This window comes from Polaromonas sp. P1_F9 (genome assembly GCF_056405615.1).
The window spans coordinates 570868-683046 of record NZ_JBFUBT010000001.1; the positions used below are offsets into that span (position 1 = coordinate 570868).

At 61.7% G+C, this 112179-nt stretch carries 111 protein-coding genes and 1 tRNA gene (2 of these 112 cut by a window edge); 61 read left to right on the forward strand and 51 right to left on the reverse strand.

Annotated elements, in window-relative coordinates:
- From AC1DYR_RS02610 to tolA, 15 genes are all read left to right on the forward strand, one after another.
- Positions 1-927: the 3' portion of a PilW family protein gene (locus tag AC1DYR_RS02610; RefSeq protein ID WP_477703701.1), read on the forward strand. The gene continues 72 nt to the left of window position 1, outside the view; only the last 927 of its 999 coding nucleotides appear in the window; its start codon lies beyond the left edge, outside the window; its stop codon occupies positions 925-927.
- Between the two features lie 5 nt (positions 928-932).
- On the forward strand, positions 933-1553 hold the full coding sequence (locus AC1DYR_RS02615) for a pilus assembly PilX family protein (RefSeq protein ID WP_477703702.1): 621 nt from the start codon (positions 933-935) through the stop codon (positions 1551-1553).
- A 47-nt stretch (positions 1554-1600) separates the two neighbouring features.
- Positions 1601-5998: a pilus assembly protein gene (locus AC1DYR_RS02620; RefSeq protein WP_477703703.1), complete on the forward strand. Its 4398-nt coding sequence runs from the start codon at positions 1601-1603 to the stop codon at positions 5996-5998.
- Positions 5995-6507 carry a type IV pilin protein gene (locus AC1DYR_RS02625; protein WP_477703704.1) on the forward strand — a complete coding sequence of 171 codons (513 nt, stop codon included), beginning with the start codon at positions 5995-5997 and terminating at the stop codon, positions 6505-6507. Before AC1DYR_RS02620 ends, AC1DYR_RS02625 begins: the two co-directional genes overlap by 4 nt.
- Positions 6504-7088, forward strand: a complete 585-nt coding sequence (locus tag AC1DYR_RS02630; RefSeq protein ID WP_477703705.1) for a GspH/FimT family pseudopilin — start codon at positions 6504-6506, stop codon at positions 7086-7088. The genes AC1DYR_RS02625 and AC1DYR_RS02630 overlap by 4 nt, the downstream gene beginning before the upstream one ends.
- A 7-nt stretch (positions 7089-7095) precedes the next feature.
- The gene (gene ribD / locus AC1DYR_RS02635) at positions 7096-8202 is read left to right on the forward strand and encodes a bifunctional diaminohydroxyphosphoribosylaminopyrimidine deaminase/5-amino-6-(5-phosphoribosylamino)uracil reductase RibD (protein ID WP_477703706.1); all 1107 of its coding nucleotides are present in this window, start codon (positions 7096-7098) and stop codon (positions 8200-8202) included.
- Between the two features lie 240 nt (positions 8203-8442).
- Positions 8443-9102 carry a riboflavin synthase gene (locus AC1DYR_RS02640; protein ID WP_477685319.1) on the forward strand — a complete coding sequence of 220 codons (660 nt, stop codon included), beginning with the start codon at positions 8443-8445 and terminating at the stop codon, positions 9100-9102.
- Positions 9103-9105: 3 nt separating this feature from the next.
- Complete coding sequence (gene ribBA, locus AC1DYR_RS02645; protein WP_477703707.1) at positions 9106-10212, forward strand: bifunctional 3,4-dihydroxy-2-butanone-4-phosphate synthase/GTP cyclohydrolase II; 1107 nt, start codon at positions 9106-9108, stop codon at positions 10210-10212.
- Between the two features lie 38 nt (positions 10213-10250).
- Positions 10251-10715 (forward strand): 6,7-dimethyl-8-ribityllumazine synthase, encoded by a 465-nt coding sequence (gene ribH / locus AC1DYR_RS02650; protein ID WP_477703708.1) that lies wholly within the window; start codon positions 10251-10253, stop codon positions 10713-10715.
- A 38-nt stretch (positions 10716-10753) separates the two neighbouring features.
- A complete protein-coding gene (gene nusB / locus AC1DYR_RS02655; protein WP_348045906.1) occupies positions 10754-11269 on the forward strand; it encodes a transcription antitermination factor NusB in 516 nt (171 codons plus the stop codon).
- A 25-nt stretch (positions 11270-11294) separates the two neighbouring features.
- A complete protein-coding gene (locus AC1DYR_RS02660; protein WP_477703709.1) occupies positions 11295-12491 on the forward strand; it encodes a pyridoxal phosphate-dependent aminotransferase in 1197 nt (398 codons plus the stop codon).
- A complete protein-coding gene (locus AC1DYR_RS02665; protein WP_477703710.1) occupies positions 12488-13015 on the forward strand; it encodes a YbgC/FadM family acyl-CoA thioesterase in 528 nt (175 codons plus the stop codon). The genes AC1DYR_RS02660 and AC1DYR_RS02665 overlap by 4 nt, the downstream gene beginning before the upstream one ends.
- 13 nt (positions 13016-13028) lie before the next feature.
- Positions 13029-13721, forward strand: a complete 693-nt coding sequence (gene tolQ / locus AC1DYR_RS02670) for a protein TolQ (RefSeq protein ID WP_457280238.1) — start codon at positions 13029-13031, stop codon at positions 13719-13721.
- A gap of 17 nt (positions 13722-13738) precedes the next feature.
- Positions 13739-14179, forward strand: coding sequence for a biopolymer transporter ExbD (locus AC1DYR_RS02675; RefSeq protein WP_457280237.1), 441 nt, complete (start codon positions 13739-13741; stop codon positions 14177-14179).
- A gap of 14 nt (positions 14180-14193) precedes the next feature.
- On the forward strand, positions 14194-15072 hold the full coding sequence (gene tolA / locus AC1DYR_RS02680; RefSeq protein WP_477703711.1) for a cell envelope integrity protein TolA: 879 nt from the start codon (positions 14194-14196) through the stop codon (positions 15070-15072).
- Between the two features lie 69 nt (positions 15073-15141).
- Here the strand turns inward: tolA and dnaE are convergent, their stop codons facing one another.
- Entirely contained in the window at positions 15142-18624 is a 3483-nt protein-coding gene (gene dnaE / locus AC1DYR_RS02685) for a DNA polymerase III subunit alpha (RefSeq protein WP_477703712.1), read from the reverse strand.
- A gap of 86 nt (positions 18625-18710) precedes the next feature.
- Here dnaE and AC1DYR_RS02690 point away from each other — a divergent pair, with 86 nt between their 5' ends.
- Together AC1DYR_RS02690 and egtB are read left to right on the forward strand one after the other, a co-directional pair.
- Entirely contained in the window at positions 18711-19517 is an 807-nt protein-coding gene (locus AC1DYR_RS02690; RefSeq protein WP_477703713.1) for a sulfurtransferase, read from the forward strand.
- 120 nt (positions 19518-19637) lie between these two features.
- Complete coding sequence (gene egtB / locus AC1DYR_RS02695) at positions 19638-20981, forward strand: ergothioneine biosynthesis protein EgtB (protein ID WP_477703714.1); 1344 nt, start codon at positions 19638-19640, stop codon at positions 20979-20981.
- Positions 20982-20995: 14 nt separating this feature from the next.
- Here the strand turns inward: egtB and AC1DYR_RS02700 are convergent, their stop codons facing one another.
- From AC1DYR_RS02700 to AC1DYR_RS02725, 6 genes are all read right to left on the reverse strand, one after another.
- Positions 20996-21691 carry a DUF599 domain-containing protein gene (locus AC1DYR_RS02700; RefSeq protein ID WP_477703715.1) on the reverse strand — a complete coding sequence of 232 codons (696 nt, stop codon included), beginning with the start codon at positions 21689-21691 and terminating at the stop codon, positions 20996-20998.
- 48 nt (positions 21692-21739) lie between these two features.
- The gene (locus AC1DYR_RS02705) at positions 21740-22624 is read right to left on the reverse strand and encodes a pirin family protein (protein WP_477703716.1); all 885 of its coding nucleotides are present in this window, start codon (positions 22622-22624) and stop codon (positions 21740-21742) included.
- Complete coding sequence (locus AC1DYR_RS02710; RefSeq protein WP_477703717.1) at positions 22621-23028, reverse strand: OsmC family protein; 408 nt, start codon at positions 23026-23028, stop codon at positions 22621-22623. Before AC1DYR_RS02710 ends, AC1DYR_RS02705 begins: the two co-directional genes overlap by 4 nt.
- Before the next feature lie 40 nt (positions 23029-23068).
- A complete protein-coding gene (locus AC1DYR_RS02715) occupies positions 23069-23623 on the reverse strand; it encodes a flavodoxin family protein (protein ID WP_477703718.1) in 555 nt (184 codons plus the stop codon).
- A 96-nt stretch (positions 23624-23719) separates the two neighbouring features.
- Positions 23720-24115, reverse strand: a complete 396-nt coding sequence (locus AC1DYR_RS02720; RefSeq protein ID WP_477703719.1) for a DoxX family protein — start codon at positions 24113-24115, stop codon at positions 23720-23722.
- Positions 24116-24242: 127 nt separating this feature from the next.
- Entirely contained in the window at positions 24243-24944 is a 702-nt protein-coding gene (locus tag AC1DYR_RS02725) for a pirin family protein (RefSeq protein ID WP_477703720.1), read from the reverse strand.
- Positions 24945-25068: 124 nt separating this feature from the next.
- Here AC1DYR_RS02725 and AC1DYR_RS02730 point away from each other — a divergent pair, with 124 nt between their 5' ends.
- The 5 genes from AC1DYR_RS02730 (at position 25069) to AC1DYR_RS02750 (ending at position 29922) form a co-directional block, all read left to right on the forward strand.
- Complete coding sequence (locus AC1DYR_RS02730; RefSeq protein WP_477703721.1) at positions 25069-26016, forward strand: LysR family transcriptional regulator; 948 nt, start codon at positions 25069-25071, stop codon at positions 26014-26016.
- A 179-nt stretch (positions 26017-26195) separates the two neighbouring features.
- Entirely contained in the window at positions 26196-27269 is a 1074-nt protein-coding gene (locus AC1DYR_RS02735) for an NAD(P)/FAD-dependent oxidoreductase (protein WP_477703722.1), read from the forward strand.
- On the forward strand, positions 27266-28246 hold the full coding sequence (gene gluQRS / locus AC1DYR_RS02740) for a tRNA glutamyl-Q(34) synthetase GluQRS (protein ID WP_477704122.1): 981 nt from the start codon (positions 27266-27268) through the stop codon (positions 28244-28246). The genes AC1DYR_RS02735 and gluQRS overlap by 4 nt, the downstream gene beginning before the upstream one ends.
- A gap of 17 nt (positions 28247-28263) precedes the next feature.
- The gene (trmB, locus tag AC1DYR_RS02745; RefSeq protein ID WP_477704123.1) at positions 28264-28983 is read left to right on the forward strand and encodes a tRNA (guanosine(46)-N7)-methyltransferase TrmB; all 720 of its coding nucleotides are present in this window, start codon (positions 28264-28266) and stop codon (positions 28981-28983) included.
- Between the two features lie 51 nt (positions 28984-29034).
- A complete protein-coding gene (locus AC1DYR_RS02750; protein ID WP_477703723.1) occupies positions 29035-29922 on the forward strand; it encodes an RluA family pseudouridine synthase in 888 nt (295 codons plus the stop codon).
- Positions 29923-29982: 60 nt separating this feature from the next.
- Here AC1DYR_RS02750 and AC1DYR_RS02755 read toward each other — a convergent pair whose 3' ends face one another.
- From AC1DYR_RS02755 to AC1DYR_RS02765, 3 genes are all read right to left on the reverse strand, one after another.
- Complete coding sequence (locus AC1DYR_RS02755; RefSeq protein WP_477703724.1) at positions 29983-30561, reverse strand: class I SAM-dependent methyltransferase; 579 nt, start codon at positions 30559-30561, stop codon at positions 29983-29985.
- A gap of 122 nt (positions 30562-30683) precedes the next feature.
- Positions 30684-31397: a hypothetical protein gene (locus AC1DYR_RS02760; RefSeq protein ID WP_477703725.1), complete on the reverse strand. Its 714-nt coding sequence runs from the start codon at positions 31395-31397 to the stop codon at positions 30684-30686.
- A 118-nt stretch (positions 31398-31515) separates the two neighbouring features.
- Complete coding sequence (locus AC1DYR_RS02765) at positions 31516-31707, reverse strand: hypothetical protein (protein ID WP_477703726.1); 192 nt, start codon at positions 31705-31707, stop codon at positions 31516-31518.
- A gap of 359 nt (positions 31708-32066) precedes the next feature.
- Here AC1DYR_RS02765 and AC1DYR_RS02770 point away from each other — a divergent pair, with 359 nt between their 5' ends.
- On the forward strand, positions 32067-32255 hold the full coding sequence (locus AC1DYR_RS02770) for a hypothetical protein (protein WP_477703727.1): 189 nt from the start codon (positions 32067-32069) through the stop codon (positions 32253-32255).
- Between the two features lie 75 nt (positions 32256-32330).
- Here the strand turns inward: AC1DYR_RS02770 and AC1DYR_RS02775 are convergent, their stop codons facing one another.
- The 5 genes from AC1DYR_RS02775 to AC1DYR_RS02795 form a co-directional block, all read right to left on the reverse strand.
- Positions 32331-32708: a hypothetical protein gene (locus tag AC1DYR_RS02775; protein WP_477703728.1), complete on the reverse strand. Its 378-nt coding sequence runs from the start codon at positions 32706-32708 to the stop codon at positions 32331-32333.
- A 155-nt stretch (positions 32709-32863) separates the two neighbouring features.
- Complete coding sequence (locus AC1DYR_RS02780) at positions 32864-33187, reverse strand: hypothetical protein (protein WP_477703729.1); 324 nt, start codon at positions 33185-33187, stop codon at positions 32864-32866.
- A gap of 91 nt (positions 33188-33278) precedes the next feature.
- The gene (locus tag AC1DYR_RS02785; protein WP_477703730.1) at positions 33279-33743 is read right to left on the reverse strand and encodes a hypothetical protein; all 465 of its coding nucleotides are present in this window, start codon (positions 33741-33743) and stop codon (positions 33279-33281) included.
- 324 nt (positions 33744-34067) lie between these two features.
- Entirely contained in the window at positions 34068-35189 is a 1122-nt protein-coding gene (locus AC1DYR_RS02790) for a transglutaminase-like domain-containing protein (protein WP_477703731.1), read from the reverse strand.
- A gap of 122 nt (positions 35190-35311) precedes the next feature.
- Complete coding sequence (locus AC1DYR_RS02795) at positions 35312-35857, reverse strand: TlpA disulfide reductase family protein (RefSeq protein ID WP_477703732.1); 546 nt, start codon at positions 35855-35857, stop codon at positions 35312-35314.
- Between the two features lie 146 nt (positions 35858-36003).
- Between AC1DYR_RS02795 and AC1DYR_RS02800 the strand changes: the two genes are divergently transcribed.
- Positions 36004-36510, forward strand: coding sequence for an N-acetyltransferase family protein (locus tag AC1DYR_RS02800; protein ID WP_477703733.1), 507 nt, complete (start codon positions 36004-36006; stop codon positions 36508-36510).
- Positions 36511-36754: 244 nt separating this feature from the next.
- A complete protein-coding gene (gene egtD / locus AC1DYR_RS02805; RefSeq protein WP_477703734.1) occupies positions 36755-37783 on the forward strand; it encodes an L-histidine N(alpha)-methyltransferase in 1029 nt (342 codons plus the stop codon).
- A 102-nt stretch (positions 37784-37885) separates the two neighbouring features.
- Here the strand turns inward: egtD and alaS are convergent, their stop codons facing one another.
- Complete coding sequence (gene alaS / locus AC1DYR_RS02810; RefSeq protein ID WP_477703735.1) at positions 37886-40546, reverse strand: alanine--tRNA ligase; 2661 nt, start codon at positions 40544-40546, stop codon at positions 37886-37888.
- A gap of 92 nt (positions 40547-40638) precedes the next feature.
- Positions 40639-42054, reverse strand: a complete 1416-nt coding sequence (locus tag AC1DYR_RS02815; RefSeq protein ID WP_477703736.1) for an aminotransferase-like domain-containing protein — start codon at positions 42052-42054, stop codon at positions 40639-40641.
- A 180-nt stretch (positions 42055-42234) separates the two neighbouring features.
- On the opposite strand from AC1DYR_RS02815, the gene gabT reads away from it, so the two are divergent.
- The 11 genes from gabT to AC1DYR_RS02870 all read left to right on the forward strand — a co-directional run bounded on the left by gabT (position 42235) and on the right by AC1DYR_RS02870 (position 54687).
- On the forward strand, positions 42235-43527 hold the full coding sequence (gabT, locus tag AC1DYR_RS02820; protein WP_477703737.1) for a 4-aminobutyrate--2-oxoglutarate transaminase: 1293 nt from the start codon (positions 42235-42237) through the stop codon (positions 43525-43527).
- Positions 43528-43553: 26 nt separating this feature from the next.
- Positions 43554-44639 (forward strand): ABC transporter ATP-binding protein, encoded by a 1086-nt coding sequence (locus tag AC1DYR_RS02825; protein ID WP_477703738.1) that lies wholly within the window; start codon positions 43554-43556, stop codon positions 44637-44639.
- A 67-nt stretch (positions 44640-44706) separates the two neighbouring features.
- Positions 44707-45735, forward strand: coding sequence for an ABC transporter substrate-binding protein (locus tag AC1DYR_RS02830; protein WP_477673368.1), 1029 nt, complete (start codon positions 44707-44709; stop codon positions 45733-45735).
- A gap of 20 nt (positions 45736-45755) precedes the next feature.
- A complete protein-coding gene (locus AC1DYR_RS02835) occupies positions 45756-47009 on the forward strand; it encodes an ABC transporter permease (protein ID WP_477703739.1) in 1254 nt (417 codons plus the stop codon).
- A 34-nt stretch (positions 47010-47043) separates the two neighbouring features.
- The gene (locus AC1DYR_RS02840; RefSeq protein WP_477699892.1) at positions 47044-47868 is read left to right on the forward strand and encodes an ABC transporter permease; all 825 of its coding nucleotides are present in this window, start codon (positions 47044-47046) and stop codon (positions 47866-47868) included.
- A gap of 172 nt (positions 47869-48040) precedes the next feature.
- Positions 48041-49519, forward strand: coding sequence for an NAD-dependent succinate-semialdehyde dehydrogenase (locus AC1DYR_RS02845; RefSeq protein ID WP_477703740.1), 1479 nt, complete (start codon positions 48041-48043; stop codon positions 49517-49519).
- Between the two features lie 37 nt (positions 49520-49556).
- Complete coding sequence (locus AC1DYR_RS02850) at positions 49557-50228, forward strand: response regulator (RefSeq protein WP_477703741.1); 672 nt, start codon at positions 49557-49559, stop codon at positions 50226-50228.
- A gap of 155 nt (positions 50229-50383) precedes the next feature.
- Positions 50384-51880, forward strand: a complete 1497-nt coding sequence (locus tag AC1DYR_RS02855; protein ID WP_477703742.1) for a sensor histidine kinase — start codon at positions 50384-50386, stop codon at positions 51878-51880.
- Between the two features lie 265 nt (positions 51881-52145).
- A complete protein-coding gene (locus tag AC1DYR_RS02860) occupies positions 52146-52568 on the forward strand; it encodes a tripartite tricarboxylate transporter TctB family protein (protein WP_477704124.1) in 423 nt (140 codons plus the stop codon).
- Entirely contained in the window at positions 52568-54115 is a 1548-nt protein-coding gene (locus AC1DYR_RS02865; protein ID WP_477703743.1) for a tripartite tricarboxylate transporter permease, read from the forward strand. Before AC1DYR_RS02860 ends, AC1DYR_RS02865 begins: the two co-directional genes overlap by 1 nt.
- Before the next feature lie 140 nt (positions 54116-54255).
- On the forward strand, positions 54256-54687 hold the full coding sequence (locus AC1DYR_RS02870) for a DsrE family protein (protein WP_477703744.1): 432 nt from the start codon (positions 54256-54258) through the stop codon (positions 54685-54687).
- Between the two features lie 26 nt (positions 54688-54713).
- On the opposite strand, the gene AC1DYR_RS02875 is transcribed toward AC1DYR_RS02870, so the two are convergent.
- From AC1DYR_RS02875 to AC1DYR_RS02885, 3 genes are read right to left on the reverse strand one after another with little or no spacing between them, the layout of a single operon-like run.
- Positions 54714-55370, reverse strand: coding sequence for an ABC transporter permease subunit (locus tag AC1DYR_RS02875; RefSeq protein ID WP_477703745.1), 657 nt, complete (start codon positions 55368-55370; stop codon positions 54714-54716).
- The gene (locus AC1DYR_RS02880; protein WP_477703746.1) at positions 55363-57036 is read right to left on the reverse strand and encodes a transporter substrate-binding domain-containing protein; all 1674 of its coding nucleotides are present in this window, start codon (positions 57034-57036) and stop codon (positions 55363-55365) included. The genes AC1DYR_RS02875 and AC1DYR_RS02880 overlap by 8 nt, the downstream gene beginning before the upstream one ends.
- Positions 57036-57716, reverse strand: a complete 681-nt coding sequence (locus AC1DYR_RS02885) for a methyltransferase (RefSeq protein WP_477703747.1) — start codon at positions 57714-57716, stop codon at positions 57036-57038. The genes AC1DYR_RS02880 and AC1DYR_RS02885 overlap by 1 nt, the downstream gene beginning before the upstream one ends.
- A 190-nt stretch (positions 57717-57906) precedes the next feature.
- On the opposite strand from AC1DYR_RS02885, the gene AC1DYR_RS02890 reads away from it, so the two are divergent.
- Positions 57907-59394: a CYTH and CHAD domain-containing protein gene (locus tag AC1DYR_RS02890; protein WP_477703748.1), complete on the forward strand. Its 1488-nt coding sequence runs from the start codon at positions 57907-57909 to the stop codon at positions 59392-59394.
- Between the two features lie 85 nt (positions 59395-59479).
- Positions 59480-59553, forward strand: a tRNA-Gly gene (locus tag AC1DYR_RS02895).
- A gap of 35 nt (positions 59554-59588) precedes the next feature.
- Here the strand turns inward: AC1DYR_RS02895 and AC1DYR_RS02900 are convergent.
- Genes AC1DYR_RS02900 through AC1DYR_RS02935 form a run of 8 tightly spaced genes read right to left on the reverse strand, consistent with a single transcriptional unit; the run spans position 59589 to position 66679 of the window.
- On the reverse strand, positions 59589-60026 hold the full coding sequence (locus AC1DYR_RS02900; protein ID WP_477703749.1) for a nuclear transport factor 2 family protein: 438 nt from the start codon (positions 60024-60026) through the stop codon (positions 59589-59591).
- A gap of 6 nt (positions 60027-60032) precedes the next feature.
- Entirely contained in the window at positions 60033-60824 is a 792-nt protein-coding gene (locus AC1DYR_RS02905) for an SDR family NAD(P)-dependent oxidoreductase (protein ID WP_477703750.1), read from the reverse strand.
- Positions 60825-60830: 6 nt separating this feature from the next.
- Positions 60831-61379, reverse strand: coding sequence for a DUF3833 domain-containing protein (locus AC1DYR_RS02910; RefSeq protein WP_477703751.1), 549 nt, complete (start codon positions 61377-61379; stop codon positions 60831-60833).
- Positions 61376-62689: an MFS transporter gene (locus tag AC1DYR_RS02915; RefSeq protein ID WP_477703752.1), complete on the reverse strand. Its 1314-nt coding sequence runs from the start codon at positions 62687-62689 to the stop codon at positions 61376-61378. Before AC1DYR_RS02915 ends, AC1DYR_RS02910 begins: the two co-directional genes overlap by 4 nt.
- Positions 62686-63213 carry a chalcone isomerase family protein gene (locus AC1DYR_RS02920; RefSeq protein ID WP_477703753.1) on the reverse strand — a complete coding sequence of 176 codons (528 nt, stop codon included), beginning with the start codon at positions 63211-63213 and terminating at the stop codon, positions 62686-62688. The genes AC1DYR_RS02915 and AC1DYR_RS02920 overlap by 4 nt, the downstream gene beginning before the upstream one ends.
- Before the next feature lie 50 nt (positions 63214-63263).
- The gene (locus tag AC1DYR_RS02925; protein WP_477703754.1) at positions 63264-64541 is read right to left on the reverse strand and encodes a class I SAM-dependent methyltransferase; all 1278 of its coding nucleotides are present in this window, start codon (positions 64539-64541) and stop codon (positions 63264-63266) included.
- A gap of 42 nt (positions 64542-64583) precedes the next feature.
- Positions 64584-65384 (reverse strand): DUF1365 domain-containing protein, encoded by an 801-nt coding sequence (locus AC1DYR_RS02930; protein ID WP_477703755.1) that lies wholly within the window; start codon positions 65382-65384, stop codon positions 64584-64586.
- Entirely contained in the window at positions 65381-66679 is a 1299-nt protein-coding gene (locus AC1DYR_RS02935) for an NAD(P)/FAD-dependent oxidoreductase (protein ID WP_477704125.1), read from the reverse strand. The genes AC1DYR_RS02930 and AC1DYR_RS02935 overlap by 4 nt, the downstream gene beginning before the upstream one ends.
- Before the next feature lie 124 nt (positions 66680-66803).
- Here AC1DYR_RS02935 and AC1DYR_RS02940 point away from each other — a divergent pair, with 124 nt between their 5' ends.
- Positions 66804-67421: a TetR/AcrR family transcriptional regulator gene (locus AC1DYR_RS02940; protein ID WP_477703756.1), complete on the forward strand. Its 618-nt coding sequence runs from the start codon at positions 66804-66806 to the stop codon at positions 67419-67421.
- A gap of 170 nt (positions 67422-67591) precedes the next feature.
- Here AC1DYR_RS02940 and AC1DYR_RS02945 read toward each other — a convergent pair whose 3' ends face one another.
- The 4 genes from AC1DYR_RS02945 to AC1DYR_RS02960 form a co-directional block, all read right to left on the reverse strand.
- Entirely contained in the window at positions 67592-68557 is a 966-nt protein-coding gene (locus AC1DYR_RS02945; RefSeq protein ID WP_477703757.1) for an EamA family transporter, read from the reverse strand.
- A 75-nt stretch (positions 68558-68632) separates the two neighbouring features.
- Positions 68633-69625: a substrate-binding domain-containing protein gene (locus tag AC1DYR_RS02950; RefSeq protein ID WP_477703758.1), complete on the reverse strand. Its 993-nt coding sequence runs from the start codon at positions 69623-69625 to the stop codon at positions 68633-68635.
- A gap of 153 nt (positions 69626-69778) precedes the next feature.
- Positions 69779-70768 (reverse strand): Bug family tripartite tricarboxylate transporter substrate binding protein, encoded by a 990-nt coding sequence (locus tag AC1DYR_RS02955; protein WP_477703759.1) that lies wholly within the window; start codon positions 70766-70768, stop codon positions 69779-69781.
- 65 nt (positions 70769-70833) lie between these two features.
- Positions 70834-72141, reverse strand: a complete 1308-nt coding sequence (locus AC1DYR_RS02960; protein WP_477703760.1) for a Rieske 2Fe-2S domain-containing protein — start codon at positions 72139-72141, stop codon at positions 70834-70836.
- A gap of 145 nt (positions 72142-72286) precedes the next feature.
- On the opposite strand from AC1DYR_RS02960, the gene AC1DYR_RS02965 reads away from it, so the two are divergent.
- The 5 genes from AC1DYR_RS02965 (at position 72287) to AC1DYR_RS02985 (ending at position 76259) form a co-directional block, all read left to right on the forward strand.
- The gene (locus AC1DYR_RS02965) at positions 72287-73282 is read left to right on the forward strand and encodes a PDR/VanB family oxidoreductase (RefSeq protein WP_477703761.1); all 996 of its coding nucleotides are present in this window, start codon (positions 72287-72289) and stop codon (positions 73280-73282) included.
- The gene (locus AC1DYR_RS02970) at positions 73279-74478 is read left to right on the forward strand and encodes a Gfo/Idh/MocA family protein (RefSeq protein WP_477703762.1); all 1200 of its coding nucleotides are present in this window, start codon (positions 73279-73281) and stop codon (positions 74476-74478) included. Before AC1DYR_RS02965 ends, AC1DYR_RS02970 begins: the two co-directional genes overlap by 4 nt.
- Positions 74475-75056 (forward strand): MarR family winged helix-turn-helix transcriptional regulator, encoded by a 582-nt coding sequence (locus AC1DYR_RS02975; RefSeq protein ID WP_477703763.1) that lies wholly within the window; start codon positions 74475-74477, stop codon positions 75054-75056. The genes AC1DYR_RS02970 and AC1DYR_RS02975 overlap by 4 nt, the downstream gene beginning before the upstream one ends.
- Before the next feature lie 66 nt (positions 75057-75122).
- Positions 75123-75278: a hypothetical protein gene (locus tag AC1DYR_RS02980; RefSeq protein WP_477646178.1), complete on the forward strand. Its 156-nt coding sequence runs from the start codon at positions 75123-75125 to the stop codon at positions 75276-75278.
- A 102-nt stretch (positions 75279-75380) separates the two neighbouring features.
- Positions 75381-76259 carry a DMT family transporter gene (locus tag AC1DYR_RS02985; protein WP_477703764.1) on the forward strand — a complete coding sequence of 293 codons (879 nt, stop codon included), beginning with the start codon at positions 75381-75383 and terminating at the stop codon, positions 76257-76259.
- A gap of 42 nt (positions 76260-76301) precedes the next feature.
- Here the strand turns inward: AC1DYR_RS02985 and AC1DYR_RS02990 are convergent, their stop codons facing one another.
- Positions 76302-76937: a 3-oxoacid CoA-transferase subunit B gene (locus tag AC1DYR_RS02990; RefSeq protein WP_477703765.1), complete on the reverse strand. Its 636-nt coding sequence runs from the start codon at positions 76935-76937 to the stop codon at positions 76302-76304.
- Between the two features lies 1 nt (position 76938).
- Positions 76939-77646 (reverse strand): CoA transferase subunit A, encoded by a 708-nt coding sequence (locus tag AC1DYR_RS02995; protein ID WP_457280178.1) that lies wholly within the window; start codon positions 77644-77646, stop codon positions 76939-76941.
- Between the two features lie 97 nt (positions 77647-77743).
- Between AC1DYR_RS02995 and AC1DYR_RS03000 the strand changes: the two genes are divergently transcribed.
- On the forward strand, positions 77744-78301 hold the full coding sequence (locus AC1DYR_RS03000; RefSeq protein WP_457280177.1) for a helix-turn-helix transcriptional regulator: 558 nt from the start codon (positions 77744-77746) through the stop codon (positions 78299-78301).
- An 83-nt stretch (positions 78302-78384) separates the two neighbouring features.
- Here AC1DYR_RS03000 and AC1DYR_RS03005 read toward each other — a convergent pair whose 3' ends face one another.
- The gene (locus AC1DYR_RS03005; RefSeq protein WP_477703766.1) at positions 78385-79857 is read right to left on the reverse strand and encodes a protein kinase domain-containing protein; all 1473 of its coding nucleotides are present in this window, start codon (positions 79855-79857) and stop codon (positions 78385-78387) included.
- Positions 79854-80606, reverse strand: a complete 753-nt coding sequence (locus tag AC1DYR_RS03010) for a metallophosphoesterase family protein (protein ID WP_477703767.1) — start codon at positions 80604-80606, stop codon at positions 79854-79856. Before AC1DYR_RS03010 ends, AC1DYR_RS03005 begins: the two co-directional genes overlap by 4 nt.
- A gap of 260 nt (positions 80607-80866) precedes the next feature.
- On the opposite strand from AC1DYR_RS03010, the gene AC1DYR_RS03015 reads away from it, so the two are divergent.
- Positions 80867-81352, forward strand: coding sequence for a GNAT family N-acetyltransferase (locus AC1DYR_RS03015; protein WP_477703768.1), 486 nt, complete (start codon positions 80867-80869; stop codon positions 81350-81352).
- 8 nt (positions 81353-81360) lie between these two features.
- Here AC1DYR_RS03015 and AC1DYR_RS03020 read toward each other — a convergent pair whose 3' ends face one another.
- The 4 genes from AC1DYR_RS03020 to katG all read right to left on the reverse strand — a co-directional run bounded on the left by AC1DYR_RS03020 (position 81361) and on the right by katG (position 85234).
- On the reverse strand, positions 81361-81717 hold the full coding sequence (locus AC1DYR_RS03020; protein ID WP_477703769.1) for an HPF/RaiA family ribosome-associated protein: 357 nt from the start codon (positions 81715-81717) through the stop codon (positions 81361-81363).
- 318 nt (positions 81718-82035) lie between these two features.
- Positions 82036-82536 (reverse strand): N-acetyltransferase family protein, encoded by a 501-nt coding sequence (locus tag AC1DYR_RS03025; RefSeq protein ID WP_477703770.1) that lies wholly within the window; start codon positions 82534-82536, stop codon positions 82036-82038.
- Positions 82533-82919, reverse strand: coding sequence for a carboxymuconolactone decarboxylase family protein (locus AC1DYR_RS03030; protein ID WP_477703771.1), 387 nt, complete (start codon positions 82917-82919; stop codon positions 82533-82535). Before AC1DYR_RS03030 ends, AC1DYR_RS03025 begins: the two co-directional genes overlap by 4 nt.
- 104 nt (positions 82920-83023) lie before the next feature.
- Positions 83024-85234 carry a catalase/peroxidase HPI gene (gene katG, locus AC1DYR_RS03035; protein WP_477703772.1) on the reverse strand — a complete coding sequence of 737 codons (2211 nt, stop codon included), beginning with the start codon at positions 85232-85234 and terminating at the stop codon, positions 83024-83026.
- Positions 85235-85548: 314 nt separating this feature from the next.
- On the opposite strand from katG, the gene AC1DYR_RS03040 reads away from it, so the two are divergent.
- The gene (locus AC1DYR_RS03040; protein WP_477703773.1) at positions 85549-86172 is read left to right on the forward strand and encodes a peroxidase-related enzyme; all 624 of its coding nucleotides are present in this window, start codon (positions 85549-85551) and stop codon (positions 86170-86172) included.
- 82 nt (positions 86173-86254) lie between these two features.
- Positions 86255-87154: a metal-dependent hydrolase gene (locus AC1DYR_RS03045; protein ID WP_477703774.1), complete on the forward strand. Its 900-nt coding sequence runs from the start codon at positions 86255-86257 to the stop codon at positions 87152-87154.
- Positions 87155-87259: 105 nt separating this feature from the next.
- Here the strand turns inward: AC1DYR_RS03045 and AC1DYR_RS03050 are convergent, their stop codons facing one another.
- From AC1DYR_RS03050 to AC1DYR_RS03065, 4 genes are read right to left on the reverse strand one after another with little or no spacing between them, the layout of a single operon-like run.
- Positions 87260-87682: an acyl-CoA thioesterase gene (locus AC1DYR_RS03050; protein WP_477703775.1), complete on the reverse strand. Its 423-nt coding sequence runs from the start codon at positions 87680-87682 to the stop codon at positions 87260-87262.
- Positions 87683-87696: 14 nt separating this feature from the next.
- Complete coding sequence (locus AC1DYR_RS03055) at positions 87697-88599, reverse strand: DMT family transporter (protein WP_477703776.1); 903 nt, start codon at positions 88597-88599, stop codon at positions 87697-87699.
- 3 nt (positions 88600-88602) lie between these two features.
- Positions 88603-89253 carry a LysE family translocator gene (locus AC1DYR_RS03060; protein WP_477703777.1) on the reverse strand — a complete coding sequence of 217 codons (651 nt, stop codon included), beginning with the start codon at positions 89251-89253 and terminating at the stop codon, positions 88603-88605.
- Between the two features lie 16 nt (positions 89254-89269).
- Positions 89270-90052 (reverse strand): SDR family oxidoreductase, encoded by a 783-nt coding sequence (locus tag AC1DYR_RS03065; protein WP_477703778.1) that lies wholly within the window; start codon positions 90050-90052, stop codon positions 89270-89272.
- A gap of 125 nt (positions 90053-90177) precedes the next feature.
- On the opposite strand from AC1DYR_RS03065, the gene AC1DYR_RS03070 reads away from it, so the two are divergent.
- From AC1DYR_RS03070 to AC1DYR_RS03125, 12 genes are all read left to right on the forward strand, one after another.
- A complete protein-coding gene (locus AC1DYR_RS03070; protein ID WP_477703779.1) occupies positions 90178-91863 on the forward strand; it encodes an electron transfer flavoprotein-ubiquinone oxidoreductase in 1686 nt (561 codons plus the stop codon).
- 445 nt (positions 91864-92308) lie between these two features.
- Positions 92309-93448 (forward strand): UDP-glucose 4-epimerase GalE, encoded by a 1140-nt coding sequence (gene galE / locus AC1DYR_RS03075; RefSeq protein WP_477703780.1) that lies wholly within the window; start codon positions 92309-92311, stop codon positions 93446-93448.
- Positions 93449-93715: 267 nt separating this feature from the next.
- Positions 93716-93925, forward strand: a complete 210-nt coding sequence (locus tag AC1DYR_RS03080; RefSeq protein WP_477703781.1) for a hypothetical protein — start codon at positions 93716-93718, stop codon at positions 93923-93925.
- Between the two features lie 2 nt (positions 93926-93927).
- The gene (locus tag AC1DYR_RS03085) at positions 93928-95451 is read left to right on the forward strand and encodes a lipopolysaccharide biosynthesis protein (RefSeq protein WP_477703782.1); all 1524 of its coding nucleotides are present in this window, start codon (positions 93928-93930) and stop codon (positions 95449-95451) included.
- 126 nt (positions 95452-95577) lie between these two features.
- Positions 95578-96945: an O-antigen ligase family protein gene (locus AC1DYR_RS03090; protein ID WP_477703783.1), complete on the forward strand. Its 1368-nt coding sequence runs from the start codon at positions 95578-95580 to the stop codon at positions 96943-96945.
- Complete coding sequence (locus AC1DYR_RS03095; RefSeq protein WP_477703784.1) at positions 96942-97910, forward strand: glycosyltransferase family 2 protein; 969 nt, start codon at positions 96942-96944, stop codon at positions 97908-97910. The genes AC1DYR_RS03090 and AC1DYR_RS03095 overlap by 4 nt, the downstream gene beginning before the upstream one ends.
- Before the next feature lie 4 nt (positions 97911-97914).
- Entirely contained in the window at positions 97915-98994 is a 1080-nt protein-coding gene (locus tag AC1DYR_RS03100; protein WP_477703785.1) for a glycosyltransferase family 2 protein, read from the forward strand.
- On the forward strand, positions 98991-100094 hold the full coding sequence (locus AC1DYR_RS03105; protein ID WP_477703786.1) for an acyltransferase family protein: 1104 nt from the start codon (positions 98991-98993) through the stop codon (positions 100092-100094). The genes AC1DYR_RS03100 and AC1DYR_RS03105 overlap by 4 nt, the downstream gene beginning before the upstream one ends.
- 2 nt (positions 100095-100096) lie before the next feature.
- Complete coding sequence (locus AC1DYR_RS03110) at positions 100097-101272, forward strand: glycosyltransferase family 4 protein (protein ID WP_477703787.1); 1176 nt, start codon at positions 100097-100099, stop codon at positions 101270-101272.
- A gap of 2 nt (positions 101273-101274) precedes the next feature.
- Complete coding sequence (locus AC1DYR_RS03115) at positions 101275-102960, forward strand: FAD-dependent oxidoreductase (RefSeq protein ID WP_477703788.1); 1686 nt, start codon at positions 101275-101277, stop codon at positions 102958-102960.
- Positions 102957-103985 carry an NAD-dependent epimerase/dehydratase family protein gene (locus AC1DYR_RS03120; RefSeq protein ID WP_477703789.1) on the forward strand — a complete coding sequence of 343 codons (1029 nt, stop codon included), beginning with the start codon at positions 102957-102959 and terminating at the stop codon, positions 103983-103985. Before AC1DYR_RS03115 ends, AC1DYR_RS03120 begins: the two co-directional genes overlap by 4 nt.
- Entirely contained in the window at positions 103973-104653 is a 681-nt protein-coding gene (locus tag AC1DYR_RS03125; protein WP_477703790.1) for a serine O-acetyltransferase, read from the forward strand. The genes AC1DYR_RS03120 and AC1DYR_RS03125 overlap by 13 nt, the downstream gene beginning before the upstream one ends.
- On the opposite strand, the gene AC1DYR_RS03130 is transcribed toward AC1DYR_RS03125, so the two are convergent.
- On the reverse strand, positions 104612-105379 hold the full coding sequence (locus AC1DYR_RS03130) for a WecB/TagA/CpsF family glycosyltransferase (protein WP_477703791.1): 768 nt from the start codon (positions 105377-105379) through the stop codon (positions 104612-104614). The two genes, AC1DYR_RS03125 and AC1DYR_RS03130, sit on opposite strands and share 42 nt — an antisense overlap.
- Before the next feature lie 41 nt (positions 105380-105420).
- Here AC1DYR_RS03130 and AC1DYR_RS03135 point away from each other — a divergent pair, with 41 nt between their 5' ends.
- Positions 105421-105825, forward strand: a complete 405-nt coding sequence (locus AC1DYR_RS03135; RefSeq protein WP_477703792.1) for a VanZ family protein — start codon at positions 105421-105423, stop codon at positions 105823-105825.
- Here the strand turns inward: AC1DYR_RS03135 and epsG are convergent.
- From epsG to epsA, 6 genes are all read right to left on the reverse strand, one after another.
- Positions 105812-106711 (reverse strand): chain length determinant protein tyrosine kinase EpsG, encoded by a 900-nt coding sequence (epsG, locus tag AC1DYR_RS03140; RefSeq protein ID WP_477646209.1) that lies wholly within the window; start codon positions 106709-106711, stop codon positions 105812-105814. The two genes, AC1DYR_RS03135 and epsG, sit on opposite strands and share 14 nt — an antisense overlap.
- Positions 106708-108105: a chain length determinant protein EpsF gene (epsF, locus tag AC1DYR_RS03145; protein WP_477667871.1), complete on the reverse strand. Its 1398-nt coding sequence runs from the start codon at positions 108103-108105 to the stop codon at positions 106708-106710. Before epsF ends, epsG begins: the two co-directional genes overlap by 4 nt.
- A gap of 3 nt (positions 108106-108108) precedes the next feature.
- Positions 108109-109002 carry a polysaccharide export protein EpsE gene (gene epsE / locus AC1DYR_RS03150; RefSeq protein ID WP_477703793.1) on the reverse strand — a complete coding sequence of 298 codons (894 nt, stop codon included), beginning with the start codon at positions 109000-109002 and terminating at the stop codon, positions 108109-108111.
- Positions 109003-109099: 97 nt separating this feature from the next.
- Positions 109100-110299, reverse strand: a complete 1200-nt coding sequence (epsL, locus tag AC1DYR_RS03155) for an XrtB/PEP-CTERM-associated polysaccharide biosynthesis outer membrane protein EpsL (protein ID WP_477703794.1) — start codon at positions 110297-110299, stop codon at positions 109100-109102.
- A gap of 25 nt (positions 110300-110324) precedes the next feature.
- Positions 110325-111752 carry an undecaprenyl-phosphate glucose phosphotransferase gene (locus AC1DYR_RS03160; protein WP_477703795.1) on the reverse strand — a complete coding sequence of 476 codons (1428 nt, stop codon included), beginning with the start codon at positions 111750-111752 and terminating at the stop codon, positions 110325-110327.
- A protein-coding gene (epsA, locus tag AC1DYR_RS03165; protein WP_477703796.1) for an XrtB/PEP-CTERM-associated transcriptional regulator EpsA crosses the window boundary here: on the reverse strand, positions 111745-112179 show its 3' portion. The gene runs 354 nt beyond the window's last position; the window shows 435 of its 789 coding nt (coding positions 355-789); the start codon falls outside the window, past its right edge; its stop codon occupies positions 111745-111747. Before epsA ends, AC1DYR_RS03160 begins: the two co-directional genes overlap by 8 nt.

A 112179-nucleotide genomic window follows, 5' to 3' on the forward strand; every position in this document is an offset into this window, starting at 1 on the left:
CTCATCGAACTGCTGGTAGCGCTGGCTATCAGCAGTATTGTCGCGATTGCGGCAGTGTCGGCACTGATCGTTAGCCGCCAGGGGTTCAGCACAGTGGACGCGGCCTCTCAATTAAGAGACAGCGGCCGTTTTGCAAGCGATCTTATTCAGAGACTGATTGTTCAATCAGGCTATCAGGATGCCAAGATTCTCACGAATCCCAGCACGACACATCCCGCCAATATTGGCGGGTTTAACAATTCGACCTCAAGCGCCACAGACCCCCTTAATACGGCAACAGCCAGATCAGCTGGAACGACGGGTTATGGAAGTGATGTGTTGATCCTTCGCTACCAGGCGGCAGAAACCTTTCCCGGTTCGGGCGTGGCCGACAGCACGATGATTGATTGCGCTGGCAACCCCTCCACCACGGTTCCAGCAGACGAGACCGACCGCGTTATGAGTGTTTTCCATGTGGGTATCGATAGTCAGGGCGAGCCGTCCCTGATGTGCACCACCGGGAACCCGACCACTGGCACATTCACAGTTCAACCTGTTATTCGCGGGGTGGAAAACTTCCAGGTTCTTTACGGCGTCGACGGCGTCGTCCCCAACACAGCACCCACGGGGACCCCTGATGCGGTCGCAGACCGCTTTCTTCGCGCTGACCAAATGCCCGTAGCAGGCGATGCTACAGCTACAGAAAACAATTGGCGCCGTGTGCGCAGCATCCGCATCGGAATGGTGATTCGCGGCCCGGTGGGTTCTTCCCAGGAAAAAATTTCCCGCACCTTTTACCCGCTGGGCCAGGCTGCCGCATCTGCCACTGGCACGGCAGGATCGGCACTGTCATCAAGCAATGATCCAGGAACGGTCTTTGCCTCCCCCGTTGACAGCCGGATGCGCCAAACGCTGACTTTTACCGTGCACCTGCGTAACGCGCAATGAATACCATGAACAAAGAAACTTTGCCTTTGGCCCGGCAGGCCGCCAAGAACCAGAACGGCGTGTCGCTCATCATCGTGATGATCATCCTGGTCATTGTGTCCATGCTGGGCATCGCAGGGATCCAGATTTCCACGATGGCTGAACGCGGCGCCCGCAATGACCGCGATATGCAAATCGCCTGGCAATCAGCCGAAGCAGCGCTCATGGATGCGGAATTCGATATGTTCGGCCCCGGCGCTTCGACCCGCAGAGCCACCTTCACGGCGAGCAATATGAGCGATTTTTTACCCAGTTGCGGCACAAGCGGTTCAAGTATTGGACTGTGCACGTTGGTCACCACCGGAAAGCCTGCGTGGTTGACCGTAGATTTCACGGCCACAGGCGCCGGCGCCCGCACTGCGGCATACGGAACCTATACCGGCCGCACATTTGCTGCGGGCAGTCTCGGGGTCCAGCCCGCAAAGGTGCCCCGCTACATCATCGAACCCATTCTTGACCATAACGCCGGGGGAGATTCCCGAAGCCAGTCGTCCAGCACCCCGGCATATGTCTACCGTGTCACTTCCATGGGATTCGGCCCCCGTGACGACATACAGGCTGTGGTGCAAATGCTCTACAGAAATTAACAGGTTTGGCAGCCCCATCGGTCTTATACAAACAATCAGGTACTTATATGCTGTTCAAGAACAAATTGACGACCATGGTGAGAAAACACTGGCTTTCCGCCGCCATACTTTGTGGCGCCGCTTCAGTGGCACTGGTCGTGGTAGGGCAAAGCAGTCCCCCAAGCATTCCCGCAATCGCCTTGTCTTCAGAACCGTTGTTTGCTGCTGCGGGTGGTGACAAACCAGTCATGGCTCTGGCGCTGTCGGTGGAGTACCCGACTGTCGGCGCCCAGTACCTTCCTGCTTCGGGCTCTACAGACGCCACGTACTCCAATCTCAACGAATATCTGGGGTATTACGACGCAGAAAGCTGCTACGCCTACAACAATGCCCCCTCCGAAACCCCCGCTTCAGGATTCAGCGCATCGGACTACAAACGTTTTGACCGCACAGGCGCGGCTGGAACGGGCGCAAGCCGCCGCATGTGCAACGACGCCTTCAGCGGCAACTTCCTGAACTGGGCATCAAACTCCGCCATCGACATGCTGCGCCTTGCACTGTCGGGGGGTGACCGCTACATCGATACCGCAAGCCTCACCATATTGCAAAGGGCTGTAATTCCTAACGGCGACCCGGTATGCATGTGGAACAGCAACAATTTCCCGGCCAAGCAGTTGCAAAGAAATGGCGGTGGAGCCGGGTTGTATTGGGGTGCAGTGCCCACCGCCATGATCACCCAGGCCGGCGGGGCCGACATCTGGGTTGCCAATACCCTGAACCGCATGTATTTCGGAACCAGCAAGACGGGCAACTGCACAACCACCGGCGCCTATGTAATAGGATCGCCTCCCATGCCTGCGCCCACTCCTGCTGTGGGACCAATTTCGGCTTTTAGCGGGTCTCTGCCCTCAGGGACTACCTCGTGCGCCACCCAGAACGCTAACTGTGCCTTCACCGGCGTTCAGGAGGTTTGGTACGGGCGAAGCACTACCTGGAGAGTGGGTCCTGCGTCTGAGGGTCTCACCTGCTCAAACGCCGTTCTCGGGAATCCGGGCATATCAAGTCCGACCTGCCGTATTCGGGCCTACACCGGATCGTGGACTCCTCCGGCCACCCCAGTCCCAGCCGGCACCCTCAATACTGACGGCTACTTTTTTGCGCGGGTGCAGGTGTGCAACGCCACGTCGGGAACACTGCAGGACGTGCGGGACTACGGCTTGTGCAAGCAGTACCCCGCCGGCAACTTCAAGCCAGAGGGCAGCATCCAGAAGTACAGCGATCAATTACGGCTGGCAGCTTTCGGCTACCTGATGGACCAGACCCAAAGTTCAAGCGGCGGACGTTATGGCGGCGTACTGCGGGCACCGATGAAATTTGTCGGGGCAAAGACATTCAACGAAACGGGAGTCGACAACACCCCCGGCGGCGGCAACCCCGCAGCAGAATGGAGTGCCACCAACGGCGTGTTCGCAGCCAATCCTGACGGCGACACCACGCAAACCCCCCCCATCAGCGGCGTCATCAACTACCTGAACAAATTCGGCCGCACCGGTCCAACTCCGGGCCGCTACAAAATTTATGATGCTGTCGGTGAAATGTATGGGGAATCGCTGCGTTACCTGCAAGGGCTTGGGCCCACACCAGCAGCGATTAGCAGCCTGACAGCGTCCATGTATGACGGCTATCCGGTTTACACAACCTGGACAGACCCCTATGGCGGCTCACGCACCAACACTGGGGATTATTCGTGCCTGAAAAGCAATATTGTGGCGATCGGTGACGTGAACACCCACGACGGCAATACCCTCCTGACACGGTCAACCAACCCGGCCAACAATATCCAGGATTTCAGCTACTGGAAAGGCATCGTCAACAGCTTCGAGTCGAATGCCAGCACGTCTTATGTTGATGGGCAGGGTGCCTCGCGAACAACAGGGAATCCAAACACGGCAAACACCCTGTCACAAACCGTATCCAGCGGCTCGCAGGTGCTGACAGGCCAGGCTTACTGGGCCCATACCCATGACATTCGGGGAACTGGCTGGACGGGCAGCCCGACGCTGCAAAGGCCCGGCCTGAGGACCAAGTCTTTTTTCTTTGATGTCAATGAGGGTGGTTCGTCAAACAGCACCGCCTACAGACGCAACCAGAACCAGTTTTTCACCGCGGCGAAATACGGGGGCTTTGAGTCGGACGCAGCCAATGTCGGAAACAAACCCTACAACACCTACGGCAACCCGTTCAAGAAACAGGATGGGACCAACGACAACAATGTCTGGCAGGACTCTGCGAATCCCGGCGAAGCCAGCACTTATTATTTGCAGAGTAGCGCACGCGGGGTGCTGAACGCTTTTGACAGCATCTTTGGCCGGGCCTCCACTTCAGCGCGCAGCATTGCCGGCAGCGCCATCGCAAGCAAGACTTTAACCCCGGGTGGGACCCTGACTTATCAGGCAGCATTCGACACCTCGGACTGGACTGGCGACGTACTGGCGTTTCCGATCAGCGCAACAGGCACGGCCATTACATTGGGAACTGTTCCTACATGGACTGCCGCAACGCGCCTTGGCGCGCTGGCTACCCCAGCCACCACCCGAAACATCGTGATCGGCAAGAGCGGTGCAACCGCAAGCCCTACCGCCTATGCTTTCACCTGGGCTGCTATCGACTCGACAATACAAACCCAGCTGAACAAGTTAACGCCAGCCTCCACCGCAGACGGTTTGGGACAGGATCGCCTCAATTACCTGCGCGGCGACCGGTCAAGGGAAGCAAGCCCTTTCCGCACCCGTACCAAACTGTTGGGTGATATCGTGAATTCAGGCGTGGTTTACTCCGGAGCGCCCCAGGCCTTTCTGGGTGCAGATACAACCTTTACCGGGTTTGCAAGCACCAACGCCAGCCGCACGCCGGCGATTTTTGTCGGCGCGAATGACGGCATGCTGCATGCATTCAACGCGACAACGGGGGACGAGCTTTTCGGTTATATCCCGAGCTGGATGGGCCCCAAGCTGGCCGCACTGACCGCTCCAACGTATGTCGGTAATCACCAGGCCTATGTGGATGCTTCGCCCGTAGTGGCCGAGGCACAGGTGGGAAGTGCGGGTACCAGCGCCGACTGGAAAACCGTACTGGTCTCCGGTACCGGGGCCGGCGGGTCTGGCGTGTTTGCGCTGGATGTTACCGCCCCAAGCGCCTTCTCTGCATCAAACGTCATGTGGGAATTCACCCGCGCTGACGATGCCGACATGGGCTATGTGGTGGGCAGGCCGCAAATTGTCAAACTGCGGACCAGCGCCCCAGGTGCTACTACACCGACTTACCGCTGGTTCGCTGTTGTGGCGAGCGGGGTGAACAACTATGTTCCGGACAGCGCGGGCCTTTATAGCACCACGGGCAAGCCCGCACTCTTCTTGCTGGCCCTGGACAAGGCAGCCGGGGCGGCCTGGAGCGCCACAGCTACAACCCCCAACTACTACAAGATCAGCTTGCCTATCGACTCAACCCTGAGCGCCACCAACGCGACCGGTCTGCTTAATTTCAAAGCAAGCTTGGGTTTTGCCGGTGAAGTCGATCAGATCTATATGGGTGATCTCCATGGCAAGCTCTGGAGATTGAACTTTGCCTTGCACGGTGCTGCCGAATGGACCATGGACAAGCTGTCCGCCTATAACAAGGGTACTGTAGCCTTGCCCATTCCTTACCCCTTGTACATTGCGGCAACCACCGCGGGCGCTGTTCAGCCGATTTCAATGTCACCGCTTTTGGCCGCTGGCCCGGTAGTGGGAGGCACCAAAACCACCGTCATCGGCTTCGGAACCGGCAAGTACCTTGAGACATCCGACAAGACGTCGACAGTACAAAATTCGTTCTATGCCGTATACGACAACGGCTCCACGGCGGCTGACAACAGTCCTGCCAGCGCCAGTGTGATCACAGGCAGAGGCCGCCTGCAAGCCGGTACAGTGAATACGACCGCACGTACAATTACGCTTTCAACGTTCCGTTGGGGCCGGGCTACAAGCAATGCCGATACCACACAACGTTCAGGTTGGTACTTCGATCTCCCGGTCTTGGGCGAGCGAATGGTCAATAACGGTGCCATAAACGGGGACTCATTCCTTATGTCGAGTCTGATTCCTGCCTCGTCAGGTGCCGCCGGCTCATGCGCTGCGGCAGGGGGAAGCGGTAATCTGTATGACCTGAATATCGACGGTGAAGGAGGGACGTACACACAATCAACGGTGGGCCTGCTTGGTGAGCCATTGCTCGCAACGCTCCCCGCGACGACTTACACGGTCAGTGACAGCACAGGGCGGAGAAAGAAAACCGTCGTTACCGGAATGATTCCACAAGGTCAATATGGAGCAGGGACCCCTCCCCCCCCGAGCAGTTTCACAGTCGATGCCGGACGTCTGAGCTGGCGGCAGATCAACAATTACCAGGACCTGAAGAACGCACCATGAAAAAACAACATACGCAAGGTTTCACGCTCATCGAATTGTTGATCGTGGTGGCTGTGGTCGGCATTCTGGCGGCGGTTGCTTACCCGTCCTACACAGACTCGGTGCTGAAGGGCAAAAGGGCCCAGGCGCGCACCGCGCTGGCAGAGCTGATGCAGCAGCAGGAACGCTACATGACCCAGCGAAACTGTTACGCGGGATTCACGACCGATACCAGTTTCACGGCGACTGCAACGGCACCCTCCCCCTCTACCGCCTGCGGTGGCGTCACGGCAACGTCCGTGCCCTTCAAGACATTTTCTGGCGACAACCCTTCGAGTGCAGCGTACAAGCTTGAGGCCGACACCTGCCCCTCTGGTGCCGGTACGCTCTCCATCGCAGAATGTGTTCGCGTGGTGGCTACGCCTGTGAAAGCTGATCCAGAGGTCGGCTCCCTGCGAATGATGAGTACCGGCACCAAGGATTGCACGGGTACGGCCGCCAGTACCAAACCCGCCCTCTGCTGGCCATGAAAACGAGAAACCACTCCAGTCGGGGTTTCACCATCATCGAGTTGATGGTCACCATGACTCTTGCGTCGGTGCTGCTCGTTGTGGCCATACCAAGCCTGACCACATACCGCCGTAATGCCGACCTGACCTCGGCGACGAACACCTTGTTATCCGCAATCAATGCGGCAAGGAGCGAAGCCATGAAGCGCGGAATGAACGCCATGGTAGTGCCAACCAACAATGGCACGAGCTGGAATGATGGTTGGGTTGTCTTCGTAGACACAGACAGATCTCAAACCTATACTGCAAGCGCGGATACGACCGTCCTTAACCAGGCCGCCCTGCCCGGATTTATCAATGTTGTTGGAAATGGAAGTGCTGCAGCAGCGGCGCCATATCTGCTGTTTGACGCATCCGGGTACTCGAAATTGAAAAGCGGCGGCTTTGGCGCACTGACCCTCACCATAACCCGTACCGACGTTGCTACGGGTTCGCAAAGTGAGGAGACCCGCCGGATCATCGTCGCCGCGACAGGGAGAACACGTAGCTGCAAGCCCTCCAGTGCCACGGATTCGTCCTGTTCCGCCAGTTCGACGGAATAGATCGGGGATGATCAGTATCGGCGAGGCCATCCGGTCCGCTACCTCTTTGGCAGAGCAAGCGCTTTGCCTTTCTTTTCCCAATCCCCGAGTCGGCTGCGTCCTTGTCAACGCTAATGGCGAAGCTATAGGCCAGGGCCATACCCAGCAGGCAGGCGGCCCCCACGCCGAAGTCATGGCCCTGCGCGATGCAGCGAACAACGGCCGCTCGGTCAAAGGCGCTACCGCCTATGTCACCCTTGAGCCCTGCTCCCATCACGGGCGGACAGGCCCTTGCTGCGACGCCCTGATTGCCGCGGGCATCAAAAAGGTGGTTGCCTCGATAGCGGACCCGAATCCGCTGGTGGCCGGCCAGGGATTTGAGCGCCTGCGGGCCGCCGGCGTTGAGGTGGAGGTCGGGCCGGGCGCCGGGGAGTCCAGGGAACTGAATATCGGCTTTTTCAGCCGGATGGTCCGCAAAATCCCCTGGGTTCGCCTGAAGGTTGCAGCCTCGCTGGACGGCACCACGGCGCTGGCCAATGGACAGAGCCAGTGGATCACCTCGCCCGAAGCGCGGACCGATGGCCATGCGTGGCGGGCCCGTGCCTCCGCCGTGCTGACGGGCATCGGGACCCTGCTGGAGGACGACCCACAGCTGGACGTCCGTCTGGTGGAAACGCCGGTGCAACCTTGCCGCGTAATTGTCGACAGCCTGCTGCAAACGCCGCCTGGCGCGAAAATATTCCAGTCGGGCGGCCCGGTATGGATTTACACCGCCACCCGGAGCTCGCCACAAGAAGCCGCGCTGGTCGCCAAGGGTGCGACGGTCACCTGCCTGCCCGACGCCCGTGGGAAAGTCGATCTGGCGGCCATGATGAAAGACCTGGCGCAGCGCGAGATCAACGAACTGCACGTCGAAGCCGGCAGCAAACTCAACGCATCGCTGATCCGCAGCGGGCTGGTGGATGAATTCCTGGTTTACCTGGCGCCCAAGCTGCTTGGGCCGGGCCAGGGCATGGCTGCCCTGGAACCCTTGCAAACACTCGCCAACGGGCTCGAGCTGCAGTTCCTGTCTACCGACAGGGTCGGGCCTGACCTGCGCATCGTCGCCCGCCTGGCGGGCCGGGAAGCTTTCTAGCGCAATGGCGGACATCGGTCTGCCTGCGAACGCTCGCAAAACGCCCCATATCTGCTATGAAAATAATAGCTACTCGTGCATGCCACCATTGGGCTACAACCATTTTCTCTTAAATAAAGACGTCTGAACCGGCCCGTGCGCGCCTGCGCAAGCCTTGTGAATCACGGCTGAACACCCTCTTTTCCAGGCCTTTGGCGCCGTCCGCGCCGCCACCCCCGGAATCCCTGCGAAAATGGCACCATGTTTACCGGAATCATTACCGGCTTGGGGCGCATCGTCGCCATCCAAAGCCTGGGCAGCTCTTCAGACCACGGCAAGCGCCTCACCATAGAGGCGCCTGCGGGTTACCTTGATGACGTGGGCCTGGGCGACAGCATCGCGCTCAACGGCGCCTGCATGACGGCCACGACGCTGGACCTTCCCCTCAATCGCTTCACCATCGACATTTCCGCCGAATCCCTGGCCAAAACCACCGGCCTGGCGGAAACCGGCCCCATCAACCTCGAAAAAGCCCTTCGTGCGCATGACCGCCTCGGCGGCCACATCGTTTCAGGCCATGTTGACGGCATCGGCAGCGTGACGCATTTCGCCCAGGTGGGCGAAAGCTGGGAGCTGCGCATTCGCGCCCCGCGCGAGCTCGGCAAGTACCTGGCTTACAAGGGCTCCATCACCGTCAACGGTGTGAGCCTCACCGTCAACCGGGTCACCGACCTGGCCGATGCAACGGGTGGTGCGGGCGGCACGGAAATCAGCATCAACCTCATTCCCCACACCGTGCAGAACACCGCGCTGGGCCGGTTGGCAGCAGGCTCCGACGTCAACCTCGAGATCGACCTGATCGCGCGCTACGTCGAGCGCATGCTGGGCGACACCCATAACAACATCCCAAAAAAGCCCTGAACCATGACAACTGCCATCTCCCCCGTTGAAGACATCGTTGCCGACATGCGCGCCGGCCGCATGGTCATCCTGATCGACGAAGAAGACCGCGAAAACGAAGGCGACCTGGTGCTGGCGGCAGACCACGTTACCGCAGAAGCCATCAACTTCATGGCGCGCTTCGGCCGAGGCCTGATCTGCCTGACCCTGACCCGTGAACGCTGCGAGCTGCTGCAACTGCCGCCCATGGCCACACGTAACGGCACCAAGCATTCCACCGCCTTCACCGTGTCGATTGAGGCAGCAGAAGGCGTGACCACCGGTATTTCAGCCGCTGACCGCGCTCGCACCGTGCAGGCCGCCGTGGCCAAGGACGCCAGGGTCACCGACCTGGTCCAGCCCGGCCACATCTTTCCGCTGCAGGCTGTCGATGGCGGTGTGCTGATGCGCGCCGGCCACACCGAAGCCGGATGCGACCTGGCCGGCATGGCCGGCTGCTCACCGGCCGCTGTCATTTGCGAGATCATGAAAGACGACGGCACCATGGCCCGGCTTCCTGATCTGCTGCTGTTTGCGGCGGAGCACGGCCTGAAAATCGGCACCATCGCCGACCTGATCGAACACCGCAGCCGCAACGATTCGCTGGTGGAAAAAATCGGCAGCCGCACACTGCAGACTGCCTTTGGCGAATTCACCGCCCATGCCTTCCGGGACAAACCCAGCCAAAGCCTGCACCTGGCCCTGGTCAAGGGTGCGTGGTCTACCGACGATGTCGTGTCCGCGCGTGTGCATGAGCCTCTGTCGGTACTGGACGTTCTTGAAACAGGCCGCTCCATGCATTCATGGAGTCTCGACCAGAGTCTCAAACACATCGCAGAACAAGGCAGGGGCGTTGCCGTGCTGCTCAATTGCGGCGAAAGCGCCGCGCAATTGCTGGCCCAGTTTGAAGGCACCGCGCGCGCCAGCCAGGCACCTGAGCGCGGCCGCATGGACTTGCGCACCTATGGTGTGGGTGCGCAGATTTTGCGTGAATGCGGCGTGCACCGGATGAACCTCATGGGCAACCCGCGCCGCATGCCGAGCATGACGGGTTATGGCCTCGAAATAGTCGGCTACACCACCAAAGACTAGCCACTTCATTAAACAAAAATCAATCAAAGGGATACACCGTGTTTGGAGCAGAAAAAGGTTCAGGCGACAAGCTTGACGGCAGAAAACTTTCCATCGGCATCGTGCAGGCGCGCTTCAATGAAAGCATTACCAATGCGCTCGCAGAAGCCTGCAAGCACGAGCTGGCCTCCCTGGGTGTGCAAGAGGACAACATCAAACACGTCAAGGTGCCCGGCGCACTGGAAGTGCCCGTTGCATTGCAGGCCCTGGCCGAAAGCGACAAATACGACGCGTTGATTGCCCTCGGCTGCATCATTCGCGGTGAGACCTACCATTTCGAACTGGTGGCCAATGAAAGCGGCGCGGCGGTTACGCGCCTGGCGCTTGACTACCAGCTGCCCATTGCCAATGCCATACTCACGACGGAAAACGTCGCACAGGCTGAAGCCCGGCAGGTCGACAAAGGGCGCGAAGCCGCCCGCGTTGCCGTCGAAATGGCGAACCTGATCAATGAAATTGCCTGAGCGCCTGCTCCTGCATCCCTTAACCTGACTGGCACTTCATGGCAGACCCCATTACCAAACCCAAACGCCCGCCCCAAACCCGCACCGGCCTGACCGACACCGGCGTCAAAAAGGCGGCGGACAAATCCGCACGCACGCGCGCTCGCGAGTTCGCACTGCAAGCGCTCTACCAGCACCTGGTAGGCCGAAACGAAGCGGATTCGATCGACGCGTTTACCCGCGACCTCGTGGGTTTTCACAAAGCCGACTCCGCCCACTACGATGCACTTTTGCACGGCTGCATCGAAGGTGCAGCGACGCTCGATGCGGGCATCACGCCCCTGCTGGACCGGCCCATGGCCGAAATATCCCCGGTGGAGCATGCCGTGCTGTGGATAGGCGCCTATGAGTTCACCCACTGCCTCGATGTGCCCTGGCGTGTCGTGATCAACGAGTGCATCGAACTTGCCAAAGCCTTCGGCGGCACCGACGGCCACAAGTACGTCAACGGGGTCCTGAACAAAATGGCGCCCTCGCTGCGCGCCGCTGAAGTCGCTGCCGACAAATCCCGATAGGGGCTCGCCCCGTGAAAGGCCAGCCTTGAAAATCGCCCAGCGGGCTCAGCGGATTGAGCCCTTCTATGTCATGGAGGTTGCCAAAGCGGCCTCTGCGCTGGCGCAGGAATTTGCGCACAGCGCATCGCCCATGATCTTCCTGAACATCGGCGAACCCGACTTCACGGCGCCGCCCCTGGTGCAGCAAGCCGCCGCCCGCGCCATCGAACACGGCACCACGCAGTACACCCAGGCTACCGGCTTGCCGGCACTGCGTGAACGCATCAGCGGCTGGTATGCCTCCCGCTTCGGCGCGCAGGTGGCACCCAGCCGCATCATCATCACCGCGGGGGCATCCGCTGCCTTGCAACTGGCCTGCCTGGCCCTGATTGAGGCGGGGGACGAAATCCTGATGCCCGACCCCAGCTACCCCTGCAACCGGCATTTCGTCAGCGCGGCAGAAGGCAATGCGGTGCTGGTCCCGACCACTGCCGAAGAACGCTTTCAGCTGACCCGCGAAAAGGTGGAAGCAGCATGGAACCCCAAAACACGCGGCGTGCTGCTGGCTTCCCCGTCCAACCCCACAGGCACCTCGATTGCACCGGAAGAGCTGCAGCGCATTCACGAGTTTGTACACAGCCGCGGCGGCATCACGCTGATCGACGAGATCTACCTGGGCCTGAGCTACGAAGAACACTTCGGCCATTCGGCGCTGGCCATGCCCGGCGAACTGGGCCAAAGCGTGATCAGCATCAACAGCTTCAGCAAATACTTCAACATGACCGGCTGGCGCCTGGGCTGGCTGGTGGTGCCCGAAGCGCTGGCGCCGGTGATCGAGCGCATCGCGCAAAACCTCTTTATCTGCGCCAGCACGGTCGCCCAGCATGCCGCCCTGGCCTGCTTCGAGCCTGAGAGCCTGCAAGAGTACGAACGCCGCCGTGCCGAATTCAAGGCGCGCCGCGACTACTTCATTCCCGAGCTCAACCGCCTGGGGCTCACGGTTCCGGTGATGCCGGACGGCGCGTTTTACGCCTACGCCGATTGCACTGCCGCGGCCGCCCGGCTGGGCGTGAGCGGCAGCTGGGATTTCGCCTTTGAGCTCATGAAGCGCGCCCATTTGGCCGTCACGCCAGGCCGGGATTTCGGGCATGCAGCGCCTGAACAGTTCGTGCGGTTTTCCACAGCCAATTCCATGGGCCAATTGAAGGAAGCGGTGGCCCGGCTCAAGGCGGTGCTGGCATGACCCCGGCCGCGCGCGTTTTCAGTTGGCCCGTGCGGGTTTATTGGGAAGACACCGACGCCGGCGGCATTGTTTTTTACGCAAACTACTTGAAATTTTTTGAACGTTCGCGCACTGAATGGCTCAGATCATTGGGCGTTGAACAACAGTGTCTGAGGGAAAGTACCGGTGGCATATTTGTGGTGGCTGAAACCACCATCCGCTACCATCACCCTGCCCGCCTGGATGATGAACTCATTGTTACGGCAAGCCTGATTGAAGCAGGCCGCGCGTCCATGATAATCAAGCAGCAGGCGCTATTAAAAACAGAGCAAGTTGACCTTCCAGGAAAAAGCCTGAGCGACAAGCAATTTTCCGACGGGCCGCCCCTAGGAAAATTAGCCCCCTCGGGGGGCAGCGCAGTACGCGAAGCGACAAGCGTGGGGGCACTACTCTGCGAAGGCACGATACGGATTGGCTGGGTCGACGCCGCCAGCCTGCAGCCCCGGCGGATTCCTGCTGCCATTCTTGACAGCCTAAAAACTTGAGCAAAGCTTCAACATGAATCAAGACCTCTCCATCGTCAGCCTCATCCTCAATGCCAGCTGGGTCGTTCAGGCCGTGGTGGCGCTGCTGGTGGGCGTGTCCATTGCCAGCTGGGCCGCCATCTTCAGGAAAATCATTGCGCTCAAAAAAGTGCAGAAGCTCAATGATGAATTCGACCGCGAATTCTGGTCGGGAACAAGCCTCAACGACCTCTTTGCCGGCGCTGCGCAAAACGCCAAACACTCCGGCCCCATGGAGCGGATTTTTGCCAGCGGCATGCGTGAATACCAGAAACTGCGCGAGCGCCGCATCACCGACGCCGGCACCCTGCTGGACGGTGCACGCCGCGCCATGCGCGCAAGCTACCAGCGTGAGGTGGACGCGATCGAAGCCAATCTCTCCTTCCTTGCCACTGTGGGTTCCGTCTCGCCTTACGTCGGCCTCTTCGGTACGGTCTGGGGCATCATGCATGCCTTCACCGGCCTGGCGGCCCTGGAACAGGTCACGCTGGCCACGGTGGCGCCCGGCATTGCCGAGGCGCTGGTAGCCACCGCCATCGGCCTGTTCGCCGCCATTCCGGCCGTGGTGGCCTACAACCGCTTCTCGCACGACATTGACCGTGTGGCCAACCGCCTCGAAACCTTCATCGAAGAGTTTTCCAACATCCTGCAGCGCAACCTCGGCGCCCAATCTCCTTCGGGACACTAGAGCTGTAAGGGACCGCCATGCCAGCAGTCAATTCCCGCCGCGGCCGCAACCGCCGCACCATCAGTGAAATCAACATGGTGCCGTTCATCGACGTCATGCTGGTGCTGCTCATCATCTTCATGGTGACGGCGCCGCTCATCACGCCCAGCATGATCGCGCTGCCCAAGGTTGGCAAGGCGCCCAGCCAGCCGCAGAACCCGGTGCAGATACTGATCAGCAAGGATGAAACCGTGCAAATCAAGATCAAGACCGACAGCGTGCCCAGCAACGTGCGCAACGTCGCAGGCGACATCGCACGGCTGGAGCCGGCCGTGAAAGCCGCCGGCGCCGAAGCGGTTCCCGTGGTCATCAGCGCCGACAAATCGATCAAGTACGAAACCGTGGTCCAGGTCATGGACAACCTGCAAAAAGCCGGCGTGTCGCGCGTGGGCCTTTCGGTGCAAACCGGCAACAAGTAGCCACCCGCAACCACATGCCCAGCGCCGCAGACCGCCTCGAATTCGGACCGCCCCGCGACAGCGGGTCGCTGCGCGCATTCGGGCTGGCCCTGCTTGCCCACATCCTGCTGATGGCCGCGCTGACCTGGGGCATCAACTGGAAGCATAGCGACAAGGCGGTGTCGTTTGATGCCGAAATCTGGTCCAGCGTGCCGCAGGCGGCAGCGCCCAGGCTGGTGGAAGCTCCCACCCWGCCGCCGCCCCCACCCGCGCCCCCAACACCGGAAGTGAAGACGCCACCACCTGCGCCCAATGTCGACATCGCGCTGGAGCAAGAGAAAAAGCGCAAGCTGTTGCAGCAGCAAAAAGAGGCCGAGAACCAGAAGCAGGAAAAGCTCAAGGCCGAGCAACTCGCGAAAAAAGAAAAAGAACTGAAGGCCAAAGAGGAGCAGGCCAAACGCAAGGCCGCCGAAGACGCCAAAAAGGCCGAAGCGAAGAAGCAGGACGCGAAAGACGACGAGAAGCAAAAACTGGCTGACGCTGCAGCGAAAAAGCTGCGCGACGAAAACATGAAACGGATGATGGGCCAGGCCGGTGCCACCGGTGGTGCCGAGGCCAAAGGCACGGCGCAAAAAGCCGGTGGGCCCTCAGCGAGTTATGGCGGCAAGGTCAGGGCCAAGGTTGTGCCTAACATTGTGTTTACCGAAGACATTGCGGGCAACCCGACCGCCGAAGTAGAAGTGCGCACCACGCTGGACGGCACCGTCATCAGCCAGCGCCTGGTCAAATCCAGCGGCAACAAGGCCTGGGACGACGCGGTGATCAAGGCCATCATCCGCACGGGCACCATGCCGCGCGACGTGGATGGACGTGTCCCGACGCCCATGATTCTGGAATTCAGGCCCAAGGACTAAGTCCTGCGCGACATTTGCTATCAATTCAATAGCTGCTTGCGCAAATTCCTATTGGCCTAGAGGCCTGTTTCACTCATAAACAATCTGCACCAGCCCCTTGTCGGCCTGCGCCATCCAGCTGGCCAGCGCGGCATCGGTCGGGAAGAATTTGGCCGCCTCACCCAGATGAAGCTCCGCGGCCACGCCGCCCGCCTCCCCTTGGCGCCTGAGGCTCAATCGCACCGGCAAGCCGCGGCTGAGCTCTCCCTGGTCTGACATCTCGCGGCGCGGCGGGAAGTCCCTGACCAGCCGGGAGATATCCGGCGCCGTGCCGTTGACCGCAACGCGCAGGTACTTGCCGAATTTGCAGCGGGCAGTTTCCAGGTCCCAGACCTGCGTGACCTTGAAGCGGCGGCCGAAGCGCTCCGACGCGCCCTGCAGCGTGCCCTGCACGATGACCAGTTCGTCGTCCTTGAGCAGGTTACGGTTGGCGTTGAAGGTCGTTTCGTCCACCGAGGCTTCGAGCACGTCCGTCTTGTCGTCGAGCTTGAAAATGATCAGCTTGCCGCGGTTGCCGTTGATAACGCGCAGGTCACTCAGAATGGCAGCCAGAAGCTGAGGTTCGCGCGAATCGATCAGGTCCTCGATCTTGCGCTTGGCAAACTGCCGCACTTCGGTTTCGACCTCGTCAAACAGGTGCCCTGAGAGGTAAAAGCCGATCGCCGTTTTTTCCAGTACCAGCCGCGCCTTCACACCGAAAGGCATGGCCTCGACCAGCGCCGGCTCCTGGGTGCTGGCCGCGTGCGAGTCGGACATGTCGAACAGCCCGCCCTGATTGGCATTGGCTTCGGTCGCGGCGGCGAATTCAAAAGCGCGGTCCACCGACGCCAGCAGCGACGCGCGGTTGAGTTGCAGGTTGTCGAAGGCACCGCCCTTGATGAGGGCTTCCACCGTGCGCTTGTTGAGCCGGCTGCGGTCCACGCGCACGCAAAAGTCATAAAGCGAGGTAAAGGGGCCGCCTTCCTTGCGCGCCGCCACGATGGCGGCAATCGCCTGCTGGCCCGTGCCCTTGACGGCGCCCAGGCCGTAGCGCACGGAAGTGGCACTGATCGGCTCGAAGCGGTAGTCGCCGCGGTTGATGTCGGGCGATTCGAACTGGATGCCCATCTTCTGCGCGTCACCGAACAGGATCTTGAGCTTGTCGGTGTCGTCCATTTCCACCGTCATGTTGGCGGCGAAGAATTCGGCGGTGTAGTGCACCTTCAGCCAGGCTGTGTGATAGGCCAGCAGTGCATAAGCGGCGGAGTGCGACTTGTTGAAGCCGTAGCCCGCGAATTTCTCCATCAGGTCGAAAACCTCGTCGGCTTTCTCCTCGCTGAGGCCGCCCTCACCCGCACCCTTGCGGAAGATCTCGCGCTGGGCGTCCATCTCTTCTTTTTTCTTCTTGCCCATGGCGCGGCGCAGCAAGTCGGCGCCGCCCAGCGAATAGCCGCCCAGGATCTGCGCGGTCTGCATCACCTGCTCCTGGTAGACCATGATGCCGTAGGTCTCTTCGAGGATGGCCTTGACGCGCGGGTCCGGGTATTCGGGCACTTCCTTGCCCTGCTTGCGCGCGATGTAGGTCGGGATCAGCTCCATCGGCCCCGGCCGGTAGAGCGCGTTCATCGCAATCAGGTCTTCGAGGCGGTCCGGCTTGGCGTCTTTCAGCATGCGCTGCATGCCGATACTTTCAAACTGGAACACGGCTTCGGTCTGCCCCCTGCCGAACAGCTCGTAGACCTTTCGGTCGTTGAGCGGCAGGTCTTCAAACTTGAAGTCTTTTTGCGCCGGGTGGCGCGCGATGATGAACTCCCGGGCGATTTCCAGGATGGTCAGCGTGGCCAGTCCCAAAAAGTCGAACTTGACCAGGCCGATCGCTTCCACGTCGTCCTTGTCGAACTGGCTCACGGCGGAATCGCTGCCAGGCTGGGCATAGAGCGGGCAAAAATCGGTCAACTTGCTCGGAGCGATCAGCACGCCACCGGCATGCATGCCGACGTTGCGGGTCAGGCCCTCGAGCTTTTGCGCGAGCGCCAGCAGGGTTTGCACGTCCTCTTCCTTGCGCTCGCGCTCGGCCAGGATGGGCTCCTGCTCCTTGGCTTGTTCAATCGTGATGTGCTGGCCCGGCTTGTTCGGAATCAGCTTGGAAATGCCGTCGCAAAAGCCATACGGGAAGTCGAGCACGCGGCCCACGTCGCGGATGGCGGCGCGCGCGGCCATGGTGCCGAAGGTCACGATCTGGCTCACGGCTTCCTTGCCGTATTTGTCTTTCACGTAGTCAATCACGCGGTCGCGGTTGCTCTGGCAAAAGTCGATGTCGAAGTCGGGCATGGAAACCCGTTCCGGATTCAGGAAGCGCTCGAACAGCAGGTTGTACTGCAGCGGGTCCAGGTCGGTGATCTTGAGCGAATACGCCACCAGCGAACCGGCGCCGGAGCCCCGGCCTGGGCCCACCGGGCAGCCGTTGTTCTTGGCCCAGTTGATGAAGTCACCCACGATCAGGAAGTAGCCGGGAAAACCCATCTTGAGGATGGTGTTGATCTCGAACTCCAGGCGCTTCACATACTCGGGCCGCTTCTGGTCGCGCACGGCCACGTCGCGGTACAGGTGCGCCAGGCGCTCTTCCAGCCCTTCAAACGACGCGTGGCGGAAGTATTCGTTGATCGGCATGCGCACGCCATTGACTTCCGGCGTCGGGTAGTCGGGCAGCATGGGTTTTCCCAGCTCCAGCGTGAGGTTGCAGCGCCGGGCGATTTCCACGGTGTTGGCCAGCGCAGTGGGCACATCGGCAAAAAGCGCCGCCATCTGCGCGGCCGACTTGAAGTACTGTTCCCGCGTGAACTTGCGCACGCGGCGCGTATTACCCAGTATTTCGCCTTCCGAAATACACACACGGGCCTCATGTGCCTCGTAATCGTCGTAAGTCAGAAACTGCACCGGATGGGTGGCCACCACCGGCAGCTTGAGCCGCGCGGCCAGCTGGACGGCGGCCGCCACATGGCGTTCGTCATCGGGACGCTGGGCGCGTTGCAGTTCGAGGTAAAAACGGTGCGGGAAGAGGCCCGCAAAGTACAGCGCACATTCCACGGCGCGTGCGCTGTCGCCCTGCAGCAGCGCCTGGCCCACGGCCCCGCCCTGCGCGCCCGACAGTGCAATCAGGCCTTCATTGAGTTCCTGCAGCCATTCGAGCTTGACCACGGCTTGGTCACGCACCACGTTTTTAGTCCAGGCCCGCGTGAGGATCTCGGACAGGTTCAGGTAACCCTGACGGTTTTGCACCAGCAGCAGCAGGCGCGCGGCCGGCGCCCCGGCGTCCTTGCCCGGCACCTGCACCCACACATCGGCCCCAATGAGGGGTTTGACGCCTGCGCCCCGGGTTTCCTTGTAAAACTTGACCGTCCCGAACAGATTGCTGAGGTCTGTGATGGCCAGGGCCGGCTGGTGGTCGGCAGCCGCAGCGGCCACAACTTCATCGATGCGGTTGGTGCCGTCGACGACTGAAAATTCGGTGTGAAGGCGCAAATGAACAAACATAAAGGTCATTTTAGGGCCGAGGCTGTCCGCTGAGGCGCCGTGACGCAGTGCAAGGCCCTGCATGCTTGCCTACAATCGACCGGATCATGCAAATCCTGAACATTGCGGCCTATAAATTCGTCAGGCTGGCGCTGCCCGCGATGCTGCAGGGCAGCATCGAACAGGCGCTCCAGCAACGCGCGATCAAAGGCACCGTATTGCTGGCAGAAGAGGGAATCAACCTCTTCCTGGCGGGCCCCGCGGCAGATATTCATGATTTTTTGGCATGGCTGAAACAGGATGCCCGCTTCAGCGACCTGCAAGCCAAGGAAAGCTGGTCAAGTGCCCAGCCGTTTCGCAAGCTGCTGGTCAAGGTCAAGCCGGAAATCATCCGCATGAACCACCCCGCCATCCAGCCAGCCGCCGGGCGCGCGCCGGCCGTGGATGCCGCCACGCTCAAACGCTGGCTTGACGCGGGCTGCGACGACACGGGCCGCCCGGTGGTGACGCTGGACACCCGCAATGACTTTGAGGCCGATGTCGGCACCTTCAAAAACGCCATCGACTGGCGCATCAGCAAGTTCACCGAGTTTCCGCAAGCCCTGCTGGCACACCGGCAAGAACTCGCGGGCAAGACCGTCGTGAGCTTTTGCACCGGCGGCATCCGCTGCGAAAAAGCAGCCATCTTCATGCGCGAAGCCGGGGTGGAAAACGTCTGGCAGCTCGATGGCGGCATCCTCAAGTATTTTGAGGAAAGCGGACGCGCGCATTTTGACGGTGAATGTTTTGTGTTTGACGAGCGGCGCGCGCTGGACCCTGAGCTGAAACCCCAGGTCAATCCGGTGGCCAAACCCCTTTCAAGGCCCGCACCTCTGGCCGTCCCCACAGCATTCGGGGCCTTGTCTGACAGCTGAAGGCCGGGTGCCGTGCGAAGCTTTTAAGCCGCTCATCGCTATCACACCGAACTTCACCGTTTCCCTTTTGTGCAGGTCATGGGTCAGCCCCCTGTCGCGCCCATCCATACGGTAGCCATCATGCCTACAGAACCATCACTCTCCCGCTCCCACGCCCTCCAGACGCGGCAGTCTCCGCTGGCCGTGCGGTTTATGGCCATCAGGGCGCAAACCGAAGCCCTGATCAAACCCCTGAGCCCCGAAGACTGCCAGCTCCAGTCCATGCCGGACGCCAGCCCTGCCAAATGGCATCTGGCTCACCTGACCTGGTTCTTCGAGACTTTCATCCTCGAGCGGTTTGAATCCGGCTTCAAGCCGTTTGATCCAGGCTTCAGGGTGCTGTTCAACAGCTACTACAACGGCGTAGGCGACAAGTACCCGCGGCCCAAACGCGGACTGATCAGCCGCCCCTCTCTCGACGAAGTGCTGGCCTACCGTGCACAGGTCGACCAGCGCATGCTGGAAGTGATCGCACAGGTGGAAGCCGGCACCGACGCCGTGCAGCAAAAAGAGCTGGTCAGCCTGGTCACGCTTGGCCTGCACCATGAGCAACAGCATCAGGAACTGCTGCTGACGGACATCAAGCATGCACTGTCTTTCAATCCGGCACGTCCCGCCTATGCCAGCCGCTGGCCGCTGGCGGGCATACACCCACAGCCGGTGAACTGGGTGCACCACGACGCAGGTCTGGTGGAACACGGCTTTGATGCGGGACGCGACGGTGAATTTGCCTTCGACAACGAAACGCCCCGCCACAAGGTGTATGTGGCGGCCTTCGAACTGGCCAGCCGGCCCGCCACCAACGGCGAATTCATGGCCTTCATCGCCGACAGGGGCTATCAGCGCCCGGAGTTGTGGCTTTCCATGGGCTGGGATTGGGTGACTGAGAACGGCGTCAGCCTGCCCTTTTACTGGCAGGGCAGCGATGGGAATTACCAGCACTTCACGCTGCAAGGGCTGATTGATGTAGACCCGAACACGCCGGCCTGCCACCTCAGCTACTTTGAAGCCGATGCCTTTGCGCGCTGGGCCGGTGCACGCCTGCCGACAGAGTTTGAATGGGAGCTGGCAGCGCGCAGCGTGGCAGCCAGCCCCATGCCGCAAGGCAACTTTGTGGAAAAGACGGCATACCACCCCCTGCCGCAGCAGGAGGAAAGCCACGGCCTGCCGGCCCAGATGTACGGCGACGTCTGGGAATGGACACAGTCGAACTACAACCCCTACCCCGGCTACAGGCCCTGGGAAGGCCTGGTGGGCGAGTACAACGGCAAGTTCATGTGCAACCAGTTTGTGCTGCGCGGCGGCTCGTGTGCCACGCCGCAAAGCCACATACGCGCCAGCTACCGCAACTTTTTCCCGCCCGATGCCCGCTGGCAGTTCAGCGGCCTGCGCCTGGCGCGTGACCTGCCCGATGGCCGGCCCTGAGAAGCACTGTCAGGCTATTCGCGCAACACGTCCAGCACGTCCGAGTTGAACTCGCGGTTGTACAAAATCAGCACCACCACGGCAGTGGCCAGCGCAAACGCAAAGGTGGAAAAAAACCAGGCCATGATGGCAAAGCTGAAGTAGTAGCCACGCAGGCCGTCGTTGAAGGTTTCAGCAGCAAGGGCCACCATGCGACTGGCGCGTGTGGCAAAGACTTCGCGGTCAAATTTACCGACCTCAAACTCCTGCGGTGAAGGCATGGAGCCAATCAGCAAGGCGACAAAGGTGTACTGGCGCATCGACCAGCTGAAACGGAAAAAGGCGTAGACAAAGACACCCACCATCATCAGCACCTTGAGGTCGAAAATCAGTACCGAGGTGCGCACGGCAAACGGGATTTCGCGCACCAGCTCGGCCGCCTTGTCGGTGGTGCCCAGCAGCGCGAACAACCCGCCGATGATGATGATGGTGGTGGACGAAAAGAACGCCGGCGTGCTGGAGAGGTTCTGCGTGATGATGCCGTCGATCACACGCGGGTCGCGTGACGTGGCCTGCATCAGCCAGTGGTGCCGGTAACGGTTGGTGGTGCGCAGCAGCGAAGACCGTTTTACACCATAGTGCCGGGCAAACCAGGCATAGCCCATCCAGCCGCCAAAGAACCAGGCAATGGCCATCCAGTCGGACCAGGGAAGCAGGCTGAAAATTTGCATCGCGTGATCTTAAATGCTGCGCTTTCTCTCGAGACCTTTTGCCGAATCTCAGTTCGCAGTGAACTTCCGCTCGGGCAACGGGATGAATTCGGTTTCCCCGGGCACCTGCCCCATGGCCTGGGCGGCCCAGTCCTCACCGGCCTGCACGATGCGCTCCTTGCGGCTGGAAACAAAGTTCCACCACATGAAGCGGTGCGCATCCAGTGCGTCGCCACCGATCACCACCAGGCGCGTCGGGGTGTTTGCAGTGAGCTGCACCGCAGCGCCGGGCAAGAGGGTCGCGAGGGTGTGCATTGCCAGCGGCTCGCCGTCCAGCAGCAAGTCGCCATCCACCGCATACAGCGCCATCTGCGCTGCCAGCGGCGGCAACGTGAAAGGCGTGCCTGCCGCCAGCGCCACATCCAGGTAAAGGGTTTTGGAGAAAGTCTTGACGGGCGAGACTTTTCCAAATGCCTCACCGACCAGGACGCGCACCACCGCGCCGTCCACGGATACCTCTGGGATGCTATCCGCAGGCGTGTGTGAAAAGCCGGGCGCTGTTTCTTCAAACTCTGCTGGCAAGGCAGCCCACAGCTGCAGGCCATGGTTCACATATGAGGTGTCACGCAGGTCGTCGGGCGCGCGCTCCGAGTGCACAATGCCCCGCCCTGCCGTCATCCAGTTGATGGCACCGGGTTCTATGCGCTGGGCAGAGCCGATGCTGTCGCGGTGCATCATGGCGCCTTCGAACAGATAGGTCACGGTGGCCAGGCCGATATGCGGATGCGGCCGCACGTCATGGTTGGTACCGGATTGTTCGGTCACCGGGCCGAAGTGGTCAAAGAAAATGAAAGGGCCGACAGACTGCTGCTGCGCAGAAGGCAGCAGGCGGCGCACCATGAATCCGCCGCCCAGGTCCTTGTGATGCCCGGCCAGTTTCAGTGCAGCGCTCATGTCAGCCGTTCCACGTCCGTCGTGATTTCCGTCGTCACGGTGCTCATGAGCTTGTGCACCGGGCATTTCTGGGCAACGGTGTGCAATTCCTGCAGTTGGGCGTCCGTCAAGGCACCCCTGATCTGGAGCTTGGTCGCAAGTTTGTAGACGCCCGCGCGCTCCTGGGAGTCGTCCCGCTCAACCTGCGTTTTTATCTCGTCGACGGGGATGCCCTTCTTGCGGGCGTACCACATCACCGTCACGGCCTTGCACGCGCCCAGCGCCGCGTCATACAGGTCATGGGGTGAGGGGCCGGCATCGTCACCGCCTTCTGCCAGCGTAGCGTCGGTAATCAGCTCGTGGCTGCGGATCTGCAGATGCTGGGCCAGCTCCGCCGGAGGGTTGCGCCTGAGTTCAACGGTCATGACAATTCCTGTAAAAAGAAAGCTGGTTTAGACAGCCGATTTAGGGAGCGAATCTCGCGGCGATACCGGCCACGCGCTGCCCGAAGTTGCGGGCGTTGTCCAGGTCGCCCGCGTTCATTTCGCCGGCACCTGCATCCGATGGCGATTGTGCGACAGCGCCGCTGTAAGACCCGAGGTAGTTGGCGTCGCTGCGCACCGCCGCCTTGCTGTTGCTGGGCAACACGCCCTGGCTGACCCAGATGCCGCCATGCTGCATGGCCAAAGTAAAGAGGTAATTCAGCGTCGACATCTTGTCACCGCCCATGGCTGCGCTGTTGGTGAAGCCGGCAAACAGCTTGTCCTTCCAGGCCTGGGTGTACCAGGGTTTGGACGAAGCATCGGCAAACTTCTTGAACTGCCAGCTGACGCTGCCCATGTAGGTGGGTGATCCCATGATGATGGCTGTGGCGGCATCAAGGGTTTCCCAGCCGCCTTCGGGCAGGTTGCCCTCGGCATCAATAGCCACCAGTTCAGCGCCCGCGCCCTCGGCGACTGATTGCGCCATGCGTTGGGTATGGCCGTAGCCGGAGTGGTAAATCACGACAACTTTGGACATTCGGTATCTTTCGCGGCAGAGGGTTGAAATCTAAAGCAGGCAAACAAAAAGGCTGCAGCAGGGCTTCATGCCCAAAGCTGCAGCCCTGTTGATGGATCAGCCCTTGGTCTTGCCGTCTACGCTCCAGGCGCCGCCACCGAAAGCCGCGACGGTGAACAGGCCGCCGACGATGGCCATGTTCTTGAAGAACATCATTTGTTGCGTGGGGTCGGTCCAGAACGCGTGAAAGATGCAGGTGATGACGACCGTGAAGACGCCAATGGCCAGCGCCGCCCAGCGCGTCTGGAAGCCCACGGCCAAAAGGACGCCCAGGCCGAGCTCTACCACGATGGCAATGGCGGCTGCGACTTCAGGCAGCGGCACGCCCTTGGACGAGATGTAGCCAACCGTGCCTGCAAAGCCGGCAATCTTGGAAAAACCGGCAGGTACAAACAACAGGGCCAGCAGCAGGCGGCCGATCAGGGACAGAGGGTTTTGCAGGGAATTGAGCATGATGAGTCCTTATAAATAAAAGTAAACGGGGAAATGATGGAGGAAAAAAACACTCTGGGCAAGCACCATGCGACTGTACGCAGTCGGCACCTGACCTGGGTGATGGGTTACAGCATGTGACCGGTCGTTACGGTGCCAGGTCAAACACCAGCACCTCGGCGTCCTCGCCGTGGCCCAGTTGCAGTGTGCCTTCTGCCTGCAGCGCAGCAGCGTCGCCGGCCTTCAGCACCTGGCCGTTGACTTCAAGCTGTCCGCGAATCAGGAACACATAGGTTTTTCGCTTTGCGTCGAGTGCCAGCGTGGCGGTTTCCGCGCCGTTGAAGAGGCCTGCATAGAGCCTGGCATCGGCATGGATCAGCACCGAGCCCTGGCTGCCGTCGGGCGAAGCCACCAGCCGCAACGTGCCGCGCTTTTCAGCATCGGCAAATGTTTTTTGCTCGTAGCTGGGCGGAATGCCGGTCACATTGGGCTCGATCCAGATCTGCAGGAAATGCGTGGTCTGGCCGTCTGCGTGGTTGAACTCGCTGTGCTGTACACCAGTGCCCGCGCTCATGCGCTGCACATCACCGGGCGGAATGCCCTTGATGTTGCCGATGCTGTCCTTGTGCGCCAGCTCACCGCTCAGCACATAGCTGATGATTTCCATGTCCTTGTGGCCATGGGTGCCGAAGCCGCGGCCGGCGGCAATGCGGTCTTCGTTGATGACGCGCAGGTTGCCAAAACCCATGTGGGCCGGGTCGTAATAGCCGGCGAACGAAAAGGAATGAAAAGATTTGAGCCAGCCGTGGTCGGCGTAACCGCGTTCGCCGGATGTTCTTAAAGTCATCATGAGGTGCTCCTTTCAAGGTGCGTTGAACTGCGTTGCAATGACTCCAATGTAGGCGCGGGCACCCCGCTTTTCATTGCTGCATTTTGATGGCATCATTCAAATTATTTGAATGATATTTCCCTCAATGAGCAATAACCGGATTCGCGACGCCCTGACCCCGGAGAGCCTCAGCCTGATTGGCGCCGTGCACCGGGCCGGCAGCATGGCGGCTGCGGCACGCGAGCTGGGCCTGGTTCCCAGCGCCCTTACCTACCGCATCCGCCAGGTGGAAGACGCCCTCGACGTACTGCTGTTTGACCGGTCATCACGCCAGGCCAAACTGACCGAGGCCGGCAAGGAACTGCTGCGTGAAGGCAACCGCCTGCTGGCCGAACTCGACGCCGTAGCCAACCGCGTCAAACGCGTCGCCACCGGCTGGGAGCCCCAACTCACGCTGGCTGTGGACAGCGTGATCTCGCGCACCACCGTGATGGAGCTGTGCGAGGCTTTTTTTGCCCTGAACCCGCCCACACGCCTGCGGATTCGCGAAGAAGCGTTGTCGGGCACGCTGGAAGCGCTTACCTCGGGCCAGGCAGACCTGGCCATCGGGGTGGCCATGGAACCGTCCGTCAACACGTCGGTGCAACACAAGACACTGGGCAGCATTCATTTCATCTACGCAGTGGCGCCGCACCATCCGCTGGCAAAAGCTGCTGAACCGATAACGGATGCGATGTTGATGCCCCACCGGGCCGTGGCCGTGGCGGATTCCGTGCAGCGTGGCCGCGGCATCACCGTGGGCCTGCTCGGCGGTCAGGATATTTTTACGGTGCCCGGCATGCAGGAAAAATTACAGGCCCAGCTGCGGGGCCTGGGTGGCGGATTCTTGCCTGAATACCTTGCACGCCCCCATGTCGCCACCGGCAGGCTGGTCGAGAAAAAAATGCAGCGTTCCCCACGCCTGGTACCCATGAGTTACGCATGGTTGCGCTCCGTTGATGGGCATGGCGGGCGCGCGCTGCAGTGGTGGCTCAAGCGGCTGGAGAATCCCGCCACGCGAAAAGCCCTGCTGGAGCGTGATCAGTCTGCATGAAAACCCGTAGTGGCACGCAATAAATGCGCATGCGCCGCGGCTGCGTGTAGAGTGTGCTTGAAACAGGTTCTTGAAGTTTTCGTTTATGGTTGAGATGTGATGACATACGCCGGGACGTCGCAAATCGCTTGAACGATCCGTAGCACGCCCATTCGTCAAACCGCACAAAGTACAAAGACATGACAAAAAAATCCATCCGCTCCCCTGAATCCGCGGCTCCGCGCCGCATTGCCGTCATAGGCGCGGGCATTGCAGGCATTGCCTGCGCCCGCACCCTGGTGCAGGCGGGCCACCGCGTCACGGTGTTTGAAAAAAGCCGTAGCGCTGGCGGCCGGATGGCCACACGCGAAAGCGAATTCGGCGGTTTTGACCACGGCACGCAATATTTCACCGTGCGGGATGCGCGTTTTGAGAAGGCCCTGGCCACCGCCACAGGGCTGGTCCGGCCCTGGAGCGCCAACACCGTGCGCATCCTCGACGAACTCGGCCGTGTCGTGGCCTCGGCGCTGCCGCCCAAGGAAGCCCACTGGGTCGCCTCACCCGGCATGAACGCACTGGTGCGGCTGTGGGCCCAGCCCCTCGATGCTGCCGGCCAGCTCGCGCTGGAAACCGAAGTCATGCGGATCGAACCCGACAAGCTGCACGCCAGCCAGTGGCAATTGCAAACCGAAGGACCCGGCGCAGACAGCCGCGTCCATTCGGGCTTTGACACCGTCATTCTGGCGGTGCCGTCTTCGCAGGCGCAGGCCCTGTTGCTCAGCTCGCAACAGGCAAAGCCCCTGGTGGCTGAGTTGTCAGAGGTCAGCGTTGCCCCCTGCTGGACGCTGATGCTGGCTTTTCCGCAGGCGATGCAGCCCACCATGGCGCATCTGGGCCCCCACTGGAATGCAGCGCGCAGCACGCACCACCGCATTGCATGGCTGGCGCGGGAATCGTCCAAGCCCGGACGCAGCCCGATCGAACGCTGGACCGTGCAGGCTAGCCCGGAATGGTCGGAACGCCACCTGGAAGACGATGCCGAGCGCGTCAAGGCCAAGCTGCTGAAGGCTTTCACTGAAGTCACCGGCATCCGCGCCCAGCCGCCGCATGCGGCCGTGCACCGCTGGCGCTATGCCCAGACGCAGCAGCCGCTGGGCAAAACACACGCCTGGGACGCCAAATCGCGCATTGGCGCCTGCGGCGACTGGTGCCTGGGCCACCGCGTCGAAGACGGCTTTGTCTCGGGCCTTGAAATGGCCCTGTCCGTGATCTGAACACGGCCTACCGGGGCCGGTTTGCCCCCTCTCCCACAGGCCCGTTGCACGCGGGCTCGCTGGTAGCGGCCTTGGCCAGCTGGCTGGATGCCCGGGCGCACCAGGGCCACTGGCTGGTACGCATCGAAGATGTCGATACCCCGCGCTGCGTGCCTGGCGCAGACCGCGTCATTCTTGAACAGCTCGCCTGTTGCGGCCTGGTGCCCGATGAAGCGCCGGTTTACCAGTCACAACGCGGCGCCCTGTACCAGAACGCCCTGGATTCACTGGTCACCCGGGGACTGGCCTACCCCTGCGCCTGCACACGGCAAGACATTGCGCGGGCGCTGGCCGCGTCCGGGCAGCCACGCGAACGCCATGGCGAACTGGTGTACCCCGGCACCTGCCGCAACGGGCTGCACGGCCGTGCTGCGCGTGCATGGCGGTTTTTGACCCCAAATTATGTACAAAATAGTGCTCTAGCCCAATCAGAACATGCGCGAGCGGCTATCAATTTAATAGCAGCCGATACCACGCCAGCGGCTCCCGCACAAGCCGAAGTCCGATGGGACGACCGCCGCCTGGGCACGCAGATGCAAAACGTCAGCCGCGAGGTCGGCGACTTTGTCCTGAAACGGGCGGACGGCCTCTGGGCCTACCAGCTCGCCGTGGTGGTGGACGATGCAGCCCAGGGCATCACCGACATCGTGCGCGGTGAGGACCTTGCCGACAATACCGCGCGGCAAATCCTGCTGCAGCGCGCGCTCGGCTTGCCGCTGCCGCGCTATTTGCACACGCCGCTGGTGCTGGGCGCCAACGGCGAGAAGCTGTCCAAACAGAACAGTGCCCAGCCGCTGGACACCTCCCAACCGCTGGCGCTGTTGGCCCAGGCGGGCCAAACGCTGGGGCTGGAAGTAGAGCGTATAGCCAACGCAGAGACACCCGCCGCCTGGCTTCAGCAGGCCATACCGCTCTGGGCGACTAAAATTACCGGGTGATTGAAACCCTTCCCCCTGTGCCGCCTGCCGTATCCGAAGGCGCGCCCGCCGAAACCCACCCGCCCCACAACATCCGCAGCTTTGTGCGCCGCACCGGCCGCACCACGGCCGGCCAAGCCAAGGCCTTTGCCGACGTGGGCCCGAAGTTTTTGCTGCCGTATGCCGATGCGCCGCTGGATTTTGAAAAAACCTTTGGGCGCAGCGCCCCCACCATCCTCGAAATAGGATTCGGCATGGGCGAGGCCACGGCGCATATTGCCGCGCTGATGCCCGAAAAGAACTTCATTTGCTGCGAAGTGCACACGCCCGGCGTAGGCGCCCTGCTCAAGCGCATTGACGAACAGAAGCTGTCCAACATCCGCATCCTGCAGCACGATGCCGTCGAGGTGATTGACGACATGCTCCCCCGCGCCAGCCTTGATGGCGCGCACATCTTTTTCCCCGACCCCTGGCACAAGAAAAAACACAACAAGCGCCGGCTGATCCAGCCACCGCTGATCACCAAGCTGGCCGCCCGCCTCAAGCCCGGCGGCTACCTGCACTGCGCCACCGACTGGCAGCCTTATGCCGAGCAGATCCTTGAAGTACTGAGCGCCGAGCCACTACTCAAAAACACTGCAGACAGCAGCGCCGGCGGCTATGCGCCCAAGCCAGCCTACCGCCCGCTGACCAAATTTGAAAACCGCGGCATCAAGCTGGGGCACGGCGTGTGGGACGTCGTGTTTGTGCGTGCCTGATCTTGCGGTTGTGCGGGTGTGAGCAAAACACCCAAACTAGGACTGCACGGCATGCCCACGCGGGCTGGCATCAGCCCCAGCTGCGTCGGCCTTCCGGCCGGCAGCTGGCCCAGCATCACTGACTTTCTGGTGGAACGCTTCCCGGCGATATCGCGCGAAGTATGGCTGCAACGCATGCAAGACGGACTGGTGGTCGATGAATTTGGCGAAGCCGTCACCGCCGAACGCCCCTACCGCGGCCACATGCGCGTGTACTACTACCGCGCACTGGACGAAGAACCCCGCATTCCGTTTGAAGAGACCGTGCTGTTCCAGGACGAACACCTTGTCGTGGCCGACAAGCCGCATTTTTTGCCAGTCACACCTTCGGGCCACTACCTGCAGGAGACGCTGCTGGTACGCCTGAAAAACCGGCTCGGCATCGACGGCCTGGTGCCCATCCACCGCATTGACCGCGAAACCGCGGGCCTCGTGCTGTTCTCAATCAACCCGGCCGAGCGCGATGCCTACCAGTCACTGTTTCGCCGGCATGAGGTCACCAAGCACTACGAAGCCGTGGCCCCATGGCGTAGCGACATCAGCTTTCCCCTCACGCGCAAAAGCCGCATCATCGAAGACGAGCCATTTTTTCGGCAGCGTGAAATAGAGGGCCAGCCCAACAGCGAAACGCTGATCGATGTGCTCGATGTGAAGGGTGACAAAGCACTGTATGCACTCAGCCCCGTGACAGGCAAGAAGCACCAGCTGCGCGTGCACATGAACGCGCTAGGCCTGCCGCTGCTCAATGACCGCATGTACCCGCCGGTGGAAGTGACGCCCGACGACGATTACCTTTACCCGCTGCAGCTGCTGGCCAAATCCATTGCCTTCATGGACCCGGTAACGGGCGAGCAACGACGCTTTGAAAGCCGGCTGGCGCTGCGGGACCTGCGGCCTTGATCAGGCCTTGGGATATGTCGCCCCTGGCGCCAGGCTGAAGGCGGTCTGCTGGAGGATGGGTCAGGCGCCGCGTCGGACCACGACCTCCCACAATGCTTTCTCGCGAACATACTTGTTGGTCGTCTGGTGCTCCCTGGACAAGACCTGCCATCCGGTTGCGAACAGTTCGTCGACGCCCCGCTCATCAAAGAACCTCTTGGCCTGGCCGTCAACAAGGTAGTAGTTTGGCTCAATGGCAGGGTACCCGGCGGCTCCAAAGTTCTTGTCCTCAACCGAGTTCAGTCGGCACAAGAGCAGCCCACCCGGCGTGAGCGTCTGCCTGATCCGGCTCACAAGTTCCAGGGTTTCTTGCCATGGAAAGTAGTGCAGGGTGAGGCTTGCCACAACGGCACCCGCTTCGCCGGGGCGGAGGGGAAACGGATCCCTGATGTCCTGGCATGAGATGCGTGCCTGAGGTGCCCGGAGCCTCGCAGCGGCGACAGAAGTGGCGGAAAGATCGAAGGCGAGAACGGAAAGGCCGGCACCAACCAAGGTGGAGGTGTCTGCGCCTGTCCCACAGCCGATCTCAAACACCGGCAGTGAGCCAACGGACTCCTGGAGCATCGGAAGCCATCGGCCAAGCCACGGGTCGTGAAGCATGTGTTCCTTGATTCCTAACGTTTGAGGTGAACGGTTAACGCAGGCAGTCCGCTGGAATGATGGGGTAGGTTTTTCATGGCGTGCGAAAAGCGCAATTGACTTACATCCACCGGTCGTGCCGCCTAATGCGCCTTTTTTATTTGCTGAGCAGCGAGTTGCGCCGTCCTCTTGATTCCATCTCGATACGCCTCAATCAGCTCTGTCGCTCTATTGAGGGCATCCTCGAACGATGCGAACGTGTAATTCGCGTTGGCGGTGATCTCGTCATCCGAATTCTTATTGGCGTCTGCGCCATAACTGATGGATTGCGAATAGATCGAATTCTCTGTCTTTATGTCTACGAGTTCAAACGAGACATTCAGTCTGGGGGCGAACGTCGTCTTTAGTCGACTGGAATAAAGTCCCATATTCGATATGGTCACTGTCAGTATGCTGTCCGCAGTGACTACGCTATTTTTGTAGTCAATCGACGTTGGGTCGTCCTTTTCATACTTGATTCCATCTCCCGGTATGGCGCTTTGGTTGGCCTCCCTCAAAGCACTCAAGGTGGCAGATGCAAGTTCCTCTTGTACGTTGAAGGCCTGCTTTTCCAGCGTCGCCTTAAGTTCGTTGATTCGATTCTTTTCAACCCCCTTCTTCACGAAGAAGGCCGGGCCGGGAAAGATGATATCCAGGCCGTTTGGCGCATTTTCAATTGAAAACTTCTCTACCGGCTGAACGGAGGCTACGGCGATAACTTTTTCACCGGGAGTCAAACTCGTCTCAGCTGCACATAGTTGCAATGGAAGAATCGAGATAAAGAATAGCGCGATAGTTGTTCGAGTCAAGTGGATCATGTCGTGGGCAGAGCGTTTAAAAATTTAATGAAGCCTGACATTGGAGTTGGCCGGCACGCAGTGGCAATGCGCCGCGACGTTTTCCGTATCGAGCGACCCGTTAGACCGTGGAACCTTGCTAAGGACGTCGCCGGACAAAGAGCCTCCATGCGGTGTATCCGGCGAGTAGCAAGCAAGTGGCGAACATTGCGACAAAGCCATAACCCGACACGATGCCCGGCGCCAGCCACTCGACCAAGCCCACGAGGGCAAGAAACCATACAAGCCCCATCGCGAAGAGCGCGCCAATGAAATGAATGGCTTTGGACATGGGCAGCTGTTCTTACGCGACCTGACGTTTGGCATGAGCCGCAGTCACAAGCGGACCAAGCCCGCTTGTGACTGCGCATTCGACGGTAGGGTCAGGCGTCATTTCTGGCGGCCAACTCGCTCGACTCTTCCTGGCGTCGTGGCAAGAAACTGATACGACGACTTCCGAAAAGGCGGCATGTTCTCCGTAGCCACAACCGTGAGAACGACACCCTTGCCCGGCTTCGGCTGGAGCGTTACGTCGAGCAAGGTGGTTCCTTCCGCTACGGGTAACAAGGGCGTTGCGGTGGAAACAACCTCAAAGTTCCCTCCGCGCGAGGACGGCGCTGCGACCCATTCAACTCGAAGCCTTGACCAAACATGTTCCCATCCCTCCTGAACAACCACGGCACGGTATGTCCCTTCACGCGATCCGTTCTTCCAGTACCCAGCCGTTTGGACCTGGACGACTTCGGGCGGCAAAGCGCCTTCGGGTGCGGCGTGCGTTGCAACGGCGGCAAGGGCTATTCCAACGAGAAGGAGTGCAGTGCGTGGGTTCATGACGCCTAACGTCGACGTTGTACGGCGGCCAGCATACGCCGCGCAACGGCATTTTGCTGCTGCATTTCCGTGACAAACAACCTGTTAAAACTCGTCGCGCCTGACACTGCGAGACTCTTTTCTTGGATCATGCTCTGTGACCCGCCCATACGCTTTGGCGGAATACATACGACCATTGTCATCGACGATCTCAACGACACAACCGAAAGGTTGCCCTCTTCCAAAGATCATATGCCGCTTCAAGTCGTCTTCCGATACCGAAAAGTCAATATGAACCCTCGCCGCAACAGCCCATGACGGCGACAGTTGTTGCGTTGCCAATTGCTTGCCCAATTGCTTTCTGTATCGATCTGCTACGAGTCCAATTGTATTTTCGGGGAGAGGTTGATCGCTTGCCGCCAGCAATTCAATTAGGAGCTCCGTCGCACCTGAGACATTTGCGTACCTAAGGAGCTTTCCCATGGCCCAATAGCCATCAGCATCGTTATTTCTGCTTGCAAAAGATGTCGCGAGACCACACGCAACTCCCTTCAGAGATCTTCGCCGCACCATTGTCTTTGTAGAGTTTGAACGTTTGAATTCAGCGGCCGCCAAAGGCGGCCCGCTGGAATGATGGGTTAAACCGCACGCTTGAAAGCAAGCATAGCAACTGCTGCCACTAGAGACAGCTTTGAAAGCAACGGGAGGTATACCGAAAGAACGTGACCCAAAGGAGCTTCGTCATATTCGACGAAGACCATTGCGCGCCAGATTTCTGCAGGACGGCCAACGCCGACCGGCAAAAAGAATAAGTTCCAGAGCAAACCGCTGAGGCCAGCTATAGCGAAGCAAGCACCAGCAAGCCATGAGTGACGAAGCCATACAAACACGGCTAGAGCAAGCCATAAAAGCGGCAAGCCCCAGAGCGATAGCTTCGTGAGTTGATGTGCGATGGAGTCCATGAGGTCTAACGTCGAAGCTGCCCGGCACGCAGCATGCGCCGCGAAGCGGCATTCTGCAGCTGCGTGTCCGTGCCGAGCGAAATGTTAAGTCTCATATACCCCGCGCCTCAAATTCGTCAACCAAGGCGTACCACTTCTCGAGCTCTTCCCTTCGCTGCGCATTTCCTTCCAAGACATCCACTTGGTGACGCGCCAAGTAGAACTCATTTTCCCCTCGTATCCGTCCGCGCGCCTTGATTTTCTCCAGCCGCGCTTCCTCCTTAGCAGAGAATTCAGGGTAATGGATAGCGATCGCACGGTCGAGCGCCTTTGCAGCATGCGCCCGCATCGCAGGTGGTAACGATTTCAACAGCATGGGTGTCTCTCGCAAGCCCTGTTCCATGCCTGTTGCAAGCGCGGACCTCGGGTGTTCCCCGGTAGGCTCAGCGTAAATCGGTCGAGCTTTTTTCCAGCTCTCGCATAGCTGCAAGGTACGCTCATCTTCTACGGTCGCGAGTTCGCTGTGCAGATCGTCATAGAGTGCGACCAACTTCGAGAGCTTGTCAGTGCGTGCCATATATGAGACTTAACGTAATGTATGCCGCAAAACCTGCGATATAACCTGGCGCTTGCAATCTAATCTGGACATCTAAAACCCCTGTAAGCCGCTTGCATGCTGGGTTTCAAGCCCACACACAGTAAATTTATACAGTTATAAAAATTCCGTGAAACCCCGCAAATTTTCCGTCCAGTTTCACCCAGCTTTTTGCGTTAAGCAAGTTGACGACATGATCCAAACGATGAAAGCGCTCTGAGCAAGCCGTCCTTAAAACCGCCGGCTCCGCAGTCCCATTGTTTCCTGCATCATCAGCCTTTTTTAGGCCGCACGCCGCAGGGACACTTAAGCCCTGACCTCTTTTGCAGTGATTTGATACTTGAAATCATCCGGTGCGTAGGAGTCAAAACGGCCAGCCGCGTTTTCAGCCACGGGGTACATGAAGAAGCCGAGCTTCTCGCCGCTGGCCTTGGGCAGCGCAACGTCGTGCGCGGTGTTGTAGGCCATCCAGTTGCCTTCCCAGCCGCCAAACAGCGCCTTGTTCACGGGCGCCACCACCGGGTTGGCGGTGGTCTTGATCCACTCGGCCGTTTCCAGGCGCATGACCTTGGCCACGTCGGCCGGATCCATCGCCACCCAGCCGTAGCCCTTGAGGTAAACCTCGGAGCGGCAATGTTGCGCGCCCTTCAGGCTGGCGGGGTTGCCCGAGAGTTCCTTGTAGCCGAAGGCCGAAGGCACCAGGCGAATGCCGTACACGTCACGTGCCGGCAGGCCCACGGAGCGGCACAGGCCCACAAACAGCGCATTCAGGTCAGCGCACTTGCCACCCAGGTTGCCGGTTTCCAGCATGGTCTTGATGTCGCCTTCGCCGCAGCCGCGCACCTTGGGTTCGCGGTAGGTGTTGGCCACAATCCAGTCGTAGAGTTTTTGCGCCTTTTCCACATCCGTCTTGGCACCCTGAGTGGCGGCCACTGCTGTCTTGCGCACAATGCCGTCGGTCGGGATGAGGACTGTGGGACGCGTGAAGTAACGCAGCGTGTCGGCGCTTCCGGCTGGGGCGGTTTTCTGTGACCAGTCCATCGCACGGCCTTGTGTCTGCACGCGGCTGGTCAGCTCCACGTAGGGCTTTGTTTCAGTGGCCGCAAACTCCACATAAAGCATCTTCGCGCCGTCCTGGCCGTCCTGCATGAGCTTGGCGGTGCCGTTGCTGGAGAAACCATTTTCCAGCGAGTGCTGGTAGTCGCTGTTGACCGAGGGAATCGGCAGCCACACCTTGGTCACGCCTTGCGGTTTGAGGATGTCAACGCGCGTGGTCACATCAAAGGTGCGCCAGGCGCCGCTTTGGGGTGCGAAATTGCTGCGGCTGGGCGCGGCGGCGGGTGTCTGGGCAAAGTTGATGGTGGGCAATGCAGCGGCTACGGCAGCTGCCGCGGTATTTTTCAGAAAGGCTCGGCGTACGGTGGTCATCAAAAAGATCTCCGGGTGGGGTGAGGGCGACGTGCACCGCGGCAGGTAAAGATGCTGCAGGATGTCTGGGCCGCAATTATCGCCTCTGCCTTGCCCCGCCCCCCCCGCCACTGGCAGCCACCTCAAGGTTTGAGTAGCCCGGCAATCAACTTTTCGGCGGCGGGGCTGGTCCAGTCGACCTCGCCTGTCACGCGCTGGCGCGGCCAGCCGCTGCGGTCAATCATCAAGGTTGTCGGGAAAACCTTCACGCCCCAGCCCCGGGCGACTTTGCCATCCAGGTCCAGCAGCACCGGCAGCGTCACGCCGGTGGTTTTGGCGAACTGCAGCGCACGCGCTGCCGGCTCCTTGAAGTTGATGGCCAGCACCAACAGTTTGTCGTCGCCGTAGAGGTCGGCAATCTGCTGCAGCGTCGGCATTTCAGCGCGGCAGGGTTCGCACCAGCTGGCCCAGAAATTCAGCAGCACGGCACGGCCGCGCAAATCGGCCGGGCGCCAGGTCTTGCCGGTGGTGTCCACCAGCGAGAACGCTGCCAATGGGCCCGCCCAGGGAGCCAACTCGTAGGCCGGGCCGGTCAGCCCCTGCGACATTGCGGGAAGCGCGGCGACACCTGAGCCGGCGGCGATTGTCTGCTGCAGGAAATGGCGGCGGGAAATAAACGGGGTCGGCATGGGCCCAGGTGTTGGTACGCAGGTTGAGGGTAAATGGGGCGGACGACTTCTATCGCTGCAAGAACAGGCACTGCCTGCATTTTAGGGACCGTATAGCATCCGCTGCATGCGCCAGCCGGCGCCTTCACACAAATCACAGGAACTTCATGAACATCCATATCCGGAATGCGCAAGCCGGCGACGCCGCAGCGATTCACGCCTTCATCGTGGAACTGGCCATCTATGAAAAAGCAGAGCACGAGGTCATCGCGAGCGTCGCAGACATCGAGCGCAGCCTGTTTGAGGCCGGGACGCCTGCGCGGGCCATCATCTGCGAGATAGACGGCCAGCCCGTGGGCTTTGCGGTGTATTTCCTCAGCTACTCCACCTGGCTGGGCCGCAAAGGCATGTACCTGGAGGATTTGTACGTATCGCCCCAACACCGCGGCAGTGGGGCCGGCAAGCGGCTGTTGCGCCACCTGGCCCGGCTGGCTTTTGACAGCGGCTGCGGGCGGCTCGAATGGAGCGTGCTGGACTGGAACGAGCCGGCCATCCAGTTTTACCAGTCGCTGGGTGCCAGGCCGCAAGCTGAATGGGTGCGCTACCGCATGGCCGGTGACACCCTGCAGCACTTCGCACAGGGGAACACAGGCCAGGTTCGGTCAACGCCCTGAGGCGCTCGCGCAATACCGGGGCGGACCCGGCTTTTTGTAAGAAATGGCAGCATTCCGCGACCAAGTGACACAGGAAGTACAGATGGCGGTGAAACCGCGCTCAGCCCAGCGCGCGGTCCAAAAAGAACCCTATATAGGACAGCATTTGGCCGGCACCGCTTGCGCCCAAAGCGGTTCAGTCCTACAAAGGCGTTTCGCTATCTGCTTTTAAATCTGTCGATATCACTTAACTGGCTGACCCAACGTGAACCTGCCCCTCAAATTTCCCGGCCTGGCTGAGGCCCTGCCAACGGCATCGCCGCAATTCATCAACCTCTACAACGAGTCGCAATCGGGCCAGACCCAAAATGTGGCGCAGGAGCTGGAAGAGGGTTTGCTTGAGCCCACGGCCACCATCAGCCCCAAATTCTTTTACAACGAGCTGGGCTCGAAACTTTTCGAGGCGATTACGGGCCTGGACGAGTACTACCCAACCCGCACCGAGGCCGCCATATTTGCAGCGTCCTACCCGCAAATCGCCGCCACGCTGAGCGCGAACGGCATCCACAACGCCTGCCTGATCGACCTGGGCGCCGGCAATTGCGCCAAGGCCGCCGCGCTCATTCCGCATCTTCAGCCGCGGCAATATGTGCCGGTCGACATCTCGGTGGAGTTTTTGAGGGATGCTGCCGCGCAGGTGCAAAACAGCTTCCCCGCACTCGACATCGTCGGCCTGGGCATGGATTTTTCGTCCGGCCTGGTGTTGCCGCGCGAAGTGCAAAGCCAGGAACGGGTGTTTTTCTACCCCGGCTCCAGCTTGGGCAATTTTCATCCGGCGCAGGCCCTGCAGTTTTTACAGCACATCGCCGATCCGGCACAAGGCAAGGCGCACGGCCTGCTGCTGGGCATTGACCTGGTGAAGGACACTGCACGGCTGGAGGCGGCTTACGACGATGCGCTGGGCGTGACGGCCGCTTTCAACAAAAACCTGCTGCTCAACGTCAACGAGCTCCTGCGGGCGGATTTTGATGTTCGCCAGTGGCGCCACGTGGCGCTCTTCAATACCGCGGAGTCGCGCATCGAAATGCACCTGGAAGCCTTGTCGGACCTTACGGTGCGCTGGCCCGGGCATGCGCGGCGCTTTGGCGCCGGCGAACGCATCCACACCGAATGCTCTTACAAGTACACCGTGGAAAGCATGACGGCGCTGCTGCGGCAAGCCGGATTCGGGCAGGTTCGCTACTGGACCGACCCGCAAAGCTGGTTTGCGGTGTTCTGGGCCGCCGTGGAGTGAGAAAAGAATGGAAAAAGGCCAATTTCTGAACGAAATTGGCCTCCAGCCCTTTATTACCTTGCGCGAGCAGCTATCAAATTAATAGCGCTTTGACGGCCTGCCTCAGGCGCGCTCGGTCACCCAGGCCTGCACAGACTTCAGCGCATCACCGAGCTTGGACGCATCGGTGCCGCCGGCCATGGCCATGTCGGCCTTGCCTCCGCCCTTGCCGCCCACCTGCTGGGCCACAAAATTCACCAGTTCACCGGCCTTGACCTTGCCAACGCTGTCGGCGGTCACGCCCGCGGCGATCTGCACCTTGTCGCCGTCGACGGCGGCCAGCACGATGACGGCGGTCTTGAGTTTGTCTTTCAGCTTGTCCATGGTGTCGCGCAGCGTCTTGGCGTCGGCGCCTTCGAGCTTCGCGGCCAGCACCTTGAGGCCCTTGACGTCAACAGCCTGCGTGACCAGCTCGTCGCCTTGTGAAGAAGCCAGTTTGCCCTTCAGCGCGGCGATTTCTTTCTCCAGCGATTTGACCTGGTCCAGCACCTGGCTGATGCGGCCTTGCAGTTCGGAAGGGCTGGCCTTGAGCGAGCCTGCCGCTGCTTCCACCGTGGACTCGAGCGACTGCAAGTAGGCCAGCGCGTTTTCGCCGGTCACGGCTTCCACGCGCCGCACACCCGCGGCCACACCGCTCTCGGCCACGATCTTGAAGAGGCCGATATCACCGGTGCGTTTGACGTGAACGCCACCGCAGAGCTCCTTGCTGGAGCCGATCGTCAGCACGCGCACGGTCTCGCCGTACTTTTCGCCGAAGAGCATCATCGCGCCGGACTTCTGCGCATCTTCCATGGCCATCACGCTGGCATCGGTTGCCACATTGGACAAAATTTCGGCATTGACGCGCGCCTCGATCTCGCGGATCTGCGCGTCGGTGACGGGCGCATTGTGCGCAAAGTCAAAGCGCGTGCGCTCGGCATTCACCAGGCTGCCCTTTTGCTGCACGTGGTCGCCCAGCACTTCACGCAAGGCCTTGTGCATGAGGTGGGTGGCGCTGTGGTTGCGCACGGTGGCGGCGCGCAACGCGGTGTTGACCTGCGCGGTCACGGTGTCGCCGACTTTCAGCGTGCCCTCTTCCTGAGTGCCGTGGTGGCCGAACACATCAGCCTTGATCTTGAGCGTGTCGTCCACCGTGAAGGTGGAGCCGGCGGCCGTGAGCCGGCCCTGGTCACCGACCTGGCCGCCGCTTTCGGCATAAAAAGGCGTGGTGCTCAGCACCACCACGCCGCTCTGGCCTGCATTGAGTGCCTGCACGGCCACACCGTCGGCATACAGCGCGACGACTTTGGCGGGCTCTTCGAGCAACTCGTAGCCGGTAAAGGCGTGGCCTTCGCCGTTGTATTCCAGCGCACGGTCCATCTTGAACTTGCCGGCGGCGCGTGCCTGGTTCTTCTGCTTGTCCATCGCAGCCTTGAAGCCGGCTTCATCCACCTCGACGCCGCGCTCGCGGCACACGTCGGCCGACAAGTCCAACGGGAAGCCGTAGGTGTCGTGCAGCTTGAAGGCGACGTCGCCCGGCAGCACCTTGGCACCACCGGCCAGCGCGGTGTCCAGAATGGTCATGCCGATTTCCAGCGTTTCGAAGAAGCGCTCTTCTTCGGCTTTCAGCACGGACGTGATGCGGGCTTCGTCGGCCTTGAGCTTGGGATAGGCATCGCCCATGAGACGAGCCAGGTCGACCACCAGCTTGTGGAAGAACGGCGTCTTCTTGCCCAGCTTGTAGCCATGGCGGATCGCGCGGCGGATGATGCGGCGCTGCACATAGCCCCGGCCTTCGTTGGACGGGTTGACGCCGTCGCTCACGAGGAAGGCAGTGGCGCGGATGTGGTCGGCAATGACGAACAGGCTCTTGTTGCCCAGGTCTTTTTCGCCGGTCTCGCGTGATGCCGCCTTGATCAGCTCGGCAAAGATGTCGATTTCGTAGTTGCTGTGCACGTGCTGCAGGATGGCGGCCAGGCGCTCCAGGCCCATGCCGGTATCCACGCAGGGCGCCGGCAGTTTGGTGACGCTGCCGTCGGCGGCCATGTCGAACTGCATGAACACGTTGTTCCAGATCTCGATGAAGCGGTCGCCGTCTTCATCGGGGCTGCCGGGCGGGCCGCCGGGGATGTGGTCGCCGTGGTCGTAAAAGATCTCGGAGCACGGACCGCAGGGGCCGGTGTCGGCCATCATCCAGAAATTGTCGGACTTGTAGCGCCCGCCCTTGTTGTCGCCGATGCGAATGACGCGCTCGGGCGGCAGGCCAATCTCCTTGGTCCAGATGTCATAGGCCTCGTCATCTTCTTCGTACACCGTGGCCAGCAGGCGCTCTGGCGGCAGCTTGTAGACCTCGGTCAGCAGTTCCCAGGCCCATTTGAGCGATTCGCGCTTGAAGTAGTCACCGAAGCTCCAGTTGCCCAGCATTTCAAAGAAGGTGTGGTGGCGCGCGGTGTAGCCCACGTTCTCCAGGTCGTTGTGCTTGCCGCCGGCGCGCAGGCAGGCCTGTACCGACGCTGCGCGCACGTAAGGGCGCTTGTCAGTGCCCAAAAACACATCCTTGAACTGCACCATGCCCGAGTTGGTGAACATCAGCGTAGGGTCGTTACCCGGCACCAGCGAGCTGGACGGCACCACGGTGTGGCCCTTGGACGCAAAGAAATCAAGAAATGTCTTGCGAATGTCCGAGACGGTGAATACGGGCGTTGAAGCTGACGTGGAGGCTGTCGTGGAGGTGGGATGGCTCATGGTCTGCAATAGTGGTTTTGGCAAGGCGGCGCCCTCGGGCTCACCCGCTTTGGCTAAGCCTTTGATTATAGGTTTGAGGGGGATGCCCCCGCTTATAGGGCAGCTTGCCGGCCCAGATCAATGCGGTGTGACAAAAAGCGCCATATGCGCTCATCGTCGCTGAAAGCCACGTTAAAGCGGAGCCAACCCGTCGGATGGGGCTCCAGCAGAAACAATTGTCCCGGGCCGAGCATGATGCCCTCGGGCGTAGCCTCTTTGGACAGGACGGCCCCATCGGGAAGGTCCGGGTGCCGGGCCCACAGGTACATGCCGGCCCCTGGCTCATGGAAAAGCTCAAACCCCAGGCCGGTCAGGTTCTTTTCGGTCTTGCGATGCGCCACAGCCAGCTTCTCGCGAAGCGACTTGAGGTGCTTGCGCCAGCGGCCGTCGGTGACCACCCCGAAAGTCAGCCGTTCGGCGATATCGGACGAGGTGAGGCCCGAAATCATCTTGAGCTGGGCCAGGTCCTCGATCAGGTCGCCTCGCGCCAGCAGGTAGCCCACGCGCAGATTAGGGGAAATTGTTTTGGAATAGCTGCCGATGTAGACCACGCGCTGCAGCTGGTCCAGGCTTGCCAGCGTGGACCGCGAGACCGGGTCCATGTCGGCGTAAATATCGTTTTCTACCAGCGTGAAGTTGTGCGTCTCGGCCAGTTGCAGCAAGCGGTGCAGATGGGCCGCGGACGCAATCGAGCAGGTCGGGCTTTGCAAACGGGGTTGGGTGAAGAAGGCCTTGGGCTTGTGCTCGGCCAGCAGCGCCTCCAGCGCAGCCAGGTCGTAACCCGTGGGGGTACGCGGCACCCCTACAAGGTTGGCGCCCAGAAAACGCAGCATGAACATGAGGTTGGGATAACCGGGGCTGTCGACCAGCACGGTGTCTCCCGGTTTGACCAGTTGCCGGGCCACCAGATCCAGCGCCTGGCTGGAGCCTTGCGTCAGCAGCACCTGGTCCACCTCGACCGATATCTGGTTTTCAGCGAGCGCCTCCGCAATGACCATGCGCAGGGCCATATGCCCATAAGGCAGGCCGTAACCTTCCAGGGAGGAGCCATCTGCCGAGAGGTGCCGCATGCTGCGGCGAAGCGCGTCGCCGAACAGGAAATCGTGCGGCAGCCAGCCACAACCGGGTTTCATCGGCAGGTTGCGGTTTTCAAAAATCTGCTTGAGGTACCAGCGGGCGTCAAATTTCGGCTGCGGGGGCTGCGCGTACGGCACACCCGATGCACCATCATCGCCCCTGCGCTTGACGAAAAACCCGGCATTGGCCCGGGAAACGAGCCAACCCTGGGCCACAAGGCGGTCGTAAGCCTCTACCACAGTGAAAACACTGACGCCATGCATGGCGGCAAAAGCGCGAATGGAGGGCAGCTTGACGCCCGCTTTCAGCGCTTGCCCGGCAATCATGCCCCGCAGGCCGTCGACGATCTGGCTCACCAGGGGGGTCTGCAGTTCCGGGCGAAGTGTGAGCATCAAAAAACCAAAAAGGGCAGATTGTGCATCGCAATGCCCATGCACCGGGTTGGGGAATCCATGTACAGGATTCTAGACCCGCACAGTGTGTTGAAAACAGCGCGGCGGTGTACATGGACGGCCCTTGCCCCGGCTTCTAAAGTCCATCCATCTCTTTTCCCCAACCAGAAATCCTTCACCATGCAGCCAAACCAGACTTCCAGCAACGCCGCCCTGATGGCGCGCCGCCAAGCCGCCGTGACGCGCGGCGTAGGCCAGGCCCACGAGATTTTTGTCAGCCGGGCCAAAAACGCCGAACTGTGGGACGTTGAAGGCCGCCGCTACATCGACTTCGCCGGCGGCATCGCCGTCCTCAACACCGGCCACCTGCATAGCGAAGTCATTGCCGCCGTCAAGGCCCAGCTCGACCTCTACACGCACACCTGCTTTCAGGTCGTCGCTTATGAGCCCTACGTTGAACTGGCCGAGAAGCTCAATGCCCTGGCACCCGGAAATTTCGCCAAAAAGACCCTGCTGCTGACCACAGGCGCCGAAGCGGTCGAGAACGCAGTCAAGGTGGCGCGGTCCTACACCAAGCGCCCCGGCATCATTGCCTTTACCGGCGGCTACCACGGCCGGACCAACATGACACTGGGCATGACCGGCAAGGTAGCGCCCTACAAGCTGGGGTTCGGCCCCTTTCCCGGCGAAGTGTTCCATGCCGAATACCCCAATGCGCTGCACGGCGTGAGCATCGACCAGGCGCTGCACTCGGTTGAACAGATCCTCAAAAACGATGTGGAACCCGAGCGCGTGGCGGCGTTCATCATTGAGCCGGTGCAAGGTGAAGGAGGCTTCTACATCGCTCCGCCGGAGTTCATCAGCCGCCTGAAGGCGCTTGCCGACCGGCACGGCATCCTGCTCATCGCCGACGAAGTCCAGACCGGTGCCGGCCGCACAGGCACCTGGTATGCCAGCGAACAGTGGCCCGTGGCGCCCGACCTGATTGCCATCGCCAAGTCCATGGCGGGTGGCTTTCCCATATCAGGCCTGGTCGGCCGCGCCGAGGTCATGGATGCACCCGGCCCCGGGGGCCTGGGCGGCACCTACGCAGGCAGCCCCATTGGGTGCGCGGCAGCGCTGGCTGTGCTCAAGGCCTTTGAGAAAGAAAAACTCCTGGAACGCAGCAAGACGCTGGGCGCCCATCTGGTCAAAGGCCTGCACGCGATTGCAAAAAAACAAACCTCTATCGGCGACGTGCGAGGCCTGGGTGCCATGGTGGCCATAGAGCTTTTTGAAAACGGGGACCCAGCCCGCCCCGATGCGGCGCTGACCAAACGCGTGGTGGCCGAAGCCGCCCGGCGTGGATTGATATTGCTCTCATGCGGCACCTACGGTAACGTGATCAGGATTCTCGTTCCCCTCACGGCCGCAGACGCCCTGCTGGACGAAGGCCTGCAAATCCTGGCCGACAGCCTCGCCGCATCGCGCTGATCTCCGTGGACAGCTCAGGAAAAACGATGACTGATAACGATGTCCTTGTGCGCTTTTCTGGCGTGCAGAAAACCTATGACGGCGAGCAGCTGGTCGTGCAGCAACTCGACCTCGACATTCATCGCGGGGAATTCCTGAGCCTGCTGGGGCCGTCCGGCTCGGGGAAGACCACCACGCTGATGATGCTGGCCGGCTTTGAATCGCCGACCGCCGGAGAAATTTTCCTCAACGGCTCGCAGATCACCGGCACACCGCCGCACAAACGCAACTTCGGCATGGTGTTCCAGAACTATGCGCTGTTTCCGCATCTCACGGTGGGCCAAAACGTGGCCTATCCGCTCACGGTGCGCAAGGTGTCCAAGAGCGACCAGGCCAGCCGCGTACAGCGTGCGCTCGACATGGTTCGCCTGTCGGGCATGTCGGACCGCCTGCCCGGGCAGCTGTCGGGTGGCCAGCAGCAGCGCGTTGCCCTGGCGCGGGCGCTGGTGTTCGAGCCCCAGCTGGTGCTGATGGATGAACCTCTGGGCGCGCTCGACAAGCAGCTGCGTGAGCACATGCAGATCGAGTTGAAGGAGCTACACAAGCAGCTGGGCGTCACGTTTGTCTATGTCACGCATGACCAGGGGGAAGCCTTGACGATGAGCGACCGGGTGGCGGTCTTCAACGATGGTGCGATCCAGCAGCTGGCGCCGGTAGAGGCGTTGTATGAAACGCCCTCCAACCGTTTTGTCGCCGGTTTCGTCGGAGACAGCACGGTACTCAAGGGCAAGGGAAATGCCACAGGCATCGAATTGCCGGATGGCCGCGTTCTGGGCGGCACCAACGTGAATCGGGCGGCTGCTGGCGCGCAGGTCGAAGCCTATATCCGGCCGGAGCGCATTGTGTTGCATCGTCAGGTGCCGGCATCACCTGCCGGCGTGCTACCGGCCCGCGTGGCCCGCATCATCTATTTCGGCGACCACCTGCGGCTGCTGTGCGACATCGGCGCCGGCCAGCCGGAAGCGACGGTCAAGCTGCCGCTCACCCTGTTGAACGGCCAGCCGCCGCCGCAACCGGGCGAAGCGGTGCATCTCGAATTTCCGCCCGCATTTACGCGGATTTATGCGGTGTAGCCGCTTTCTCTTTTCACCATTTTCAACGTTCCCTTCCGCCTTTATCAACCACCGAGGAAATAGCACCATGAAGAAAAACATCATCGCCCTTGCCATGGCTTCGTGCCTGGCCGTACCCGCGTTCGCACAGCAGCAGATCACCGTCGTGAACTTCGGCGGCGCCAATGCCAATGCGCAGAAAAAAGCCTACTACGAGCCCTTCGAAAAAGCAGGTACCAAGGTCGTTGCCGTGGAATACAACGGCGAGCAGGCCAAGATCAAAGCCATGGTCGAGACGAAAAAAGTTACCTGGGATGTGGTCGAGGTCGAAGCACCCGATGTGCAGCGCGGTTGCGATGAAGGATTGTTTGAAAAAATCGACTTCAGCAAGATCGGCCCCAAAGCAGACTTCCTGCCGGCGGCCGTGAAGGAATGCGGTGTGGGCGTTTTTGTGTGGTCCACCGTGATGGCCTGGAACGCTGACAAGGTCAAAACCGCCCCCACGAGCTGGGCCGATTTCTGGGACGTCAAGAAGATCCCCGGCAAGCGCGGCATGCGCAAGGGAGCCCGCTACAACCTGGAATTTGCACTGCTGGCTGACGGCGTCAAACCCGCCGACGTCTACAAAGTCCTGGCCACCAAGGACGGAGCCGACCGCGCATTTCGCAAGCTGACAGAGCTCAAGCCCAGCATCCAGTGGTGGGAAGCCGGCGCCCAGCCCGCCCAGTTCCTCGTGGCCGGTGACGTCGCCCTCAGCACCGTCTACAACGGCCGCATCGACGCCGCCAACCGCGAAGGCCGCAACCTGAAGATCTACTGGCCCGGCGGCATCTACGACCTGGACTACTGGGTCATTCCCAAAGGCGCGCCCAACAAGGACGCATCGATGAAATTCATCGCCTTTGCCAGCCAGCCTGCCACCCAGGCCGTCTATGCGCAGAACATTGCCTACGGCCCCGTCAACAACCAGGCTTTGGCCAAGCTCGACAAGAAGGTGCTGGACGATCTGCCAACGTCGCCGGCCAATGCCAAAGAGGCCATCCAGATGAATGTCGGCTTCTGGGCCGACCAGGGCGAGGCGCTTGAAAAACGCTTTGCTGCCTGGGCGACGCAATAAGCCGGCGGAGCAAGCACCCCATGAGCAGCATCACCAGCCAGGGCGCCCTTCAGGGCAATGACGCCGTCACATTGCGTCAGGCGCTGTCGCGCGCAGACGCTCGTCGAAAATGGCGCGCCTTTGCACTCACAGTGCCCTTGCTGGTGTTTTTGCTGCTGACCTTGCTGGTGCCGATTGCGGCCCTGTTGCAACGCGCCGTTGAAAATCCGGAGGTGGCGCGGGCGCTGCCCCGGACGGCGCAAAGCCTCAAGGACTGGAACGCCCAGACGCCCCCCGGCCCTGCAAGTTATGCAGCACTGGTAGAAGACCTGGGCCATCTTTCTGACAGTTCAGATGCCGGTGCACTGGCACGTCGCCTCAACTCCGAAGTGCCGGGTGCGCGCTCCCTTGTCATGGGGACCTATCGTGCGCTGCCTGTCACGGGCTCGCCTGAAGAAATGCAGGCCAGGCTGCTCCAGCTCGACCCACGCTGGGCGGAACCCCTCTTCTGGCAAGCGATTGCCAAAAACAGTTCCCGCTGGACGCCCGACTATCTGCTGGCGTCGGTAGACCTGCGACGCGACAGCAAGGGCGAGGTGGAACGCATGCCGCCGGACCAGCGCGCTTTCGGCGCCATTTTGCTGCGCACCTTTCAGATCAGTTTTCTGGTCACGGTTTTTTGCCTGGCGCTGGGCTACCCCCTGGCCTGGTGGCTGGCCTCGTTGCCGGCACGCAAGGCCAACCTGCTGATGATCCTGGTGCTGGTGCCTTTCTGGACATCGATTCTGGTGCGCGTGGCGGCCTGGATTGTGCTGCTGCAATCCGAAGGCCTGGTCAACCGGGGGCTGATGGGTATCGGCCTCATAGACAGCCCCCTGGCGTTGCTGTTCAACCGCGCAGGCGTGGTGATTGCCATGGTGCACATCCTGCTGCCCTTCATGATCCTGCCGCTTTACAGCGTGATGAAGAACGTACCCGCAACGTATGTGCGGGCCGCCGTGTCGCTGGGCAGCGCACCCCTTTCTGCCTTCTTTCGGGTGTATGTGCCGCAGACCTATCCCGGCATCAGCGCAGGCGCGCTGCTGGTGTTCATCCTGTCGATCGGCTATTACGTCACCCCTGCCCTGCTCGGTGGTGCGGATGACCAGATGCTGAGCTATTACATCGCCCGCTACACCAACGTCGAAGTCAATTGGGGCATGGCCTGCGCGCTGGGTGCCGTGCTGCTGACGGCCACGATGCTTCTTTACAGCGTTTACCGGCGCATCGGCAAGGCCGAACTCAGCATTGGTTGACATCCCTCTTTTCAGACCCAGACCCCAATTCACCATGTTCAAAATCAAAGGGCCCGCCTTTCCCCGCTATGCCACACTGGCAGACAAGGCCGGCTGGTGGCTGGTGCGCGCCGCCTGCGTCGCCATTCTGGTTTTTCTGCTGGCGCCCATCCTGGTCATGGTGCCGCTGTCTTTCTCCGACAGCTCTTTTCTGAGCTATCCCATTCCGGGCTGGTCACTGAAGTGGTATCGCAACCTGCTGGATTCGCCTGAATGGGCCAGGGCTGCCAAAAACAGTTTCATCGTGGCCCCCGCCGCAACACTGATCGCCACCGCGCTGGGTACCTTGGCGGCTGTCGGCTTGTCCCGAACGAACTTCCGGTTCAAGAGCCTTCTCATGGGCATCCTCATCGCGCCCATGGTGGTGCCCATCGTTGTCGTCGGCGTGGCCACCTACCTGTATTTCGCCCCGCTGGGCCTCGCCGACAGCTACTTCGGGCTGATCGTGGTGCATGCCGCACTGGGTGCGCCTTTTGTGCTGACCACCGTACTCGCAACGCTTGCGGGCTTTAACCACAACCTGGTGCGCGCCTCGCTCAGCCTTGGCGAGACCCCGTTGCGAACGTTTTTCAGGATCACCCTGCCCGTTATCGCTCCGGGTGTCATCTCGGGCGCGCTGTTTGCATTTGCCACCTCGTTTGACGAAGTAGTGGTCACGCTGTTCCTGGCAGGCGCGGACCAGGCCACGCTGCCGAGGCAGATGTTCACCGGCATCCGGGAAAACATTTCACCGACGATCGCGGCCGTCGCCACATTGTTGATCCTGTTCACCACGGCGCTTTTGCTGTTCCTCGAGTGGTTACGCGGGCGCCGGGGCTGACAGGCATTTGTGATGCCATGCCCTTGCAGGATCGCCAACAGCGGGTGACGGCGTCGCCCCTCATTGGCACCGGGGGAACGAGCGGCCCCAAAGCACCCCGATCCGAAAGCAGTCAAAATCAACCCCATTACCCAGATACCCGCAAACACGCCCACCTTTTCAGGACATCTTCATGGACATGAAAACCTCCCCCATCTCCCTTCTCAAAGACCTCAGCATTTTCAAGACCGACGCCCTGATCAATGGCCAGTGGGTCGCCGGTTCATCCCGCTTTGATGTCAATGACCCGGCCACCGGCCTGAAGCTGGCCGATGTGGCCAACCTGGGCGCCCAGGATGCCGAAGCCGCCATTGCCGCGGCCAACGCGGCCTGGCCCGCATGGCGCAGCAAGACCGGCAAGGAGCGCCACGCCATCCTGCTCAAGTGGTACCAGCTGCTGATGGCCAACCAGGAAGACCTGGGCCGCATCATGACCGCCGAGCAGGGCAAGCCCTTTGCCGAGGCCAAAGGCGAAATCGCCTACGGTGCGAGTTTTGTCGAGTGGTTTGCCGAGGAAGCCAAGCGCGTCAACGGTGAGACCCTGCCCCAGTTCGACAACAACCGCCGCCTGATGGTCATCAAGCAGCCGATCGGCGTGTGCGCGGCCATCACGCCCTGGAACTTCCCGCTCGCCATGATCACCCGCAAAGTCGCCCCGGCTCTCGCCGCCGGCTGCCCCGTGGTCATCAAGCCGGCCGAGCTCACACCGCTGACGGCCCTGGCCGCCGCCGAACTGGCCATTCGTGCCGGCATTCCGGCCGGCGTGCTCAACGTGCTGACAGCCGACAGCGCCAACAGCATTGCCGTGGGCAAGGTGTTCTGCGCGAGTGACGTGGTGCGCCACATCAGCTTCACCGGCTCCACCGAAGTTGGCCGCATCCTGATGGCGCAAAGCGCGCCCTCCATCAAGAAACTGGCGCTGGAACTGGGCGGCAATGCCCCCTTCATCGTGTTCGACGACGCCGACGTGGATTCGGCCGTGGAAGGCGCCATGGCCAGTAAATACCGCAACGCAGGCCAGACATGCGTCTGCGCCAACCGCATTTATGTGCAGGATGGCGTGTACGACCAGTTCGTCGAGAAATTCGCAGCCAAGGTCAAACAGCTGAAAGTCGGCAACGGCTTTGAGGACGGCGTGGTGCAGGGCCCGCTGATCGAGGACGCCGCTGTCGACAAGGTGCAGCGCCATGTGGATGACGCGATGGCCAAAGGCGGAAAACTGCTTGCGGGTGGTCACAAGATCAAGGGCCAGTTCTTTGAGCCGACCGTGATCTCCGAAGCCACCGCCGACATGCTCTGCGCCCGCGAAGAAACCTTCGGCCCTTTCGCTCCGGTGTTCCGCTTCCAGAAAGAGCAGGAGGCAATTGACGCCGCCAACAACACCGAGTTCGGCCTGGCCAGCTATTTCTACAGCCGCGACATCGGCCGCATCTACCGCGTGGCCGAGGCGCTGGAATACGGCATGGTCGGCATCAATGCCGGCGTGATCGCCACTGAACATGTGCCTTTTGGCGGCGTGAAGCAGTCGGGCCTGGGCCGCGAGGGCTCCCGCCATGGCATGGAGGAATACCTGGAGATGAAGTACCTGTGCCTTGGGGACATTCAGCGCTGAACCGATTCACTCACAGCAAACAGCGAATCGAACCAACATGCGCCTGCTGCTTGTGGAAGACGAAGCCGAGATGGCCTCGTGGCTGGTGCGCGCATTCAAGCAAAGCGGCTTTGTGCCCGACCATGCGCCGGACGCCGGCACCGCCGAGTCACTGCTGGCTGGCAATGACTACGACGCAATCGTGCTCGACCTGCGGCTGCCCGACAAACATGGGCTGAACCTGCTGGCCGACATTCGCAAGGCAGGCAACCGCACGCCCGTACTGGTGCTGACCGCGCAGGGCTCGCTTCAAGACCGGGTCAAAGGCCTGAACGTCGGAGCCGACGACTTCCTGACCAAACCCTTTGCGATTGAAGAGCTCGAGGCCCGCATCGCCGCGCTGGTTCGGCGCAGCCGGGGGCGCTCGCACGCGCCGCTGCAGTGCGGTTCGCTCTCATGCGCCCACGACAGCCGCGCCTTCACATTGGCCGGCACGCTGCTGCAGCTCACGCCGCGCGAGGGCGCCGCGTTGTCGGTGCTGCTGGCGCGCAGCGGCTCGCCGGTAGAAAAGTCGCAACTCTCAGCCAAGGTTTTTCCGGCCGACAGCAATGCCGGCCCTGACGCCATTGAGCTGGTGCTGCACCGGCTGCGCCGCAAGCTCGACGGCGGCGACGTGCGCATCGTCACCGTGCGCGGCCTGGGCTACATGCTGGAGGCGCATCAAGCATGATCTGTCGTTTTGCACTCGTCCTCGCCGCACATCGCCGCGTTGCAGTCCTTACCCATGCTTCAGCATGGGCGACGGCGACCTGCGCCTTGCGCTGCGCACCGATGACTTTGCGCAAATCCGGCAGCTCAAGCTTGACGCGCCTCTAAGCCTCACACATGCAGATACTGCGGACTGACCCGGACCGCTTCGGCATACGCGCACGCCTGTTGACGCTGCTGCTCCCGGCCATCCTGGGCTTGCTGGCCCTGGACAGCTGGAACGACTACCGCGCACTACGCGGCCAGGTGCAGGACGCCTACGACCAGGCCATGCTCGAATCCGTCCATGTGCTGCGCGGCAGCCTGTCGGTGGGTCCGGACGGCTTGCTGCACCTGAACGCGCCACTTGCGGTACAGGCGGTGGTCGATGCCGCCGGCCCGCTGCAAAAGTACCTGCATATCGGATTGACGCCGCAAGGGGCGGGTTCTGCAAGTGAGGTGACCTTGCTAGGCGCAACCGACCTGCCTGCACCGCCGCAGCAGGCCCCCTCGCCCTCTTCTATCGCCTCCCCCGTGGTCTGGTACGACAGCGACTACCGGGACCATGCAGTGCGTGTGGTGGCCCTTCAAAGCAAAGTGCTTGACGAGCGTGGCCAGGCCTTTGACCTGCTGATCCAGGTGGCCGAAAGCACCGAACCACGCGACCGGGCGCAGGCGGCCACGCTGCGGCAGGAGTTGATACGCGACACCCGCATGGTGCTGGTGATGATCCTGCTGGTCTGGCTGGGTGTGACCTGGTCCCTGCGGCCGCTGGAGCGCCTGCGCAAAACCGTGTTGGAAAACAAAGGCCGCGACCTCAAGCCGCTGGACACCACCAACGTGCCGCATGAAGTGGCACCGCTGGTCGACGCCGTCAACCAGCACCTGGCCAGCTACCGCGATTTGCTTGAGCAACAATCGCAATTCCTGGCCGACGCATCGCACCAGCTGCGCACACCGCTGGCCATCATGCTGACGCAGGCCGGCGTCGCGCTGCGCGAAAAAGACCCTGAGCAGCTTCACACGACCTTGCGCGCCATGGTCGTGCAGATCTCGCGCAGCCGGCGTCTGTGCGAGCAACTGCTGTCGCTGGCCCATGCGAGCGACGGTGCGCCATCCGAAGACGCGCCTGCCGTCGTGGACCTCAACAGCATCGCGCGGGACGTGGTGCTGCAGCACCTGGCGCTGGCCCATGAGAAAAACCAGGACCTGGGCCTGGACGCGGCTGAAGATGCACCCGTGCCCGACGCGCTGCACAAAAACCCTGCAGTCCCGGTACTGGCTCGCGGCGCCGAACTGCACGAGGCGCTGTCCAACCTGGTGCACAACGCCATTGTCTACACCCCGCCGGGTGGGCACATCACCGTGAAGGTGAGCGCCGGCGATGGCGCGGCGCTTGCCGAGGTGCGCGACGACGGCCCGGGCATAGCCAAAGCGCGGCACGCAGAAGTGTTTGAACGCTTTCACTCGGCCGGCCCAACGGTAAAAGGCGCGCGCGGCGCCGGGCTCGGTATGGCCATCGCACGCGCCTATGCCAGGCGCAACGGTGGCGACATCGAGCTGGCCGATGCTGGCTCCGGCTCCGGCTTGCGCGCCATCCTGCGGCTGCCGCTGGCGTCCGATCCCCAGGGCTGAACGCACACGGTTGAGCCGTGGCCGGCGGTGCCGCAGGCGCCACCGGCCCTGTTAGTGATAACACGTATTTTGAGTTCGGCTGCGTAAAACGAAAGCCGATTGGAAGCCTCGCTTCCTAACATCCGCTCCATCCCAAACGCCCCCAGCCGGTTGCAGCTTGTGCACCAGCCAAAGGCAGGGCCACCACCAAGGAGACACGGATGACTCACCCCCCGTTTGTGACAACGCCCGCAGCGGCGCAGCCATGGAGCAAACCCCTATGAACATGAAGAACCGTAACTTCGTGCGGGGTCTCTGCCTCATGGCGATCGCCCTGCTCTTTGGCGGGGTGTCGCTGAATTACACAGTAGGCGAATTAAGCCGGTCCGGACCCGGCATGTTTCCCCTGATCGTGAGCTCCCTGCTGTTTGTGATTGGCGTTCTCACGGTGGTGCGCTCGCACTTCTATGACCCCGTCCCCCTGGACTACGGCGTCAAAAATATCTCCATCATTCTGCTGAGCCTCGTCGGGTTTGCAGTGATCTCCCACTACATCAACATGATTCTGGCCATCATATTTCTGGTGTTTTGTTCCACGCTTGCGGGTACGTCGTATTCCGTGGTGCGCAACATCAAGATCTCGGTGGGTCTGATCCTGGTTGCCTTTGCCTTCAAAAACTTTCTCGGCCTTAGCCTGCCCCTCTACTGATGGACATCCTGCATAACCTCTCGCTGGGTTTCGAGCATGCGCTGACCTGGCAAAACCTTCTTTATTGCGCCCTTGGCTGCACGGTGGGCACACTCATCGGACTGCTGCCGGGACTGGGTCCTTTGTCGACCATCAGCCTGTTGCTGCCCCTGACTTATTCCATTCCCACCGGCGGCGCACTCATCATGCTGGCCGGTATTTACTACGGGGCCCAATATGGCGACAGCGTGAGCGCCATCACCATGAAGATCCCGCATGCCAGCAGCATCGTCGCCTGTATAGACGGCTACCAGATGACGCTCAAGGGAAAGACCGGCCTGGCCCTGTTCACCGCGGGCATTTCCAGCTTCATTGGCGGCACCGTGGCCATTGTGGTGCTTTCGACCCTGGCTCAACCACTGGGTGAAGTGGGCTTCCTGTTTGGGCCGGCTGACTACTGCGCCCTCATGCTGCTGGGGTTTTTCTGTGTGAGCTTTGTCAGCAGCGGCAGCCTGCTCAACGGCCTGGCCATGGCCATGGTCGGCGTCCTGCTCGGCATGGTGGGTACCGATGTGAACAGCGGCACTGCGCGCTACACCATGGACCTGCCCTTCCTGATGGACGGGATTGGCCTGATCAGCATCGCCCTGGGCTGCTTCGGCATTGCCGAGGTGGTGAAAAATCTCGACAACAAAAACGTCCTCACCCCGTTCAACGGCGAGATCAAGCTCATGCCGACCTGGCCCGAGTTCAAGCGCATCATCCCCAGCGCCCTGCGCGGCAGCATCATCGGCTCGGTCCTGGGCATACTGCCCGGCGGCGGCCCCACGATTGCCCAGTTCGCCGCCTATGCCGCCGACAAGAAGTTCAGCAAATACAAGCACGAGATCGGCACCGGATGCATCGAAGGCGTGGCCGGGCAGGCCGCCGCCGACGAGGCCGCCGCACGCACCAGCTTTATCCCGCTCATGGCCATCGGCATTCCCGAAAATGCCGTCATGGCCCTGATGATGGCCGCCTTCGTCATCAAGGGGATCCAGCCCGGCCCCAACATGATCGCCAGCCACCCCGATTTGTTCTGGGGTCTGGTGGCCAGTATGTGGGTGGGCAACTGCTTTCTTGTCATCCTCAACGTGCCCCTGGTGCGCTACTGGCTGTCGGTCTTCAAGATTCCCTACACCGTGCTGTTTCCGGCCATCCTGTTTTTCTGCTGCATCGGCACCTTCAGCATCAACAACAGCCTGGACGACATCTACATCACAGCCGTGTTCGGCCTGGTGGGCTATTTGTTTTTGCGCCTGGAGATGGAGGCCGCGCCACTCCTGCTGGGTTTCATTCTGGGCCCCATGCTGGAGGAAAATTTCCGCCGCGCCATGCTTCTCAGCCGGGGCAGCTTCAGCGTGTTCGTCAACCGCCCCATCAGCGGAACCCTGCTGGCCGTCATTGGCACCCTTGTTGTGTGGCAGGTAGTGGTGTTTGCCCGCAAGCTGATCAAGGCGCCCGACCATCACATCCACTCGGACGGCAATGCGCCCGCCGCGCCGCTACCCGCAACCGGTGGGAAATGAGGTCGACGTGAGACAAAAGCGGTAAGGCCCGCCGGTTCTCCCCGACCCTGAAAGCCCCCCAAGCCTCTCACGAGCTTGGGGGCTTGTTTCATACGGCCGTTGTGTTGAAATGAGCCTTCCCCCTCAGGAGACCTTTCACCATGAACCGCAGACTCTTACTCCAGGCCGGCGCCACGGCGGCCTTCGCCATTTTGCTGCCCGGCGCCTACGCCCAATCCACAGGCGCCAAACGCCAGGGCATCGTGATCCAGGTCAGCGACAACGACCCAGCCAAGTGGAACCTGGCACTCAACAACGCCAGAAACCTGCAGGACGACGTGGGCGCCGCCAACGTCGACATTGAAATCGTCGCCTACGGCCCCGGCATCGGCATGCTCAAGCTGGAGTCGCCCAGCGGCGCGCGCGTCGGCGACGCCGCCAAAGCCGGCATCAAGGTCACCGCCTGCGAAAACACCATGCGCGGCCAGAAGTTGACGAAAGACGACATGCTCGCCGGCATCAGCTATGTGCCCGCCGGCGTAACCGAAATCATGAGGAAGCAGCATGAAGGATGGGCTTACCTGCGGCCTTGAGTTGAGGCCTTTGCGGGAACAAGCCCTCAGGGCTGCTCGGCCCCTTCCAGCCGCGCCGCCTGCACGGACCGGTGAAAGCGCTGGTTCAGCCTGCCGCGCCAATAGTTGATGAGGTGGTAGATCAGCTGGAAACAGACCGTGAAGATCACGATCACCAGCACGATCAGCAGCAGCCTGTCGCCGACCTTGGGCAGGGTTTCCATGGTGCGCAGCGTGACGGTGGTGGCCTCGACCACGCCCACCGCGGCGCCGAAGCCTGAGGACAGCACCATCACAAAAAACGCGCGCACCAGGCCCATCACAAACAGCATGGCCGCCACGGGCGAGCCGCTCCTTAACTGGCGCATGGCCTCGACCGCGTGGTCGGACACATAGGCCGCGGCATACAGCGTGAGCGACAGCACCACGGCCAGCCAGGGCGTCATCGCGAACTGCCGGTGGCCCAGGGCGCCCAGGGCCGGCACGACGTTGACCAGGAAAAACATCACCACAAAGGTCGGCACGGTGCGCATCAGCGCGACCAGCCAGGCGGCCGGCGCGGCGGCCAGGCCGTTGCGAAAGCGGGCAAGGGCCAGCGGCGCGCCCAGCAGCATGCCGCCCAGCAGCGCGCAGACGGCGATCTGGAAATTGACGACCAGGGCGGCCAGGAATTCCGGGATAAAGCGCGGCAGCAGCTCAAGCATAGGAAGCCCTGCTCAAGGCCAGCCGCGACTGCCACACGTCGGCCAGCTTGTGCACCACCGCCACCAGCAGCATGTAGAAGATCAGCAGGAAGGTGTAGGTGGTGATGCGTTCGCTGGAAAACGACGCCACGTCGGTCAGCGCGGCCAGCAGCTCGGGCACGCCCATCACCGACGCGGCCGGGCTGCCCCGGGTGGCGTTCACCATGAAAGCCACCATTTGCGCGCGGGCCCGGTAGACCGCCGCGCTCAGGCCGGGCCGGGCCGGTGCGCGCTCCTCGCGCAGCGTGAGCATGGCCTCCGCGACGGCCTGCCCGGCGTTGCTGCCGTTGAACAGGCCCAGCACCAGCACCGCGGCGGCCAGCGCGACCAGCGGCGAGGTGGCGCCCATGGCACCGACCACCACGCCGGCCAGGATCATCAGCAAAATCAGCGGCGTCGATTGCATGGGCCACAGCACGCAGCGCATGGACCAGCGCAGCCAGCGCATGCGGGACGTGAGGCCCGCGCCAAAGGCCAGCGCGAAAGCCCAGGTCGCCAGCACGGCGCCCACCACCAGCAGCACGGAGAACCAGACCCCTTCCAGCAGAAGGTCCAGCGCCACCCAGGTCTTGAACATGGCCAGCGTGACCCGCGTGCCGGTGGTGTGGTAGATGAAGTTCTCAAGCCGGTCGACCAGGGGCGCGAAGGAGGTGGGCTGCAGCTGGTTGTCCAGCGGCGCCATCACGCAGGCCGGATCGTTCAGGGCGCTGATCTGCGCGCAGTTGCTGCCGGACCAGAGCCGGCGCTGCTGCGCCAGAAAGGGCGAGTCCACCCCGTGCTTTTTGGCCAGCGCCTGCAGGGCGCCCGAGATGTGCAGCTGCTGAATCGACAGCGCCAGCGCGTCCGCCAGGCGCGCGCCGCCGTTGCGTGACACGGCCGCGCCCCAGGGCAGCGGGGCGAAGCCGAACTTGGTGTCGTAGGTCGCGGCAAACGCGGGCTGCTGCAGGTAAGACGCAAAAAAGCTGTCGTCCTGCGCGACCAGCGAGCAGCCACCCAGGCGAAGCTCGTCGACCAGGCTGGCGGCCTTGTCAAAAAGCTTGAGGCGCGCGCCATTGACCGACAGCTCGGCATTGGTGCTGTTGCCCACCGTCACGCAGACGGTGTGGCCGCGCAGTTTGACCAGGCCGCCGATCTTGAGCTCCTTGCGCCCCAGCACGATGGTCTGCGACTGGTAGTAGTGCGGCCTCACGAACAGGGCTTCACGGTCCCGCTGCAAGGTGTGGCCCATGGTGGCGATGACCATATCGACCCGCCCTTCGCCGAGCAGCGCCAGGCGATTGGCGGGCGTGACCACCACAAACGCCGGCTCAACGCCGAGCGAGCCCGCCAGCTGGTGCGCCAGGTCGATTTCAAAGCCCTGCAGCGCGCCCGCCGCGTCCCCGAAGGCAAACGGCGGATAGCCGGTGCGCACACCCACCCTCAGGGTCTTGGTGCACAGCACGCGCGACAACACATCCACCGCCTGGTCGCAATTCCGGCCTTTCGGCGCGCCGGCCTGGGCCGCGGGCGGCGGCTGTTGCGGCGGCCGGCTGTCCTGGGCGGCCGCGCTGAAACACAGCAGTGCCAGGCCGAGGGCCAGCACGCGGCGCATGGCAAAGCAGCTTTCAACCACGCTGCGGATTCGCATCAAGCTTCCTCGTGCTTCCAGCTGATTTCAATCAGGTCAAAGTCGACAAACCAGTAGGAGCCCATCCTGTGGATGCCCTCCCCCAAGAAACGCGACAGCACCTGCGGGCTCAGGCTGGCCTGCTTGTGCGCGGGCAAAGGCGCCGAAGCGCAGTAGGCGATGCGCGCCTGCAGGCCCAGGGCCTCGGCCATCGCCTGTGTCTTGCTGAAATCGAGGAACACGTTGTGGGTCATGACGGCCAGGCCGCCGGGCGCCAGGTGGCGGGCCAGGCCCTGCAGGAAGGGGTCGACACTGCGGCGGCCGTCGATACCGCCGGCGCTCCAACTCGGCAGCCGTCCATCGCCCTCGATATGCTCGGCCGCGAACTGCGGCAGGTTGGTCACCACCAGGTCAAAGCGCGCATCCCCGCAGGCCGCCCACATGTCGCCCTGCACCAGGCTGGCCTTGCCTTGCAGGCCTTCCCGGTCCAGCAGTTCCCGCGTCGCCTGGACGCCGAGGGTTTCGAGTTCAATGCCCAGCGCGCTGTGCGCGCCCAGCGCCAGCAGCGTCGCCATCACCACGCCGCTGCCCGGTCCCATCTCCAGCGCCCGGGCCGCATGCACACACCCCGGGTGCTTGCGCAGGTAAAGCAGCAAAGCGGCGGTGTATTCGCTCGGACTGAATAAAGTGGTTTCGTTCAAAACAAGCTTCTTGTATCCCAGGACCGCGGCTCACACGTGGTGGCGACCGGCCTGAAGCACGGTCGAGCGATAGTAACCTATGGATACACCTTTGTGACTACTCCAGAGGGCCGGCGGCCGCCTCGCCAGAGGGTCGGCCGCGCAGTACCATGAGCTGCTCCGCCACGTACCAGCCGCCGCACAAACTGCCATGGAAATCGAACTCAAGCTGAGGCTGCCCCCCGACGCACTGGCCGCGCTGCGCGCGGACCCGCTGTGGGCCCATACCCGCGCCACGCGCAAGCAGCTGGACAACATCTACTTTGATACGCCGCTGCGCGCGCTCGCCCAGGCCGGCATAGGCCTGCGCCTGCGCAGCGACGGCAAGCACTGGCTGCAAACCGCCAAGGGCGGCGGCAGCAGCCGCGCGGGCTTGCACCAACGCGAGGAAATCGAGTTCGCCGTCGCCGGCCCGGCCCTTGAATGGGGGCCGCTGGCCGGCACGGCTTTTGAGTCGGTTCTGGCGCCCCTCAAAGACAAATTACAGCCCCAATTCCGCACCCGCTTTGAGCGCGAGATCCGCCAGGTCACAGCCGCCGCGGGCGGCATCATCGAAGTCGCCATCGACCACGGCGAAATCCTGGCCGGGGACCACAGCGAAGCACTGTGCGAAGTGGAACTGGAACTCAAGGGCGGGCCGGTGGACGTTGTGTTCGCGCTCGCCCTGCTGCTGGTCGAACGCCATCCGCTGGTGCTGGACAACCACAGCAAGGCTGAACGCGGCGGCAGGCTGGCCCAGGGCACGGTCCTGGCGCCGCCCGCCAAGGCCGCCACGCCGGACACGCCCCAGGGTGACGACGCACGCGCCGCGGCGCGAACGGCGATCGAGGCCGCCCTGGCCCACTGGCAGGCCAATGAAGCCGGCTTCCTGGCCCAGCCGCAAGACGGCCGCTACGACAGCGAATACCTGCACCAGCTGCGCGTGGCGGTGCGAAGGCTGCGCGTGGCCTGCGGCCCGCTGGCGCGCGCGGCCCAATGGCAACAGCAAGCGCTGGCGCCCGTGCAGGACAGCCTGCGCGCGCTGGGCCAGCGCCTGGGCGCCGCGCGCGACTGGGACGTCTTCATCGAAGAGACCTGGCCGCCGCTGGCCGAAGGCCTGCACGATGCGGCCCTGCGGCAAAAGCTGCAGGAGGCCGCCGGCCTGCAACAGGCCACCGCCCGCCTGCAGGCCCAGGCCGCCCTTGAGGAGCGCGACACCCAGCGCCTGCTGCTGCAACTGGGCCGCTGCCTCGCGCAGGCGGACAGCGACGAAACGCCCGTGCCCTATGACGCGCTCACGGACCAGTTGCACAAACTGGAACACCCGCTGCGGCAAGCGCTGCCCAGGCTGGAACACCTGAGCCCCACACGCCTGCACCGCCTGCGCATCAAAGCCAAAAAGCTGCGCTACCTCACGGAATTCATCGCCGGCCGTTACGACGCCAAAGCCGTTGAAGACTGGCTGGACTGGCTCAAAAAAGCGCAAACCGTCTTCGGCGTGCACAATGACCGCGTGACGGCTAGGGCCCACATCGAAACCCTGTGCGCCGGCATGGACCAGCCCGGCAAACTGCAGCACAGCCTGCAGGCGGCGCTGCGAGAGCAGGACCAGCCCGAGCTTTCGCTGCCGCACTTGCCTGAGCCTTACTGGCGCACTTGAAAGCGGAAACCGGGGTGTAAAATCGCCGCGAGCCCGCTCACGGCGCGGCTTCAGCAACAAGTGGCTCGTCAGCAGCCACCCAGATGCGGGTGTAGTTCAATGGTAGAACGGCAGCTTCCCAAGCTTCATACGAGGGTTCGATTCCCTTCACCCGCTCCAGCTTTCACATCACATGACTTGCCGCGCCCGCCCGCTCACGAATTGCCGCGCCGCTTCAACCATCTCATCAAGCCGCCGACCACAGGCAGCTTTTCATACAGCTCTTCAGCCGCGTCCCAGTAGTCGCGGTGCTGCGTGATGCGGCCTTCGCCGTCCAGCACCAGGTGCGAGCCGCCCAGGATGCACTGCGCCCTTCCCCGCTGAAAACGTTTGAAGGCAAAGTGGAATTCCCAGGTCAGGAAGCATTGCGTGTCTTGCACGATGCGCCCGGTGATGACGAAGTGCGGGTTGTCCAGGCTCACGTACATGTGGCGAAAAATGCGCTGGATTTCGGCCAGGCCTTGCACGTCGTTGAACGGGTCCTTGAAGCGCGCCTCGGGGGCGTAGATGGCGCCCAGCGTTTCCACGCCCGCGGGGGTGAGGGTCTGGAAGGTGTCTGCAATGCGGTCGACAGCGTAGTTGGCGAAGTTCATGGATTTCTAGGCCTGCCTGAGGCGGCGGGTCGCCGCGAAAAATAGGAAATAGGGCAAAAGCCGCAGGGCTTTCATCCAGAGGGTGAAACGTTTGGGGAAGTGGATTTCAAATTCTCCGCGTGCCCAGCCCTTGAGTATTTCGCGCGCTGCCTGTTCGGGGCTGATCAAGGCGGGCATTTTGAACTGGTTCTGTTGCGTGAGCGGCGTGTTGACAAAGCCGGGATTGATCAGCGACACGCCGACACCCTGGGTGTGCAGGTCCAGGTACAGGGTCTCGGTGAGGTTGATGAGCGCGGCTTTGGTGGGGCCGTAGGCCAGGCTGTTGGGCAGGCCCCGGTAGCCGGCCACGCTGCCCATCAGGCTGATGTGGCCGCGCTGGCCGGTTCGCGTGTGGGGCGACCGCGCCAGCAGCTGCGGCACCACGGCGTCCAACATGTAGAGCGCGCCGAGGTAATTGACTTCGTTGTGGCGTAGCAGGTCGCCCAGGTCCATGTGGGCGGCGTCCATGGCGTGGTAGTGGCCCGCGCAGTACACGACGCAATCCAGCGCATCCTGCGCGGCCAGCGTTGAGGCCGCGGCCTTCACTGCGCTCGCGTCGGTGACGTCCAGCGGCAGGGCCAGGGCGCCGGGGTGGGCGTCGACGAAGGTGTTAAGCGCATCCACGCCGCGGGCCGAAACCACCACCTTCGCGCCCCGGGCGTGCAGCGCCGATGCGGTGGCCCGGCCTATACCGGTAGAGGCGCCCACCAGCCAGACCGTGCGGCCGCGCCAGTCCGCGATGCGAGAGTTCAGTGCCATGGCTGTCTATCGCTTGGTGAAGGACAGCGTCACTTCGCCCAGGCCCACACCCCACTTGCGCATGGCGGCCTTGTTGAGCATGACCTTGTCGTTCATGAGGTACATCCAGTCGTCAAACTGCACGTTGATGACCCGGCCGTCCACCGGCAAGGCCAGGGTGTAGGCCCAGTTGAAGGCGTTGCCGCTTTGCCGGCCCTCGGCGGTGCCCACCACGTCGTCGGCCTGGCCGGTGTAGCGGCCGTCGGCGTGGCGCGTGAGGCGCCAGATGCGCCGCTGGGTCGTGCCGTCGGAATAGCTGAAGGCTTCGTCGAGCACGCCGGCGTCGCCCTTCCAGGTGCAGGTCATCACCACGCTAAAGCGCTTGACCACCTTGCCCGAGCGGTCGGTGAAGATGCCGTAGGCGTCGAGCGTGCCGTTGAAGTAGTCGCGCAGTTCCAGCACCGGGGTTTCCCTGGCGTAGTCCTGCACTTGCGGCGTGCTGCATGCGCCCAGCAAGGCGGCGCACACGACTACGGCGAGAAGGCGTGAGCGGTGGAAAAAAGTGCGTTGTGTCATGGGGTGTGCGGCGGGGCCGTGGTTGGGAGGATGAAAAAATGGAGCGCGCCGGCCGCCAGGGCTTTGAGCGCGCAGGGCAGGAGGCAGTAGGCGGCGGTGAGCAGGGCTGACGCGTTGGCATCCCGCACGCCGGGCACATAACCGAGCCAGCCCAACAAAGGCAGGGCCAGGCCGGCGGCCAGCGCCAGGTTCAGCTTGGTGGCGAAGTTCCACCAGCCGAAGTAAGCCCCTTCGGCGCGACCGCGGTCACCGGCCCTGGCGATGACGCCGGCCAGCAACGCGCCGGGAAGGACCAGGTCGCTGCCCAAAGCCGCGCCCGACAAGGCGCACACCAGCAAAAACCAGGATGCGTCGCCCGCGCCCAGCCGGCTCGCGCCCAGAAAAACGGCAATGGACAGCAGCATGCCAAAGCGCCAGCTGTGCACCAGCCCCCAGCGCTTGACCCCGCGCAGCCACAGCGGCATGGACAGTGCGCCGCACACAAAGTACACCGCCAGCGCGGCGGACTGCATGGCCTCGCTGGCCAACAAACGGTCTTGCAGGAAAAACAGCACCAGCGTCGCCGGGATGGCGCTGGCGATGCCGTTGAGCAGGTAGACGCCCAGGAGGCGGCGAAAGTCCGGGTTGCGCCACGGATGCCGGAGCGCGCCGGCGGTGCTGTCCGCGGCGCTTGCCGCCGCATGGCGGCGCTCGGGCCGGGGCGCCGCGTGCCAGGCCCACCAGCCCCCTGCCAGACCAGCGACCAGCAACGCCAGCATGGCGGGCACGCCCAGCAGCGCGGGCGTGACCGACGCGAGCAGCACGCCCACCAGGCCCAGCCCTTCGCGCCAGGCCACGACGCGGCTGCGATACAGCGCGTCGCCGCCCAGCATGGCGCCCCAGGACTGGTGCGCAATAGACAAAGCGCTGTAGGCCGCGTAGGTCACGACCAGCCAGAACCCTGCCCACCAGAGCAGTGCGGTGGAATCACTCACCAACGGCACAAACAAAAAAGAAAATCCCACTGCCAGTACGGCCGCGGCCACCGCGCCCATGGCCAGCACGGCGTGCAATGAGGTGGCATACAGGCGATCGCACAGACGGCCCAACAGCGGGTCTATGACCGCATCGAGCAGACGTGCACCCAGGAGCACGGCGCCCAAAGCCGCGAGCGACACACCCCAATGGCGCGCATACAGATTGGGCATCAAGACATAAAGCGGCAGGGCGCAAAACGCCAGGGGCAACCCCAGCAGGCCGTAGCGCGCCCCGCCGCTCAGACCCAGAACCCGGGGCCCCGCTTCGATGCGCGCGGCCATAGAGGGATTCATGGTGCGGCACCCACCGGAGCCGGGGATTTCTCCTGCGCCAGCAGCGCGCGGCGCATTTGCGGCTCGGAGGTTTGCGGTGACAGCCAGATGCCGAAGAAGAATTTGGCAAACAGCGGGTCGCGCACTTCACCGAGCAGGCGGCCGTTGCTCCAGAACACCGCGCCCGTGGCGGGCTGGTGCACCCCGGTGATGCGATCGCCGGCGCCGACATCCGGGAACAGCGCACGCATCTGGTTTTCCCAGGCGGCTTCCTGCGCCGGGGTCATGGGGGTGATGGGCGCCTGGCGGCGCATCTCCGCAATGGATCGCCGGGCAATGTCGGCCCCTTTGAAGTCACGCAGGTAAGCCAGCTCCAGCGCAAACGGGCTTTTTTCATAGGCTGGCCCGTCGAATCCTGGTGCGACCCAGAGGGTCGCCCGGTAAACTTCAAGGCCCCAGAATTTCAAACCAGCCTGACCCGACAGGCTGGCCGCAGGCAAGGCGGAGCGCAGCTCTTGCGGCAGGGGCTGAGCCTGAACTTGCAAGCAAGACAAGCACCCAATGACCGCCAATATCGCGCAAGCAGATGCGTTTTTCATATCGAAAGCGCTTCAGGTTTGCGCAAGGTGTACTGCATCAGGTTGATATCACCCGTGTCAAAGGCAGCCTCGCAGTAGCCCAGGTAAAACTCCCAGATGCGCATAAACCGTTCGTCAAAGCCGAGCGCCGCCACCTCGGCCTTGCGGGCGATGAAGGCGTCGCGCCAGCGGCGCAGCGTCTCGGCGTAGTCCGCGCCGAATGCGAATTCGTCCACCACCTCCAGCCCCGCGGCCTGGGCCTGGCGGCGGAACTCCCGCGGGCACGGCAGGCAACCGCCGGGAAAGATGTACTGCTGGATGAAGTCGGTCGACCCGACATAGCGGTCGAACAGCGTGTCGTTGATGACGATGCTTTGCACGCAGGCGCGCGCGCCGGGTTTGAGCAGGCGGCTCACGGCGGCAAAGTACGTGGGCCAATAGGCCTGGCCCACGGCCTCCACCATCTCGATGGAGCAGATCGCGTCAAAGGGCGCGTCCGGGATGTCGCGGTAGTCCTGCAGGCGCAGGTCGGCCCGCCCGCCCGCGCCGGTGCCGACGCCCAGGCGCCGCATGCGCGCCTCGGCATAGGCCAGCTGCTCGGTGCTCAGCGTCACGCCCACCACGGCCGCGCCGCGGTGGGCGGCGGCCTGCTCGGCCAGCGCGCCCCAGCCGCAGCCGATTTCCAGCACGCGGTCGCCGGGCTTCACGCCGGCCATGTCCAGCGCGCGGCGCACCTTGGCGTTCTGCGCCTCGGGCAAGGGGCGCGACAGGTCGCCGTCAAACCAGGCGCCGGAGTAGTTCATGGTCTCATCCAGCCACAGGCGGTAAAACGGGTTGCCCAGATCGTAGTGGGCATGGATGTTCTTGCGGCTGTTGGCGCGGCTGTTGTGGTGCAGCAGGTGCTTGACGCGGTACAGCAGCCGCCCGAACCATGTGCCGAAGATCATGGCATCGACCTCCCGGCGGTTGGCGGAGAACAGCTTGAGCAGCTGGGTCAGGTCGGGCGTACTCCAGTCCCCGGCGATGTAGCTCTCGGCAAAGCCGATGTCGCCGGACTTGAGCGCGGCGCCGAACACCTTCCAGTTGTGCAACGTGATGCTGGCGCTGGGGTGTCCGGGCATATGCATGTCGTGCTGCTGTGGGTGCTCGCCAAAGCGGCGCTGCGAGCCGTCGGGCAGGTGCAGGGTCAGCGCGCCGTGGCGCAGGTTTTGCAGCAGGCGCAGCGCGCTTCGGGCGGCAGCCGGTGCATCATTTGGAAACGCAAGACCTTGGACGGTGCGGGTAACGGCGTTCATGTCGGACTCCTGGAATGGGGCTTATGCATTGCGCGTGCGCCTCTAACGCGAGACAAAGCTTTGCGGCGGCGCGGGTTTGCGAAAGAAAGGCACTTTTTTCAGCCACAGGCGCAGCGCCTGGACGTGGATGTGCAGCACCACGCCCAGCGTCATCGCGGGATAGCGCCACACGGCGCTGCGCAGGACGGCGGGCGTGATGGGTTGCAGCCTGCCGCTCACGCTCGTCTGCAGCACGGCGGCGTCGGCAACGACTTCGTCGTAGAAATCCACGCGGGCCACCGTACGCGCCTGTTCGCCTTGTTCGCTGCGCATAAAGCGAAAGCGGTAGTGGCCCTGCACCGGGTTGAAGGGGGAGACGTGAAACACCTTGTCCGCGCGCTGCTCCACGCCATAGCGCGGGGCATCCAGCACATAACAGTGCCGCTCGCCGAACGTATTGTTGACTTCCACCACGATGGCGCGCAGGCCGCCCTCCTGGTCGCCTGCCGCGCGGTGGCAATACCAGAAGCTCACTGGCTTGAAGGTGTAGCCCAGCACACGCGGATAGGTGTGCAGCCAGGCCTCGCCGGTCGCGTCATGAATGCCTTCGCGCCGCAGCACTTCGTCCAGCCAGGCGATGGCGCCGCCCTGCTCCAGGCCGCGTCCGTCGCCATGGTCGGTCTCGAAAAAGCTGAGCGGACCGCCGCGGTTGATGTCCCACTGCCCGGGCTGGGGTGCCTGCCTGTGCAGGCTGCGCAGCGGCAGCATCAGGAAATAGGTGGGGTAGGCAAACGCGTGGCGCCGCGGGCGCAGGCGGGTGTGGCGCACCTGGCCGAAACCGATGAGCGGCACGGGCTGGCTCATGCGTCCGCCAGCAGCTGCGCGGCGGCAGCCAGCCCGGCCTTGAGGCCGTCTTCATGAAAGCCGTAGCCCATCCACGCGCCCGCAAAGTAGCGATGGTTTTTGCCCTGCAGCGCCGGCATGCGGGTTTGCGCCGCCACGGCGGCCAGATCGAAAACCGGGTGGGCATAGTCGTACTCGCCGATGATTTTTTCCTGTGCGATGGGGCGTACCGGGTTCAGGGATACGACCACCGGCTGCTCCCAGGGCAGGGGCTGCAGGCGGTTGATCAGGTAGTGCAGGCACACCCGCGCGCCCTCCTGCCCGGCTGCCGCCGCGCGCTCATAGTTCCAGGCCGCCCATGCCGCCCTGCGCGTCGGCAGAACCGAGGCATCCGTGTGCAGCACGGCCTTGTTGGACTGGTAGTGAATGGCTCCCAGGGTTTCCCGCTCCTGCGCCGTTGGCGCGGCCAGCATGCGCAGGGCCTGGTCGGAGTGGGTGGCGATGATGACCCTGTCAAACAGCTCGGCGCCCGCGTCGGTGTGAATGCGCACGCTGGCTTTACCGTCCGGCGTGTTGCCCGTGTGTTCGATGCGGCGCACCGGGGAGTTCAGCCGCTTGTCCGCAATGCCCGCGGTGATTTTTTCGACATAGTGCCTGGCACCGCCCTGCACGGTCCACCACTGGGGGCGGTTGGTGATTTGCAGCAAGCCGTGGTTGTGGCAAAAGCGCACCATGGTCGAGACCGGAAACTGCAGCATCTGCGCGGTGGGGCAGCTCCAGATGCAGGCCATCATGGGCAGGAAGTACCAGTCGCGAAACGCGGCGCCGAAGCCGTGCTCGTCCAGGAACTTTCCGAGGGGTTGGCCCAGTTGCGCATCGGTTCCGCTTTGGGCCATGCGACTGGTCAGGGCGTTAAAGCGCAGCAAATCACGCAGCATGCCCCAAAAGCGCGGGTTGGCCAGATTGCCGCGCTGCGCAAACACGGTGTTCAGGCTGGAGCCGCTCCATTCCATGGCGCGGCCGTTGCCGAAATCGTCAGTCTGCACCGAAAACGACATCTCTGACTTGACGCTTGCCACGTCCAGCTCCGCCAGGAGCTTGATCAGTTGCGGGTAAGTGCGCTCGTTAAGGACAAGAAACCCCGTGTCCACCCCGTGGGTGACCTCACCGCCCGGCGTGGGAAGCGTCACATCCACGGTGTGGGTATGCCCGCCAAACCAGGCGCCCGCCTCCAGCAGCGTGATGTTCGCCTTGCCCCTGAGGGCGTGGGCGGCCGCCAAGCCTGAAATACCCGAACCCACGATGGCCACTTTGATCGACACACGCACTCCTTGAATTGCTTGGGTCAATTCTATACCAATCAGTATTTATTAAAACCATTTAGTATTAATATTTCCTTGGAATTCTTTTTTCAAACTAAATTGGCTAAAATCAGGCCTTATGACGCTCAGTACCCTCCCCAAGCCCTCTTTCAAGGCACAAATGCTGCTGGCGCGTGAAGACGCCATCATCCAGTCGGTGAACCGTCTGCTGGCGGAAAAAGGCTTTGAAGCCATGACAGTGGACGAGGTGGCTGCCGCGGTGGGTATTGCCAAAGCCAGCCTGTACAAGCACTTCCCGAGCAAGGAAGACCTGGCAGCGGCGGCCATGGTCTCGGTCATGCGCCGGGCCCAGGCTTTTTTGGACACATTGCCCTCAGAGTTGTCCGCCGTGGACAAGCTGCGTAAAGTGGTGGCGTGGACCATGGGCCTGAAGCTGGCGGGTGAAATGCCCTCGCTGCCCAGCCAGAACTCCAGCCTGCGCACCGCGTTGATGGCCAACAAGGACTACATGGATGGGCTCATGGACGTGAGCGACCGCCTGGGCGCCTGGATCGAGACGGCGCAGGCACAAGGCGCGCTCAACCCCAAGCTCCCGCCCATTGCGGTGCTGTATACCCTGTACGCCCGCGCCTGCGATCCTGTGCTGGAGTTTCTGAAAATGGGGGAGCTGTACACCGACGATGAAATCGTCGCCCTGGTGCTGAGCACCTGCTTTGAAGGCCTTGAAGCCCGCTGATCGCCGGCGCACAGGGGGCCTGCCTCAGGGACCGGCATACTGCTTCGGAGCCTTCCAGGATATCTGTGCCTTGAGTTCCTTCGTAACCGCGTACCCCAATCATCGGGGCTGTGCCGGCTGGGTGCCTTTTTGGCACTGCGGTATTGAGTTTCCGGGTCAGGGTCGGTGCGTCAACGCATCACAATGATGAAGATACCCAGCAAAGTCAAGCCACTGCCCGCCAGCGTGGTGGCCTTGATGGCGTCCTGGTCTTTGAACAGCAGATGGCTCAGCGGAAAAACCAGGACCGGCGTACACAACGTGACCAGTGTGGCAACGGACAGCGGTATGTAGCGCATGGCGCCGATCACGCACATCTGGGCTGAAATGGTGGTCACACCGATCAACGCATACAGCGCCATGCCGCTGCGGCTGGCCGAGCGCAAACGGGCGGCCATCGCGCGCTTGCCAGCGCTGAAAACCAGGAGCAGGGCCAGGCCGCTGGCGGCGCCTATCAGCGCGCCTACGACGGGTTCATTCCAGCTGCGCACCGCAGATCCCCTGAGGACGTTTCCGATCGCATACGCCAGCGAGCTGCCCATACCCAGCAAAAGGGCGGATTGCAACGCCCGCTGAAGCGCGGTGGATCGCACAGGCGCAGGTGCGGGGCCTCCGTCGGGCGCCAGCGCTGCCGTGGAACCGCGGCGCGAAAAAAAGCCGGGCTTGTAGCTGACCAGCATCAGCCCGCCTATCGTCATGACTATGCCCAGCGCTACCAGCAAACTCAGACGCTCTCCCAGCAGCAGCCAGGCCATCAGTGCGGTGAACAGCGGGCTGCTGATCTGGAAAACACTGGCCTTGGCCGGTCCGAAACGCACCACGGACTCGTAAAAAAACCAGCGCCCCAGGTAAGTGGCAAACGCACCGGCGGCGGCAAAAAGCCAGAACGCCTGCGCGTTCCACTGCAAGCCATCCGTGCGCAGCCCCATCTGCACCAGCGTGGCCAACGCAGAAAACACCACGTTCGAGGAAGCCGCGATGAGAAAACCCAGGCCAAGCTCCAGGCGGCTGGACGCCACCTTGGTCACCAGAATGGAGACCGTGAAAAGCAACAGCGCAGCGCCGGCCAGCAAGTAACCGAGGAAGGAATCAGTCATCCGTATTCATCATCTTATTGACCGTTGGCGCTTGTTGGACGTGCGCCACCAGCTATAAAATTCATAGCAACTTATTCATATCTTGAACGCCTCGAGTGACTCGGGCGCAAACAATTCGGCAGGCTTGAGCAACCGCTTTGAAAGGCCCTGCTCTAACGAGTACCGCAAGAAGGTCTGCAGCGTGGCTTCGTTCTTCTCGAATCCGTAAGGCCAGAAGTCTTCGCCCATCTCGCGCTTGACCTGCTCGACGTGCGAAGTCAACCAGGGCAGCATGACTTTGAGTGCCGCTGTTTCGTACAGGTCTTCGTAAGTGCGCCGCTGCGACTCCTCCAACGCTTTCATCAGTGCGCGAGCCACCCAGCGGTTGGCTTCATACACGTCACGGCGAATTGCCACCGTGTGCATGATGGGGAAAATTTTCGTTTCCTGGAAGTAGTTGCGCTCGACCTGTTCGTAGTCTTCAAAGAGGCGTTTGACTTTGCCTCCACCTTTCAAAAAGCTCGAAGGCATGCGCGCGGTGTAAAGCGCGTCGATCTCGCCGTCGAGCAGCATCTGCGCCAATGTCTGCCCGGGCCCAATGCGCTCGACCTTGATGTTGGGCGGCAAATCCAGTTTGATCTTTTCAGAGCGGCCGGGTTCCTCCTCGCCGCCGGTGAAGTAGGTCACGCTGTCAACAGGCACGCCGTAATGGTCGGACAGGATGCCGCGTATCCACACCGGCGCCGTCATCTGGTATTCGGGGTTGCCCACGCGCTTGCCTATCAGGTCTTTAGCCTCGCGAATGCCTGAGTTGGCATTCACATAGATGCAGGAGTGCCGGAAAAAGCGCGAGGGGAACACCGGGATCGCCACAAACGGCCGCGACTCGTTAAACAGAGACACGGTGTACGACGAAAGTGACATTTCCGCGGCATCAAACTCCTTGTGCCGCAGCATGCGAAAGAAAGTTTCTTCCACCGGCATGTTGAGGTAGTTCAGGTCGATGCCATCGGGCTGCACGCTCCCGTCCATCAGGGCGCGGGTGCGGTCATAGTTCCAGCAGCCGAAAGTCAGTTTCAGTTTTGACATGTCGCGTTGTGTTCCTTGAGAGATTGGGATGACAGATTTCAGAGCCGTTCACAAAACCCAGCGAAGCGGTCCTGGCTAGGCGCGTCGCCGCGGACAGTGCTACAGCACGGCAAGGCGACGCAACAACGCCAGGAGGGTTTTGTGGGCGGCTCCTTATTCCGGCTTGATGCCGGAGGCCACAATGGCCTTGGCCAGGCGTTCGTTTTCGCCGAGGATGGCCTTGTTGTAGTCGGCGGGGCTGCTGCCGATGGGCTCGATGCCTGCGTTATTGAGCGTGGTAATAACTTCCGGCATCCTGGCGATCTGCGCCATCTCGGCGCTGATGCGCTCTATCGCGCTCGCCGGCGTGCCCGTAGCGGCCAGTACGCCCACTATGGGCGCGAAGTCAAAGCCCGGGATGGTTTCAGCAATCGCCGGCACATTGGGCTCCTGGCTGGAGCGCTGGGCGGCATTGTTGGCCAGCAGCTTGACCTGCCCGCCTTTCACAAAACCGGACAGTGACGGCAGTGCGGAGAACAGCACGTCGACCTGTCCACCGATCAGCGCCGGAACCGACTGGCCCGTGCCCTTGAACGGCACATGCGTGATTTGCAGGCCGAGCGATGCCTTCAGCGCCTCCATGGTCAGGTGGTGTGTGCTGCCGATACCTGAAGAGCCGTAGTTCAAGGTTCCCGGTTTGGCCTTGGCGAGCGCGATGAACTCCTGAAATGTATTGACCTGTACTTTGGGGTGAACCGCCAGGTACAGCGGCGCGCGAGCCGCGAGCGACACGGGCATGAAATCGCGTTTGAAGTCGTAACCCAGGCTTTTGTAGATTGCTGGGTTGATGGAGAACATCGAGCCGTCCGTCACCAGGAAGGTGTAGCCGTCTTTCGGGGCGGTGGCCAGCGCCTGCGCGGCCACCACCCCGTTGGCGCCTGGCCGGTTGTCGACCACCACCGACTGGCCGAGCTTGTCGCCCAGCCGCTGCGCAAAAATGCGGGCCACGGTGTCGGGCAGGCCGCCGGCCGCGTAGGGCACCACAAACTTGATCGGCCGGTTCGGGTAGGCGCCCTGCGCGGCTGCGGACATCGGCAGCAAGGTGCCGGCTGCCAGCACGGTACCGGCCCATAGACAGTGGAGAAGATGGCGGCGCTGTTTCATGGATGTCTCCTGATAATTTTTGAAGTCTGGTCGCAAAAAAGAAAAAGCAGAGACAGGAAATTGCCTCAGGTGGAATAGGACGGCTCCAGCGCTGGCTGCCGGGAATCCCACACATAGGACGCCTGGTAGGCACGCCAGTCCGTCGTTTTCGGAACAATAGCCTGAAAAGCGACCACGCTGGGCGGAATACGGAGCTCGCCTGTCCCGATGGCGGCTTCCCCCGCCTGGAACGCGCTCACCGCCTCCAGCATCTGCTTGCGGAACTCCACCACCGCCATGTCGCTGGCGCCCAGGCGTTCATGCGTTCTGTCGGCAATCGGGCCCATGGTCACCCACATGGCGATGTCCTGGTTGGGGAAACCGGTAATGCCGGTGAAGTTGCCGGCCTTCATGGCTTCGCGGTCCTGCCAGAAGTGGTTGGCACGGTTGCGCAGCGGCTGGTATTTTTCGTCCAGGTCGGGGCCCAGCTGCTGGCCAAGGAATTTGCGCCAGGCGCCGGTGTCAGGCGTCTGCGACGAATGGCCCCAGGCGATGAAATAGAACGCGGTGTTGGTATCGTCCATCGGCACGTTGATGTTGGCGACGTTGTAGAGGTTGTTGGGCGGGATCAGCGCTGTGGCGGGCGCCACAAACACGGTCGAGCGAATGTAGTCATTGACCGCCGCGTTCTTGATGGGTCGGCGTATGGCCGCATAACGAAAACCGTAGCCGCCGCGCTCCACCTGCATGCGCGGCGCCTTGTCGGTTGAGGGCCGCAGCCAGTTGGTATCCGTGGCCTCGGCGCCTTCCACGCGCGCCGGCACCATGTCTGAAGAATGCAGGCTGGAGCTATGGGCCGAGTCGATCGCGCCTTCCAGGATTTGCGCCCAGTTGCAGGGAATCAGTGCCTTGGCAATCGTCACCCTCGTGTCGGCGGTGGGTGCCCAGGCCGGTGGCTCGAACTCGGGTTGGGTTTCTTTCGGCCCCATGTAAGCCCAGACAAAACCGCCCCACTCCTTCACCGGATAAGCCAGGTGCTTGACCTTTTGCGCCATGCCGCTGGCGGCGGGTTCTGAAACCATCTCCAGCACATTACCCTCCACGTCCATCTTCCAGCCGTGATAGAGGCAGCGCAGGCCGCAGTCTTCATTCCGGCCAAACACCAGCGACACGCGCCGGTGCGGACAGTATTCGTCCATCACGCCAACCCGGCCTTTGGTGTCGCGAAACACCACCAGGTCCTCCCCAAACACCCGTGCCTTGACAGGCGTGCCGTCAAGCTCACTGACCTCTTCGATCAGGCATACCGGCGTCCAGTGGCGGCGCATCAACTGGCCCATGGGGGCCAGGCCCTCCACACGGCACAACAGGTCATTTTCTTCGGCGGTCAACATCGCAAATATCCTTCACATCGGTTGCAAATTCATGGGCTCGGCATGAAATCAAAAGCAGCTTGCAAATCCGGGGCAAGCAGATTATTCTTAGCACACTAAGAATATCGGGCTTTTGACATTTGTCAATCACCATACGGAGACAACGATGAGCGTTAACCCTAGCGTCGCAGCAGGCAGCCCTGCCGCGGCCGCCATTGAGCCGGATTTTTTTAAACTGCGGGTGCTCAGGAAGGAAGCGGTTGCACAAGGCATTTACCTGTTCGAGTTGCGTCACCCGGACGGCGCGCCCCTGCCCGCCTTCACGCCCGGCTCGCACCTGACGGTTGAAGTGCCGAGCGGCGTGCGGCGCAACTATTCCCTGTGCAGCGACCCGGCCGACAACGGCGCCTGGCAGATCGCTGTCAAGCGTGATGAGCGCGGCCGTGGCGGCTCCGTCAGCATGGCGGATGACGTGCAAGCGGGTCAGTTGCTGTCGGTCAGCGCGCCGCGCAACAACTTCGAATTGGCAAGCCACGCCGCCGAGTCGATCTTCGTGGCGGGCGGTATCGGCATCACGCCGGTCCTGTCGATGATGCGCCACCTCAAGCGCACGAACACCAGCTTCAAGCTCTACTACTGCACGCGCGATGCGGGCAGCACGGCGTTCATCCACGAGCTGCAATCCGAGTTTGCGGGCCAGGTGCAGATTCACCACGACAACGGCGACATCGACCAGGCGCTGGACCTGTGGCCGGTATTTGAAAAACCCACCGCCGCGCACATTTACTGCTGCGGCCCCAAAGGCCTGATGGACAGCGTGGCCGACATGTCGGGCCACTGGCCTTCGGGTTCCGTGCATTTTGAAAGCTTCGGCGTCGACGCCACGGTGTATGCCGATAACACGCCATTTACCGTGCGGCTTCAAAAGAGCGGGAAGAGCGTCGAGGTTAGTGCAGAACAAACCATTCTGGAGGCCTTGCGCGCCACGGGCCTGCGCGTGGCCAGCTCTTGCGAGAGCGGCACCTGCGGCACCTGCAAGACCCGCCTGCTGGCAGGCGACGCCGAGCACCGCGACATGGTGCTGACCGACGAGGAAAAGGCTGACCACATCATGGTCTGCGTCTCGCGGGCAAAATCGCCTGAACTGGTACTGGACTTATGACAAACCGCACACTGAAGATGGGCGTGGTGGGCCTGGGGCGCGCCTTCACGCTGATGCTGCCCACCTTTGTGCATGACGGCCGCGTCACGCTGGTGGGCGCGAGCGACCCGATTGCCCAGGCCCGCGCGCAGTTTGAAAAAAACTTTGCCGCGCCCAGCTACGCATCCATTGAAGCGCTGTGCGCCAATCCGGCCGTGGAAGTGCTTTACATCGCATCGCCCCACCAGTTCCATGCGGAGCACGTGCGCCTGGCCGCCTCTTTCGGCAAACATGTGCTGGTGGAAAAACCGATGGCCCTGACGGTGGACGAATGCACCAGCATGATTGAAGCGGCCCGCAGCGCAGGCGTTCACCTGATCGTGGGCCACAGCCACAGCTTCAACATGCCGATACGGCGCACGCGCGAACTCGTCGACAGCGGCCGGTATGGTGCGGTGAAGATGATTCACACCATGAACTACACCGACTTTCTCTACCGGCCGCGCAGGCCGGAGGAACTCGACACGGCAGCCGGTGGCGGCGTGATCCACAGCCAGGCCACGCACCAGATGGACATCGTCCGGTTGCTGGGCGGCGGGCTGGTGCGCAACGTGCGCGCCCACACCGGTGCCTGGGATGCAGCCCGCCCCACTGAAGGCGCCTACAGCGCATTGATCGAATTTGAAGGCGGTGCGTTCGCCTCTGCCACCTACAGTGGCTATGGTCACTATGACTCGGATGAGCTGCTGGGCAACATCGGCGAAATGGGCCAGGCCAAAAACCCGAATGACTATGGCGCCGCCCGCAAACGGCTGCAGGTTGCGTCCACCCCGGCTGAAGAAGCCGCGCTGAAAGCGGCGCGCAACTATGGCGGCAGCCTGTACATGGCCGGTACCGCCCTGCAGCAAGGCCTGCAGCACCAGCACTTCGGCCAGTTCATCGTGAGTTGCGAAAAAGCTGATCTTCGCCCCGGCCCGACAGGCATCGCCATCTACGCTGACGGCGAAAAAACCTTCGAACCCCTTCCTGCCCCGCCGGTTCCGCGCCAGGAGGTGATCGACGAGCTCTTTGCCGCAGTGGTGAACGGCCACTCACCGGTTCACAGCGGCGAGTGGGCCCGGGCCACCACGGCGGTGTGCCTGGCGCTGCTGGAATCCGCTCGCACCGGGCGGGATTGCCGGCCGGGGCACCAAGTGCGTCACAATGCCGGTTCATGACCAACGATACGCAAAACATCATCCGTCACTGGCGTGAAGCCGTCCCCAATGACCGCCTCGCACACCTGATCCGCGATGCCTCACGCGCCTTTCACCGCGCGCTGCAGGTGCGTCTGGCAGAGCATGGCGTTCCCTTTGGCCACTGGACCTTCCTGCGCATTCTCTGGGAGTCAGACGGGCTGACGCAAAAAGAGCTCAGCGAACGCGCCGGCGTGATGGAGCCCACCACGTTCATTGCGATGAAGGCCATGGAGTCGCTGGGCTACATCGTGCGCAAGCAACTGCCCACCAACAAGAAAAACATGTACGTGCACCTGAGCGACAAGGGCCGGGCGCTCAAGAAGCTGCTGGTGCCTTTGGCCGAAGAAACCAACAACGTCAGCATTGAAGGCATTGCCCCCGAAGACATCAAAACCACGCGCGCGGTGCTGCTGGCCATGATTGAAAACCTCGCAAAAGACGAGCTGCTGCCAACACCGCCTGCAACGAAACGCAAGGCTGCCGCCAAACCGGCCGCCCAGGCCACCCAGTCACCCTCGGCCACGCGCAGCAAGCGTGGTAAAAAAACCGCGTCCTGAACCCCGCGCGGCGTCTCTTCATGAACCCATCGCTCCCGCACCCGTTTCGCCGGGTATAGTCTGCTCATGTACACGCCTTTTTCAAGCCATGCGACTGCGCCAGCCCTGCTGGCCGATGACATGCGCCTGACAGGCGGCTTCACTGCTCCCCCACCTGCCGCACCTCCGCGCAACGTGGTCGCTTCCGGCGCTTACCCGCCGGCCGCGCACGTTCCCGGCTGAGTCCCAGCCGGTCCAGCTCTCCAGCCTCGTTTGATTCAGCCACTGGCGCAGCCGCGCCACGTGCGCTCGCTGGAGCTTGTCCTTCTTTCGGCAGGTAATTTCATGATTTCAAAAAACACGGCCTGGGCCACCTTCGGCCCGACTTCCCTTTTCGTCCTGATCTGGAGCAGCGGCGCGCTTTTCTCCAAACTCGGGCTGCAGCACGCCAGCCCTTTCGCCTTTCTGGGTTTACGGTTTGCCCTTGCGCTCAGCATTCTGCTGGCGCTCGGGTTGGCCAGACGGCGTTGGCTGCCAGCGCCCGGCACGCGCCTGCGCGTCGCGCTGACGGGCCTTCTGATGATCGGCAGCTATTCCATCTGCCATTTGCTGGCGCTGGACCACGGCCTCACTCCCGGCGTGCTGGCCACCGTGCTGGGTGTGCAGCCCATCCTGACACTGGCACTGACGGAACGCCAGGCCTTCTCGCGGCGACGCCTGGCAGGCCTCGGCCTGGCCCTGGGCGGACTGGTGCTGGTGGTGTATGAAAGCATTGCGCGTGCGCACTTCACCGCCACCGGAATGCTGTTTGCTTTCGGCGCATTGACTTGCATGACGCTGGGCGCCATTTTGCAGAAGTCAGTCAGGCAGGCGCCGCGTGAAGTGCTGCCGCTGCAGCTGGCCTGCAGCCTGTTGCTGTGCCTGCTCTTCGCGCCGTTTCAGCCGATGTCTGTTGACCTGGGCACCGGCTTCTGGGTGGCGCTGGTGTGGATGGGGGTTGTCATGTCTGTGGTGGCCACGCTGCTGCTGTACCGCCTGATTCATGCAGGCAACCTGGTCAACGTCACCAGCCTGTTCTACCTGGTGCCTGCAGGCACGGCTGCCCTCGACTACCTGGTACTGGGCAACCGCCTGGCGCCCTGGAGCCTGGCGGGCATGCTGGCGATCCTGCTGGGCCTGGTGCAGGTGTTCCGCAACCCTGTGCAGCCGTTAGCCGCACGCTGAAAGTTGCCGGGCGGTAGTGCAAAACTACCGCCCGGCTACAGATCAAATGAGCTGGACACCCGTCTTGGCCTGCAAGACCTCGCGGGTTACGCCGGGCGCAAGTTCCACGACTTTGAGGCCTTCGGGCACCACGTCCATCACGGCCAGGTCGGTGATGATGCGGTCCACCACGCCCACGCCCGTCAGCGGCAGGGTGCATTTCGGCAGAATCTTCATGTCTTCGGTGCCGTCTTTCTTTTTGGCAACGTGCTCCATCAGCACAATCACGCGCTTGACGCCGGCGACCAGGTCCATGGCACCACCCATGCCCTTGACCATCTTGCCCGGGATCATCCAGTTGGCGAGGTCTCCTTTTTCGCTGACCTGCATGGCGCCCAGGATGGACAAATTGATCTTGCCGCCGCGGATCATTGCGAAGCTTTCATGGCTGCCAAAGATGGATGAGCCCTTGATCGTCGTCACGGTCTGTTTGCCGGCGTTGATCAGGTCGGCGTCCACCTGGTCTTCGTTCGGAAACGGGCCAATGCCCAGCATGCCGTTTTCCGACTGCAGCCACACTTCCTTGTCACCCGTGAAGTTGGCCACCAGCGTCGGGATGCCGATGCCGAGGTTCACATAGAAACCGTCTTCGAGTTCCTGGGCGGCGCGTGCCGCCATTTGGTCTTGGGTCCAGGGCATATCAAACTCCCGCTTTCTCGGTGATGGTTCGCTTTTCGATGCGCTTTTCGGGGTTCGCATTGAGCACAATGCGATGCACATAAATACCGGGCAGATGGATGTCGTCCGGCGCCAGCTCGCCGACCTCAACGATCTTCTCCACCTCGACAATGCAAATCTTTCCGGCCATTGCGGCGGCCGGGTTGAAATTGCGGGCCGTGAGGTTAAAGCGCAGGTTGCCGGACTTGTCGGCCGTGTGCGCCTTGACCAGCGACACATCAGGCACCAGTGAACGTTCCATCACATAGGTCTCGCCGTCAAACTCGCGCAGCTCCTTGCCGTCTGCCACTTGCGTGCCCACGCCGGTCTTGGTGAAGAAGGCCGGAATGCCGGCACCGCCTGCGCGCAGCTTTTCGGCCAGCGTGCCCTGGGGCGTGAAGTCCAGTTCCAGTTCGCCCGCCAGGTACTGGCGCTCAAACTCCTTGTTCTCGCCGACGTAGCTCGAAATCATTTTTTTGATCTGCCGCGTTTCCAGCAGCTTGCCCAGGCCGAAGCCGTCAACACCGGCGTTGTTGGAAATTACGGTGAGGTTCTTCACCTGGCTGTCGCGCAAGGCTTCGATCAGCGCCTCGGGAATGCCGCACAGGCCGAAACCGCCAACGGCCATCAGCTGGCCGTCCTTGACGACGCCCTTGAGGGCTTCTGCGGCGGAAGGGAAAAGTTTTTTCACAAATAGTCTCCTTGTGTCGTGACGCTGGCAGGTGCCATCAGCAATCCATTACGATACTACTTATCAAGTTAGGTAGTTTTCCGTAAAGGTAAGTACTGTGGAAGTCGATTACCAGCTCGCATTCGATCTGGCACCGGTGGGACTGGTGCTGTCCCGCAACCGCTCCATTGTGGACTGCAACCAGCATTTGTGCGAGATGTTCGGCGCCACGCGCGAACAGCTCGCCGGCCAGTCATTCATGATTCTTTATCCCAGCGCGGACGAGTACGAGCGCATAGGCGCACGCATGATTCCCATCCTGAACGCCAAGGGCCTGTATTCCGACGACCGCATCATGAAGCGCGTGGACGGCCGCAACAAGGGTGAAACCTTCTGGTGCCATGTCACGGGGCGGGCGCTCAACCGAAGCGCACCGCACGAAGCCGGCATCTGGACTTTCGAGGACCTGAGCTCGCGCCGCCCCGTCACGGCCGAGCTCACCGCACGTGAACGTGAAGTGGCCGCGCACCTGATGGACGGCATGACCTCCAAGGAAATCGGCCGCGCGCTGGTGATCAGCCACCGCACCGTCGAAATTTACCGCGCCCGCCTGATGCGCAAATACAAGGCGTCCACCACGGCCGACCTGGTACACCGGCTCATGGCCGGGTCGTGAACATGCAATCTGCCGCGTTTTAATTTGCTACGTTTTATATAGCGCCTTGCGCTTATCCATAAAGGGATGGGAGCTCTTTTCGCTTAAACCATCGCCGCGTTGATGCTGGCGAGCGTCGGTGGTGCCGCCTCATTCCCCAGCCGGTCAAACGGCAATGCCTGCTTCACCAGAATCACCGTGCAAGGCGCTGCCATGGCGACCTTGATCGGCACCGTCGCCAGCAGGCGCTGCATCTGCAGGCCGTGCGTCGCAGCGCCCATCACGATCATGCTGACGTGATTGCCCTGGGCATAGTGCAGCAGTGCCTGCGCCACATCGCCCGACTCGATGACATGAAAAGACATCGTCTGGTTGCTCAGATGCAAAGGCTGCGCCCACTGGCGAAGCATGCCCAGGTAACGCCGGTGCACGGTGGTCTCGCTGGTTTGCGCGTCGTGGCCCGGGGTTGCCGACGGATCAATCACCGTCACGCAGGCCAGCCGCGCGCGCGGTGTCGTGCCCAGCACCCGCATCACGGCGCGCCGCAGCGAATACAGCGTGGCGTCGCTCACATCCAGGTAAGGGACGGCCACCAGGATGATGGGCGCCGCATCAATTTGCCGGGAGGGAAGCGGGCTGGGCTGATAGTCTTTGCCCGCCGCGCGCAGCCACCGCTTGAAGTGGCCCCAAAATCCCGTGGATTGCAGGCGCTGGCCCAGCCCCGTCACGGCGATCTGCGTCGGGTCGGAAAGATCCAGCGCCAGGTGTGCAGCTGACGCATAGCGCCGGTCGGCCTCGTTCTGCAGGCAGTGCAGGATCACTTCCTGCAGCCATTCGGGCAAGTCTGGCCGCAGCGCGCGCGGCGGCACCGGGTCCATCCACAGGCGTTGCCGCAGGCCGCCGCGGGTCTGCGGGTTGCCAAAAGGCAGCGCGCGCGTGGCCAGCTCATACAGCATCACGCCGATGGCAAAGATGTCGCTGCGCGGGTCGCCCCGCACGCCCACCACCTGTTCGGGCGCCATCCAGGTCGGGGAGCCGACGGCGGGACGCAGCTCTTCAGCCAGCAGGTCCGGGTAATGCGCATGGCAAGACAAGCCGAAGTCGAGCAGGACGGCACTGCCATCGGGGCGTATCAGCACGTTCGCCGGTTTCAGGTCCAGGTGGCAGGCATCCTGCAGATGCAGGCTGTGCACCGCTTGGGCCACCGCCGCACCCAGCCGGGCAATTTCTTCCGCGGGCAGCGGCGCTGCGGCCTCGTCCAGCAGTTGTTGCAGGGTGCGGCCGGAGACGTATTCCATCACCAGGTAAGGCAGCTTTTCGAGATCTCCCGCTGCCACCAGCCGCGGCACATGCGGCCCGGTCAGCACGGAAAGCAACTGCAGCTCGACCTCAAAGCCCACGATGTTTTCCGCGCCGTCGCCGGCCGTCATGCGCGGCACCTTCATCACCAACGGAAAAGGCACGGCACGCGTTGCGTCGGCATACCCCACCTGGTAGATGTGCGCCATGCCGCCGGCATGCAGGCATTCGCCAACCACAAATCCATCTACCACGGTCCCGGGTGCCATCAACCTCACAGGCCCGCCTCCAGCCGCTGCGCAAAGTATGCGGGCAGTCCCGCCGCGCGCACATCGGCTGCGGCAGCCAGGTGGTCATAAGTCACGCGGTGGAAAGTCAGCTCGGCCAGCTCCGGGTCAAACAGTGCATACATGGCTTTGGTATTGCCGTCGCGCGGCTGGCCGACCGAACCCACGGTAGCGAGCCAGTAACGGTGCGCCGGCACAGGAATGAGCACACCCGGAGTAGGCTGAAAGCGCATCAGCCCCTGCCCCGCGCCGTGAAAATACAGCGTCTGCTGGTGTACGTGACCGCAAAACACATAGCGCACGTCCGGATCGAGCGATGCGGCGTCAAGGCTGGCCTCGGCGCGGCGTTCGTTGTCCACATAGTGCCAGCGCCCTGGCGAGTCGGCGCTCGCATGCACCAGCAGCGCGGTGCCGACAGTCGCCGTCAGCGGCAGGGCCTCCAGAAAGTCCAGCGCCTCCTTGTTCAGCCGGTCATGCGTCCAGGCGGCGCCGCTTTGATCGACCGAGCGCGCCTGTACGGGCGGGGTCACCGTGTGCTGGTCATGGTTGCCCCTGAGCACGACGGCGCCCTCGCCCGCCAGGCCGCGAATCCGTTGCACCACCTCGGCCGGCTGCGCGCCATAGCCCACCAGGTCTCCCAGTATGGCCAGGCGGCCGGCGCCCTGCTCTGCAGCGTGGGCAAGGCAGGCCTCCAGCGCACGCAGGTTGGCATGCACATCGGACAGCAGGGCTATTTTCATAAGGTGAGGCGCAGTTTTATTTCACGGCAGCCAGTCTGAGGCAGCCAGTCCTGCCATTTGGAACAGGACAGCACAGTTTGCCGTAAAAAAAGGAATCCGTGGCTGTTTTTGCGCCGCTTCAGCGCAACCGCCATGCACTGGCAGATAAGGTGGCGACTGTCATATTGCTATTAAATTCATAGCTGCCTGCAATCGCCCTGACTAGGCTGCAGGCCAAAATCGCCTTTATCATCGCCTGCTTTATCGCTGTTGATCCCATCATGCATATCCGCCCTTACCAGGATTCAGACCTCGCCGCAGTCGCCCAGCTGTTCACCGATGCGGTTCATGGCCTGGCGGGAAGCCACTACGACGCCGTGCAGCGCGAGGCCTGGGCGCCCCGCCCATGCGATCTGGGCTCATGGAAAACGCGGCTCGGGCCATTACAAATCTTGCTGGCGCAAAACACGGAAGGCGGCGGGCTGCTGGGCTTTATTGGCTACGAAAAAAATGGCCATATCGACCTCCTGTTTACGTCGCCCGCTGCCGCGCGCCGCGGTGTGGCTTCGCAGCTTTACGGCCATACCGAAACTGCGCTGCGCGGTCTCGGCATCGTGGAGTTTTTTACCGAGGCCAGCCTGGTGAGCCGGCCATTTTTCGAGCACCAGGGATTCTCGGTCAGGGAAGAACAACGCATTGAAAGGCGTGGGGCCACACTGCGCCGCTTTGCGATGGCCAAGGCTATCACCCTGGTTGACAAGGCTTAGGCAACGATTCAGATGGCGTCCGGCTCGTGCCGGATGGTTTCACGCGCGCGGTGATGGTCGCGCAATTTTCCCAACGTATGGTCAAGCACCCGCTTGAGCTTGTCGCTTGCGCCGCGAAAGGCTTCGTCCTGGCTGGGCGCCTGGTGATTGACGGCCAGTGGCTCATGATGCGCCAGCCGCGCCTCCATCACGCAGCGTTTCTGGTCGGGGCTGATCTTGTCGCTGTTTTCATCGCTCATATGAACCTCAATGCGCGTGATGTCACCCTTGAAGCGGCTCAGTGAGGTGTTGAGTTCGGTGCTGGCCCAGCGCTCGAACGATTCGCCGGTGTGCATGGTGTGATTGGAATTGACTTGGACTTGCATGGGTATTGTTTTCCTTTCAGGACGGTTGCAGCGAAGAGGCCTGCCGGCCGGGCTGTCTCGCAGCTACCAGGGAGGCAACTGGAAAATTCATTGTGCGCCCTGCACGGCTGCAAGCGTGTAGTCCTGATCCTCACCCTGAAGTAAGGGTGGTTTTCAGCGATGAGGGATCTTTCCGGGCTGGCTGGCGGGTGGTTGCCCCGCCAGCAGCAGCGCGGCGAGTAACACCAAGCAAAGAGCGCAACCTGTGAAACAACCCCATCGCTATCAATTTAATAGCTGCTCGCGCATGTCCCCATTGGCCTGAAAGGCAAAATCCTCCTAAACCAGGGTCTTGAACATCACAAACGCATCCACCAGCCCCAGCCGCTGGTGCCGAAACGCCCCCGGCAAGGTGGCCACCACCTCAAACCCCAGCCTCTGCCACAAGCGCACGGCCCGCTCATTCGTCGATACCACCAGGTTGAACTGCATCGCCAGAAAACCCATGGCGATTGCCTCGCGCTGTGAGTGCTCGCACATCGCAGATGCCAATCCCCGGCCCTGCGCCTCAGGGGCCACCACGTAACCGCAGTTGCAGACATGCGAGCCCAGGCCAGGCTGGTTGGGTTTGATGAAGTAGGTGCCGAGCACGCGCCCGTCACCGGCTTCACCTTCGCGCACGACATAGGTGGCCCGAGGCGCCTCCATCCAAACGGCATGGATTTCGGCTTCGGTGCTTTGCGGCGAAAAGGCGTAGGTATCGCCGGCCTCAAAGGTCGCGCACAACAAGGGCCACACGGCCGGCCAGTCGGACTCCTCGCAGCGCCGGATGGCCGTCATGGTTTGGGTGCGTCCACGACTTCCGCCGCTGTCCGGAAAGCCTCTACGGCCGCGGGCAAACCGCAGTAAATGCTGGCGTGCAGCAACACCTCCTGCAACTGCTCAGGCGTCACGCCGTTGTTGAGCGCGCCGCGCACATGGCCTTTGAGTTCATGCTGCTTGCCCAGTGCCGTCAGCATGGCCACGGTGATCAGGCTGCGCGTTTTGAGGTCCAGCCCCGGCCGCTGCCACACATCACCCCAGGCATTGCGGGTCACAAAGTGCTGGATCGGCAGGGAAAAACCGGTGGCCTTGTCGAGAGCATTAGCCACAAAATCCTCGCCCATCACCTGCTTGCGGGTGGCGAGGCCTTTGTCAAAATCCTTGTCTGCGGGCTGCGTCATGGAGACTCCTCAAAAGACGAAGCGTAATGGAAAGGAAAAAAGCCCGCTCCGGTGTTCACCGGGGCGGGCCTGGCCTCAATCAGCTCCTATAAGGGCCTGCTCAATCAGGCAAGGTCGTAGCGATCCAGGTTCATCACCTTGTTCCAGGCTGCCACAAAGTCACGCACGAAGACCTGCTGCGAATCGCTGCACGCATAGACCTCCGCAATCGCCCGCAACTGCGAGTTCGAACCGAAGACGAGGTCGATCACCGTACCCGTCCATTTGAGTTCGCCCGTCGTGCGGTCGCGACCCTCCAGAACATCTTCTGCGGCGGCAGATTTTTGCCACTTCGTGCGCATGTCGAGCAGGTTCACAAAGAAGTCGTTGCTCAAGGTTCCGGGCCGCTTGGTGAAAACTCCATGCTGTGCGTGCCCGACGTTGGCATTCAGGGCGCGCATGCCGCCGACCAGAACCGTCATCTCGGGCGCGCTCAGCGTCATCAGGTTCGCGCGATCCACCAGCTGCTCGGCTGCCCGCTGCGCCTGCCCCTTGCGGGTGTAGTTTCGGAAACCGTCTGCGGCCGGTTCCAGCACGGCAAACGACGCCACATCGGTTTGCGTTTGTAAAGCGTCCGTGCGGCCCGGTGAAAAGGGCACCTTCACGTCGTGGCCGGCTTTCCGTGCAGCCGCCTCGACGGCCGCGCAGCCACCGAGAACGATCAAATCAGCCAGCGAGATTTTCTTGCGGCCGGACTGCGCGCCGTTGAACTCGCCCTGGATGGCCTCCAGCACTTTCAGGACTTTCGCCAGCTCGGCCGGTTGATTGACCTGCCAATCCTTTTGCGGTGCCAGGCGGATACGCGCACCGTTCGCGCCGCCGCGCTTGTCGCTGCCGCGGAAGGTGGAAGCAGAGGCCCAGGCCGTTGTGACGAGCTGGGAGATGGAGAGCCCGGAGGCGAGGACCTTGGCCTTGAGGCCTTCAATATCCTGCTCATTGACCAGCGGATGATCGACGGCGGGAATGGGGTCCTGCCAGATCAGTGCCTCCTTCGGCACCAGCGGGCCCAGGTAGCGCGCGGCTGGGCCCATGTCACGGTGCGTCAGCTTGTACCAGGCCCGGGCGAAGGCATCGGCAAACTCCTGCGGGTTCGCCATGAAACGCCGCGAGATTTTCTCGTAAGCCGGGTCCATGCGCATGGCCATATCAGCGGTCGTCATCATCGGGGCATGGCGCAGCGCGGGGTCATGGGCATCCGGCACGGTGGTCGCCGCGGCGGGGTCTTTGGGCTTCCACTGGTGGGCACCGGCAGGGCTCTTCGTGAGCTCCCACTCGTAGCCGAACAGGTTTTCAAAGTAACCGTTGTCCCACTTGGTGGGGTTCTTGGTCCAGGCACCTTCGATACCGCTGGTGACGGTGTGCACGCCGTGCCCGCCGCCAAACTTGTTGATCCAGCCAAACCCCTGGTCTTCAATGGTGCCGCCCTCAGGCTCGGGCCCCACGTACTGGCCCGGATCGGCTGCGCCGTGGGCCTTGCCGAAGGTGTGCCCGCCGGCGGTGAGCGCAACAGTTTCTTCGTCGTTCATCGCCATGCGGGCGAAGGTCTCGCGGATGTCCCGCGCCGAACCCAGCGGGTCCGGTTTGCCGTTCGGGCCCTCGGGGTTCACATAGATCAGCCCCATCTGCACAGCACCGAGCGGGTTTTCGAGTTCGCGGTCGCCGGTGTAGCGCTTGTCGCCCATCCACTCGGCTTCAGGGCCCCAGTAAATCTCTTCCGGCTCCCAGACGTCCGGGCGCCCGCCGGCAAAGCCGAAGGTCTTGAATCCCATGGAGTCCATGGCCACGGTGCCGGCCAGAACCATCAGGTCGGCCCAGGAGATTTTTCGGCCGTATTTCTGCTTGATCGGCCACAACAGGCGGCGTGCCTTGTCGAGGTTTCCGTTGTCCGGCCAGCTGTTGAGCGGTGCGAATCGCTGTGTGCCGGAGCCGGCGCCGCCGCGCCCGTCGGCGATCCGGTAGGTGCCTGCGCTGTGCCACGCCATGCGAACGAAGAATGGGCCATAGTGGCCGTAGTCCGCAGGCCACCAGTCCTGCGAATCCGTCATGAGCTCATGGAGGTCTTTCACCACGGCATGCAGGTCCAGGGTCTTGAATTCCTCGGCATAGTTGAACGCCTCGCCCATGGGATCGGACAGCGACGAGTTCTGGTGAAGGATCTTGAGGTTCAGCTGGTTGGGCCACCAATCAGCGTTCGTTGCGGCACCAGCCAGAGCGTGTTTGCGAGCGCCGCCGGAGAACGGGCAGCTGCCTTCGCTTTGCGTGTTGTGATCAGCCATGATGAGTTACCTTTGATGATTAAGTGGTGCCGAATGACGGCGTGAATTGCACTGCGGGACAGCCAGGACGCTTTGGTTCAAGACCGTGTTTTGGGGCTGCTGATGGAGTCTCCTTTGACGGGCTTGCCAGACGAATGACCTGTGAAACACAGTCTAGGTTTCGCCGCACAATAATCAAAGGCAATTAAACATATTTAGTTAATAGTTTTTATCAATTACATGTATTTTGGCTTCAACCTCCAGCGTGAGCTGGCAGGTAGTCTTGCAGTTACGCTTGGACCGAGTCACTTATAAAGCCTTTGAAGGAAACCCTCATGACCAGCCCCAAAACCGCCGGCACAGCACCCCGGTACCCTGTTCCTGAACTGAAGGACCTGCCGGAAGACATCAAAGCCAAAGTCCTGCAGGTGCAGGAAAAAGCCGGCTTCGTGCCCAACGTATTCCTGGCCCTCGCGCGCCGCCCTGCCGAATGGCGTGCCTTCTTCGCTTATCACGATGCCCTGATGCTCAAGGAAGAGGGCTCCAACCCCAACGGCAGCCTGACCAAGGGCGAGCGCGAGATGATCGTCACCACGACTAGCGCAGCCAATAATTGCCTGTATTGCGTGGTGGCGCACGGCGCCATCCTGCGCATTTATGAAAAGAAGCCGTTGGTGGCCGACCAGGTGGCGGTGAACTACCGCAAGGCCGACATCACACCGCGCCAGCGCGCCATGCTCGACTTTGCAATGAAGGTGTGCCTGCAAGCGGACCAGATTGAAGACAGCGACTTTGAAGCGCTGTACGGCCACGGTTTTGATGATGAAGACGCCTGGGACATTGCGGCCATCACGGCGTTCTTTGGCCTCTCCAACCGCATGGCGAGCTTCAGCAACATGCAGCCCAACCCGGAGTTCTACCTGATGGGCCGTGTGCCCAAGCCGTCCAAGGCCGCCTGAAACCGCGCAGGCGCGAATCACGCCCAGGACCCTGCGCACCCGCTATGCTCATGAATCAGCCTTCTCACAAGACTTAAAAACCATGACACCAGACGCCGCGTCCACCGCCGCGACATTCACCGCATCAGCCGGCGCTTACGGCCTGACCGTGCGCAAGCTGGAGATCGACCTGAGCGATGGCTTTGACCGCCACTGGTTTGGCGGCGATGCGTTCCTGAGCCAGTATCACAACGCCTTGTCGATGAGCTTCCCGGTCGGGGAGCAGTCGTTCATCGAGGCCGTGCGCGACTGCGCCAAATTGCTGCCTCGCACGCCCGAGCACGCGCTGCTGCATGAAGCGACTGCGCAGTTCATCGGCCAGGAAGCCACCCACCGCCACATCCACGGCCTGTACAACGCACAACTGGAGAAGCAGGGCCTGGTCAACCGCTGGCAACACTGGGCCACAGCCCGCATTGACTTTGCAAAAAAACGCGGTGTGGCGCCACACCACTTCCTTGCGCTCACGGCAGCCTACGAACACCTTACGGCGGTGCTGGCCGACTACATGCTTCGCCACGGTGACGCGCTGGATCAGGCAGATCCGAAGATGCAGACCCTCTGGCGCTGGCACGCAGCCGAAGAGACCGAGCATCGCGCGGTAGCCTACGACCTGTACCAAGCGCTTGGCGGAAACTACGCATGGCGCGTACGCTGGTATGTCTACGCGCTGCTGCTGTTTTCCTGGGACTCTGGCCGGCAAACGGTGCTGAACCTCTGGCACGACGGCACGCTGTTCAAACCAGGCACCTGGTGGAGCGCGATGAAATTTTTCTGGGGAAAAAATGGCGTTGTGTGGCGCTGTACCGCCCCGCTGCTGACCTACTTCAGGCGGGACTTCCACCCCGACCAGGACACCGTTGCTGAACCCGGCCAGCAAACCCGCGCCATCGCCCAGCGCTGGTTAAAAGAGCACGCGGACAGCTTTCGCACAGTTCGCTGAAGCTTTTCTGCGATGCTGCAGCACCCATATGCCACCAGGATTGCTATTTTATTGATAGCTGTTTGCGCATGGCCTGATTAGGCTATCGGGCTTTTTCTTTCAGGATTACGCTTCAACCAGCTTGCGCATCCACTCGGGCAGGGCTTTGGCCTTTTGCGCCGGGAAGTCCACCCAGATAGTGGTGGCGCCGCCAGCGGCGCAGATCACACCCGGCGTATCCGCGCGCTCCATCGTGGCCCAGCTTTCAAACGTGGTGCGCCCCGGGTCGCTCACGTACATCTTCATCAGCACGTCGCCCGGGTATTCCAGCTGCTTGTAGAAATTGCAAAAAGCGTTGACGATGACCGGGCCTTCGCCCGATGGATCGGGCTTGCAGCCAATGCCATACATCCAGTCGATGCGGATAGTTTCAAGATAGCGGAAGTAGGTGCCGTTGTTGAGATGGCCCATTGCATCCATGTCTCCCCAGCGGATGGGGATGCGCATCTCATGCACCAGCTTTTTCTTTTCGGGAATTTCAATTTTCATGATGCCAATTGCCTCTATCGATGGGCCCTGATGGAAGCCAGAATCCCCAGCGTGAACAACACGCACGCAGACAGTTGTACCGGTGTGGGCCAGTGGCCATCCCAGGCAAACGAATACAGCAGCGCAAAAATGGTTTCACTCACGATGAGCTGCCCGCACAGGCTGGCGCTGAGCCGCTGGCTGGCCATGTTCCACAAAATTGTCGCCAGCCAGGTGGAACCCAGACCGGCCAGCACGCAGAGCAGCACGAACACACCACGGTCTTCACGGCCGGCCAGCACGCTTGCGTCCGAACCCGCAAGCAGCCACATCAGCAATGCCCCGAGGCCGGTTGCCACACCCAGCCAGTTGGCCCAGTCGGTGGCATTGACTTCAGGGTGCCGCTTGAGCCAGGCTGAATTCAGGATCGCAAAAGCCGTCCAGCATACCAATGAGGCCGTCACAAACAGCATGCCACGCCAGAAATTCGTGGCCGTTCCCTGACCAGCTTCGTGGGTGGAACCCATCATGAGCGCCAGCCCTGCCAGGGTGAGCACCAGGCCGGGCAGCAGGGAAGCCCAGCGCAGGCCTTGCGGCTTGCCGAGCAACATGACCCAAATGGGAATGGTACCGATCACCAGCGAAGGCACTTCGGTGCCGGCGTCGCGAATGGCCAGCACCAGCAGCAGGTAGTAACCGCTGAACCCGAGAATGCTCATGACCAGGGCGGCCCACGCCTGCCGCGCCGTGGGCAGGCGGCGGGTGCGCCACCCCACTAGCATCACCAGCACAGCCACCACGCCGTACACCGCAAAGCGCCCGGCCGTCAGGTCAATGGACGAATAGCCACCCGCACCCATGTCGAGCATGCGCGGCGCCACAAACACCAGGCCCCACAGCGCTCCCGCCGCGAGCCCGGCCAGAATGCCCGTCAGCATCCGTCAGGCAGTGTGCGCAGTGGCTACCAGGCGCAAACCCAGCAGCCCCATCGCACCGGCGGCGGTGCGGTCTACCGCAGCCTTGCTGCGCAGGTAGGCTGCGCGCGGCACAGCGGAAGACAAAACCACCGCCACCACGGCATACCAGCCGGTTTCCATCACGAGCACACCCACAAGCACCAGCAGGGCTGCGGGCAAGGGAAACTGTGCGGGCAGCAGTGCCGCGAACACGCTGCTATACACCACCACGATCTTCGGGTTGCTCAGCTGCGTCACCAGCCCCTGGCGAAACGATTGCAGCACCGTGCGGCGCGAAGCGCCCTTGTCATCGCCGCCCATCTCCAGCGGCTGGCGCGCACCGCGCCAGATGTTGAAGGCGATCCACATCAGGTACAGGCCGCCCACGACCTTGAGCACCATGTAGACACCAGGCAAGGCGGCCAGCAGGGCCTGCAGCCCGGCCAGCGCCAACGCAGCAAACACCAATGCCCCCAGGCCCATCCCCACCGCGGCAGCCAGGCCGTCAGCACGTGAACGCGAAACCGCGATGCGCGCAACCTGCACAAAACTGGGGCCGGGACTGACCACGCCCGCCAGCAAGGCCAGGAAAATAAGGCCTATCGGGCCGAGGTAAAGCACTACCGAATCCATCATGTTGCTCTCCAGAAATTCATACGCCAAAACCGTCATCCGCCGCTATCACCGCGCCGTTGACAAAGTGGCTCTCACCACTTGCCAGCATCACAAGCAGCGCGTCCAGGTCTTGCGGTTTGCCGATGCGCTTGCGCGGCAGCATCTGCACCAGCTTCTTGCCCTGCTCGGTCTCCCAGTGGTGGTGGTTGATCTCGGTGTCAATATAGCCGGGGCAGATGGCGTTGACGTTGATGCCGAACTTGCCCCACTCCAGCGCCATGGCTTTGGTCATCTGCACCACAGCCGCCTTGCTCATGCAGTACACGCCAATTTGCGGCAGTACGCGCAAGCCGGCCATGGAGGCGATGTTGATGATGCGGCCGCCTGCATAGTTACCCGGCCCGGCACCGCGCGAACGGGCCAGCATGCGCTTGCCGACTTCCTGCGCCACGAAGAAGGCGCCCTTCACATTGGTGTTGAAGATGAAGTCGTAGTCTTCCTCGCCCACGTCCTGGATGCGCTGCGTGGTGCTCACACCGGAGTTGTTGACCAGAATGTCGATGGGCCCGACTTCCGTTTCAGCATGGGCCACGCCGGCCTTGATGCTGGCGTGGTCGGTCACATCGAGCTCAACCACATGCGCGTCGCCACCCGCAGCCTCAATCTGCGCGCGCAGGTCCTTGAGTTTGTCGAGCCTGCGGCTGGCCAGCACCACGGCCGCGCCGGCTTGGCTCAGCGTTTTGGCGAACTGCGCACCCAGCCCGCCGGATGCACCGGTCACGAGAGCGACACGCCCCGACAGATCAATGCTGTAAGCCATTAGAGGCTCCTCTCTCAATTTAAACCGCACAAAAGAGAACGACCGTTCGCATCACCGCTTTCGCGACATAAAATCCAACGCGAGACCGACAATCCTTCCTGAAAATCATTATCAGCGAGTCCCCGATGAATACCCAAGAAATTCTGGCCCAGTTCGGCCCGCGCGAAGCAATGGAATATGACGTGGTCGTGGTGGGCGGAGGCCCGGGCGGCCTGGCCACCGCCATCCGCCTCAAACAGCTCGCCGCTGAAAAGGGCACAGACGTTTCCGTGGTGGTGCTTGAAAAAGGTTCCGAGCCCGGCGCGCACATTCTCTCGGGCGCAGTGATGGACCCGAAGGCGCTGACCGAACTGCTGCCCGACTGGAAAGCGCAAGGCGCGCCATTGAACCAGCCGGTCACCGCCGACGAAGTTCTATTTCTCAGCGAGAAAGGCGCGATCAAGACGCCCGCTTTTTTTGTGCCGGACTGCTTTCACAACGAAGGCAACTACGTCATCAGCCTGGGCAATGTGGTGCGCTGGCTGGCGCAGCAGGCAGAGGGCCTGGGCGTTGAAATCTTCCCGGGCTTCGCGGCGGCCGAAGTGCTCTACAACGACGACGGCTCCGTCAAGGGCGTGGCCACCGGCAATCTCGGCATCGGCAAGGACGGTCAGCCGACCGACAACTTCCAGCTCGGCATGGAACTGCACGGCAAGTACACCGTGTTTGCCGAAGGCGCGCGCGGCCACCTGGGCCGCCAGCTGATCAACCGCTTCAAACTCGACGAAGGCCGCGACCCGCAAGGCTACGCACTGGGTGTGAAAGAGCTCTGGGAAATCGACCCGGCCAAACACAAGCCGGGCCTGGTGATTCACACCGCCGGCTGGCCCATGGACAGCGAGACTTACGGTGGTGGCTTCATGTACCACCTGGAGGACAACAAGGTCACTCTGGGCATGGTCACCGGCCTGGACTACACCAACCCTTACCTCAGCCCTTTTGAAGAGATGCAGCGCTGGAAGACCCATCCCAGCATCAGGCAGTATCTCGAGGGCGGCAAGCGCATCAGCTACGGCGCGCGCGCCATCACTGCAGGCGGCGCACTCAGCCTGCCCAAGACTGTGTTCCCCGGCGGCGCGCTGATCGGCTGCGAAGCCGGTTACCTCAATGCCGCCCGCATCAAGGGCAGCCACGCGGCCATCAAGAGCGGCATGCTGGCCGCTGAGGCCGCCTATGGAGCGGTCACCGCCGGCCGCCAGCACGATGAACTGGCCGCTTACCCCGAAGCCTATGCCAAGAGCTGGCTCGCGCAGGAGCTCAACCAGTCGCGCAATTTCAAGTCCTGGTTCAAGAAAGGCCTCTACGTCGGCGCCTTCATGACCGGCATCGAGCACTGGCTGCTGCCCAAGCTGGGCTTCAAGTCGCCGCCCTGGACCATCCACAACAGCATTCCAGACTACGCCAAGCTCAAGCCGGCCGCCGAGTGCACGCCCATCGTTTATCCCAAGCCCGACAACAAGATCACCTTCGATCGCCTGAGCTCGGTCTTTGTGTCGAACACCAACCACGAAGAACACCAGCCTGCGCACCTGACACTCAAGGATGCGAGTGTGCCAGTCAACATCAACCTGGCCCAGTACGCCGGCCCCGAAAGCCGCTACTGCCCCGCCGGCGTGTACGAGTTTGTGAAGAACCCCGACAACTCCGACCGCCTGCAGATCAACGCGCAAAACTGCGTCCACTGCAAAACCTGCGACATCAAGGACCCGACCCAGAACATCGTGTGGGTCACACCCGAAGGCGGCGGCGGGCCCAACTACAGCGGCATGTAAGCAAAGCCTCTCCATCAACGAAAGCCCGGCCTCCCCCGGGCTTTTTTCATGCGATTTTCTGCGCCGGGTCAATTCCCGGGAAATCAGCGCACTGTTCGAGCGGTTGCAGCAGCCCCTGATCTTTGTGACTTTTTGTCCTCCGCCGTTGGGATGCCAACTTCCCACAAACAGTTCAGCTGCCCGCCGGCTGGCGATTTGAATCCGTCATTCACAAGTGCTTACCGAACGATTCGAAACGCTTTGAGGCCAGCGTGACAGCTTCCCACGCACATATGCGGCTTACGCTGACATCCTTTCTCCAAGCGTCAAAGACACTCGTAACCAGCCCCTGAAAGGGAATGGTCTGGTGATGTCTGGATGCTGCCTGTCCATGCAATCCCTCACGCGAACATGTTTCAGCAGTGTTACGCCGGCGCCGTGACCCGTATCAAATCAACCCGCTGCCATGCAGCCCTTTGCAATGACCCTGAACAAACCCAATGTGCTACCCAGTGTGCTATTAACCGGTGGAGCCGGGTACATCGGAAGCCATACTTTTGTGGCGCTGGTGAATGCCGGCTACCAGCCTGTCATCCTCGACGACTTTTCCAACAGCCATCCTGCCGTTCTGCACCGGCTGCAGCAGCTGACGGGTCAGCCCGTACCCTGCGAACGCGGCAACGTACTGGACACCGATTTTGTAGCCGGAGTCCTGCAACGCTACCACTGCGTTGCGGCCGTCCACTTTGCCGGGTTCAAGGCCGTAGGGGAAAGCGTGCAACGCCCTCTCATGTACTACCAGAACAATGTTGGCGGCCTCCTGAGTTTGTTGCGGGCGATGGAAACGACGGACTGCCGGGCCGTGGTGTTTTCTTCAAGCGCCACGGTCTATGGGGACCCCGCCACCGTGCCCATCAACGAGCAGTTTCCATGCATGCCGGAGAGCCCGTATGCCCACACCAAACTGATGTGTGAAAACATCCTGGCATCGCTGCGTATTTCAGACGCAGCGTGGCGGGTCGGGGTGCTGCGCTACTTCAACCCGGTGGGCGCGCACCCCAGTGGACTGATCGGCGAAGACCCCAATGGAATCCCCAACAACCTGATGCCCTACGTCACCCAGGTGGCCGTGGGCAAACGGGCCACGCTCAATGTGTTCGGCAATGACTACCCCACACCCGATGGCACCGGGGTGCGCGACTACCTGCACGTCACCGACCTTGCGGCAGGCCACGTCGCCGCAGTCGATGCTTTGCTGGCAAGTGGCAAAAGCTTTACGGTCAATCTGGGCACCGGCGAGGGCACCAGTGTTCTCGGTGTGGTCCAGGCGTTTGAGCGGGCAAGCGGACGGCCGATTCCTTATGAATTTGCACCTCGCCGAGCCGGAGACGTCGCACAGTACTTTGCAGATGTTTCCCTGGCCGGCAGCCTGCTGGGCTGGCGCGCCACATGCACGATCGATGATATGTGCCGCGACTCCTGGCACTGGCAGCAGCGCAATCCCGAAGGCTACAGGAACACCTCTGAAACCGCTATGAACCTATCTGCATCTGAGCCCATGCGCAATAGCCCGAACGGACTCATCCAGCCGGCAGTCAGCATGTGAGCAATTCAAGTCTTGCCCCAAGAATGCGCCATGCTTTTTTGAACTCGATAAATAGCATAAAGCGCGCCATGAGCCATTCGGACTATTGTCAATTGCTGCACTGCACAACAAACTCTTTTCCTGCTTTGACAGAAGGAAAACCCTATGTTTCGAACCCTGTTTACCGCCATTTTGGCCACCTGGATTGCTTCAGCAACGGCGTCTACCAACCCGCCTGCAGCGCCCGCAGCGGTGACACCAACGGGAGCTACCGCCAAAGCGACACGTATGAAACTCCAGCCCGGCACTGAGCCCGTCAAGGTCAACACAGTCCACAATGTGGACACGGTGCGCAGTGGCCAATCCGGCCTGGGTGCCACGGCGGCGGGCGAGGCAGATACGGACGAATCCGGATGGCACCCTTACGGCACGCTTCTGGCCACATTGGCGTTGATGGGCGTGATTGCCGTTCGCCGCCATAAAGCAGAGAGGTCTTGAGGATGAGTGGCCTCGGCCGTCCGGGTGTTGCAGCGGTCAAATGGAGCGCCGTTTCCACAGCGGCACGCTTTGGGCTGCAGCTGGTGGCCCAGGTGATTCTGGCCCGCACCCTGGGGCCGGAGATTTTTGGCGTTTTTGCCATCGGCATGGTGGTACTGACATTCGCCACATTTGTCTCCGGTTTTGGCTTCAGCTGGAGCCTGTTGCAACGCACCACACTGAGTGATGAGGACGTCCGGTTTGCCTGGACGTGGCAACTGGTCGTGGGTATTGCCACCATGCTTGCGCTGTATTTTCTGGCGCCGTTGCTGTCGGCTTATTTCCGGGAGCCGCGCTCGCAATTCGTCATTGAATGGTTATCGGTGGCGTGCCTGCTGGGTGCTGCGGCAGCACCGGCTACCTACCTGCTGCAGCGTGACCTGAATTTCCGTGCAGTGGGACTGATCCAGGTCGGCAGCTATGCCGCTGGGTATGTGGCTGTTGGGGTGCCGATGGCACTGCTTGGCCAGGGTGAGGCTTCGCTGGTAGCGGCCTGGCTGGTTCAGGCGGCTGTTGTGTTTGTGGCAAGTTATGCCCTCAAGCCGCATGCGCTTCGCCCGCTGTTCTGGTATGCCGATGCAAAGTCCGCTGTCGGTACGGGACACACGGTCTTTTTGACCAATATCGTCAACTGGGTGCTCAACAACCTTGACCGGGTATTGATAGGCCGGTTGCTCAACGCGCAATCGCTGGGTCTCTATAACGTGGCTTACAACCTGGCCACGATGCCCAACACCTTGCTGCTGGGCGCTCTTCAGCCCGCGTTCCTGGCGGCGGGCGCACGCCTGCAAAACGACCGGCCACGACTGGGCCGTGCTTATCTGCAGATGCTGGCCACCATTGTGGTGCTGGGACTCCCCGCCTTTGCGACGCTTGCCTTCCTGTCGCCCGACATCGTGCGTGTGCTTTATGGGCCCGCATGGAGTGGCGCGGCCTGGGTACTGGGAATTTTGTTCCTCTGCATGCCGGCATACGTCATCTGGGGACTGTCGACACCCGTGCTGTGGAACACCGGACGCAAGCACTACGAATTTGCGCTGCAGATCCCGTTGATCGTTTTGGGCATCCTCGGTTTTTACCTTTTTGCAGGTCAGGGAATCCACATGGCTGCAGTCGTGGCGGGTGTGTTGCTGGTACTGCGCGCAGCCGTCACGGCTACGGCAGCATTCCGTGCGCTGGGGCTTGGCTGGATGGTCCTGCTGCCGGATGCCCTGCGCGGGCTGCTTCTTTGCACCGCTTGCATTTTAGGTGTGATGGCAGGTCAGCACGCAGTTACAAGGTTTGATATCCCCTTGCTCTCGCTGCTTGCCGGAAGCCTGTCCGCAGCAGTCCTGCCGGCATTGCTGCTTGCCCTGAGGCCGCAAATGCTGGGACGGGAAACCTCCGAAATGGTCATCCGGTTTGTCCCCGGACTGGCGAAGTTTTTGCGCCGTGGTGTTTCGGCACCACGTAGCGATCTTTCCAATTCCCTTGAGCAGCCACTCTAAGGAGCTATCCTGGATCAACCCATCGTTATTTCGGTTCTGGTTGCCGGTGCCATTTTGGCGGCGCTCCTGGCGACGCTGGGCATGGCGGGTGCAGTTCATGTCACGTCACGCCGTGCGCACGGGTACATGCATGTCATTTTCTACGCCATCCTGGCAATGGTGGCCCTGAACAATTTCCTCTCGGGGCGTGACCTCTCCAGCAGTGCATTTAAATTGGACGAAGTTGCAGTGGTGGTACGCCACCCGCTGGTGGCTTTGGCGCAGCCGCTGGTTTCCCTCTTGCTGCTCACGCTGGCGGGGGAACGCATCATCACGCACTGGCTTCAACGCGACAAGACGGCGCAGGCCCCCCCGGTGATGCTGATCACCTTTGTTCTTTTCTGGGCAGGCACGGTGGCCTCACCGGCTCTTCTGGGCCTGCATCCGCATGTGTCACACGATTATGTGTACCCGCTGCTCATCGGCATCGCGGCAGTGCTTGCCACCAGCATCGAAAGAGACCTCGCATTCAAGGCGGCTCGCAACGCCCTGCTGCTCTTTATGGCAGCGGGCTTGCTGCTGATCCCTTTCAAACCAACGCTGGTGCTGGACCTCTCCTATACACAGGGCCTGCTGCCTGGCGTACCGCGGCTGGCAGGGCTGGCCGCACATGCCGTGTCACTCGGCATGCTGGCTCAGCTGGGCTTGCTGTGTCTCCTCGCGCGCCCTCTGCAAAGCGTCTGGCTGAATCGCCTGGCGTGGGGAATGGGGCTTCTTGTCCTTTTTCTCGCTCAATCCAAAACAGCCTGGATTTCTTTTACCCTGTGCTCTGCTTGCATTCTTGCTGTACGCCAGGGGCCCGCGTTTCTGCGCCGCGCCACTGACCCGGTGCGGCCGGAATTCGGCATTGTCTCGTTGGTGGGGTTCATGGTTGCGGTGGCCGGCGTCACGCTGGTGCTGATGTTTGGCGATGTCGATGCGCGTCTGTCCAGCTTCTTTGACAGCGCCCAGGGCGCGCAACTCGCGTCCATGACCGGCCGCGATCAGATCTGGGCAATTGCCTACGACGAATGGCAGCGCAACCCTGTGTTCGGCTACGGACCCACCCTGTGGGATGTCAGTTTCCGTGAAAGCATCGGCATGCCCAATGCGACCCACGCGCACAACCAGTTTATGGACACGTTGTCGCGCTCCGGCACGGTGGGTGCCGCTGCACTGGTGTTGTACGCACTGGTGCTGCTGGTCCTGTCCATCCGTTATGCACGTGCCAGCGGCGGCCTATCACTGGCGTTGTTCGTGGCGCTGGCATTGCGCGCCATCAGTGAAGTGCCGCTGCTGCTCTTCGGTTACGGCCCCGAGCTCACCACCCACGTGCTTTTGCTGATGACGCTGGCGGCTGCAGCGCGCGAAGCCCATGCCCGCAGAAAGCAGCCGGCAAGCTTGCCAGAAGGCGCCGTGCCCCGCTTCGCCGGGAACTTCCATCCGTCCCCGGCCACCTCTCGAGCCCGACCATGAAATTTTCGATTGTCATTCCGCTTTACAACAAGGCGCCGTACATCAACGACACCATCGCGTCGGTGCTGGCGCAAACCTTCTCGGATTTCGAGGTCATTGTGGTCGATGACGGTTCCACCGACGGCGGTGCGGAACTGGTAACGTTCATACCTGACCCGCGGTTGCGCCTGGTGCGCCAGGCCAATGCCGGTGTTTCCGCCGCCCGGAACCTGGGAATTTCGCTGGCAAAAGGCGAATGGGTTTCCTTTCTCGACGCCGATGACTGGCACCATCCCCGGTACCTGGAAACCCTTCTGTGGACGCAGGCGCGTTACCCGCAGGTCGACACGGTGGCCACCGACTTCCTGCCGGTTCCCGACACCCACACCATGTGGCCGCCGAACTGGCCAGTGCTGGCAGATCAGCCGGAAGTGGAACTCATTACCGATCTGCCAAGGCGCTGGATGAGCGCGCCGTCGCTGTGCACCAGCGCGGTGTCCGTGCGAAACGCGCGCTTGCAGCAAATGCAGCCATGCTTTCCCTCGGGAGAGTCGCACGGCGAAGACCTGGATCTGTGGTTCCGTCTGGCAGAGAAAACCCCCGTTGCGCTGGTCCGGTCGCCCTTGATGGCGTATCGGCTGGCGGTGGAAGGCGGCCTGACGACCTACCACCCCGACCTGGCCATGCCACCGTTTCTGGAACGCATGCGAGCACGTGCACTATCAGGGGCCATGACCACTGCACAACGCCGGTCTGCACTGTGGCTTGTGGCGCAACACGAGTTGACCCTGGCGCGGCAGGCACTGGCATCCGGAAGCCGCCGTGAAGGCTTCGACTGGCTGGTGCACGCACACCGCGCGGCTACCGGAAGACGCTGGTGGCTGACGGCGGCCATGCTTTTCATGCCGGGCCAGCTTGTGAAAAACTGGCAGCTTTGGCGCACGCGGCGGACCGTTCACACCGGCAGTCCGGCCGAAGCAGGATAAAAAAATGAACTCCAAATCACCCCGCAAAATTATCCCCCTCTGGCATTCCTGCCGGGTCTCCGTGGTCATCAAGGCATTGAATGAGGAAAAACGCATCCGGGCGACCATCGAGAGTGCGCTGCGCGCTGTTTCCGCCGTGGGCGGAGAGGTCATTCTTGCCGACTCCTGCTCGACCGACAGCACAGTGGAGCTGGCATGCACTTACCCCATCCGTATCGTCCAGCTGGCCAATCCCAATGAGCGCTGCTGCGGCGTAGGCCCGCAACTGGGCTACCAGCATTCGCATGGCGATTTCATTTATATCCTCGATGGCGACATGCAGATGCAGGAAGGGTTTCTTGAAAAAGCACTCGATTTCCTGGACGCCCATGAGGATGTCGCCGGGGTCGGTGGACGCGTGGTGGAGCAAAACACCGAGAGCCTGGAATATCTGGCGCGTGGAGAACGCGCCTCGCCGCACCTGCTGCCCGGCAAGGTCGACCGACTCGACGGCGGTGGGCTTTACCGTCGCACCGCTATTGAAGCCGCAGGCTATCTTTCCGACCGTAATCTGCACAGCTATGAAGAATTTGACCTGGCCATCAGGCTACGCACTCTCGGCTGGCACCTGTGGCGCTTGCCGGTGGATGCCGCAAACCATTTTGGCCACGATGCGCCGCCCTATCGCTTGTTGATGCGGCGCTGGAGCACCCGATATATCTGCGGGCTAGGCGAGTTGGTCCGCGCTGCCGCAGGCCAGCCCCGACTGCATCTAGCACTGCAGGGCTTGCGGGAACTGCGCCTGTACCTGGCCGTCCTCGGCTGGTGGGCTGTCATGGCCAGCCTGGTATTCTGGCCGGTGTCGGCGCTCCTGCGCATGGCGTTCTTTTGCATCATCGTCACGGCGCCGGTGTTGCTGATGACCTGGCGAAAACGGTCTATCACCAAGGCGCTCTATTCGGTGATCTCATGGTGCTTCAATGCCGCGGGCCTCGTACGCGGCCTGCTTCGCCGGCAACGCCCGGCTGGCGAGGCCATCGCGAGCCGCATACTCAAGGACTTCGCAGTGGCGCCCCGCCAGGCATTTCAGGGGAGCGCCCATTGATCGCCCCCGATGGAAGCCCGCAGAAGCAGCAGGCGACGCAGCAATTCACGGGCGTACAAATTCTGAGGTTTGCCGCGGCCATGCTTGTCGTGGTCATGCACATTACCCAGGCCATCTCCATCCACATCGGCGGAACCGGCCCAACCCGTTATTGGGCAGACGGCTCTGCAGGAGTGGACATCTTTTTTGTCATCAGCGGTTTTGTCATGGCCATGTCAACGTCGGCACTGCCTTCCGACGCAGCGTCGCGAGTCAATGCCGCCTGGGTGTTCATGCGAAGGCGCTTGCTGAGAATCGCACCGCTTTACTGGTTCTATACCTTGTTGAAGGTCGCCCTGTTGCTGGCCTTGCCGACCCTCGCATCCCGCGCGTCCGTGGAGCCGGGGCACCTGGCCGCCTCCCTTTTGTTCATCCCGGCCGTGAGCCCCTGGGGCCTTGTATTGCCCACGCTGCCCGTCGGCTGGACGTTGAATTTTGAAATGCTTTTTTATGCCGTTTTTGCGGCAGCCATTGCCCTGGGTGCACCACGCATCCGGTTTTGTTTGCTGGTTTTTCTGCTGATTTTCACAGCGGGTCGTTATGTACCGGACTCGGTGGTGCTGGGCTTTTACGCCCAGACCATTGTTTTCGAGTTCATTCTTGGTGTCAGCATTGCTTATGCCTTTTTGCATTTTCGGCATGCATCGCCAGGAGCCGGCCTGATCGTCATGGCCGCTGGCGTGATGTTCATGTTCATCCCTGACTGGGGACACTCGGCCGACCGTTTTGCCACATGGGGTTGCGGTGCTGCGCTGGTCGTCCTTGGGTCGGTCTGGGCTGAGCCATGGACCTTGCGCGCGCCGCTGGCCTCCCGCCTGTCCTTTCTGGGCGACGCGTCCTATTCCATCTATCTCTCGCACACCTTCGTGGTGCCTGCCGGTGTGCTGGCGCTTAAAAAGATAGGTGTGCAGGACAGCCTGGCCATTGTGCTTGCCGTGGGCGCGGCCGTCGTTGTTGCCGGCTGCATCTCATATATGTGGCTGGAGCGTCCCATGACCGCATTCTTCAAGCGCGCACTCTTTAGAAAGCCCGGCCTTTCTTATCAAGGTACAGCAAAGTAATTATGAGAAGTGAATCGCTACCGCATTCGGCCGCACGAGAACGCGAGGGACGCTATATCTACCTGGCGTGTCCCTGGACGCCCAAAGGCGGCGGCATGTTCAAGGTCGCGGACTACCTGATTCAGGCCCAGGCGTTTTCAGCCCCTGCCGATGCAGCGGAGCTCCGCCCGCTTGACACCCGCGGCGGCGCCAACGCGCTGTATTCACTTTGGGTGCTGGCTACTGCCATGGCCAGAATAGTGCGCGGAAAACTCAATGGCCGGCTGGCGGGTGTCCACGTGAATATGGCCGAGCGGTTGAGCCTCTTTCGCAAGAGCGTGATCATCATGGTCTGCCGCGTCCTCGGTATTCCGGTGGTGCTTCATTTGCACGCTGCGCAACTGCACCATTTCTACCGCTCGTTACCCCGTCCGCTGCAGATGCTGACACGCTGGGTATTTTCATTGCCGGCCAGTTGTGTGGTGCTGGGATCATCAGCACGGCGCTTTGTGGTCGAAGAGCTCGGCGTGCCGGCCAGTCGCGTAGAGATCGTGATCAACGGTGTTCCCGAACCCACCCATGCACGGCGCATAGCCTCGGAGCAACCCGTGCAGCGCGTGCTTTTTTTGGGAAACCTGTCGGAGCGCAAAGGGGTATCGGATCTTTTGCAAGCGCTGGCGCTCCCGGGATTTGATGCTTCACGAACCGAAGTGATCCTGGCCGGCGGCGGTGACATTGAAGCCTACCGGATAAAAGCAAAGCAGCTGGGCATTGAAGCGCTGCTTGATTTTGCCGGCTGGTCCGATCAGCAACAGGTCGCACGCCTGATGGCTCGCGCCGATGTCCTGGTATTGCCTTCCTACGACGAGGGTTTGCCGCTGGTCATCCTGGAGGCTATGGCCAACGGCGTTGCGGTGGTCTGCAGCCCGGTCGGCGAAATACCTTCCGTGTTGACCGATGGCGTCAATGCTTGCTTTGTGCAGGCTGGTGACGCGGCCGGTATTGCCAAGAGCCTGCAGCGGGTGCTGAACGAGCCTGCTCTGAGGACTTCACTGGAGCGCAACGGCCGGACACTTTACGAACAGAACTTTTCCCTTGCCCGTTTCTTTGCCAGCGTTGCACGCATCCACCAGCGAAATTTCGGCGTGGCAGCCCAGCCGCTGCGCACGGCCAAATCTATCCCGGATAAGCACCTATGATCATGCAGGCCAATGACATTCAGGGCGGCAGCCGCCTTCAGGCGGACGTCTGCGTAGTGGGTGGCGGCCCCGCGGGTATTGCATTGGCGCTCACCTTGTCGGAGCAAGGGCATTCTGTGCTGCTGCTTGAGTCGGGCCAGCTGCAGGCGGACGCCCCCACCCAGTCGCTCTGCGAAGGAGAAGTCGCGGACGAACGGCTGCACAGCCCACCCGGTAAATACCGCCAGCGGCGCCTGGGAGGCTCCACAGCGATCTGGGGCGGACGCTGCATGCCCTTCGACCCGATTGACTTCGAGACCCGCAACTACATTCCGCACAGCGGGTGGCCACTGTCTTACGAAGACCTGCTGCCCTACTACCCGCGTGCCAACGCCCTCGCGGAAGCCGGGCGGTTCATTTATGACGCTAGTGACGCCCTGGAGCCGGAAACCGGCCCGATGATTGCGGGGTTCGACAGTTCGCGCGTGCTGACCAATGGGCTGGAGCGGTTTTCCTGCCCTACGCATTTTGGCAATCGCTATGCGCGGCGGCTTGAGCTGGCTCCCAATGTTCAAGTACTGCTGGGAGCCAACTGCACTGCAGTGCGGCTGCACGCCGAGGGAAAATCCGTACGGGAACTCGAGGTACGCACCCTGTCGGGGACACACTTCTGGGTGACTCCCACCACCACCGTGCTGGCCATGGGCGGGCTCGAAACGGCACGTTTGTTATTGGCGTCGCGAGACGTCGTTCCGCAAGGTGTCGGCAACCAGCACGATGTGGTGGGGCGCTACTACATGTGCCACATCGCAGGGAATGTCGGCATGCTGACTGTTCATGGGCCCGTCAGCAATGTACGGCACGGCTATGAAATTTCACCGGAAGGCATTTATTGCAGGCGCAGGCTGTCTGTGGCCGCACACGAGCAAAAGCGCCTGGGCCTTGCCAACGCGGTCGCCCGCCTGCACTTCCCTCGCATCACCGATCCCGCGCACCACAACGGTGTGTTGTCCGGACTGTTCCTGGCGCGCAAGCTGATCAGCTACGAATACGGTAAACGGCTCAACGATGGCCATGCCCCCACGGCAGGGATTTACGCCCGCCACCTCCTCAATGTAGTGGCCGATCCTCTGGACACTACGGCTTTCCTGGCCCATTGGCTGGCCAGGCGCTCTTTCGCTGAACGCAAATTCCCATCAGTGATTCTGCGCAACCGCACCAACCGCTTCAGCCTCGAGGTTCATGGCGAGCAAATACCCCAGGCCCACAGCCGTGTCACACTTGCCGGCACCGTCGATGCGCTGGGTATGCCCCGCCTGAAGGTGGACTGGCGCTACAGCCAGGCCGATATCGACTCCGTCCGCAAAACCCTGGACGTGATGGCTGAAGAATTCGCGCGCAGCGGGAAGGCCCACTTCGACTACAACCGCCACACCCTTGAGGAGGACCTCGTGCGCTTCGGTGCCTACGGGGGACACCACATCGGCACCGCACGCATGGGCAATGACGTGCGCACCAGCGTGGTCAATGCCGACTGCCAGGTTCACTCGGTGCACAACCTGTTTGTAGCCGGAAGCGCCGTTTTCCCTACGTCAAGCCAGGCCAATCCGACTTTGACCCTGATTGCCATGTCGCTCCGGCTGGGCGACACACTGTCGCATCGCTTGCGTGCAGAGCGGACGCCGATCCAGCTGAAGGAGGCCGCATGAAGGTGCTGGTATTGGGAGGGTCGGGCCACATCGGCAGGCGCCTGCTGGAAATGCTGCACAGCACTTCGTGGGCGATCCCCACGGGCGCGTCCAGACAGAAGAATCCTGCGAACGGCACGGAAAATTTGCGGGCCTCATGGCTGGAACTGGACACCCGAGACGCCGGGCAACTTGCGGTGGCATTAAAAAACTTCGATGCGGTTGTTAACTGCGTGGCGGGCGATGCAGCTTCCATTTCCGAAGGCATGCGCACGCTGGTTGACGCCGCGCTCAAGGCAGGCAGCCCGCGCATTGTTCATTTGAGCACCATGTCGGTCTACGGCCCTGCAGAAGGCCTGACCCGTGAGGACGCACCCCGTGATCCCGGCCTGGGCTGGTACGGCCGTGCCAAGTGCGAAGCGGAAACCAGCCTGGAGGAATTTGTACGCCGCGGCGGTGAAGCCATGATTTTGCGCCCGGGCTGTGTTTTTGGCCCCGGCAGCGAACTCTGGGTCGGACGCATCGGCCGATGGCTTCAGTCCGGGCGTCTTGGCGACCTTGGCACCGCAGGCGATGGTTGGTCCAATCTTGTCCACGTGGACGACGTTTGCCAAGCTCTGCTGGTTGCGCTGCAGCTGCCGGTGGCTCCAGGCGAGTTGCCGGCTTTCAATCTGGCTGCGCCGGACAGTCCTCGCTGGAACGACTACTTTGTCGACCTGGCTCTCGAAATCAGGGCAACGCCGGTGAAACGCATCGGCGGGCGCCAGCTGAGCGTGGACTCCTGGGTAGGTGGCCCGCCACTCAAGGCAGCTGAGCGGGCTTTGAAATTGCTTGGCAGCAATGGCTGGCGGCTACCCGATGCGTTGCCACCGGGATTGCTCCGTTTGTGGTCGCAGCACATTCAACTCGACTCGCAGGCAGCAACGGAACAATTGGGATTGGCGTGGACACCTTATCGCACCGGCGTGCATGACTCGGCCCGGTGGTTCTGTACCGGGGCATCAGCCAGTGGCCAAACCATGGAAAAAATAGCATGCCTTCCCTGAAAGCCGATATTCACCGCAAATTTGGACGATCCGACGGGCATCTGGCGTTGAAAGGCGCCCTTCTGGATCCGGCATTTCGCGTGGTTGTCACCTTGCGTCTTTGCCAGACAGCCCAGCAACTTCCGCCTGCATGGCGCTGGCTCGCGATGATTCCCGCACAGCTGCTGTACCGGCTGACGAGCCAGCTGGCAGGGATCGAAATACCATGGCGAACCTCTATTGCGCCGGGGCTTGCTCTTACCCATGGCCGCGGCATCGTCGTCAACGCGAACGCACGTATCGGCAGCAACGTCACGTTGTTTCATGGCGTAACGATCGGGCAGCGGGACTACATTGACAGTGAGGGCCGGCGGAACACCGTTTACCCGGTGGTTGAAGACGATGTATGGATCGGCCCGCATGCGATTGTGGTGGGCGGCGTGACCGTGGGGAAAGGCAGCAGAATTGCCGGAGGAGCGTATGTCTTTGAGAGCGTCCCCCCTTACAGCGTGGTGATGGGCAATCCCGGGCAGGTTGTTAAAACCAACTGCACACCCGATGTGGATAACCGCTACGTTCCGGTAGCCGTAGACGAAGAAAACCAGCACTCGCGACCGCAACGTCAATCGCTGGCGGTGAATGCCGGATCAGCGTCGGTTCAGCGAGGCCAGGCGCAAGGCCCGGGTTAAGAATAGCGGATTGCCTATAACGTAGCGCTGAAACAACCGGCGCGGCTCCAGCGCCAGGCGAAACAACCACTCCAGACCGACCCTCTGCATCCACATCGGCGCACGCGGTGTTTTCCCGCCCAGAAAGTCAATGATGGCTCCGCCGCAAACGATCAGGCAGGGAAAGTCCAGCAAGGCACGCAACCCGGCCGCCACTTCTTCCTGCCGGGGCATACCCATGCCGAGCACGATCAGCGCCGGTTGATGCTGAACTGCCAGCAGGGCGTATGCCTCAACATCCAGGAAACCATCGGCTGCAATGAGCTGGCTATGGGGAGCCAGTTCTTGCTGCACACGCAGCCGGCCCTTGGCCAGATAGGGGTCACGCGTACCGAACAACGCAATGCGGCGGCCGTCAAACGCCCGGATCAGTTGCGGAATGAAGTCCGTCCCATTGAGATTGAGGCCGGGCCGCATACGCAGCAATTTAAACAGCGTTGCCATGCCGGAACCGTCCCTGAGCACCAGGTCGGCCGAACGCATTGCCTCAAAAAAAGGAACCGACGCCACCATGGAATTCATCGCATGAGCGTTGGCGAAAGCCAGTACCTGTGGCCTGACAGGATGGCTAAGGGACGCCAGCAGTGCCTGACTGTCGACAGGGCTTTGCACCCGCTCAATCTTTTCTACCAGCAGCGACCAGCGCTGGCGCCAGTCGGCAGGGCTGTCATGGGAAGAGCTTAGCAAGGCCCCACCCGTCCAGCCTGCGGCATGACAAAATCGTGAACATGTTGAACACCGTAACCCCCGGCAATCCCCTGCGTACCCTTCGCATCCTCGCGGGCATGAGCGTCGTCCTGACGGCCACAGCGCTTTACACTCTTGGCGCGCAGCCAATCGCCGTTGGGCTGTTCCCTTCGCCCTGGGACAAACTGGCGCACCTGCTTGTCTTCGGCATGGTAGGCGCGGCTGCCGGTGTTGCAAGCGGAACGCGCGGCTGGCGCATGGCGCTTTGCTGCGTAGCCAGCGCCGTCACGGTAGGTGCCATGGATGAGTTGCATCAGGCTTTCCTGCCGGGCCGGGCAGCCAGCTGGTATGACCTGGCAGCGGACGCTGCGGGTGGATTTCTGGGGTCCGCCGCACTTGGGGCCGCCTACCAGCTGCGGGTTGGTCGCTTCGTCAAGCATCGTTAAGCACGGAGCCCACCAAAGCCACCCCAAACTCCCGCAGGCTGTGAGTGAAACGGGTCATTTGCGGCATGGAACTCATGTTCTGCCTCGCCACAACCAGAGCAGCCCCTGCGCGGACGGCCACCGTGTGCGCATCGGCACATTCGCTGGCAGGCGGTGTGTCGATGATGATGACGTCAAAGTCCTCGCCCAATGATTGCAACAGTTTGGAAAACTCCTGCCGCCCAAGCAGCTCCTGCGGATTAGGCGGAATGACCCCCGCAGGCAGTACCGACAGATCCTGCAAGGCCGGTATGCTGATGACCGCTTCCGGCCCGGCGCGGCCAGCGAGCATGTCAGACAGGCCCGCAGTCGCCCCAAGGTTAAAGAGCTGGTGTTGCCGTGGCGTCCGCATATCCGCGTCGACCAGCAAAGTACGCTCCCCCAGCTGTGAAAACACGATGGCCAGGTTAGCCGCGATGTAGCTGCGCCCTTCTTTCGCTCCGGCGCTGACAATTGCCAACCCCCGGCGCTCGGCCCCGGTGTCAAACCAGCGCAACATCAACTGGCTGCGCAGCGCACGCAACTGCTCAACCGGCTGGCTGCCCGGCTGGTACGCCGCCACCAGCTCCCGGCTGAGCTTGGTTTCATTGGCAAGATAGGGATAGTCAAACTGGACCGAGAGGGCAAAACGCACATCGTCGTCGCTCAGCAGGCCCAGGGCCTTGCCGGAATCACCAAAGCGCAAGCCACGGTCCCGTTGAAAATGGAGGATACGTTCGGCATCCGGCGGCGACAGCCGACCTGCGTCCACCAGGATTGTCCCCATGGAGCGGCCGGCACCCGTGGCCGGTTTGCTGGGAACCGTCAGGGGAACCGACCGTATCGTCGGGGCGTTGTTTCTATTCATGCTGTCCCTCCATTGCCTAGCATCAGGCGACGCGAACCGGGAAGCCTGCCGCTTCCTCCATCCGAAGAAATGCTTGCCAGCACAGGCAGGCCCAATATCTGCACCAGGTCTTCGGCAGAGCGCACGCGGCGATTGGCCAGTTCCAGCAGCAATCCGCATGCAATGCCGAGCAACGTCCCGCCAAAAGCAGCGACCAGCAGATTCACCAGCAGTTTCGGGCTCGAAGGGTTGACAGGAGGCGTTGCCATGTTCAGCCGCACAACATTGGTCTGGTTGCTCAGGCTCTGAAGACGTGTCTGCGATGCACTCTGGCTGACAGCCTCAAAAGCGCGCTGGGCCGACTCGACATCACGGCGATATACATTGAGTTCGTCCCGTTGCTTGTTCAATTCGAGCACACGCGCTTTCTGTGCGCCTACCGCGGCCTGCAGTTCACGCTCCCGGTCCTTGCCCACGCGGTAGGTTGTTTCGATGGACGCTGTGATGCGCGCAGTCTCGGTTGCCAACCGGCTTTTCACAGCGGCCAGTTCGGATTCAGCGCGTTGCCGCTCAGGGTGATTAGCCCCGAGGCGCACACTGATTTCCTGTACCTTGGCCTCCAGCCGCGAAAGATCGGCCTTCAGGCCGTTAATCAGCGGGCTTTGCATGACTTCAGCGACGGTATCTCCGCGGGAGCTGCGTTTGCTCTGACTGTCGGTAGTCTCGCCCTGCACAGTCGTCAGCTGCGAGGAAATTTCCCCCAGCTTCGCGGTCTCGTAGTCCACACGCTCGTCGCTGCTGACAATACCGGCCTTCTGCTGGTACTCCGACAGGCGCGCCTGGGCTTCTTCAAGCTTCGCGCGGGAAGCCTTGGTTTGGTCATCAAACCATTCGGCATAGATCTTGGCAGGCTCTGTTTTTAGCGACAGATTGGTATCGAGATACGCCTGGGCAAAGGTATTGGCCGTAGTGGCGGCGACATCCGGATCGCTGCCCTTGTAGGTGATGTTGATCACGTTGCTTTCACGCGCTGGCCGCACATCCAGGCCCTTCTGCAGGGACTCAGCCAGCCAGCTCTCAAGCGACCCGCGTCCATCGGTGGCCTCAAGCCAACGGGCTTTGGTGCGCGGATCTTCATCCAGCTTGAGCATTTTCACCACGCGCTGGGCCACACGGTCACCGCCGATGATGTCCACCTGTGTCGCCATGTAGCTGGGTGCGACCAGGCCGGGCAAGGCCGCGCCGCCGGCAACCGGATCAGGTGAACGCACGTCAACCAGTACGGCGGCCTGGGCGGTGTACTTGCGGGGAAGCGCCAGGCTCACGGCCAGCGCGGCCAATATGGCCACCAGCATGACGAGCACAACAACCCGATAACGGGCTCGCAGGATCAGCAGGAATTGATGGAGTGTCATGATTTAAAAGAGGCTTTCACGAACATAAATCACATCCTCGGCGCGAACGGGGTCAGTGAGCCGGGGGGTTGTTTCCACGACCTTCCCCGCCGCGTCGCGGCGATGCAGGCGCAACCGGTTTTCGCTGCCGCGCACCGTGGGGCCGCCACCCTGGGCCAGCGCCTGCATCACGGTCATGCCCCGCTCGATGCGGTATGGTCCGGGACGTTGCGCTTCGCCGTAGATATAAAACACCGGTGCCTTGTTGACATACAGCGTGTCTCCGCCCGCCAGCACAATGTCTTCATCTGATTTCTCGTTCAGAAAGAGTGCCGGAATATCAATCACTTTCCGAAACGGCTTGCCCTCACGCTGGCCGGTCAGGATCAGTACATCGTCACCCGTGGGGGTCACACCGCCGGCAGCAGCCAGCATGTCGCTGACACGGGTGTTGAATGTTTCCAGGGGGAAACGGCCCGGGCGGCTTACCTGCCCCAGCACGGCGACCTGATTGCCCCGTACCTGCCGCAGGACGATGTTGACCTGCGGCACCTTGACGAAACCGCCGGTGCGCAAAGCGTCTGCAATCTTCTTCTCGGCCTCTCCAATCGTCAGGCCGCCCAGTTGAACGCTACCAATCAGGGGGTAGCTGATCACGCCGCTTTCAGATACCCGCGCGTCGACCGAGAGGTCCGGACTCTGGTACACCTGCACGCCAATGGCATCCCCAGCACCCAGGCGATAGTCCTGGTTGGCCGGCACAGCCGCCGCTCCGGCTGCAGCCGGCGCCACAGGCGCAACCGGAGCCGTCACTGCAGCAGACTGATTTGGTGCAGCCGGCTGGGCGAATGCGGGGGCCGTCATCGCCAGAAACAAGGCCAATAAGACCGGGGGAAAGTTACGAATCATGAATTTCATCTTGTTGTCGCCTTTTCGGAAAGCAAAATGTCTGTTAAGGACGCCGCAGGCCGAGGCCACGCCGGCGCGTGAAAGCGGAGTTGGTTGAAGGATTCCATCAAAAGCTCGCTTGGGCTGAAAGACCAAAGGCATTGCTGGTGTAGTCAAAACCCGGCTCGGTGGATTTGCGCCTGTCGCGCTGCACTGAAGCTATCAACTTGAGGGCACGCAGCGCCTGCCACTCAAGCGCCAGGGAAACCAGATTGGTCGTGTCGTGGCGGTCCGTTGCGGCAAAGCCCGGCAAAGGCCCCCGGAAGTCACGTGCGCCGTGGTCGTAGCGCAGGCGAACGGCCGTCTTCTCGCTGGGCTTCCAGGTCGGCGCGATAAAGAAGCGATAGCCTTCGTAATAGCTGGCTGTAGAAGTCTGATAGCTGCCCAGTTCCCGCACCAGGCCTCCGGCAAGACTTGTCTTTGCCGTGATGTTCCAGGTCGCATCAAGCTGGCCGGTAAAACCCGAAAAATCCCGCGCAGCCAATCCATCGTGCTCGCGGTCCAGATGGGACAAGCGTGCCCGCAGGGTGGTTTTTCCGGTCGGCGCCCAGTCCAGCCGGACCTCATGCTCGGTATCCGTGAAGCTGCCCGCGAACGTTGACGACGGCACCCGGCCCGGATAGTCGCCGTTGCCTCGCTTGTAGCGATAAGCCATGGAAGTGTTCGACGGGAAGACATAACGTACGCCGCCCTCAGCACCACGAATCCTTGAGTCCCCTTCAAAAGTGAAGGGCTGGCTGCTAGTGCTGGTGCGTTCGAAAAGCCCGCCAACCAGCCGCCACGCACCATCGAGCTCGTATTCCGCATCAAACACGGTCGAGCGGTTGGTCCGGCGATTGAGTTGCCCGGAGTTCTGGACGTCGGCCGTGTTGTCGACAAATTCCCGCCGGTCGGAGGTCAGGTTGCCATGCAGGGCCGGCGTAAAACTCCAGCGCCAGGCGGCCGCGTAATTCACTGCTGTGAAATCGAGATTGGAGAAGCGGCTGTAGTGATGGTCTTCGACCCCAGCGTCGAGCTCAAACCTCTGAAGCCCGAAAGGCTTGTTTACCTTGAAGCCTGCTGTCGTCACTGAAACTGTGTCCGCGCGGTCCGTGGTCCCTATCAGTGCCTGGGAATTCGCCGTGTCGGACAGCCGGAAGACGTTGCTATCGTGCGTGACGGATTGCCCTGCCTTGAACTGAAGGGTGTCAAGGTCATCGGCATGCGCCGACAGGGGAAACAGACTCAACAACAGGAGCGGGATGGGAAGGAGATCGCGGTGGGGCATTGGCTGTCCTTTTTTTCTTTTTTATTTAGTAAGCCGCACTGTCCTTGAAGACCAGGCGGATCGTTTTCAGAATGATGAAAAAATCGAGCTGCAGCGACCAGTTGCGCAGGTAATCCAGGTCGCAATCGATACGCGACTGCATCTTGTCGAGCGTGTCGGTTTCGCCGCGCTGCCCATTCACCTGAGCCCAGCCGGTAATGCCGGGCCTGACCTTGTGGCGAACCATATAACCCTTGATGAGCGAGCGGTACATCTCGTTGTGTGCCACGGCGTGCGGACGCGGCCCGACGATGCTCATGCGCCCTTGCAATACATTGATGAATTGCGGTAATTCGTCGAGTGAGGTTTTGCGCAGGAAAGCGCCCAGACGGGTGATCCGCATGTCATTCTTGCGGGCCTGTTGAATGGTGCCACCGTCTTCGGTAACAGCCATGGACCGGAACTTGTAGACCAGAATCTGCTCACCGTCCAGGCCATAGCGCCGCTGCTTGAAAATAACAGGCCCGGGAGAGTCAAGCTTGACCATGATCCCGATCACCAGCATGACCGGGAAAATCAGCAACAGGATCAACAGCGACAGAGCAATGTCGCTGGCCCGCTTCAACACACCGCTGACACCCCGGAATGGCGTATCGCAGACAGATATCACCGTGACCCCGCAGACCGAATCGCTGCGGCCTTGTATCAGGTCGGTAATAAACATGTCGGGGACAAAATAAATCGACGCTGTGGTGTCCTTCAGGCCATCAAGCACCTGCAGGATGCGCGGCCGCGATGCCATGGGCAAGGACAGATAAATAAACTGGATACGATGCTGCTTGACGTAAGCCGGAAGGTCGTCAATTTTTCCCACCAGTTGGTAGTCGTCCTGTGACTCCCTGCGGTCTTCCCCGCGGTCGTCGAAAAAACCCTTCAAATCAATGCCCGAATACGCCGAGCCCGTGATGTGCCGGGCCAGAGAAACGCCCTGCTCGTTCATGCCGACAATGACAGCACCCCGAACCGCCCCCTGCAACTTCAGCAACTGCGGAGCGGCAGCACGCAGGGCCACATGCGCACCGGCCTGGGCAACCGGCGCGACCCATAGCCAGTTAACCAGTACTGTCATGGAAAATTTATAAAAATATTCGGTGGCCAACCCCGTCAGCAGCAACAAGCCTGCAATCCATATCCAGTGAAATGCAATTTTCGAGAACACCTTCCACACAGGCAAACGCAATTGGGAAGTACCGGGAAACGTCAGCGAAAACACGATGACCGACAAAATCAGATAGGCAGGACGCACCGACCCTTCAAAGAACAAAGCCAGCCCCCAAAGCGAGAACACCAACACCAGAGGATCCAACGCGGCTTCGACTGCGGTGAAAAGATGACTCCGACCCAACCCCATGGAGCGGGGTTCGCGCCGGTTAAGCCATGCTGAGGCTGAGTTGAGCGGGTTGACATCATCCATGCAAGCTCACCCGCGTAATCCTGGAGACAGCCTGGGCCCGGTTAAATACGTTGAGCTTCTGGAATATGCGCTGCATGTGATTCTTCACCGTGTAGCCACTGATGTTGAGGATGGTTCCGATCTCTGCATTGGTTTTGCCCATGGCGACCCAGGCCATGATTTGCGTTTCACGTTCGCTCAGGCCGGACGCGTCGTCGGCTCCGTTGCGCACCATAACTACAGCTTGCGGGTGCTGCTGTGGTAACAGCGCCATCTGCCGCAGCGCGTTATCAATGGCAGGCATCAGCATCCTCATGGCCTTCAGCCCAGACTCCCTGGGAATCTCATCTGCACGAAAAAACGCATACAGACAGTCCTGGTGCGCCCTTTCGTCATGCATCGCGTGAACGAGCACCGAGCGCATGCCCGCCAGGGTACGGGTGAAGGA

Coding starts and splice junctions, on each gene's coding strand:
- AC1DYR_RS03010 (WP_477703767.1), bottom strand. CDS start 80,606: ATGAAAATAGCCCTGCTGTCCGATGTGCATGCCAACCTGCGTGCGCTG.
- AC1DYR_RS03040 (WP_477703773.1), top strand. CDS start 85,549: ATGACCAGCCCCAAAACCGCCGGCACAGCACCCCGGTACCCTGTTCCT.
- AC1DYR_RS02980 (WP_477646178.1), top strand. CDS start 75,123: ATGTACACGCCTTTTTCAAGCCATGCGACTGCGCCAGCCCTGCTGGCC.
- AC1DYR_RS02815 (WP_477703736.1), bottom strand. CDS start 42,054: ATGCTCACACTTCGCCCGGAACTGCAGACCCCCCTGGTGAGCCAGATC.
- AC1DYR_RS02985 (WP_477703764.1), top strand. CDS start 75,381: ATGATTTCAAAAAACACGGCCTGGGCCACCTTCGGCCCGACTTCCCTT.
- AC1DYR_RS02865 (WP_477703743.1), top strand. CDS start 52,568: ATGGACATCCTGCATAACCTCTCGCTGGGTTTCGAGCATGCGCTGACC.
- AC1DYR_RS03090 (WP_477703783.1), top strand. CDS start 95,578: ATGCATGTCATTTTCTACGCCATCCTGGCAATGGTGGCCCTGAACAAT.
- egtB (WP_477703714.1), top strand. CDS start 19,638: ATGCCTACAGAACCATCACTCTCCCGCTCCCACGCCCTCCAGACGCGG.
- katG (WP_477703772.1), bottom strand. CDS start 85,234: ATGGCTGATCACAACACGCAAAGCGAAGGCAGCTGCCCGTTCTCCGGC.
- AC1DYR_RS03125 (WP_477703790.1), top strand. CDS start 103,973: ATGCCTTCCCTGAAAGCCGATATTCACCGCAAATTTGGACGATCCGAC.
- alaS (WP_477703735.1), bottom strand. CDS start 40,546: ATGAGCCATCCCACCTCCACGACAGCCTCCACGTCAGCTTCAACGCCC.
- AC1DYR_RS02755 (WP_477703724.1), bottom strand. CDS start 30,561: ATGCTTCACGACCCGTGGCTTGGCCGATGGCTTCCGATGCTCCAGGAG.
- ribBA (WP_477703707.1), top strand. CDS start 9,106: ATGACAACTGCCATCTCCCCCGTTGAAGACATCGTTGCCGACATGCGC.
- ribD (WP_477703706.1), top strand. CDS start 7,096: ATGATCAGTATCGGCGAGGCCATCCGGTCCGCTACCTCTTTGGCAGAG.
- AC1DYR_RS02835 (WP_477703739.1), top strand. CDS start 45,756: ATGAGCAGCATCACCAGCCAGGGCGCCCTTCAGGGCAATGACGCCGTC.
- AC1DYR_RS03120 (WP_477703789.1), top strand. CDS start 102,957: ATGAAGGTGCTGGTATTGGGAGGGTCGGGCCACATCGGCAGGCGCCTG.
- AC1DYR_RS02665 (WP_477703710.1), top strand. CDS start 12,488: ATGACCCCGGCCGCGCGCGTTTTCAGTTGGCCCGTGCGGGTTTATTGG.
- AC1DYR_RS02690 (WP_477703713.1), top strand. CDS start 18,711: ATGCAAATCCTGAACATTGCGGCCTATAAATTCGTCAGGCTGGCGCTG.
- AC1DYR_RS02975 (WP_477703763.1), top strand. CDS start 74,475: ATGACCAACGATACGCAAAACATCATCCGTCACTGGCGTGAAGCCGTC.
- epsL (WP_477703794.1), bottom strand. CDS start 110,299: ATGCCCCACCGCGATCTCCTTCCCATCCCGCTCCTGTTGTTGAGTCTG.
- AC1DYR_RS02890 (WP_477703748.1), top strand. CDS start 57,907: ATGGAAATCGAACTCAAGCTGAGGCTGCCCCCCGACGCACTGGCCGCG.
- galE (WP_477703780.1), top strand. CDS start 92,309: ATGCAGCCCTTTGCAATGACCCTGAACAAACCCAATGTGCTACCCAGT.
- AC1DYR_RS03085 (WP_477703782.1), top strand. CDS start 93,928: ATGAGTGGCCTCGGCCGTCCGGGTGTTGCAGCGGTCAAATGGAGCGCC.
- AC1DYR_RS03160 (WP_477703795.1), bottom strand. CDS start 111,752: ATGGATGATGTCAACCCGCTCAACTCAGCCTCAGCATGGCTTAACCGG.
- AC1DYR_RS02955 (WP_477703759.1), bottom strand. CDS start 70,768: ATGAAACAGCGCCGCCATCTTCTCCACTGTCTATGGGCCGGTACCGTG.
- AC1DYR_RS02940 (WP_477703756.1), top strand. CDS start 66,804: ATGACGCTCAGTACCCTCCCCAAGCCCTCTTTCAAGGCACAAATGCTG.
- AC1DYR_RS03080 (WP_477703781.1), top strand. CDS start 93,716: ATGAAACTCCAGCCCGGCACTGAGCCCGTCAAGGTCAACACAGTCCAC.
- AC1DYR_RS02945 (WP_477703757.1), bottom strand. CDS start 68,557: ATGACTGATTCCTTCCTCGGTTACTTGCTGGCCGGCGCTGCGCTGTTG.
- epsG (WP_477646209.1), bottom strand. CDS start 106,711: ATGAATAGAAACAACGCCCCGACGATACGGTCGGTTCCCCTGACGGTT.
- AC1DYR_RS03020 (WP_477703769.1), bottom strand. CDS start 81,717: ATGCAAGTCCAAGTCAATTCCAATCACACCATGCACACCGGCGAATCG.
- AC1DYR_RS02775 (WP_477703728.1), bottom strand. CDS start 32,708: ATGGGAAAGCTCCTTAGGTACGCAAATGTCTCAGGTGCGACGGAGCTC.
- AC1DYR_RS03060 (WP_477703777.1), bottom strand. CDS start 89,253: ATGATGGATTCGGTAGTGCTTTACCTCGGCCCGATAGGCCTTATTTTC.
- AC1DYR_RS02640 (WP_477685319.1), top strand. CDS start 8,443: ATGTTTACCGGAATCATTACCGGCTTGGGGCGCATCGTCGCCATCCAA.
- AC1DYR_RS02780 (WP_477703729.1), bottom strand. CDS start 33,187: ATGGACTCCATCGCACATCAACTCACGAAGCTATCGCTCTGGGGCTTG.
- AC1DYR_RS03070 (WP_477703779.1), top strand. CDS start 90,178: ATGAATACCCAAGAAATTCTGGCCCAGTTCGGCCCGCGCGAAGCAATG.
- AC1DYR_RS02870 (WP_477703744.1), top strand. CDS start 54,256: ATGAACCGCAGACTCTTACTCCAGGCCGGCGCCACGGCGGCCTTCGCC.
- AC1DYR_RS02615 (WP_477703702.1), top strand. CDS start 933: ATGAACAAAGAAACTTTGCCTTTGGCCCGGCAGGCCGCCAAGAACCAG.
- AC1DYR_RS02785 (WP_477703730.1), bottom strand. CDS start 33,743: ATGGCACGCACTGACAAGCTCTCGAAGTTGGTCGCACTCTATGACGAT.
- AC1DYR_RS02860 (WP_477704124.1), top strand. CDS start 52,146: ATGAAGAACCGTAACTTCGTGCGGGGTCTCTGCCTCATGGCGATCGCC.
- gabT (WP_477703737.1), top strand. CDS start 42,235: ATGCAGCCAAACCAGACTTCCAGCAACGCCGCCCTGATGGCGCGCCGC.
- AC1DYR_RS03025 (WP_477703770.1), bottom strand. CDS start 82,536: ATGACGGCCATCCGGCGCTGCGAGGAGTCCGACTGGCCGGCCGTGTGG.
- AC1DYR_RS02620 (WP_477703703.1), top strand. CDS start 1,601: ATGCTGTTCAAGAACAAATTGACGACCATGGTGAGAAAACACTGGCTT.
- AC1DYR_RS02900 (WP_477703749.1), bottom strand. CDS start 60,026: ATGAACTTCGCCAACTACGCTGTCGACCGCATTGCAGACACCTTCCAG.
- AC1DYR_RS02725 (WP_477703720.1), bottom strand. CDS start 24,944: ATGATGACTTTAAGAACATCCGGCGAACGCGGTTACGCCGACCACGGC.
- AC1DYR_RS02915 (WP_477703752.1), bottom strand. CDS start 62,689: ATGAATCCCTCTATGGCCGCGCGCATCGAAGCGGGGCCCCGGGTTCTG.
- AC1DYR_RS02790 (WP_477703731.1), bottom strand. CDS start 35,189: ATGACCACCGTACGCCGAGCCTTTCTGAAAAATACCGCGGCAGCTGCC.
- AC1DYR_RS02950 (WP_477703758.1), bottom strand. CDS start 69,625: ATGTCAAAACTGAAACTGACTTTCGGCTGCTGGAACTATGACCGCACC.
- AC1DYR_RS02830 (WP_477673368.1), top strand. CDS start 44,707: ATGAAGAAAAACATCATCGCCCTTGCCATGGCTTCGTGCCTGGCCGTA.
- AC1DYR_RS02925 (WP_477703754.1), bottom strand. CDS start 64,541: ATGAACGCCGTTACCCGCACCGTCCAAGGTCTTGCGTTTCCAAATGAT.
- tolQ (WP_457280238.1), top strand. CDS start 13,029: ATGAATCAAGACCTCTCCATCGTCAGCCTCATCCTCAATGCCAGCTGG.
- AC1DYR_RS02960 (WP_477703760.1), bottom strand. CDS start 72,141: ATGTTGACCGCCGAAGAAAATGACCTGTTGTGCCGTGTGGAGGGCCTG.
- AC1DYR_RS02930 (WP_477703755.1), bottom strand. CDS start 65,384: ATGAGCCAGCCCGTGCCGCTCATCGGTTTCGGCCAGGTGCGCCACACC.
- AC1DYR_RS02710 (WP_477703717.1), bottom strand. CDS start 23,028: ATGACCGTTGAACTCAGGCGCAACCCTCCGGCGGAGCTGGCCCAGCAT.
- AC1DYR_RS02845 (WP_477703740.1), top strand. CDS start 48,041: ATGGACATGAAAACCTCCCCCATCTCCCTTCTCAAAGACCTCAGCATT.
- AC1DYR_RS02855 (WP_477703742.1), top strand. CDS start 50,384: ATGCAGATACTGCGGACTGACCCGGACCGCTTCGGCATACGCGCACGC.
- AC1DYR_RS02850 (WP_477703741.1), top strand. CDS start 49,557: ATGCGCCTGCTGCTTGTGGAAGACGAAGCCGAGATGGCCTCGTGGCTG.
- AC1DYR_RS02875 (WP_477703745.1), bottom strand. CDS start 55,370: ATGCTTGAGCTGCTGCCGCGCTTTATCCCGGAATTCCTGGCCGCCCTG.
- AC1DYR_RS03015 (WP_477703768.1), top strand. CDS start 80,867: ATGCATATCCGCCCTTACCAGGATTCAGACCTCGCCGCAGTCGCCCAG.
- AC1DYR_RS03055 (WP_477703776.1), bottom strand. CDS start 88,599: ATGCTGACGGGCATTCTGGCCGGGCTCGCGGCGGGAGCGCTGTGGGGC.
- AC1DYR_RS03095 (WP_477703784.1), top strand. CDS start 96,942: ATGAAATTTTCGATTGTCATTCCGCTTTACAACAAGGCGCCGTACATC.
- AC1DYR_RS03030 (WP_477703771.1), bottom strand. CDS start 82,919: ATGACGCAGCCCGCAGACAAGGATTTTGACAAAGGCCTCGCCACCCGC.
- AC1DYR_RS02800 (WP_477703733.1), top strand. CDS start 36,004: ATGAACATCCATATCCGGAATGCGCAAGCCGGCGACGCCGCAGCGATT.
- AC1DYR_RS02795 (WP_477703732.1), bottom strand. CDS start 35,857: ATGCCGACCCCGTTTATTTCCCGCCGCCATTTCCTGCAGCAGACAATC.
- AC1DYR_RS02715 (WP_477703718.1), bottom strand. CDS start 23,623: ATGTCCAAAGTTGTCGTGATTTACCACTCCGGCTACGGCCATACCCAA.
- AC1DYR_RS03050 (WP_477703775.1), bottom strand. CDS start 87,682: ATGAAAATTGAAATTCCCGAAAAGAAAAAGCTGGTGCATGAGATGCGC.
- AC1DYR_RS03115 (WP_477703788.1), top strand. CDS start 101,275: ATGCAGGCCAATGACATTCAGGGCGGCAGCCGCCTTCAGGCGGACGTC.
- AC1DYR_RS02720 (WP_477703719.1), bottom strand. CDS start 24,115: ATGCTCAATTCCCTGCAAAACCCTCTGTCCCTGATCGGCCGCCTGCTG.
- AC1DYR_RS02880 (WP_477703746.1), bottom strand. CDS start 57,036: ATGCGAATCCGCAGCGTGGTTGAAAGCTGCTTTGCCATGCGCCGCGTG.
- AC1DYR_RS02910 (WP_477703751.1), bottom strand. CDS start 61,379: ATGACACAACGCACTTTTTTCCACCGCTCACGCCTTCTCGCCGTAGTC.
- AC1DYR_RS03135 (WP_477703792.1), top strand. CDS start 105,421: ATGTTGAACACCGTAACCCCCGGCAATCCCCTGCGTACCCTTCGCATC.
- AC1DYR_RS02840 (WP_477699892.1), top strand. CDS start 47,044: ATGTTCAAAATCAAAGGGCCCGCCTTTCCCCGCTATGCCACACTGGCA.
- AC1DYR_RS02905 (WP_477703750.1), bottom strand. CDS start 60,824: ATGGCACTGAACTCTCGCATCGCGGACTGGCGCGGCCGCACGGTCTGG.
- AC1DYR_RS02825 (WP_477703738.1), top strand. CDS start 43,554: ATGACTGATAACGATGTCCTTGTGCGCTTTTCTGGCGTGCAGAAAACC.
- AC1DYR_RS03065 (WP_477703778.1), bottom strand. CDS start 90,052: ATGGCTTACAGCATTGATCTGTCGGGGCGTGTCGCTCTCGTGACCGGT.
- AC1DYR_RS02750 (WP_477703723.1), top strand. CDS start 29,035: ATGCCCACGCGGGCTGGCATCAGCCCCAGCTGCGTCGGCCTTCCGGCC.
- AC1DYR_RS02765 (WP_477703726.1), bottom strand. CDS start 31,707: ATGTCCAAAGCCATTCATTTCATTGGCGCGCTCTTCGCGATGGGGCTT.
- AC1DYR_RS02735 (WP_477703722.1), top strand. CDS start 26,196: ATGACAAAAAAATCCATCCGCTCCCCTGAATCCGCGGCTCCGCGCCGC.
- nusB (WP_348045906.1), top strand. CDS start 10,754: ATGGCAGACCCCATTACCAAACCCAAACGCCCGCCCCAAACCCGCACC.
- AC1DYR_RS02705 (WP_477703716.1), bottom strand. CDS start 22,624: ATGAGCGCTGCACTGAAACTGGCCGGGCATCACAAGGACCTGGGCGGC.
- AC1DYR_RS02630 (WP_477703705.1), top strand. CDS start 6,504: ATGAAAACGAGAAACCACTCCAGTCGGGGTTTCACCATCATCGAGTTG.
- AC1DYR_RS02700 (WP_477703715.1), bottom strand. CDS start 21,691: ATGCAAATTTTCAGCCTGCTTCCCTGGTCCGACTGGATGGCCATTGCC.
- AC1DYR_RS02770 (WP_477703727.1), top strand. CDS start 32,067: ATGTTCCCATCCCTCCTGAACAACCACGGCACGGTATGTCCCTTCACG.
- AC1DYR_RS02625 (WP_477703704.1), top strand. CDS start 5,995: ATGAAAAAACAACATACGCAAGGTTTCACGCTCATCGAATTGTTGATC.
- AC1DYR_RS02990 (WP_477703765.1), bottom strand. CDS start 76,937: ATGCCCTGGACCCAAGACCAAATGGCGGCACGCGCCGCCCAGGAACTC.
- AC1DYR_RS03045 (WP_477703774.1), top strand. CDS start 86,255: ATGACACCAGACGCCGCGTCCACCGCCGCGACATTCACCGCATCAGCC.
- AC1DYR_RS02675 (WP_457280237.1), top strand. CDS start 13,739: ATGCCAGCAGTCAATTCCCGCCGCGGCCGCAACCGCCGCACCATCAGT.
- epsE (WP_477703793.1), bottom strand. CDS start 109,002: ATGAAATTCATGATTCGTAACTTTCCCCCGGTCTTATTGGCCTTGTTT.
- dnaE (WP_477703712.1), bottom strand. CDS start 18,624: ATGTTTGTTCATTTGCGCCTTCACACCGAATTTTCAGTCGTCGACGGC.
- AC1DYR_RS02760 (WP_477703725.1), bottom strand. CDS start 31,397: ATGATCCACTTGACTCGAACAACTATCGCGCTATTCTTTATCTCGATT.
- AC1DYR_RS03110 (WP_477703787.1), top strand. CDS start 100,097: ATGAGAAGTGAATCGCTACCGCATTCGGCCGCACGAGAACGCGAGGGA.
- AC1DYR_RS02970 (WP_477703762.1), top strand. CDS start 73,279: ATGACAAACCGCACACTGAAGATGGGCGTGGTGGGCCTGGGGCGCGCC.
- epsF (WP_477667871.1), bottom strand. CDS start 108,105: ATGACACTCCATCAATTCCTGCTGATCCTGCGAGCCCGTTATCGGGTT.
- AC1DYR_RS02730 (WP_477703721.1), top strand. CDS start 25,069: ATGAGCAATAACCGGATTCGCGACGCCCTGACCCCGGAGAGCCTCAGC.
- AC1DYR_RS03100 (WP_477703785.1), top strand. CDS start 97,915: ATGAACTCCAAATCACCCCGCAAAATTATCCCCCTCTGGCATTCCTGC.
- AC1DYR_RS02965 (WP_477703761.1), top strand. CDS start 72,287: ATGAGCGTTAACCCTAGCGTCGCAGCAGGCAGCCCTGCCGCGGCCGCC.